The sequence below is a fragment of the Klebsiella sp. SWET4 genome (assembly GCF_024296565.1).
GTDB classification, from domain to species: domain Bacteria; phylum Pseudomonadota; class Gammaproteobacteria; order Enterobacterales; family Enterobacteriaceae; genus Klebsiella; species Klebsiella variicola.
Window position 1 is genome coordinate 160,575 of record NZ_JANCOB010000008.1, and the last position, 115,343, is coordinate 275,917.

General features: G+C 57.9%; 101 protein-coding genes and 3 pseudogenes (1 of these 104 only partly in view). 54 read left to right on the forward strand and 50 right to left on the reverse strand.

Annotated elements, in window-relative coordinates:
• On the reverse strand, nt 1–1,271 hold a 1,271-nt coding region (locus NKJ21_RS18550; RefSeq protein WP_254733125.1), incomplete at its 3' end, for a DNA translocase FtsK 4TM domain-containing protein.
• 135 nt (nt 1,272–1,406) lie between these two features.
• Nucleotides 1,407–1,901 (reverse strand): leucine-responsive transcriptional regulator Lrp, encoded by a 495-nt coding sequence (gene lrp / locus NKJ21_RS18555; protein WP_000228469.1) that lies wholly within the window; start codon nt 1,899–1,901, stop codon nt 1,407–1,409.
• Nucleotides 1,902–2,433: 532 nt separating this feature from the next.
• On the opposite strand from lrp, the gene trxB reads away from it, so the two are divergent.
• From trxB to infA, 5 genes are all read left to right on the forward strand, one after another.
• Nucleotides 2,434–3,402, forward strand: coding sequence for a thioredoxin-disulfide reductase (trxB, locus tag NKJ21_RS18560; RefSeq protein WP_012542328.1), 969 nt, complete (start codon nt 2,434–2,436; stop codon nt 3,400–3,402).
• Nucleotides 3,403–3,516: 114 nt separating this feature from the next.
• Nucleotides 3,517–5,283, forward strand: coding sequence for a cysteine/glutathione ABC transporter permease/ATP-binding protein CydD (gene cydD / locus NKJ21_RS18565; RefSeq protein ID WP_110216343.1), 1,767 nt, complete (start codon nt 3,517–3,519; stop codon nt 5,281–5,283).
• The gene (gene cydC, locus NKJ21_RS18570; protein ID WP_023322275.1) at nt 5,284–7,005 is read left to right on the forward strand and encodes a cysteine/glutathione ABC transporter ATP-binding protein/permease CydC; all 1,722 of its coding nucleotides are present in this window, start codon (nt 5,284–5,286) and stop codon (nt 7,003–7,005) included.
• A 39-nt stretch (nt 7,006–7,044) separates the two neighbouring features.
• Nucleotides 7,045–7,749 carry a leucyl/phenylalanyl-tRNA--protein transferase gene (aat, locus tag NKJ21_RS18575; protein ID WP_008805841.1) on the forward strand — a complete coding sequence of 235 codons (705 nt, stop codon included), beginning with the start codon at nt 7,045–7,047 and terminating at the stop codon, nt 7,747–7,749.
• Between the two features lie 351 nt (nt 7,750–8,100).
• A complete protein-coding gene (gene infA / locus NKJ21_RS18580) occupies nt 8,101–8,319 on the forward strand; it encodes a translation initiation factor IF-1 (RefSeq protein ID WP_001040187.1) in 219 nt (72 codons plus the stop codon).
• 118 nt (nt 8,320–8,437) lie between these two features.
• Here infA and clpA read toward each other — a convergent pair whose 3' ends face one another.
• Together clpA and clpS are read right to left on the reverse strand one after the other, a co-directional pair.
• Complete coding sequence (gene clpA / locus NKJ21_RS18585; protein ID WP_012542332.1) at nt 8,438–10,717, reverse strand: ATP-dependent Clp protease ATP-binding subunit ClpA; 2,280 nt, start codon at nt 10,715–10,717, stop codon at nt 8,438–8,440.
• Between the two features lie 30 nt (nt 10,718–10,747).
• The gene (gene clpS, locus NKJ21_RS18590; RefSeq protein ID WP_002896520.1) at nt 10,748–11,065 is read right to left on the reverse strand and encodes an ATP-dependent Clp protease adapter ClpS; all 318 of its coding nucleotides are present in this window, start codon (nt 11,063–11,065) and stop codon (nt 10,748–10,750) included.
• A 325-nt stretch (nt 11,066–11,390) separates the two neighbouring features.
• On the opposite strand from clpS, the gene cspD reads away from it, so the two are divergent.
• Nucleotides 11,391–11,612 (forward strand): cold shock-like protein CspD, encoded by a 222-nt coding sequence (gene cspD, locus NKJ21_RS18595; RefSeq protein WP_002896516.1) that lies wholly within the window; start codon nt 11,391–11,393, stop codon nt 11,610–11,612.
• A gap of 66 nt (nt 11,613–11,678) precedes the next feature.
• On the opposite strand, the gene macB is transcribed toward cspD, so the two are convergent.
• The 3 genes from macB to NKJ21_RS18610 form a co-directional block, all read right to left on the reverse strand.
• The gene (gene macB, locus NKJ21_RS18600; RefSeq protein ID WP_044612790.1) at nt 11,679–13,619 is read right to left on the reverse strand and encodes a macrolide ABC transporter ATP-binding protein/permease MacB; all 1,941 of its coding nucleotides are present in this window, start codon (nt 13,617–13,619) and stop codon (nt 11,679–11,681) included.
• Entirely contained in the window at nt 13,616–14,731 is a 1,116-nt protein-coding gene (gene macA / locus NKJ21_RS18605) for a macrolide transporter subunit MacA (protein WP_008805838.1), read from the reverse strand. The genes macB and macA overlap by 4 nt, the downstream gene beginning before the upstream one ends.
• A 137-nt stretch (nt 14,732–14,868) precedes the next feature.
• Nucleotides 14,869–16,527: an ATP-dependent endonuclease gene (locus NKJ21_RS18610; protein ID WP_008805837.1), complete on the reverse strand. Its 1,659-nt coding sequence runs from the start codon at nt 16,525–16,527 to the stop codon at nt 14,869–14,871.
• A gap of 419 nt (nt 16,528–16,946) precedes the next feature.
• Between NKJ21_RS18610 and aqpZ the strand changes: the two genes are divergently transcribed.
• The 4 genes from aqpZ to hcr all read left to right on the forward strand — a co-directional run bounded on the left by aqpZ (nt 16,947) and on the right by hcr (nt 21,432).
• Nucleotides 16,947–17,642 (forward strand): aquaporin Z, encoded by a 696-nt coding sequence (aqpZ, locus tag NKJ21_RS18615; protein ID WP_023322274.1) that lies wholly within the window; start codon nt 16,947–16,949, stop codon nt 17,640–17,642.
• Nucleotides 17,643–17,757: 115 nt separating this feature from the next.
• On the forward strand, nt 17,758–18,657 hold the full coding sequence (locus tag NKJ21_RS18620; RefSeq protein ID WP_008805835.1) for a lysine exporter LysO family protein: 900 nt from the start codon (nt 17,758–17,760) through the stop codon (nt 18,655–18,657).
• Nucleotides 18,658–18,800: 143 nt separating this feature from the next.
• Complete coding sequence (hcp, locus tag NKJ21_RS18625) at nt 18,801–20,453, forward strand: hydroxylamine reductase (protein ID WP_131035565.1); 1,653 nt, start codon at nt 18,801–18,803, stop codon at nt 20,451–20,453.
• Between the two features lie 10 nt (nt 20,454–20,463).
• Nucleotides 20,464–21,432, forward strand: a complete 969-nt coding sequence (gene hcr / locus NKJ21_RS18630; protein ID WP_254733128.1) for an NADH oxidoreductase — start codon at nt 20,464–20,466, stop codon at nt 21,430–21,432.
• Between the two features lie 207 nt (nt 21,433–21,639).
• Here the strand turns inward: hcr and NKJ21_RS18635 are convergent.
• A pseudogene (locus NKJ21_RS18635) lies at nt 21,640–22,073 on the reverse strand (DoxX family protein).
• Between the two features lie 151 nt (nt 22,074–22,224).
• Between NKJ21_RS18635 and poxB the strand changes: the two are divergent.
• From poxB to NKJ21_RS18655, 4 genes are all read left to right on the forward strand, one after another.
• Nucleotides 22,225–23,943: a ubiquinone-dependent pyruvate dehydrogenase gene (poxB, locus tag NKJ21_RS18640; protein ID WP_008805831.1), complete on the forward strand. Its 1,719-nt coding sequence runs from the start codon at nt 22,225–22,227 to the stop codon at nt 23,941–23,943.
• A gap of 38 nt (nt 23,944–23,981) precedes the next feature.
• Nucleotides 23,982–24,983: a low-specificity L-threonine aldolase gene (gene ltaE, locus NKJ21_RS18645; protein WP_023297312.1), complete on the forward strand. Its 1,002-nt coding sequence runs from the start codon at nt 23,982–23,984 to the stop codon at nt 24,981–24,983.
• Nucleotides 24,984–24,993: 10 nt separating this feature from the next.
• Nucleotides 24,994–26,436 (forward strand): SDR family oxidoreductase, encoded by a 1,443-nt coding sequence (locus NKJ21_RS18650; protein ID WP_049154873.1) that lies wholly within the window; start codon nt 24,994–24,996, stop codon nt 26,434–26,436.
• A gap of 87 nt (nt 26,437–26,523) precedes the next feature.
• A complete protein-coding gene (locus NKJ21_RS18655; RefSeq protein ID WP_008805828.1) occupies nt 26,524–27,537 on the forward strand; it encodes an NAD(P)-dependent oxidoreductase in 1,014 nt (337 codons plus the stop codon).
• Here NKJ21_RS18655 and NKJ21_RS18660 read toward each other — a convergent pair.
• Entirely contained in the window at nt 27,534–28,364 is an 831-nt protein-coding gene (locus NKJ21_RS18660; protein WP_008805827.1) for an N-acetylmuramoyl-L-alanine amidase, read from the reverse strand. The genes NKJ21_RS18655 and NKJ21_RS18660 overlap by 4 nt on opposite strands.
• Before the next feature lie 31 nt (nt 28,365–28,395).
• A complete protein-coding gene (locus NKJ21_RS18665) occupies nt 28,396–29,535 on the reverse strand; it encodes a GGDEF domain-containing protein (RefSeq protein WP_012968628.1) in 1,140 nt (379 codons plus the stop codon).
• 361 nt (nt 29,536–29,896) lie between these two features.
• Here NKJ21_RS18665 and yahO point away from each other — a divergent pair, with 361 nt between their 5' ends.
• From yahO to artJ, 7 genes are all read left to right on the forward strand, one after another.
• Nucleotides 29,897–30,169, forward strand: a complete 273-nt coding sequence (gene yahO, locus NKJ21_RS18670) for a DUF1471 family periplasmic protein YahO (RefSeq protein WP_008805825.1) — start codon at nt 29,897–29,899, stop codon at nt 30,167–30,169.
• Nucleotides 30,170–30,423: 254 nt separating this feature from the next.
• Entirely contained in the window at nt 30,424–30,939 is a 516-nt protein-coding gene (locus NKJ21_RS18675; RefSeq protein ID WP_012968629.1) for a lipoprotein, read from the forward strand.
• A 226-nt stretch (nt 30,940–31,165) separates the two neighbouring features.
• The gene (artP, locus tag NKJ21_RS18680) at nt 31,166–31,894 is read left to right on the forward strand and encodes an arginine ABC transporter ATP-binding protein ArtP (protein WP_012542343.1); all 729 of its coding nucleotides are present in this window, start codon (nt 31,166–31,168) and stop codon (nt 31,892–31,894) included.
• A gap of 20 nt (nt 31,895–31,914) precedes the next feature.
• Complete coding sequence (gene artI / locus NKJ21_RS18685; RefSeq protein WP_002896390.1) at nt 31,915–32,646, forward strand: arginine ABC transporter substrate-binding protein ArtI; 732 nt, start codon at nt 31,915–31,917, stop codon at nt 32,644–32,646.
• A 6-nt stretch (nt 32,647–32,652) separates the two neighbouring features.
• Nucleotides 32,653–33,369: an arginine ABC transporter permease ArtQ gene (gene artQ / locus NKJ21_RS18690; RefSeq protein WP_002896386.1), complete on the forward strand. Its 717-nt coding sequence runs from the start codon at nt 32,653–32,655 to the stop codon at nt 33,367–33,369.
• Complete coding sequence (gene artM / locus NKJ21_RS18695) at nt 33,369–34,037, forward strand: arginine ABC transporter permease ArtM (RefSeq protein ID WP_008805822.1); 669 nt, start codon at nt 33,369–33,371, stop codon at nt 34,035–34,037. The genes artQ and artM overlap by 1 nt, the downstream gene beginning before the upstream one ends.
• A gap of 184 nt (nt 34,038–34,221) precedes the next feature.
• A complete protein-coding gene (gene artJ / locus NKJ21_RS18700) occupies nt 34,222–34,953 on the forward strand; it encodes an arginine ABC transporter substrate-binding protein ArtJ (protein WP_008805821.1) in 732 nt (243 codons plus the stop codon).
• A gap of 83 nt (nt 34,954–35,036) precedes the next feature.
• On the opposite strand, the gene NKJ21_RS18705 is transcribed toward artJ, so the two are convergent.
• From NKJ21_RS18705 to NKJ21_RS18760, 12 genes are all read right to left on the reverse strand, one after another.
• Complete coding sequence (locus NKJ21_RS18705) at nt 35,037–36,509, reverse strand: ATP-binding protein (protein ID WP_012542344.1); 1,473 nt, start codon at nt 36,507–36,509, stop codon at nt 35,037–35,039.
• The gene (locus tag NKJ21_RS18710; protein ID WP_012542345.1) at nt 36,506–37,222 is read right to left on the reverse strand and encodes a response regulator transcription factor; all 717 of its coding nucleotides are present in this window, start codon (nt 37,220–37,222) and stop codon (nt 36,506–36,508) included. The genes NKJ21_RS18705 and NKJ21_RS18710 overlap by 4 nt, the downstream gene beginning before the upstream one ends.
• 78 nt (nt 37,223–37,300) lie before the next feature.
• On the reverse strand, nt 37,301–38,428 hold the full coding sequence (gene rlmC, locus NKJ21_RS18715) for a 23S rRNA (uracil(747)-C(5))-methyltransferase RlmC (RefSeq protein WP_254733131.1): 1,128 nt from the start codon (nt 38,426–38,428) through the stop codon (nt 37,301–37,303).
• Between the two features lie 41 nt (nt 38,429–38,469).
• Nucleotides 38,470–38,958: a YbjO family protein gene (locus NKJ21_RS18720; RefSeq protein WP_008805817.1), complete on the reverse strand. Its 489-nt coding sequence runs from the start codon at nt 38,956–38,958 to the stop codon at nt 38,470–38,472.
• Between the two features lie 57 nt (nt 38,959–39,015).
• Nucleotides 39,016–39,861, reverse strand: coding sequence for a putrescine ABC transporter permease PotI (gene potI / locus NKJ21_RS18725; protein WP_002896372.1), 846 nt, complete (start codon nt 39,859–39,861; stop codon nt 39,016–39,018).
• Nucleotides 39,858–40,811: a putrescine ABC transporter permease PotH gene (gene potH / locus NKJ21_RS18730; RefSeq protein WP_008805816.1), complete on the reverse strand. Its 954-nt coding sequence runs from the start codon at nt 40,809–40,811 to the stop codon at nt 39,858–39,860. The genes potI and potH overlap by 4 nt, the downstream gene beginning before the upstream one ends.
• A gap of 10 nt (nt 40,812–40,821) precedes the next feature.
• Nucleotides 40,822–41,955 carry a putrescine ABC transporter ATP-binding subunit PotG gene (gene potG, locus NKJ21_RS18735; RefSeq protein ID WP_012542348.1) on the reverse strand — a complete coding sequence of 378 codons (1,134 nt, stop codon included), beginning with the start codon at nt 41,953–41,955 and terminating at the stop codon, nt 40,822–40,824.
• A 163-nt stretch (nt 41,956–42,118) separates the two neighbouring features.
• Entirely contained in the window at nt 42,119–43,231 is a 1,113-nt protein-coding gene (gene potF / locus NKJ21_RS18740; RefSeq protein ID WP_002896368.1) for a spermidine/putrescine ABC transporter substrate-binding protein PotF, read from the reverse strand.
• Between the two features lie 348 nt (nt 43,232–43,579).
• On the reverse strand, nt 43,580–44,059 hold the full coding sequence (locus NKJ21_RS18745) for a YbjN domain-containing protein (RefSeq protein ID WP_002896365.1): 480 nt from the start codon (nt 44,057–44,059) through the stop codon (nt 43,580–43,582).
• 88 nt (nt 44,060–44,147) lie between these two features.
• On the reverse strand, nt 44,148–45,050 hold the full coding sequence (gene rimK / locus NKJ21_RS18750; RefSeq protein ID WP_012542349.1) for a 30S ribosomal protein S6--L-glutamate ligase: 903 nt from the start codon (nt 45,048–45,050) through the stop codon (nt 44,148–44,150).
• A 114-nt stretch (nt 45,051–45,164) separates the two neighbouring features.
• A complete protein-coding gene (nfsA, locus tag NKJ21_RS18755) occupies nt 45,165–45,887 on the reverse strand; it encodes a nitroreductase NfsA (protein WP_012542350.1) in 723 nt (240 codons plus the stop codon).
• On the reverse strand, nt 45,871–46,158 hold the full coding sequence (locus NKJ21_RS18760) for a YbjC family protein (protein WP_008805812.1): 288 nt from the start codon (nt 46,156–46,158) through the stop codon (nt 45,871–45,873). The genes nfsA and NKJ21_RS18760 overlap by 17 nt, the downstream gene beginning before the upstream one ends.
• A 202-nt stretch (nt 46,159–46,360) precedes the next feature.
• Between NKJ21_RS18760 and NKJ21_RS18765 the strand changes: the two genes are divergently transcribed.
• Nucleotides 46,361–46,624 (forward strand): GrxA family glutaredoxin, encoded by a 264-nt coding sequence (locus NKJ21_RS18765; RefSeq protein WP_002896352.1) that lies wholly within the window; start codon nt 46,361–46,363, stop codon nt 46,622–46,624.
• A gap of 6 nt (nt 46,625–46,630) precedes the next feature.
• Here the strand turns inward: NKJ21_RS18765 and ybjM are convergent, their stop codons facing one another.
• Nucleotides 46,631–47,014 carry an inner membrane protein YbjM gene (gene ybjM / locus NKJ21_RS18770; protein WP_008805811.1) on the reverse strand — a complete coding sequence of 128 codons (384 nt, stop codon included), beginning with the start codon at nt 47,012–47,014 and terminating at the stop codon, nt 46,631–46,633.
• 267 nt (nt 47,015–47,281) lie between these two features.
• Between ybjM and NKJ21_RS18775 the strand changes: the two genes are divergently transcribed.
• Nucleotides 47,282–48,967: an aspartate:alanine antiporter gene (locus tag NKJ21_RS18775; RefSeq protein ID WP_008805810.1), complete on the forward strand. Its 1,686-nt coding sequence runs from the start codon at nt 47,282–47,284 to the stop codon at nt 48,965–48,967.
• 179 nt (nt 48,968–49,146) lie between these two features.
• Here the strand turns inward: NKJ21_RS18775 and NKJ21_RS18780 are convergent, their stop codons facing one another.
• Nucleotides 49,147–49,710, reverse strand: a complete 564-nt coding sequence (locus tag NKJ21_RS18780) for a TetR/AcrR family transcriptional regulator (protein WP_117115957.1) — start codon at nt 49,708–49,710, stop codon at nt 49,147–49,149.
• An 82-nt stretch (nt 49,711–49,792) separates the two neighbouring features.
• On the opposite strand from NKJ21_RS18780, the gene NKJ21_RS18785 reads away from it, so the two are divergent.
• The gene (locus tag NKJ21_RS18785) at nt 49,793–50,995 is read left to right on the forward strand and encodes an MFS transporter (protein WP_008805808.1); all 1,203 of its coding nucleotides are present in this window, start codon (nt 49,793–49,795) and stop codon (nt 50,993–50,995) included.
• Nucleotides 50,995–51,807: a Cof-type HAD-IIB family hydrolase gene (locus NKJ21_RS18790; RefSeq protein WP_012968637.1), complete on the forward strand. Its 813-nt coding sequence runs from the start codon at nt 50,995–50,997 to the stop codon at nt 51,805–51,807. The genes NKJ21_RS18785 and NKJ21_RS18790 overlap by 1 nt, the downstream gene beginning before the upstream one ends.
• A gap of 41 nt (nt 51,808–51,848) precedes the next feature.
• Here NKJ21_RS18790 and kdeA read toward each other — a convergent pair whose 3' ends face one another.
• Nucleotides 51,849–53,081: a multidrug efflux MFS transporter KdeA gene (kdeA, locus tag NKJ21_RS18795; protein WP_008805806.1), complete on the reverse strand. Its 1,233-nt coding sequence runs from the start codon at nt 53,079–53,081 to the stop codon at nt 51,849–51,851.
• 326 nt (nt 53,082–53,407) lie between these two features.
• Here kdeA and ybjG point away from each other — a divergent pair, with 326 nt between their 5' ends.
• On the forward strand, nt 53,408–54,001 hold the full coding sequence (gene ybjG, locus NKJ21_RS18800) for an undecaprenyl-diphosphate phosphatase (RefSeq protein ID WP_012542354.1): 594 nt from the start codon (nt 53,408–53,410) through the stop codon (nt 53,999–54,001).
• A 102-nt stretch (nt 54,002–54,103) separates the two neighbouring features.
• Nucleotides 54,104–54,862, forward strand: a complete 759-nt coding sequence (gene deoR / locus NKJ21_RS18805) for a DNA-binding transcriptional repressor DeoR (RefSeq protein ID WP_254733134.1) — start codon at nt 54,104–54,106, stop codon at nt 54,860–54,862.
• A 39-nt stretch (nt 54,863–54,901) separates the two neighbouring features.
• Here the strand turns inward: deoR and dacC are convergent, their stop codons facing one another.
• Nucleotides 54,902–56,104, reverse strand: coding sequence for a serine-type D-Ala-D-Ala carboxypeptidase (gene dacC / locus NKJ21_RS18810; RefSeq protein WP_004201290.1), 1,203 nt, complete (start codon nt 56,102–56,104; stop codon nt 54,902–54,904).
• Nucleotides 56,105–56,359: 255 nt separating this feature from the next.
• Between dacC and NKJ21_RS18815 the strand changes: the two genes are divergently transcribed.
• A complete protein-coding gene (locus NKJ21_RS18815; RefSeq protein ID WP_008805804.1) occupies nt 56,360–56,986 on the forward strand; it encodes a glutathione S-transferase family protein in 627 nt (208 codons plus the stop codon).
• Between the two features lie 2 nt (nt 56,987–56,988).
• Here the strand turns inward: NKJ21_RS18815 and NKJ21_RS18820 are convergent, their stop codons facing one another.
• A complete protein-coding gene (locus tag NKJ21_RS18820; protein ID WP_016160544.1) occupies nt 56,989–58,098 on the reverse strand; it encodes a PQQ-dependent sugar dehydrogenase in 1,110 nt (369 codons plus the stop codon).
• Between the two features lie 115 nt (nt 58,099–58,213).
• Nucleotides 58,214–58,597, reverse strand: a complete 384-nt coding sequence (bssR, locus tag NKJ21_RS18825) for a biofilm formation regulator BssR (RefSeq protein ID WP_012968643.1) — start codon at nt 58,595–58,597, stop codon at nt 58,214–58,216.
• Between the two features lie 378 nt (nt 58,598–58,975).
• Here bssR and NKJ21_RS18830 point away from each other — a divergent pair, with 378 nt between their 5' ends.
• Nucleotides 58,976–60,217 carry an oligosaccharide MFS transporter gene (locus NKJ21_RS18830; RefSeq protein ID WP_016160543.1) on the forward strand — a complete coding sequence of 414 codons (1,242 nt, stop codon included), beginning with the start codon at nt 58,976–58,978 and terminating at the stop codon, nt 60,215–60,217.
• Nucleotides 60,218–60,244: 27 nt separating this feature from the next.
• Here NKJ21_RS18830 and NKJ21_RS18835 read toward each other — a convergent pair whose 3' ends face one another.
• Nucleotides 60,245–61,147 (reverse strand): Kdo hydroxylase family protein, encoded by a 903-nt coding sequence (locus NKJ21_RS18835; protein WP_016160542.1) that lies wholly within the window; start codon nt 61,145–61,147, stop codon nt 60,245–60,247.
• Between the two features lie 245 nt (nt 61,148–61,392).
• On the opposite strand from NKJ21_RS18835, the gene rimO reads away from it, so the two are divergent.
• Nucleotides 61,393–62,718 (forward strand): 30S ribosomal protein S12 methylthiotransferase RimO, encoded by a 1,326-nt coding sequence (gene rimO, locus NKJ21_RS18840; protein ID WP_239270642.1) that lies wholly within the window; start codon nt 61,393–61,395, stop codon nt 62,716–62,718.
• Nucleotides 62,719–63,228: 510 nt separating this feature from the next.
• On the opposite strand, the gene gsiD is transcribed toward rimO, so the two are convergent.
• The 5 genes from gsiD to iaaA form a co-directional block, all read right to left on the reverse strand.
• Complete coding sequence (gsiD, locus tag NKJ21_RS18845) at nt 63,229–64,140, reverse strand: glutathione ABC transporter permease GsiD (protein ID WP_239270641.1); 912 nt, start codon at nt 64,138–64,140, stop codon at nt 63,229–63,231.
• Between the two features lies 1 nt (nt 64,141).
• Complete coding sequence (gene gsiC, locus NKJ21_RS18850) at nt 64,142–65,062, reverse strand: glutathione ABC transporter permease GsiC (protein WP_008805798.1); 921 nt, start codon at nt 65,060–65,062, stop codon at nt 64,142–64,144.
• Nucleotides 65,063–65,134: 72 nt separating this feature from the next.
• Entirely contained in the window at nt 65,135–66,676 is a 1,542-nt protein-coding gene (gene gsiB / locus NKJ21_RS18855; protein ID WP_080782625.1) for a glutathione ABC transporter substrate-binding protein GsiB, read from the reverse strand.
• A 32-nt stretch (nt 66,677–66,708) separates the two neighbouring features.
• Nucleotides 66,709–68,568, reverse strand: a complete 1,860-nt coding sequence (gene gsiA, locus NKJ21_RS18860) for a glutathione ABC transporter ATP-binding protein GsiA (RefSeq protein WP_008805797.1) — start codon at nt 68,566–68,568, stop codon at nt 66,709–66,711.
• Nucleotides 68,569–68,585: 17 nt separating this feature from the next.
• Nucleotides 68,586–69,527, reverse strand: a complete 942-nt coding sequence (gene iaaA, locus NKJ21_RS18865) for a beta-aspartyl-peptidase (RefSeq protein WP_254733137.1) — start codon at nt 69,525–69,527, stop codon at nt 68,586–68,588.
• 235 nt (nt 69,528–69,762) lie between these two features.
• On the opposite strand from iaaA, the gene moeA reads away from it, so the two are divergent.
• The 6 genes from moeA (at nt 69,763) to NKJ21_RS18895 (ending at nt 77,646) form a co-directional block, all read left to right on the forward strand.
• Complete coding sequence (gene moeA, locus NKJ21_RS18870; RefSeq protein WP_072045829.1) at nt 69,763–70,998, forward strand: molybdopterin molybdotransferase MoeA; 1,236 nt, start codon at nt 69,763–69,765, stop codon at nt 70,996–70,998.
• Nucleotides 70,998–71,753: a molybdopterin-synthase adenylyltransferase MoeB gene (gene moeB / locus NKJ21_RS18875; RefSeq protein ID WP_012968648.1), complete on the forward strand. Its 756-nt coding sequence runs from the start codon at nt 70,998–71,000 to the stop codon at nt 71,751–71,753. Before moeA ends, moeB begins: the two co-directional genes overlap by 1 nt.
• Before the next feature lie 154 nt (nt 71,754–71,907).
• Nucleotides 71,908–72,807: a glycyl-radical enzyme activating protein gene (locus tag NKJ21_RS18880; protein WP_008805793.1), complete on the forward strand. Its 900-nt coding sequence runs from the start codon at nt 71,908–71,910 to the stop codon at nt 72,805–72,807.
• 4 nt (nt 72,808–72,811) lie between these two features.
• Nucleotides 72,812–75,244, forward strand: coding sequence for a formate C-acetyltransferase/glycerol dehydratase family glycyl radical enzyme (locus NKJ21_RS18885; RefSeq protein ID WP_012968649.1), 2,433 nt, complete (start codon nt 72,812–72,814; stop codon nt 75,242–75,244).
• 180 nt (nt 75,245–75,424) lie between these two features.
• Nucleotides 75,425–76,240: a Cof-type HAD-IIB family hydrolase gene (locus tag NKJ21_RS18890; RefSeq protein WP_008805791.1), complete on the forward strand. Its 816-nt coding sequence runs from the start codon at nt 75,425–75,427 to the stop codon at nt 76,238–76,240.
• Between the two features lie 140 nt (nt 76,241–76,380).
• Nucleotides 76,381–77,646: a DUF1479 domain-containing protein gene (locus NKJ21_RS18895; RefSeq protein ID WP_008805790.1), complete on the forward strand. Its 1,266-nt coding sequence runs from the start codon at nt 76,381–76,383 to the stop codon at nt 77,644–77,646.
• On the opposite strand, the gene NKJ21_RS18900 is transcribed toward NKJ21_RS18895, so the two are convergent.
• On the reverse strand, nt 77,643–78,716 hold the full coding sequence (locus tag NKJ21_RS18900) for a LacI family DNA-binding transcriptional regulator (protein ID WP_117138102.1): 1,074 nt from the start codon (nt 78,714–78,716) through the stop codon (nt 77,643–77,645). The genes NKJ21_RS18895 and NKJ21_RS18900 overlap by 4 nt on opposite strands.
• Before the next feature lie 299 nt (nt 78,717–79,015).
• Between NKJ21_RS18900 and NKJ21_RS18905 the strand changes: the two genes are divergently transcribed.
• Together NKJ21_RS18905 and NKJ21_RS18910 are read left to right on the forward strand one after the other, a co-directional pair.
• The gene (locus NKJ21_RS18905; RefSeq protein WP_012968650.1) at nt 79,016–80,317 is read left to right on the forward strand and encodes an MFS transporter; all 1,302 of its coding nucleotides are present in this window, start codon (nt 79,016–79,018) and stop codon (nt 80,315–80,317) included.
• Nucleotides 80,318–80,332: 15 nt separating this feature from the next.
• The gene (locus NKJ21_RS18910) at nt 80,333–82,696 is read left to right on the forward strand and encodes a glycoside hydrolase family 31 protein (protein WP_012968651.1); all 2,364 of its coding nucleotides are present in this window, start codon (nt 80,333–80,335) and stop codon (nt 82,694–82,696) included.
• 376 nt (nt 82,697–83,072) lie between these two features.
• On the opposite strand, the gene NKJ21_RS18915 is transcribed toward NKJ21_RS18910, so the two are convergent.
• Nucleotides 83,073–84,665, reverse strand: a complete 1,593-nt coding sequence (locus NKJ21_RS18915) for an ABC-F family ATPase (protein WP_008805786.1) — start codon at nt 84,663–84,665, stop codon at nt 83,073–83,075.
• A gap of 48 nt (nt 84,666–84,713) precedes the next feature.
• Here NKJ21_RS18915 and NKJ21_RS18920 point away from each other — a divergent pair.
• Together NKJ21_RS18920 and ldtB are read left to right on the forward strand one after the other, a co-directional pair.
• Nucleotides 84,714–85,629 (forward strand): annotated as a pseudogene (locus NKJ21_RS18920) (tyrosine-protein phosphatase).
• 200 nt (nt 85,630–85,829) lie between these two features.
• A complete protein-coding gene (gene ldtB, locus NKJ21_RS18925; RefSeq protein ID WP_008805784.1) occupies nt 85,830–86,744 on the forward strand; it encodes a L,D-transpeptidase in 915 nt (304 codons plus the stop codon).
• Between the two features lie 147 nt (nt 86,745–86,891).
• On the opposite strand, the gene NKJ21_RS18930 is transcribed toward ldtB, so the two are convergent.
• From NKJ21_RS18930 to mntR, 5 genes and pseudogenes are all read right to left on the reverse strand, one after another.
• Nucleotides 86,892–87,608: a GntR family transcriptional regulator gene (locus NKJ21_RS18930; protein WP_016160535.1), complete on the reverse strand. Its 717-nt coding sequence runs from the start codon at nt 87,606–87,608 to the stop codon at nt 86,892–86,894.
• A gap of 67 nt (nt 87,609–87,675) precedes the next feature.
• Nucleotides 87,676–89,052: a glycoside hydrolase family 1 protein gene (locus NKJ21_RS18935; protein ID WP_254733140.1), complete on the reverse strand. Its 1,377-nt coding sequence runs from the start codon at nt 89,050–89,052 to the stop codon at nt 87,676–87,678.
• 157 nt (nt 89,053–89,209) lie between these two features.
• Nucleotides 89,210–90,249: pseudogene (locus NKJ21_RS18940) on the reverse strand (aldo/keto reductase).
• Nucleotides 90,250–90,356: 107 nt separating this feature from the next.
• The gene (locus NKJ21_RS18945; RefSeq protein WP_012542373.1) at nt 90,357–91,469 is read right to left on the reverse strand and encodes an anion transporter; all 1,113 of its coding nucleotides are present in this window, start codon (nt 91,467–91,469) and stop codon (nt 90,357–90,359) included.
• Nucleotides 91,466–91,939: a manganese-binding transcriptional regulator MntR gene (mntR, locus tag NKJ21_RS18950; protein WP_008805779.1), complete on the reverse strand. Its 474-nt coding sequence runs from the start codon at nt 91,937–91,939 to the stop codon at nt 91,466–91,468. The genes NKJ21_RS18945 and mntR overlap by 4 nt, the downstream gene beginning before the upstream one ends.
• Before the next feature lie 185 nt (nt 91,940–92,124).
• Here mntR and mntS point away from each other — a divergent pair, with 185 nt between their 5' ends.
• Both mntS and NKJ21_RS18960 read left to right on the forward strand, forming a co-directional pair.
• A complete protein-coding gene (gene mntS, locus NKJ21_RS18955; RefSeq protein ID WP_012542374.1) occupies nt 92,125–92,250 on the forward strand; it encodes a manganase accumulation protein MntS in 126 nt (41 codons plus the stop codon).
• Between the two features lie 268 nt (nt 92,251–92,518).
• Complete coding sequence (locus NKJ21_RS18960; protein WP_012968654.1) at nt 92,519–94,099, forward strand: phosphoethanolamine transferase; 1,581 nt, start codon at nt 92,519–92,521, stop codon at nt 94,097–94,099.
• 90 nt (nt 94,100–94,189) lie between these two features.
• Here the strand turns inward: NKJ21_RS18960 and ompX are convergent, their stop codons facing one another.
• A complete protein-coding gene (gene ompX / locus NKJ21_RS18965) occupies nt 94,190–94,705 on the reverse strand; it encodes an outer membrane protein OmpX (protein ID WP_008805777.1) in 516 nt (171 codons plus the stop codon).
• Between the two features lie 351 nt (nt 94,706–95,056).
• On the opposite strand from ompX, the gene rhtA reads away from it, so the two are divergent.
• From rhtA to ybiO, 6 genes are all read left to right on the forward strand, one after another.
• Entirely contained in the window at nt 95,057–95,944 is an 888-nt protein-coding gene (rhtA, locus tag NKJ21_RS18970; RefSeq protein WP_008805776.1) for a threonine/homoserine exporter RhtA, read from the forward strand.
• 237 nt (nt 95,945–96,181) lie between these two features.
• Nucleotides 96,182–96,685 carry a DNA starvation/stationary phase protection protein Dps gene (dps, locus tag NKJ21_RS18975; RefSeq protein WP_002895841.1) on the forward strand — a complete coding sequence of 168 codons (504 nt, stop codon included), beginning with the start codon at nt 96,182–96,184 and terminating at the stop codon, nt 96,683–96,685.
• 430 nt (nt 96,686–97,115) lie between these two features.
• The gene (gene glnH / locus NKJ21_RS18980; protein WP_004886198.1) at nt 97,116–97,862 is read left to right on the forward strand and encodes a glutamine ABC transporter substrate-binding protein GlnH; all 747 of its coding nucleotides are present in this window, start codon (nt 97,116–97,118) and stop codon (nt 97,860–97,862) included.
• 125 nt (nt 97,863–97,987) lie between these two features.
• Entirely contained in the window at nt 97,988–98,647 is a 660-nt protein-coding gene (gene glnP / locus NKJ21_RS18985; RefSeq protein ID WP_002895837.1) for a glutamine ABC transporter permease GlnP, read from the forward strand.
• Nucleotides 98,644–99,366 carry a glutamine ABC transporter ATP-binding protein GlnQ gene (gene glnQ / locus NKJ21_RS18990; protein ID WP_008805775.1) on the forward strand — a complete coding sequence of 241 codons (723 nt, stop codon included), beginning with the start codon at nt 98,644–98,646 and terminating at the stop codon, nt 99,364–99,366. The genes glnP and glnQ overlap by 4 nt, the downstream gene beginning before the upstream one ends.
• Nucleotides 99,367–99,478: 112 nt before the next feature.
• Entirely contained in the window at nt 99,479–101,674 is a 2,196-nt protein-coding gene (ybiO, locus tag NKJ21_RS18995) for a mechanosensitive channel protein (protein ID WP_012542377.1), read from the forward strand.
• Here ybiO and rlmF read toward each other — a convergent pair whose 3' ends face one another.
• Nucleotides 101,675–102,589, reverse strand: a complete 915-nt coding sequence (gene rlmF, locus NKJ21_RS19000) for a 23S rRNA (adenine(1618)-N(6))-methyltransferase RlmF (protein ID WP_008805773.1) — start codon at nt 102,587–102,589, stop codon at nt 101,675–101,677. It abuts the gene before it with no gap.
• 96 nt (nt 102,590–102,685) lie between these two features.
• Between rlmF and NKJ21_RS19005 the strand changes: the two genes are divergently transcribed.
• From NKJ21_RS19005 to ybiJ, 4 genes are all read left to right on the forward strand, one after another.
• The gene (locus NKJ21_RS19005) at nt 102,686–103,300 is read left to right on the forward strand and encodes a flavin reductase family protein (RefSeq protein WP_012968656.1); all 615 of its coding nucleotides are present in this window, start codon (nt 102,686–102,688) and stop codon (nt 103,298–103,300) included.
• 139 nt (nt 103,301–103,439) lie between these two features.
• Complete coding sequence (locus tag NKJ21_RS19010; protein WP_016160534.1) at nt 103,440–103,700, forward strand: DUF1471 domain-containing protein; 261 nt, start codon at nt 103,440–103,442, stop codon at nt 103,698–103,700.
• A 20-nt stretch (nt 103,701–103,720) separates the two neighbouring features.
• A complete protein-coding gene (locus tag NKJ21_RS19015) occupies nt 103,721–103,987 on the forward strand; it encodes a DksA/TraR family C4-type zinc finger protein (protein ID WP_002895824.1) in 267 nt (88 codons plus the stop codon).
• 285 nt (nt 103,988–104,272) lie between these two features.
• A complete protein-coding gene (ybiJ, locus tag NKJ21_RS19020) occupies nt 104,273–104,533 on the forward strand; it encodes a DUF1471 family protein YbiJ (protein ID WP_042946977.1) in 261 nt (86 codons plus the stop codon).
• Between the two features lie 108 nt (nt 104,534–104,641).
• Here ybiJ and ybiB read toward each other — a convergent pair whose 3' ends face one another.
• The 7 genes from ybiB to NKJ21_RS19055 all read right to left on the reverse strand — a co-directional run bounded on the left by ybiB (nt 104,642) and on the right by NKJ21_RS19055 (nt 113,536).
• On the reverse strand, nt 104,642–105,610 hold the full coding sequence (gene ybiB, locus NKJ21_RS19025) for a DNA-binding protein YbiB (protein WP_008805768.1): 969 nt from the start codon (nt 105,608–105,610) through the stop codon (nt 104,642–104,644).
• Between the two features lie 29 nt (nt 105,611–105,639).
• Nucleotides 105,640–107,796, reverse strand: coding sequence for an ATP-dependent DNA helicase DinG (gene dinG, locus NKJ21_RS19030; RefSeq protein ID WP_032735011.1), 2,157 nt, complete (start codon nt 107,794–107,796; stop codon nt 105,640–105,642).
• 187 nt (nt 107,797–107,983) lie between these two features.
• Nucleotides 107,984–109,339: an ATP-dependent RNA helicase RhlE gene (rhlE, locus tag NKJ21_RS19035; RefSeq protein ID WP_008805766.1), complete on the reverse strand. Its 1,356-nt coding sequence runs from the start codon at nt 109,337–109,339 to the stop codon at nt 107,984–107,986.
• Between the two features lie 215 nt (nt 109,340–109,554).
• On the reverse strand, nt 109,555–110,547 hold the full coding sequence (locus NKJ21_RS19040) for a transketolase family protein (protein ID WP_008805765.1): 993 nt from the start codon (nt 110,545–110,547) through the stop codon (nt 109,555–109,557).
• On the reverse strand, nt 110,547–111,392 hold the full coding sequence (locus tag NKJ21_RS19045; protein ID WP_023297255.1) for a transketolase: 846 nt from the start codon (nt 111,390–111,392) through the stop codon (nt 110,547–110,549). The genes NKJ21_RS19040 and NKJ21_RS19045 overlap by 1 nt, the downstream gene beginning before the upstream one ends.
• A 12-nt stretch (nt 111,393–111,404) precedes the next feature.
• Nucleotides 111,405–112,154, reverse strand: coding sequence for an SDR family NAD(P)-dependent oxidoreductase (locus NKJ21_RS19050; RefSeq protein ID WP_016160530.1), 750 nt, complete (start codon nt 112,152–112,154; stop codon nt 111,405–111,407).
• Nucleotides 112,155–112,204: 50 nt separating this feature from the next.
• Nucleotides 112,205–113,536, reverse strand: a complete 1,332-nt coding sequence (locus NKJ21_RS19055; RefSeq protein ID WP_012542385.1) for an MFS transporter — start codon at nt 113,534–113,536, stop codon at nt 112,205–112,207.
• Between the two features lie 419 nt (nt 113,537–113,955).
• Between NKJ21_RS19055 and NKJ21_RS19060 the strand changes: the two genes are divergently transcribed.
• Nucleotides 113,956–114,879: a LysR substrate-binding domain-containing protein gene (locus NKJ21_RS19060; protein ID WP_012542386.1), complete on the forward strand. Its 924-nt coding sequence runs from the start codon at nt 113,956–113,958 to the stop codon at nt 114,877–114,879.
• Between the two features lie 73 nt (nt 114,880–114,952).
• On the forward strand, nt 114,953–115,343 hold the 5' portion of the coding sequence (gene cecR, locus NKJ21_RS19065) for a transcriptional regulator CecR (protein WP_008805760.1). The gene runs 269 nt beyond the window's last position; 391 of the gene's 660 nt are visible here — the first part of the coding sequence; it begins with the start codon at nt 114,953–114,955; the stop codon falls past the right edge of the window.

Here is a 115,343-nt window from a genome sequence, read left to right on the forward strand (position 1 = left end):
TACGCCTGCGGCGCAGGCTGAGCAGCGTGCGGATCGTAAACCGGCTGCTGATACGGCGCCGGCTCTGGCTGATACGCCTGCGGCGCAGGCTGAGCAGCGTGCGGATCGTAAACCGGCTGCTGATACGGCGCCGGCTCTGGCTGGTACGCCTGCGGCGGGTAACCCGCTTCCGGCTGATAAGCAGGCGCAGCGCCCTGATGGCCAGCCGCGGATTCAGCCCACGCCTGTGGCGCGGCAGTGGCCGCCGCCGCTGCACCCACGGGCTCAGCGATACTATGACCATTCAGCAACGGATCGTAAGGGTCGAAATCTCCAGGGCGCGCGGCGCTGGCGCCGGAGAACAGCACATCATCCTCTGTGGGACGTGCCGCGCTGGCGCCGGAAAACAGGACATCGTCGGCGGCGACAGGCGCACCGCTGGCGCTGTATTGCACCGCCTCTTCACCGTCATCCATCCGTTTGCCGGAGAAAAGCGCCGCGTCGGTTTTACGCCCCATGGGGTTGGTAAACTTCTCGGCCAGACGCTTACGTCGCGCCAGCGCGCTGCGTAAAATACGGGCACGACGCGACTCCTGAGGGGTTGCCGCCTCTTCGTCGTCGTACTCTTCATCGTCATCTTCGTATTCGCCTTCATCGACCCAGGTATCATCGCGACGGGTACGGTTGCTGGCAAAGGTGAGTACCGACAGGATCCCGCCGCCCAATTTTTCCGCAATGCTGACCCACGACCAACCGGTGAACAGCGTCAGGCCGGCCGCCCAGATGCATAACAGGGCGATGGTGCCGCCGCTGCTGTGCAGCAGCGGTTGCAGCGTGGTGCTCAGCAGGCTGCCGATCACTCCGCCCGAGGCAAAGTACCAGATATCATCGGCGTTAATGGCTGCCAGACCACAGGAGGTCAGGATCAGGGCTAACGCGCCAATGAGGCGCAGGGAAACGGCGAAATAATCAATGTATTCGTCGTTTTCCTGATGCCGCCAGGCAAACCAGCATCCGCCAATAATGATGACCGGGATGGTGTAGGCCATGACGCCAAAAATGAAAAAGAGGGTATCGGCAAGCCACGCACCGGGGGCGCCGCCTAAATTATGAATAGGCTCATGCCACGCCGTCTGCGACCAGCTTGGATCCGAGGGGTTAAAGCTCAGTAGTGCCGCCATCAGCCAGATGGCGAAGAGGGAGCAAAGGATGAGCATCGCCTCAAGGAGTCGGCGCCCGCTGCTGAGTTTGGTTAGTTTGACTTCTTTGTCTTCGGTGTATTCCTGGCTCAAGAAAGGCTCTCCAGGTATCAGGCTGTTTCCTGCCTGCTGCTAAAACGGACAACAGCGCCGGGTCTCCCCGGCACTGTTGCTGTATGGATTAACAGGAGTGTAATCAAACTACGTCGATTTTGCACCTGTTCCGTGTTAGCGCGTCTTAATAACCAGACGATTACTTTGCTTGACTTCTTCCATCACCACGTAGGTACGGGTGTCGTTTACGCCCGGCAGGCGCAGCAAGGTCTCGCCCAGTAATTTACGATACGCTGACATATCCGGTACGCGGGTTTTCAACAGGTAGTCGAAATCACCGGAAACCAGATGACACTCTTGAATTTCTTCAAGTTTTTGCACTGCGGCGTTAAATTGCTCAAACACATCCGGTGCGCCACGATTCAGAGTAATCTCAACAAATACCAGAAGTGATGCATCCAGATAATGCGGGTTGAGCAGCGCCGTATAGCCCTGAATAAAACCCTGTCTTTCAAGACGACGCACGCGCTCAAGGCAAGGCGTCGGAGAAAGTCCCACCCGTTTAGAAAGCTCGACGTTAGAAATTCGCCCATCTTTTTGCAATTCATTCAGGATGTTACGATCAATGCGGTCGAGATCTTTGCCAGGGCGCTTCTTGCTATCTACCATTATTATTGTCTCTCTGTATTCCTTCCCTACTCCTGTTCCGGCTCTGTGCCTTCACTGCCAGAGCCCATCCTGTTATTACCCGTACGACAATGGGTAACCCAGGGGTACGTGAGAAGCCCGTTGCCTGACGGCAGTCACCGACATCACGCATGGCGTCTGTCCACACCATGCGTAGATTTCGTTAACCCGGATAAAAATGGCATTTGCGTGCATGAAAATTCGCCGCACGCTAAATACTGCTTTTCTTCTTCCATGAATGTTTTCGCAAAAGCACAGGGGATTGTCAAAGCAAAACATCGATTTTTAGTACAAGATGCCAGATATTCATCATCCCCCCTGGTTGATTCTCATTTTTTCGTCTTATAATTGTCCCGCTGACAGTAGAAATAGTTATATTCTTTGCCGGTAAAATCACCAATTCATCGGTCGCTTCTATTGCACACATCGTTAACAAAATCGCTGCGCTCTTTTTTTACGACAACAAATTCCCTACAATCTCTGCCCAATGTATGCCAATTATTATGGGGATCTCATGGGCACAGCCAAACACAGTAAACTGCTTATCCTTGGTTCTGGACCTGCGGGATACACCGCGGCGGTCTATGCCGCACGCGCCAACCTGCAGCCGGTGCTGATCACCGGGATGGAAAAAGGCGGTCAGCTGACCACCACGACGGAAGTGGAAAACTGGCCGGGCGATCCTAACGATCTCACCGGCCCGCTGCTGATGGAGCGCATGCACGAACATGCCGCGAAATTTGAAACGGAAATTATTTTCGACCACATTAGCCGCGTCGATCTGCAAAACCGTCCGTTCCGTCTGACAGGCGATAGCGGTGAGTACACCTGTGATGCGCTGATCATTGCCACCGGCGCATCGGCGCGCTACCTCGGTCTGCCATCGGAAGAGGCGTTTAAAGGCCGTGGCGTTTCAGCTTGCGCCACCTGTGACGGATTCTTCTATCGCAATCAGAAAGTGGCGGTGATCGGCGGCGGTAACACCGCGGTTGAAGAGGCTCTGTATCTGTCCAATATTGCCTCTGAGGTGCATCTGATCCACCGTCGCGACGCCTTCCGCGCGGAAAAAATCCTCATCAAACGTCTGATGGATAAAGTGGCGAGCGGCAACATCGTGCTGCATACCGACCGCACCCTCGAAGAGGTGACCGGCGACCAGATGGGCGTCAGCGGCCTGCGCCTGCGCGATACCAAAAACAGCGACAACGTCGAGTCTCTGGAAGTGGCAGGCTTGTTCGTTGCCATTGGCCACAGCCCGAACACCGCCATCTTTGAAGGTCAGCTGGAACTGGAAAACGGCTATATCAAAGTGCAGTCCGGGATCCACGGCAACGCCACGCAAACCAGTATCCCGGGCGTATTTGCCGCTGGCGATGTCATGGACCATATCTATCGTCAGGCGATCACCTCCGCTGGCACCGGCTGCATGGCGGCGCTGGACGCCGAGCGTTACCTGGACGGTTTGGCCGACGCTTGCAAATAATCTTTACAAGTCAGTAACAAAGGTAAAGAAGGCGACGAAAAGTCGCCTTTATTTTTGCCGCGATGTAACATTGCCGTGCCCAATATTCCCATAACGATACCTGCAAAGCGCGCAATGAATAAAACCCGTCAACAAGAGTTAACCCGCTGGTTAAAACAGCAAAGTATTATCTCCCGTCGCTGGTTGATGATTTCCCGCCTGCTTGGCGTGGCAAGCGGTCTGCTGATCGTCGCGCAGGCCTGGTTCCTGGCGCGGATCCTGCACCGAATGGTGATGGAAAATATTCCGGCAACCGCCCTGCTGCTGCCGCTGACGCTGCTGGTACTGGTCTTTGTGCTGCGCGCCTGGGTGGTCTGGCTGCGTGAGCGGGTTGGTTTTCAGGCCGGGCAGCATATCCGCTATGAAATTCGCCGTCAGGTTCTCGACCGCCTCCAGCAGGCGGGCCCCGCCTGGATCCAGGGCAAACCGGCCGGCAGTTGGGCAACGCTTATCCTTGAGCAGATCGATGATATGCACGATTATTATGCGCGCTACCTGCCCCAGATGACGCTGGCGGCCTGCGTGCCGCTGCTGATCGTTATCACTATTTTCCCGATTAACTGGGCCGCCGCATTGCTCCTCCTCGGCACCGCCCCGCTGATCCCGCTTTTCATGGCGCTGGTCGGGATGGGTGCCGCCGATGCCAACCGGCGTAACTTCCAGGCGCTGGCCCGCCTGAGCGGCCATTTCCTCGATCGCCTGCGCGGCATGGAAACCCTGCGTATTTTTCACCGCGGTCAGGCAGAAATCGATAATATTCGCGACGCCTCGCAGGATTTTCGCCAACGCACCATGGAAGTCCTGCGTCTGGCCTTCCTCTCCTCCGGGGTGCTGGAGTTTTTCACCTCCCTCTCCATTGCGCTGGTGGCGGTCTATTTTGGCTTCTCTTACCTTGGCGAGCTGAACTTCGGCCACTACGGCGCGGGCGTCACGCTGATGGCAGGCTTCCTGACGCTGATCCTCGCGCCGGAATTTTTCCAGCCGTTACGTGACCTGGGCACTTTCTACCATGCCAAAGCTCAGGCCGTGGGCGCCGCAGACAGCCTGAAAACGTTTATGGAAACCCCATTGACTCAGGTGGAGCGCGGCGAGAAAACCTTAAACGATAACGATCTGATTGGCGTGGAAGCGCGCGATCTGGTGATCACCTCTCCGGAAGGTAAAGTCCTGGCCGGGCCGCTTAACTTTTCACTGCCTGCTGGCGCACGCGTTGTGCTGGTCGGTCAGAGCGGCTCCGGGAAAAGTTCACTGCTGAACACACTGCTTGGCTTCTTGCCCTACGAGGGCTCGCTGAAGGTCAACGGCGCGGAGCTGCGCGAACTGGACGCCGATCGCTGGCGCCGCCTGTTAAGTTGGGTGGGACAGAATCCTCAACTACCTGCCGCCACGCTGCGGGAGAATGTGCTGCTGGCGTGGCCGGAAGCCAGCGATGCCCAGCTTCGGCTGGCGCTGGATAAAGCCTGGGTCAGTGAGTTTATCGCCCTGTTGCCGGACGGGATCCATACCGCCGTGGGCGATCAGGCGGGTCGCCTGTCGGTAGGACAGGCGCAGCGTATCGCGGTTGCTCGCGCGCTGTTGGTGCCCTGCCGCCTGCTGTTGCTGGATGAACCCGCCGCCAGCCTCGACGCCCATAGCGAACAGCGGGTGATGCAGGCCCTGACCCATGCCTCCACCGAGCAAACCACGCTGCTGGTCACCCACCAGCTCGAGGGACTGGCTGACTGGGATGCCGTCTGGGTCATGAAGGACGGACAGATTATCGAACAAGGCGACTACGCCACGCTGGCCCGTGCCGGTGGGGTCTTCTCGGCGCTGCTGGCCCATCGTCAGGAGGAGATTTAAATGCGCGCACTTTTACCCTATCTGGCGCTCTATAAACGCCATAAATGGATGCTGCTGCTCGGCGTCGTGCTGGCCATCGTGACTCTGCTGGCCAGCATCGGCCTGCTGACGCTCTCCGGCTGGTTCCTCTCCGCCTCAGCGGTGGTGGGTGTCGCCGGGATCTACAGTTTTAACTATATGCTGCCTGCCGCGGGCGTCCGCGGCGCGGCGATTATCCGTACCGCCGGGCGCTACTTCGAGCGTCTGGTCAGTCATGACGCGACCTTCCGCGTGCTGCAGCACCTGCGCGTCTTCACCTTCAGCAAACTACTCCCCCTCTCTCCCGCGGGGCTGGCGCGCTTTCGCCAGGGTGAACTGCTCAACCGGGTGGTGGCCGATGTCGATACCCTGGATCATCTCTACCTGCGGGTGATTTCACCGCTGGTCGGCGCGCTGGTGGTGATTGTAGTGGTCACCTGCGGATTAAGCCTGCTCGACGTTACCCTTGCGCTGACGCTCGGCGGCATCATGCTGGTCACCCTGCTGGTTATGCCGCCGCTGTTCTATCGCGCAGGTAAACCAGCCGGCGAAAGTATGACGCAGTTGCGCGGCCAGTATCGCCAACAGCTCACTGCCTGGCTGCAGGGCCAGGCAGAGCTGATGGTGTTTAACGCCAGCGACCGCTACCGCGCGCAAATGGAAAAGACCGAGCTCAGCTGGCAGGACGCACAGCGCCGTCAGGCCGAGCTGACCGCGCTTTCGCAGGCAGTAATGCTATTAATCGGCGGCATCGCCGTGGTGGCCATGCTCTGGCTGGCGTCCGCCGGCATCGGGGGTAACAGCCAGCCAGGGGCGCTGATCGCGCTGTTTGTTTTCTGCGCCCTGGCGGCCTTCGAAGCCCTGGCGCCAGTCACTGGCGCTTTCCAGCATTTAGGTCAGGTGATCGCCTCCGCACGGCGGATCTCGCAGATCACCGACCAGCAGCCGGAGGTCACTTTCGTCGAGGGTGAAGCCAGCGTGCCTGCGCAGGTGGCCTTAACCTTCACCCAGGTTACCTTCCGCTACCCGCACCAACCCTCCCCCGCCCTGGAGAATATCTCCCTGCAGATTGCCGCCGGAGAGCACATCGCCATTCTTGGCCGGACCGGCTGCGGAAAGTCGACGCTGTTGCAACTCCTCACCCGGGCCTGGGATCCAACGCAGGGAGAGATTTTGCTCAACGACCAGCCGCTGTCCCAGCTCAGCGAAGCCACCCTGCGTCAGGCGATGAGCGTGGTGCCGCAGCGCGTGCACCTGTTCAGCGCTACGCTGCGCGACAACCTGCTGCTGGCGGCGCCAGACGCTGACGATACCGCGCTCTGCGCGACCCTCGAGAAAGTGGGGCTGGAAAAACTGCTGGAAGATGGCGGACTGAACAGCTGGCTGGGGGAAGGCGGGCGCCAGCTATCCGGCGGCGAACTGCGCCGGCTGGCGATTGCCCGCGCACTGCTCCACGATGCGCCGCTGATGCTGCTCGATGAGCCGACAGAAGGCCTGGATGCGGCCACCGAAAGCCAGATCCTGCATCTTCTGGCGGAAGTGATGCGCGAGAAAACCGTGCTGATGGTGACTCACCGCCTGCGGGGCCTGGCGCGTTTTAATCAGATAATAGTCATGGACAACGGCCAGATAATTGAGCAAGGTAGTCACGCGGATCTGCTCGCTAAACAGGGCCGGTACTTCCAGTTTAAACAGCGTCTGTAGGCTATTATCTAATTTTTGCTGATGCGTATTGAGGTTAAAATGCGTCTGGTTCAGCTCTCCCGGCATTCTATCGCCTTCCCTTCCCCGGAAGGCGCCCTGCGTGAACCTAACGGCCTGCTGGCGCTCGGCGGCGATCTGAGCCCGGCACGTCTGCTGATGGCCTATCAGCGCGGTATTTTTCCATGGTTTTCTCCTGGCGACCCGATCCTCTGGTGGTCGCCCGATCCCCGGGCGGTGCTCTGGCCGGAACAGTTTCATCTCAGCCGCAGCATGAAGCGTTTTCATCAGCGTTCGCCTTATCGCGTCACGCTGAATCATGCCTTTGGTGAGGTCATTGAAGGCTGCGCCAGCGATCGTGACGAAGGCACCTGGATAACCAGCAGTATCGTTCGCGCCTATCACCAACTCCATGAGCTGGGCCATGCCCATTCCATTGAAGTCTGGCAAGAGAATACGCTGGTAGGTGGAATGTACGGCGTGGCGCAGGGGGCGCTGTTTTGCGGCGAATCGATGTTCAGCCGGGCAGAAAATGCCTCCAAAACCGCGCTGCTGGTATTCTGTCAGGCTTTTACGCAGAGTGGTGGTAAATTAATCGACTGCCAGGTACTGAACAACCATACCGCCTCATTAGGCGCGGTGGATATTCCCCGCCGCGATTATCTTGACTACCTGTCAGTATTACGCGGCTACCGCCTGCCCGAGCTATTTTGGGTGCCGCGGGTGCTATTTCCGGGCGCGCAATAAAAATGTTTTCAGCACATTTTGCGTCAGGATGGTATAATTGCGCGGTAGAGTAGCTTCTGCCTGTTGCCCCGCCGCCGTTTGGGAATAATAAGAGTCAGATAACGCCCATCGTTCTGTCACTCCCCTTTACGTTTGCGCCTGTCACGCGGCATAGCCGTGTGTGTTCCGGGCAATGCGCCAAAACTACTTCGGCGATTCATACCCGTCATATATCCGTTGCCGGTGTGCTGACTGCGCACCTTGCGGCAAGGCGAATGATTCAGGGTAGATACGTAAAACTTTACTTACATGATGAACTTCGGCATTATCTTGCCGGTTCAAAACTACGGTAGTGATACCCCAGAGGACTAGATGGCCAAAGAAGACAATATTGAAATGCAGGGCACCGTACTTGAAACGTTGCCTAACACTATGTTCCGCGTAGAACTGGAAAACGGTCACGTGGTAACTGCGCATATTTCCGGTAAAATGCGTAAAAACTACATCCGCATTCTGACGGGCGACAAAGTGACTGTTGAGCTGACCCCGTACGACCTGAGCAAAGGCCGCATTGTCTTCCGTAGTCGCTGATTGTTTTCGCCCTTAAGGCGTCAGATGCTGAAGGCCGGGATAATTCCCGGTCTTTTCATATCTGCCGCCGGCAAAAAAAAACCGGCCCAGGGCCGGTTTTTACGTTGAAGACATCGCTTTAGTGGGCGGCTTCCGGTTTGTGCTTCTGCGCGCTCTGGAAATCGTAGGTCAGCGCATTCTTCGCGCTGTCCAGAGACACTGTCACCTGGCCACCATCGACCAGCGAGCCGAACAGCAGCTCGTTCGCCAGCGGCTTTTTCAGGTTGTCCTGAATGACGCGTCCCATTGGACGTGCGCCCATCGCCCGGTCGTAACCTTTCTCCGCCAGCCAGTCGCGCGCTTCCTGACTCACTTCCAGGGAGACGCCTTTCTGGTCCAGCTGGACCTGCAGCTCGACGATAAACTTGTCGACAACCTGATGGATCACCGTGGTAGAGAGATGATCGAACCAGATAATGTTGTCGAGGCGGTTACGGAACTCCGGCGTAAAGATCTTCTTGATCTCATCCATTGCATCCGGACTGTTGTCCTGCTGAATAAGGCCAATCGATTTACGCTCAGTTTCCCGCACCCCTGCGTTAGTGGTCATCACCAGCACCACGTTGCGGAAGTCCGCTTTACGCCCGTTGTTATCGGTCAGCGTACCGTTATCCATCACCTGCAGCAGCAGGTTAAACACATCCGGATGCGCTTTTTCGATCTCATCAAGCAGCAGCACCGCGTGCGGATGTTTAATCACCGCATCGGTCAGCAGCCCGCCCTGATCGAAGCCAACGTAGCCCGGAGGCGCCCCGATTAAACGGCTGACGGTATGACGTTCCATATATTCGGACATGTCAAAACGCAGCAGCTCAATACCCAGCGCCTTCGCCAGTTGCACGGTCACTTCGGTTTTCCCGACCCCGGTAGGCCCGGCGAACAGGAATGACCCAACCGGCTTGTGCTCATGGCCCAGCCCGGCGCGCGCCATTTTGATGGCTTCGGTCAGCGCCTCAATGGCTTTATCCTGACCGAAGACCAGCATTTTCAGACGGTCGCCAAGGTTTTTCAGCGTATCGCGATCGCTCTGGGAGACACTCTTCTCAGGGATCCGCGCAATGCGCGCCACCACTGACTCGATATCCGCCACATTGACCGTTTTCTTACGCTTGCTGACCGGCATTAAGCGCGCCCGCGCGCCCGCTTCGTCAATGACGTCAATTGCCTTATCCGGCAGATGACGATCGTTAATGTATTTTACCGCCAGCTCAACCGCCGCACGCACCGCCTTAGCGGTATAACGCACGTCATGGTGCGCTTCGTACTTCGGCTTCAGGCCGTTGATAATCTGCACCGTCTCTTCCACCGACGGTTCGGTGATATCGATCTTCTGGAAACGACGGGCCAGCGCACGATCTTTCTCAAAGATGTTGCTGAACTCCTGGTAGGTGGTGGAGCCGATCACCCGGATCTTGCCGCTGGAAAGCAGCGGTTTAATCAGGTTAGCCGCATCGACCTGGCCGCCAGAAGCCGCCCCCGCACCGATAATGGTGTGGATTTCATCAATAAACAGGATGCTGTTGGTATCCTGCTCCAGCTGTTTGAGCAACGCTTTGAAACGTTTTTCAAAATCGCCACGATATTTGGTCCCTGCCAGCAAAGAGCCAATGTCGAGCGAGTAGATGGTGCAGTCGGCCATCACTTCCGGCACATCGCCCTGCACAATGCGCCAGGCAAGGCCTTCGGCGATCGCAGTTTTACCGACGCCGGATTCACCCACCAGCAATGGGTTATTTTTACGGCGACGGCACAGGACCTGAATCGCACGCTCCAGCTCTTTTTCACGGCCGATCAGGGGATCAATGCCGCCGACGCGAGCAAGCTGATTGAGGTTGGTGGTGAAGTTTTCCATACGTTCCTCCCCGCCGGCTTGCTCTTCATTGCCAGGCTGGCTTCCGCTGTTATCGGAAGACTGGCTCGGCTCGTCTTTGCGTGTACCATGAGAAATGAAGTTCACCACATCGAGTCGGCTGACTTCATGTTTACGCAGCAGGTAAGCGGCCTGCGACTCCTGCTCGCTGAAAATGGCCACCAGTACGTTGGCGCCGGTCACTTCGCTGCGGCCAGAAGATTGCACGTGGAAGACGGCGCGCTGCAGCACACGCTGGAAGCTCAGCGTCGGCTGGGTGTCGCGCTCTTCTTCCGTGGCTGGCAGGACGGGTGTGGTTTGTTCGATGAAGGCTTCAAGTTCCTGACGCAATGCCACCAGGTCCACTGAACACGCTTCCAGGGCCTCACGGGCCGAGGGGTTGCTTAGCAGAGCCAGCAGCAAGTGCTCGACGGTCATAAACTCATGACGGTGCTCGCGCGCTCTGGCGAAAGCCATATTTAAACTGAGTTCCAGTTCTTGATTGAGCATAGGCACCTCCCCCAATTTTCATGCCTGTATTCAGGCTTTTTCCAGCGTACACAGCAATGGATGCTCGTTCTCCCTCGCGTACTGATTCACCATAGCGACTTTGGTCTCCGCCACTTCCGCGGTAAACACGCCACAAATCGCCTTACCTTCATAGTGAACCGTGAGCATCAGTTGCGTTGCACGTTCAACATCATAAGAAAAGAATTTTTGTAACACGTCAATAACAAACTCCATTGGAGTGTAGTCATCATTGACTAATATCACTTTATACATAGATGGCGGTTTAATCGCATCACGAACTTCGTCGTCAACCAGGTGCTCGAAGTCCAGCCAATCTCTCTTACTCATCGTCAGTGTTCATCATCGGTTGCTGTTGCCAACAGGCGGAGGCCTGTCGATGACCAGAGGTTATGCTCATCACAAATCTACAACAGATCATAGATAACTATCATCTATCGCTTCTATCCGCGACGGCTGTCACATTCCCCGGCAATAGCGTTAACTGCTTCAAATTTTGACGCATTTTTCGCCGTTCCCCCTCCTCAATCGCTTGACGCGTTTTCGTATTTCTCTAAATTGTAGTGGCGAGAGTTGGCGAGCAATTGAACAACTCGTCACTCCACCACCGGTTCATTCCATCTTACTTATAAAGATTTACGAAGGATGTCGAAGTATGGAAATGGGTACTGTTAAGTGGTTCAACAATGCCAAAGGGTTCGGTTTTATCTGCCCTGAGGGCGGCGGCGAAGACATTTTCGCCCATTACTCCACCATCCAGATGGATGGTTACAGAACGCTAAAAGCCGGACAAGCCGTTCGGTTTGATGTTCACCAGGGGCCAAAAGGCAACCACGCCAGCGTGATCGTCCCTGTGGAAGCGGAAACGGCTGCATAACTCTTTTGCTTCATTGTGTACATCCTGCTAATAAAATGCCAGTCCTTCTGACTGGCATTTTTATTTCTATTCGCGTGCCAGCGCATCCACCGGATCGAGCCGTGCCGCGTTGCGCGCTGGCAGCCAACCAAACAGCACCCCGGTCAACGTCGAACAGAGAAAAGCCGTTAGCAGAGCCAGCGGGGAAAAACCGATCTCCCAGCCGGGCAGAAACAGCTGCAGAATAAATGCGATCATCAGCGATAACGTGACCCCCAGCGCGCCACCGACCAGGCAAACCAGCACCGCTTCGATGAGAAACTGCTGCAGTACATCGCTGGCCCGCGCGCCAACCGCCATGCGGATGCCGATTTCGCGCGTCCGTTCGGTCACCGACACCAGCATAATATTCATTACACCAATACCGCCAACCACCAGGGCAATCACCGCCACCAATGTCAGGAACAGCTGTAAGGTATGTGTGGTCCTTTCTGCGGTTTTCAAGATGCTGTCCATATTCCAGGTGAATACATCTTTTTTACCATGCCGCAGCTCCAGTAGACGCAGCAGCTGTTTCTCCGCGGTTTCACTGTCATAACCTTCATGAACGCGTACCGTAATGGAGTTCAGCCACGACTGGCCCATCACTCTTCCCGCCATGGTGGTGTAAGGCAACCAGACGCGGAGAATTTTACTGCTGCCAAACATTGACTGTTTTTCATCCGCGACGCCGATCACCGTGGCCGGCATATTGCCCACCAGAATCACCTCGCCCACCACTTTCGCTTTATTGGGAAACAGCTGGCGACGGGTATTGCTGTCGAGCACTACCACCTGCGCCCGACTGTTGAGCTGCAGTTCATTAAAGGTATTGCCTTCGCTGAAGGTCATGCCGTAAACATTAAAGTACTGCGGCCCGACCCCCTCCGCGCTGGCGGCAACGTCAATATTGTTGGCGCGCAGGCGCAGGCTTTTCGATACCGCCGGCGTGGCGGAACGCACCCATGGCTGTTTCTGGATCGCCAGCAAATCGTCATACTTCAGCGCCTGCTGATAACGCGGGTCGTCATCGCCAAAATCCTTTCCGGGATAGACATCGATGGTATTGGTGCCGATGGCGCGAATATCCGCCAGCACCATCTGTTTGGCGGCATCACCGACCACCACGATCGATACCACCGACGCAATGCCGATAATAATGCCGAGCATAGTCAGCAGGGTACGCATTTTATTCGCCGCCATCGCCCGCCACGCCATAACCAGCGCTTCGCGAAAGCCACTGGTAAACTGACGCCACGCCGAGGGTTCCGCCTGCTGACGGGCGCGCAGCCCACCGCCCTGGCGGCTGCCGGGCGGATTGCGGACGATCTCGCCATCGCGGATCTCAATGATCCGTTCCGCCTGGGCCGCGACCTGCGGATCGTGGGTGACAATGATGACCGTATGGCCCTGAGCTTTGAGCTGATGCAGGATCGCCATCACCTCTTCGCCGGAATGGCTGTCCAGCGCGCCGGTCGGTTCATCCGCCAGAATCACTTCCCCGCCGTTCATCAGCGCACGGGCGATACTCACCCGCTGCTGCTGGCCGCCGGACAGTTGCGACGGCTGATAGTCAGCCCGATCGCCAAGCCCCAGACGCACCAGCAGATCATGGGCGCGCGCCAGGCGTGCCCGTCGCTCGCTGCCGGCATACACCGCAGGCACTTCAACGTTCTGCGCGGCGGTAAGATGTGACAGCAAGTGGTAGCGTTGAAAGATAAAACCAAAGTGTTCCCGCCGCAGCCGAGCCAGCGCATCGCCATTCAGTTGCGCGATATCGGTTCCCGCCACCCGGTAGGTGCCGCTGGTCGGTTTGTCGAGACAGCCGAGAATATTCATCAGCGTCGATTTGCCCGAGCCGGAGGCACCCACGATCGCCACCATCTCCCCCGCATTGATGCTGAGGGTGATCCCCTTCAGTACCTCAACGCTGCCGTCGCCGGAAGGGTAGCTGCGACGAATATCACGCAGCTCAAGCAGCGCCGTCATTTTGCCGCCCCACTCGCGCTCTCGCCGACGATTACTTCATCTCCCTCATCCAGCCCCTGCACCACCGCGACGTCGGTATCGTTGCGGGCGCCAATGGCAACCTCACGCTCTTTTACCTCGCCGGTGCGCAACAACCGGACGTGATAGCGGTTATCACCCACCGCGTCACCCAGGGCGCTCAGCGGGATGGTAATCACGTTTTTCACCTCGGCCAGCTGGATATGCACCTGCGCGGTCATGTCGAGACGCAGGATGCCCTGCGGATTCGGCACCTCGAAGCGGGCATAGTAGAAGATGGCGTCATTGACTTTTTCCGGCGTCGGCAAAATGTCTTTCAGCGTGCCTTCATAGCGAGTCAGCGGATCCCCCAGCACGGTAAACCACGCCTTTTGCCCCGGTCTGAGGTGGATGACATCCGCTTCAGAGACCTGCGCTTTGACCAGCATGGTGCTGAGATCCGCCAGCGTCAGAATGTTCGGCGCCTGCTGGGCGGCGATCACCGTCTGTCCCTGCAGAGTGGTAATTTGCGTCACTTCGCCAGCCATCGGCGCCAGGATCCGCGTGTAGTCAAGGTTGGTCTTCGCGGTGTCGAGCGTCGCCTGGTTACGTTTAATTTGCGCTTCAATAGTGCCGATCTGCGCTTGTTTCACCGCCAGATCGGTGGCCGCGGTATCAAGGTCCTGTCGCGAGACCAGCTGGCGCTGCGCCAGCTGCTGCTGACGGGCCAGAGTCACCTGCGCCAGTTTGCTCTCCGCGCGCGCCTGATTGAGCTGGGCACGCAGTTCCATCAGCGTCGCTTCAACCTCTTTAATTTGGTTTTGCGCCTGCTCCGGATCGATAACCCCCAGCAACTGGTCCTTTTTGACCTTATCGCCGATATTGACGTGCAGCGTTTTCAGCTGTCCGCTGACCTGGGCGCCGACGTCAACTTTCCGCAGGGCATCCAGCTTACCGGTGGCCAGCACGCTCTGCTGGAGGTCACCTTTGCGCACCACCAGCGTCTGGTAGTTCGGCAGCGGCGCATTCAGGATCCGCCATCCCCAGACGGCCAGACCCAGCACAACGATCGCTAACAACCACCAGATTGTCCTGCGTTTTCCCTTCACTTTCATTATCCGATTCCTGCTGTTTCCCTGCCGCTCCAGACGGTGATTCTATCCAAACCCGTCGACAACAGAACACCCATTTTTAACGTCGCTTACGTTTTGTTTAGCTACCGGAGAGCTTTGCGCCAGCCCTACGGCGCAGGTTAATCTGCACGACCACGAGCCAGCCACAGTACCCGCGAGAACATTTTCTTTAACAGCGTCGGCACCGCGTCCACCCCGCGTCGGCCGGCCTCCATCGCCACCTCAATCGCCAGGTCGGGCTTGGATGAACGATGGATGGCCTTGGTGATCACCCGCCGCATATTCATAGGGACATTATCCGGGATCTGCGCCACCCGGTGATAAACGTCATCAAATCCCTGGCGATACATAAAGTGCTCCATATCCATCGCTGGCAGGCTCGTCAAATGGTCACGCTCCAGCTCGCGATCGTTATTCAGCAGGCCGAGCACGGTGGCGGCATATTTTTTCCCCGCCTCATCGCCATCCACCAGCACGTGCCACTGGATCCCCATCCGGCGGGCAAATTTGATCAGGGGTTTAAGGCCTGACTGGGCGAACTCGATCACCTTCACGCCCTCGGCATCAAAATGATGGCCACACTGGCGGGCCAGTTCGTTGATAACCCAGGTCTCCGTCTCCCCTTCCACCAGCAGCCAACAGCGGGCGAAGAGCGATGAGGCGCGATTGAAGCGAATATGGAAGGCGATACGCCGGCTGTCTTCGGCATTCATTCCGCCGGGTCCCAGCCGCCATGCCGACACCCTCGACGACTCACGAACCAGTCGACAGACCTGCTCCACCGGCGTCAGGGACAACAGCTCCCCGGAGTTGGTGGTGGTCACGCGCTGCAGCGGCAATAAATTCAGCAGGTGCCAGGCGACAGAGAGCATAATCGGATGCAAACGCGTCTCCGGATCTTCAATCAGCAACAGCGGCCGCGCGTCGCGATCGAGGCGCACCGTCCCTTTTGCCTGCAGGAGGGTGGAAAACAGCCCCAGCAGAATCACCCGATGGCTGCGCCCGCCGGGTTTATCGATCATCCGGTTGATAATATCCAGATAGCGCCAGCTGCGCTGCTCATCATGGGAGCGCCGCCGCATCAGACGATGCCGCGTCTGGGCGCTGCTTTGCTCGGCAAAGTAATGCTCCAGCAGCTGCACCATGGCCGACAACCCCTCGCGGATCTGACCGTCCGATAAATTTTGCGGATGGCTGACCAGCTCCCGGGAGAGAAAATCGAGCTGGCGGGCGGTGATCTCTATCTGCGGCGAATGCGGTACCGTCCCGTTATGGATGCGCCGCATAAAGCGCGCGTCGCGCAGGCGCAGCACCGGCATCAGACGCACCAGGTGTCTGGCCAGATCATCAATATCCTCAACCGCCAGCGCTTCGCCTTCGCCATCGATAAAGCTCCGCAGGGTCATCACGCTGTCGTCATCGGCGAGCTCGCCTTCCAGACGGTAGAACACCCGATGATAACCATCGTCACAAGGTACCCAGCAGCGCTGAAGCGGACGAAAACGCCGGACCCGATGGCGCCCCGGTTCGGTTTCACGGAAGGTCAGGATAATATGCAAATGGTGCTCGCGCCCCTGGATGTCGCCCGGGGGAAACCAGAAGTCATCGCGTACAAAGTGATAAAGATCGAACTCAGGGGACAAAAGCAGGGTCAGCGCATCAAGCAGACTGGACTTCCCCCACGCGTTCTCCCCGATCAGGACGTTATTTTGCTCCAGCATCAACGACAAACGATTGATACCGCGAAAACCGACGATTTCTACGCGCTCAAGAAGCATATCCCCTCCGCTAAACCACCACTCTCCTTCAGTAATCAACAGTATAGCGAGGGCGACGGCAAGATGACACTCTGCTTAATCGCATCCGTGGCTCATATTCAGCGGATTAAATATATTCATAAAATTACTCACTTATCGCCTATTACCGGCTGTTGATTATTCATCAAACAAAATAGTTTTATTTCAGGCGTTATGATCTACACTATTGATAATCTTCCACGGATAAAGGAAAGACTACACTGGCAAACGGAATCCCTTCACCTTGCCCTAAATCAAATAATATCAATATATTTAACTGGCTCTGGGATGGCGATTATCTCTAGAATAACGCCGCTTTATTTTTATCGTCATCCCTTATCACGATAAATAAAGACCGGCACGGTCCGCTCGTGCGCGTATACAATTTAATTGAGGTGGTTATGTTCAGAAAATTAGCAGCAGAATGCTTCGGCACTTTCTGGCTTGTATTTGGTGGCTGCGGTAGCGCTGTGCTTGCCGCAGCCTTCCCTGAGCTCGGTATTGGTTTTGCCGGCGTCGCGCTGGCATTTGGCTTAACGGTATTAACCATGGCATTTGCGGTCGGCCATATTTCCGGGGGGCATTTCAACCCGGCGGTGACCCTGGGCCTGTGGGCCGGCGGCCGTTTCCCGGCGAAAGAAGTCATTGGCTATATTATCGCTCAGGTGGTCGGCGGCATTATTGCCGCGGCGGTGCTGTACGTGGTGGCCAGCGGTAAAGCCGGCTTTGATGCCGCCGCCAGCGGATTTGCCTCCAATGGCTATGGCGAACACTCCCCGGGCGGCTTCTCCATGCTGTCGGCTATCGTCATTGAAATTGTCCTGACCTGCGGCTTCCTGCTGGTTATCCATGGCGCGACCGATAAATACGCACCGGCGGGCTTTGCGCCGATCGCTATCGGCCTGGCGCTGACCCTCATCCATTTGATCAGCATTCCGGTTACCAACACCTCGGTCAACCCGGCGCGCAGCACCGCGGTAGCGATTTTCCAGGGCGGCTGGGCTCTGCAGCAGCTGTGGCTGTTCTGGGTCATGCCGATCGTCGGCGGGATCCTCGGCGGCGTGCTGTATCGCACCCTGCTGGAAAAACGCGATTAATCCTTTGTAAAGCCCGGGTTTCCGGGCTTTTTCTTTCTGGTGGCAGCTTTACTCGGCCCGGTGATTTGGGTAGTGTCATGGGCGCTATTCTCATTATGCAAGGGCTGCATCGTTCATGTTATCGGGACTCTTCATCATTCTGTTGCCGCTGGTTGTCGGCTATCTGGTGCCACTTCGTCAACCCTCCGCGCTAAAACTGATTAACCGGATGCTCAGCTGGATTGTCTATGTCATCCTTTTTTTTATGGGGATCAGCCTGGCATTCCTCGACAATCTGGCAAGCAACCTGCTGGCCATATTGCATTACGCTGCAGTGAGCGTGGTCATCATTTTACTGTGTAATATTGCCGCCCTGTTGTGGCTGGAAAGTAAAATGCCATGGCGCAGTCAGCATCGGCAGGAGAAATTACCTTCGCGCCTGGCCATGGCCCTGGAATCGCTGCAGCTGTGCGGCGTGGTGGTGCTCGGTTTTCTGCTCGGCCTGACCGGCCTGTCTTTTTTACAGCACGCGACCGAAGCCAGCGAATATACGCTAATCTTTCTCCTGTTCCTCGTCGGTATTCAATTACGCAATAATGGAATGAGTCTGCGACAAATAGTCCTTAACCGTCGGGGAATGATCGTCGCCATGGTGGTTATGGCCAGTTCATTACTTGGCGGGATACTTAACGCCTTTATTCTCGGTCTGCCGTTAAAGACCGGTCTGGCGATGGCGAGCGGTTTCGGCTGGTATTCGCTCTCCGGTATTTTACTCACTGAATCCTTTGGCCCGGTGATCGGCAGCGCGGCGTTCTTTAACGATCTGTGTCGTGAGCTGCTGGCTATCATGTTAATTCCGGGCCTTGTTCGCCGCAGCCGCTCCACAGCGCTGGGGCTGTGCGGCGCCACTTCGATGGACTTCACCTTACCGGTACTCCAGCGTTCCGGCGGCGTCGAGATTGTTCCTGCCGCCATCGTGCACGGTTTTCTGCTTAGCCTGCTGGTCCCGATCCTTATCGCCTTTTTTACCGCCTGAATACCCGCTGGCGGCAGACTTACTGCCGCCAAATTTGCGCTAAATCAATCTCCCTTTAAGTTGTATCAGAAATGCCTTTTCACCTTGTGCCATGCGGCATAACCTTAAACATGTATATTAAATATAACTTTAAAGGTGTGACCATGTTTTGTGTGCAATGTGAACAAACCATTCGTACCCCAGCCGGCAACGGCTGCTCTTACGCGCAGGGGATGTGCGGTAAAACAGCGGAAACCTCCGATCTGCAGGATCTGCTGATTGCGTCACTGCAAGGCCTGTCCGCCTGGGCGCTCAAGGCCCGCGAATATGGCATTATCGATCATGAGGTCGACAGTTTCGCCCCCCGCGCTTTCTTCTCCACCCTGACCAACGTGAACTTCGATTCTCCACGCATCGTCGGCTACGCCCGCCAGGCGATTGCCCTGCGTGAAGCGCTGAAAGCGCAGTGCCAGAACCTCGACGCCAGCGCCTCGGTTGATAACCCGGTAGCCGATTTACACCTGGTCAGCGACGATCTGGGTGACCTGCAGCGTCAGGCGGCAGACTATGCCCCAAATAAAGATAAAGCCGCCATCGGCGAGAATATTCTCGGTCTGCGTCTGCTGTGCCTGTACGGCCTGAAAGGCGCGGCGGCCTATATGGAGCACGCCCACGTACTCGGCCAGTACGACAACGCGATTTATGCCCAGTACCATAAAATCATGGCATGGCTGGGAACCTGGCCGGCGGATATGAACGCGCTGCTGGAATGTTCGATGGAAATCGGCCAGATGAACTTCCAGGTGATGAGCATCCTTGACGCTGGTGAAACCACTAAATATGGCCACCCGACGCCGACTCAGGTGAACGTTAAAGCCACCGAAGGGAAGTGCATCCTGATCTCCGGCCATGATCTGAAAGATCTGTATAACCTGCTTGAGCAGACGGAAGGCACCGGCGTTAACGTCTATACCCACGGCGAAATGCTGCCGGCGCACGGCTATCCGGAGCTGCGTAAATTCAAACATCTGATCGGCAACTACGGCAGCGGCTGGCAAAACCAGCAAGTGGAATTCGCCCGCTTCCCGGGCCCTATCGTGATGACCTCGAACTGCATCATCGACCCCACCGTCGGCGCCTACGACGACCGCATCTGGACCCGCAGCATCGTCGGCTGGCCGGGCGTGAACCATCTGGAAGGTGAAGACTTCGCCCCGGTTATCACCCAGGCACAGCAGATGGCGGGCTTCCCGTACAGCGAAATCCCGCATCTGATCACCGTCGGCTTTGGCCGTCAGACCCTGCTTGGCGCGGCGGATACGCTGATCGATCTGGTCAGCCGTGAAAAACTGCGCCATATCTTCCTCGTCGGCGGCTGCGACGGCGCCCGCGGGGAGCGTAACTACTTCACCGATTTCGCCACCAGCGTGCCGGATGACTGCCTGATCCTGACCCTGGCCTGCGGTAAATACCGCTTTAACAAGCTGGACTTCGGCGATATCGAAGGTCTGCCGCGTCTGGTCGACGCCGGGCAGTGCAACGATGCCTACTCGGCAATTATTCTCGCGGTTACGCTGGCGGAAAAACTGGGCTGCGGTGTTAACGACCTACCGCTGTCGCTGGTGCTCTCCTGGTTCGAACAGAAAGCGATCGTCATCCTGCTGACGCTGCTGTCGCTGGGGGTGAAAAACATCGTCACCGGCCCGACGGCGCCTGGCTTCTTCACCCCGGATCTGCTGGCGATCCTCAATGAGAAGTTTGGACTGCGTTCCGTGACCACCGTGGAACAAGATATGCAGCAGCTGCTGAGCGCTTAAGGAGTCCCTGATGACCATGCCAACCTCCCAGTGCCCGTGGCGGATGCAGGTTCACCACATTCACCAGGAAACCCCGGACGTGTGGACCCTTTCGCTGCTGTGCCACGATTACTATCCGTACCGCGCCGGCCAGTATGCCCTGGTCAGCGTGCGTCACTCGGCGGAAACGCTGCGCGCCTATACCCTTTCCTCCACGCCGGGGGTCAGCGAGTACATTACGCTGACCGTTCGCCGTATTGACGAGGGCGCGGGTTCGCAGTGGTTGACCCGCGAGGTCAAACGCGGCGATTACCTTTGGCTGTCCGATGCGATGGGCGAGTTTACCTGCGACGATAAAGCGGAAGATAAATTCCTGCTGCTGGCCGCCGGCTGCGGCGTAACGCCGATAATGTCGATGCGTCGCTGGCTGGCGAAGTATCGACCGCAGGCCGACGTGCAGGTGATCTATAGCGTGCGTTCGCCGGAGGATGTGATCTTTGCCGAGGAGTGGCGCCAGTATCCGGTCACCCTGGTGGCAGAGCACCATGCCACTCATGGCTTTGTCGCCGGCCGTCTGACCCGGGAGCTGCTGCAGAGCGTGCCGGATTTAGCCAGCCGCACCGTGATGACCTGCGGCCCGGCGCCTTATATGGAGAAGGTCGAGCAGGATGTTGCCGCCCTGGGCGTCACCAGCTTCTTTAAGGAGAAGTTCTTCACCCCGGTGGCGGAAGCCGCGACCAGTGGACTGAAATTTACCAAACTGCAGCCGGCGCGCGAGTTTTACGCGCCGGTGGGCACCACACTGCTTGATGCGCTAGAGAGCAATAAAGTGCCGGTGACCGTCGCCTGCCGCGCCGGCGTCTGCGGCTGCTGTAAAACCAAAGTGGTTTCCGGGAAGTACAGCGTCACCAGCACCATGACGTTAACCGACGCCGAAATCGCCGACGGCTATGTGCTGGCCTGCTCCTGCCATCCGCAGAGCGATCTGGTTCTCGCCTGAGGTCAAAATCCCCGGTGGCGCTACCGCTTACCGGGGCTACAGCGCTGTGCGATTGGGTAGCCCGGAGAAGGCGCAATGCGCCGCCTCCGGGAAAATCCCGGGCGACAATAAACGCTCAGGCGACATGAGATAAACATTTTCTCAGACTGAAAAAGTTGCAAACCGGCAACAGTATCGACTTTACGCCCCAGGACGAATGAGGCATTTTTACCGCCAGGCCGACTGGCCGGCCAGCGAATAACGCCCTGCGCCGAGTAGCGCAATCGCCAGCGCGCCAACAAAGAAATAGACCAGGTTCTCGATCGCCCACGCCCCCACCGCATCAAGCGCAAACGTCTTGCCGAGACCGACCATCAGCCACGCCACCACCATGGTGAACGCCAGCACCAGCGCCGCCGGGCGGGTCAGGACGCCGAGAATTAACAAGCAGGGAGCGACCACTTCCCCACCAGCACACCGTAGGCGATGAACCCCGGCAACCCCTTCGCCACCAGCATGCCGCTGATCCCGCCCACGCCGTCCAGCAGCTTGTGCAGACCGTGAAACAGCATTAACCCGCCGACGGCGAGTCGTAACAAGAGTTTACCGGCGTCGTCATGCGACAGCGTTTTATTTACTGCGTTTAACATTCCCTTAACCATCTGATGTGCTTCCTGTTTTACACCCTGTGAGGTCCCTGAGTATGCACAATTTTTCAGCAATAAAACCAGCAAAAAATAAGGGACAATCAGCAACGTAACCTGCAGTTTCATCTAAGCTTGAAGGCGTTATCACAAAAAGGAGATGGAGATCATGAAACAAACCGTGGCCGCATACATTGCCAAAACGCTGGAACAGGCCGGCGTGAAACGTATCTGGGGCGTCACCGGAGATTCCCTCAATGGATTGAGCGACAGTCTGAACCGCATGGGCACCATCGACTGGATGCCCACCCGGCACGAAGAGGTGGCTGCTTTCGCCGCTGGCGCCGAGGCGCAGCTGACCGGCGAACTGGCGGTCTGCGCCGGCTCCTGCGGGCCGGGCAACCTGCATCTGATTAACGGTCTGTTTGACTGTCATCGTAACCATGTGCCGGTGCTGGCCATTGCCGCCCACATCCCCTCCAGCGAAATCGGCAGCGGCTATTTTCAGGAGACCCATCCCCAGGAGCTGTTCCGCGAATGCAGCCACTACTGCGAGCTGGTCTCCACCCCGGAACAGATTCCGCAGGTGCTGGCCATCGCCATGCGTAAAGCGGTGATTAACCGCGGCGTCTCGGTGGTGGTGCTGCCCGGCGACGTGGCGCTGAAGGCTGCCCCGGAGAGCGCCAGCAGCCACTGGTATCATGCGCCGTTGCCGACGGTCACTCCGGCGGAAGAAGAACTGCGCAAGCTGGCGCAGCTTATTCGCTACTCCAGCAATATCGCGCTCATGTGCGGCAGCGGCTGCGCCGGCGCTCATCAGGAGCTGGTGGAGTTCGCGGCCAAAATTAAAGCCCCCATCGTCCACGCCCTGCGCGGCAAAGAGCACGTGGAGTACGACAATCCGTACGATGTCGGCATGACCGGGCTGATTGGCTTCTCCTCTGGCTTCCACACCATGATGAACGCCGATACCCTGATCCTGCTGGGCACCCAGTTCCCCTATCGCGCCTTCTATCCAACCGACGCCAAAATTATTCAGATCGACATCAATCCCGGCAGCATCGGCGCCCACAGTAAGGTCGATATGGCGCTGGTGGGCGATATTAAATCGACGCTAAAAGCGCTGCTGCCGCTGCTGGAAGAGAAAACCGATCGCCACTTCCTGGATAAAGCGCTGGAGCACTATCGCGACGCGCGAAAAGGGCTCGACGATCTGGCAAAACCCAGCGATAAGGCAATCCACCCGCAATATCTGGCACAGCAGATCAGTCATTTTGCCGATGAAGACGCCATTTTCACCTGCGATGTCGGCACCCCCACCGTCTGGGCGGCACGCTACCTCAAAATGAACGGCAAACGCCGCCTGCTGGGCTCGTTCAACCACGGCTCAATGGCCAACGCCATGCCGCAGGCCATCGGCGCCCAGGCTACTGCCCCGGAGCGGCAGGTGGTGGCCATGTGCGGCGACGGCGGGTTCAGCATGCTGATGGGCGATTTTCTGTCGCTGGCGCAGATGAAGCTGCCGGTGAAAATTGTCATCTTTAACAACAGCGTGCTGGGCTTCGTGGCGATGGAGATGAAGGCCGGGGGCTATCTCACCGACGGTACGGAGCTCCACGATACCAACTTCGCCCGCATCGCCGAGGCCTGCGGTATCAAAGGTATACGCGTTGAAAAAGCCTCCGAGGTGGATGAAGCGCTGCAGACCGCCTTCCGCACCGACGGTCCGGTGCTGGTCGACGTCGTCGTCGCCAAAGAGGAGCTGGCTATCCCGCCGCAGATCAAGCTGGAGCAGGCGAAAGGCTTTAGCCTGTATATGCTGCGGGCGATCATCAGCGGGCGCGGCGATGAGGTCATCGAACTGGCGAAAACCAACTGGCTCAGGTAAAACAGAAGCAATACGTTGAACCAGACCAAGGAAAAGCCGTGATCGATTTACGCAGTGATACCGTTACCCGTCCCGGGCGCGCCATGCTGGAGGCCATGATGGCCGCCCCGGTCGGGGACGATGTGTATGGCGACGACCCTACCGTCAATGAACTGCAGCGCTATGCCGCCGACCTCGCGGGCAAAGAGGCGGCGCTGTTTCTGCCCACTGGCACCCAGGCCAACCTCGTTGGCCTGCTCAGCCACTGTCAGCGCGGCGAAGAGTATATCGTCGGCCAGGGGGCGCACAACTATCTGTACGAAGCCGGCGGCGCGGCAGTACTCGGCAGTATTCAGCCACAGCCGATTGACGCCGCAGCCGATGGTTCGCTGCCGCTGGATAAAGTGGCGGCGAAAATCAAACCCGACGATATCCATTTTGCCCCCACCCGCCTGCTGAGCCTGGAAAACACCCACAACGGTAAGGTGCTGCCGCGCGACTATCTGCAGGAAGCCTGGGCGTTTACCCGCCAGCGCGACCTGGCGCTGCACGTCGACGGCGCGCGTATCTTTAACGCCGTAGTGGCCTACGGCTGCGAACTGCGTGATATCGCTCAGTACTGCGACTCCTTCACCATCTGCCTGTCAAAGGGGCTTGGCACCCCGGTAGGCTCGCTATTGCTGGGCAGCGAGGCATACATTCGCCGTGCTATCCGCTGGCGGAAAATGGTCGGCGGCGGCATGCGCCAGGCGGGCATACTGGCCGCTGCCGGGCTGTACGCGCTGAAAAATAACGTGCAGCGCCTGCAGGAGGATCATGACAACGCCGCGTGGATGGCGGAGCAGCTTCGCGCCATCGGCGCCGACGTCACCCGCCATGATACCAACATGCTGTTTGTGCGCGTCGGCGAAGCGCAGGCCCCGGCGCTCGGCGAGTTTATGCAGGCGCGCGGCGTGTTGATTAACGCCTCGCCTGTTGTCCGTCTGGTCACTCACCTGGATGTCAACCGTCAGCAGCTGAGCGAGGTGGTCGCTCACTGGCAGGCTTTTTTACAGCGCTAAGGAGTCAGGCGTGTCGCAATCGGTTCTGGTGCTCGGCGCCAGCGGCTATATTGGCCAGCATTTGGTGCGCGAGTTAAGCGCGCGGGGTTATCCAGTGCTGGCGGCGGCACGCCATATCGACCGACTGCAAAAGCTCGATTTGCCCGGCGTCACCTGTCGGTCAGTCGATCTTAATCAGCCGCAGGCTCTGCCTGCACTGCTCGCCGGCATCGATACCCTTTATTATCTGGTACACGGTATGGGCGAAGGCGGCGATTTTATCGCCCATGAGCGCCGGGTGGCCACGCATGTGCGCGATGCCCTGCGTCAGTCGTCAGTGCGCCAGGTGATATTTCTCAGTTCACTGCAGGCCCCGGCGCAGGAACAATCTGACCATCTGCGCGCCCGCCAGGTGACCGGTGAGGTCCTGCGTGAGTCGGGTGTGCCGGTGACCGAACTGCGGGCCGGGATTATCGTCGGCGCCGGCTCTGCCGCCTTCGAGGTGATGCGCGATATGGTTTATAACCTGCCCGTGCTGACCCCTCCGCGCTGGGTTCGTTCACGTACTACCCCTGTCGCGCTGGAAAACCTGCTCGTTGACCTGGTTGAGCTGCTGAATCATCCGTCCAACGCGCATCGCGTCTTCGAAGCCGCCGGTCCGGAGGTGTTAAGCTATCAGCAGCAGTTTATCCACTTTATGGCCGTCAGCGGTAAACATCGCCCGCTCATTCCCATTCCCCTGCCGACGCGCTGGATCTCAGTGTGGTTTCTTAACGTTATCACCTCGGTGCCGCCTACCATCGCCAGGGCGCTGATTCAGGGGCTGAAGCACGATCTGATCGCCGACGACCGGGCGCTGCGAGCGCTGATCCCGCAAACGCTGATCCCCTTCGATCAGGCGGTTCGCCGCACGCTGAAAGAAGAAGAGCAACTGGTAAACTCCAGCGACTGGGGCTACGACGCCCAGGCTTTCGCCCGCTGGCGACCGGAGTACGGCTACTTTCCGAAACAGGCTGGCTGCACCGTCACCACCCAGGCGAGCCGCCAGGCCCTGTGGCAGGTCGTTAACCAAATCGGTGGTAAAGAGGGGTATTTTTTCGGCAATCTGCTGTGGAAAACCCGTGGTGCGATGGACCTGCTGGTCGGCCATCGGTTAGCCAAAGGACGGCCGCAGCGCGACTATCTACAAACCGGCGATACGGTCGACAGCTGGAAGGTAATTATCGTGGAGGAAGAAAAACAGCTCACCCTGCTGTTCGGTATGAAAGCGCCGGGGCTGGGCCGGTTAAGCTTTACGATAAACGATAAAGGCGACCATCGCGAACTGGACGTGCGCGCCTGGTGGCACCCGCACGGTATGCCCGGACTGATCTACTGGCTGCTGATGATCCCGGCGCACCTGTTTATTTTCCGCGGTATGGCGCAACGCATCGCCCGGCTGGCCGAACAAATCTCAGGCAGAGACCAAGGATAAGCATTATTCTTTCATGATTCTCATTGCATAGTCGGGAGAATCACGGAAAAATGCGCACGAAATTCTTTTCTGGGACAGTAGAGTGATATGAAGGTACTGGTTACCGGTGCGACCAGCGGATTAGGCCGCAACGCAGTGGAATATCTGCGCAATAAGGGCATCAGCGTGAGAGCCACCGGGCGCAACGAAGCGATGGGTAAGCTTCTGAGCAAAATGGGGGCAGAATTCATCCCGGCCGATTTAACCGAGCTGGTCTCTTCGCAGGCTAAAGTGATGCTCGCCGGTATCGATACCCTGTGGCACTGCTCCAGCTTTACCTCGCCCTGGGGCACCCAGCAGGCTTTCGATCTCGCTAACGTCCGCGCCACCCGCCGTCTGGGCGAATGGTCTGTGGCATGGGGGGTGCGCAATTTCGTCCATATCTCTTCGCCATCGCTCTATTTCGATTATCACCACCATCGCGATATCCAGGAAGATTTCCGCCCGCATCGCTTCGCCAACGAGTTTGCCCGCAGCAAGGCGGCCAGCGAGGAGGTGATCAACCTGCTGGCGCAGGCCAACCCGCACACCCGTTTTACCATTCTGCGTCCGCAGAGCTTGTTCGGGCCGCACGATAAAGTCTTTATTCCCCGGCTGGCGCAAATGATGCAGCATTATGGCAGCGTCCTGTTGCCGCGTGGCGGCAGCGCGCTGGTCGACATGACCTATTATGAAAACGCCGTGCATGCGATGTGGCTGGCGAGCCAGTCGGCCTGCGATCATCTTCCTTCCGCCCGCGCGTGGAATATCAGCAACGGCGAACCGCGCACCTTGCGAAGCATCGTGCAGAAACTGATCGACGAGCTGGGCATCAAGTGCCGGATCCGCTCAGTTCCCTACCCGATGCTGGATATTATTGCCCGCAGCATGGAACGTTTTGGCGATAAAACAGCCAAAGAGCCCGCCTTTACCCACTACGGCGTTTCCAAACTTAACTTTGATTTTACGCTCGACATCACCCGCGCGCAGGATGAACTGGGCTATCAGCCGGTGGTGACGCTTGACGACGGCATTGTGCGTACCGCCGCCTGGCTACGCGACCACGGTAAACTTCACCGCTAACCCTGGCCATATTTTTCTAACAGCGCCTCGGCTATCGCTTCAGTTTGCGCATCCGCTACGCCATCCCAGCGCTGCGGACGGAAGTGCATCTGGAAGGCGATAATCACCCGCTTCTTCTGCGCGGGGGTCATCTCCGGCGTCACCTGATAGCCGTAGCGCGCCAGCAAATCCAGCACCACCTCTGGGTCAACGGGATCGCTGGCCGGCCGTCCGTTCAGATAAAAGGCCACTCGCTGCTCGTCTGGCCAGGCGCCGATCCCCTGCTGCGCCAGCTGCTGCCAGGGAAACAGCGGCCCCGGATCGTCTTTACGCTGCGGCGCGATATCGGCATGGGCCACCACGTTCTGCGGCGCGATGTGGTAGCGGGTGATAATATCGCGCGCCAGCGGGATCAGGGCCGCTATCTGTTCCGGGTGGAAGGGGGTAAAGCTTTTGACGCCCGCCGTCTTCTGCCAGCCACGGTTCTCCAGCTCAATGCCGATGGACGTATCATTGATACGCGTACTGCCGCGCCAGTAGCTCACCCCGGCATGCCAGGCTAAATCCTCTTCCGGCACCAGCTGCCAGATCCGCGGTTTATGCTGATAACGCGGCGGCTGCTCGGGGATTAAATAGTGGGAGCTGACCTCTTTATCGGTCAACGTCGCCAGAGAAACATCAAAATTGTCTGCCGTATAGTGGATCACCAGCACTTTTATTCGCGGATAGGCCGCCTGCGCCGGATGGCGAGTGTCCAGCTGGTATCCATCGCGATCGATAATTCCCTTTTCCCCGGCACAGCCGGTTAACAGCAGCGCCAGCAGGGCGACCTGCGCAATCCGTTTCATCCCCTTTCCCTCGCCCGGCAGTGGAGCCGGGTTAATAAGACCATTGATTACGTCCTTTATTTTTAGCCTGGTACAACGCACTGTCCGCCCGGGCGATCAGCGTCTCCATCGGGACCGTGCCGTCGGAAGCCACCACGCCCATGCTGACGGTCACTACCGCCGCCACTGCAGAGGCTTCATGCGGCAAGGCCGCGTCGTGGATTTTCTGCTGAATGCGCTCGGCAATGACGGTGGCGTGCGCTAAGGAAACCCCCGGCAGCGACACGACAAACTCCTCGCCGCCGTAGCGGGCCACCAAATCGTCCTCAGCCCGCACCGCCATTTTAAGCACCTGCGCGACAGACGATAAGCAGTCATCGCCGGCCTGATGGCCGTAATGGTCGTTATAACGCTTAAAGTAATCGACATCGATCATGATCAGCGCTAACGGCGCTTTTTGCTCCCAGAGCTGCGCCAGAAAAGCATTCAGTGCCCGGCGATTGGCCGTTCCGGTTAAGGCATCCCGGTTAGCGATACTTTCCAGCCGCTGGATAAGCTGCATATTTTCCTGATGCGTATCCCAGGCTTCATCATACCAGCGCTGCAGAATACGCCGTCCATAAAGCAAAATCGCGGTGAAAATAGCCCATAAGGTCAAAAAACGAAATTCACCGTCATAGTGAATCTGCACCCCTGCCAGCAAGGCGGTCACCCACATTGGGAGCATAAAGGCGATAATGCCGGGCCAGTGGTGATAGAGCGCGGTGAGGCCGGTGGTCATTAAAATCACCAGCAGCGGCCAGGCGAAGGGCAAGGTCCAGAAAAAGATAAAACAGTAATTACTCAGGGACCAGCACAGGCTGAGCGCCAGCAGCAGCCCGGTGATGATATTCAGCGTATATCGCCCCTGCGCAAGCCGCGGCGTGACGGCAATAATCACTAAAATGGCCGAAATAATAATAACCGCGATCAGCGCCACTTCGATATAAGGAATAACCGCCCGGTGCGTCAGTAACTTCTTATCAAAATAGGTAAAGATAAAATTGCGGAAGAAAATCATTAACGCAAAAGCGATATTGACAAAGGCCAGCCAGGGCATACTCATGGACAGCGCATGGCGCTGAACATTATCTTTAGTGGCCCACAACGCGGCTCGCTGCTGCCGGGCCCGCTCTCGCTTATTTGTTAACATCTTATCTCCCTGGTGGCCTGCATGACCATGGGTGCAGCCCCTGCTGTTCTATATGATAAACCATGTTACCGGGAATGTCTGTCAGCGTCCCGGTCCCTTCTCCTGCGTGCGCCTCAGCTAATTTTCAGCTAACCACAGTAAAAAAAGGTCTTGCGTCGCCTCAATGTTCATCCCGCAAAAAAAAGCAAGCATTATCAATGAGAACCTCGTCATCTTTTCTTTAAAAAAGCGTTAACTAATCGTCATAAAATTGCAGTATTTTGCTTGAAAAAAAAGCGGCGTTAGTACAATCTGAAATCGCTCATTGGTGAGTTAAAACAAGAGCATGATGATAGCAAAATAAACAATGGAGTCTAAAAATATGAAATATGCAGCTTTAGTGGCAGGTGCAGCATTGTTTTTAACGGCGAACGCCTTCTCCGCTGAGATTTTAACGAAAGAAGCCTTTAATAAGGTCCATACGCAATATACCAAAATCGGCACCATTTCCTCTACCGGCCAGACTGCGCCGAGCGATGCCCGTGAAGAGCTGATTAAAAAGGCCGATGAAAAAGGCGCGGACGTTATCGTGCTCTCTTCCGGTAATACCGATAAAAAACTGCACGTCTCCGCTAACATCTATAAGAAGAAGTAATTAATCTTATATCTCAAGAAACATTATCCTATTGTCCGGGTAATGTTTCTTGTTTGCCCAAAAAGTCTGTTTATTTTTAAACGGCGCCTGGTTTTTCCTGCCTGAATATCATTCGGTGATGCGCATTGTCGACTTCCTGCCTTAAGGCCGTTGTCACATCAAGGTCTTAGCTCTTTGCGTCAAGTACAATCCGCACGCTATACGCTATGCTTTAACGGAAACTGAAAACGTAGTTCGCTTATAAGGAAATCATCATGCGCTACAAACTTCTTGCTGTACTTCTCCCTTGCGCGCTGGCGCTCAGCGCCTGTACGACCGTCACCCCGGCCTATAAAGATAATGGTACCCGCAGCGGCCCCTGTGTCGAAGGCGGCCCTGACGACGTAGCGCAAAAATTCTATGACACTCAGATCCAGAACCGCACTCAGGATCCGGCGGCGCTGCGCCCCTATCTGAGCGACGGACTGGCGCAGTTACTCAATGACGCCCGCCAGGATCCGGCCAACAGCAAACTGCTGCAGGCTAACCCGTTCTCCAGCAGCAGCACCCCAGCAGACAGCGCCGTGGTCGCCAGCGCCTCCACCATCCCGAACCGTGATGCGCGCAATATTCCGCTGCGCGTCGAACTGAAACAGGGCACCCAGAGCTGGAAAGATGAAGTGCTGATGATCCAGGAAGGCCAGTGCTGGGCTGTCGATGACGTCCGCTATCTCGGCAACAACAGCCATGCGCCAGCCGGGACGCTGCGACAGAGTCTGGAGAAACGCTGATTCCGGAGTTGAAGCCACCCCGCTGAAACGATAACCCCGGTAAAATGTCGGTATTCGCCCCAGGAATGCCGACATTTGCGCCCCCCTCACCCACCAGGCCATATTTTGTGCTAACTTTAAAGCTAAACGTGGTTTAGATTTAACTTTTAACGCATAAATATTGCATAACTATTCTGCCAAAGGTAGTATTTGCGGCCTCAATAGCTATTCGTATCAGACTGCCCAGATGAGTATTAAACTAAACGGCATTAATTGCTTCTACGGCGCACACCAGGCGCTGTTCGACATCACGCTGGATTGCCCGCAGGGGGAAACGCTGGTGCTGCTCGGCCCCAGCGGTGCCGGGAAGAGCTCGCTGCTGCGCGTACTCAACCTGCTGGAGATGCCGCGGTCCGGTTCGTTATCCATCGCCGGCAACCAATTCGACTTCACCAAAGCGCCGTCCGATAAAGCGATTCGCGAGCTGCGTCAGAACGTCGGCATGGTCTTCCAGCAATACAACCTGTGGCCGCACCTGACGGTACAGCAGAACCTGATCGAAGCCCCCTGCCGCGTACTGGGGTTAAGCAAGGATCAGGCGCTGTCTCGCGCAGAGAAACTGCTGGAGCGTCTGCGTCTGAAGCCTTACAGCGATCGCTACCCGCTGCATTTATCCGGCGGCCAGCAGCAGCGTGTGGCTATCGCCCGCGCGCTAATGATGGAGCCCCAGGTCCTGCTGTTCGATGAGCCTACCGCGGCGCTTGACCCGGAAATCACGGCTCAGATCGTCAGCATCATTCGCGAGCTGGCTGAAACCGGCATCACCCAGGTTATCGTCACCCACGAAGTTGAAGTGGCGCGCAAGACGGCCAGCCGGGTGGTGTATATGGAAAATGGCCATATCGTCGAGCAAGGGGATGCCTCCTGCTTCACGCATCCGCAAACTGACGCGTTTAAAAACTATCTTTCACATTGATGTTCTTCGGGGAAATGACGATGAAAAAAGTACTGATAGCCGCCCTGCTCGCAGGCATGAGCCTCTCCGCTTCCGCCGCGCAGACCATTCGTTTCGCCACCGAGGCCTCCTACCCTCCGTTTGAGCTGGTGGACGCCAACAACCAGATCGTCGGTTTCGATGTCGATCTGGCGAACGCGCTGTGTAAAGAGATCGATGCCACTTGTACCTTTACCAACCAGGCCTTTGACAGCCTGATCCCGGGACTGAAATTCCGCCGTTTCGACGCGGTCATGGCCGGGATGGACATCACGCCGGAGCGTGAAAAGCAGGTGCTGTTCTCTACCCCGTATTATGACAACTCGGCGCTGTTCGTCGGTCAGCAGGGTAAGTTCACCAGCATTGACCAGCTGAAGGGCAAAAAAGTGGGCGTGCAGAACGGCACCACCCACCAGAAATTCATCACCGATAAACATCCGGAAATTACTACCGTTCCTTACGACAGCTACCAGAATGCGAAGCTGGACCTGCAGAATGGTCGTATTGACGCGGTCTTTGGCGATACCGCCGTGGTCACCGAATGGCTGAAGAGCAATCCGAAGCTGGCGGCCGTGGGCGACAAAGTGACCGACAAAGCCTATTTCGGCACCGGGCTGGGCATTGCCGTGCGTCAGGGCAACACCGATCTGCAGCAGAAATTTAACGCTGCGCTGGAAAAAGTGAAGAAAGACGGCACTTACCAGACCATCTATAACAAATGGTTCCAGAAGTAAGACTGAATGAACGAAATTTTTCCATTAGCAAGCGCCGCCGGGATGACCGTCGGCCTTGCCGTTTGCGCGCTCGTCATCGGCCTGGTCCTGGCGATGCTCTTTGCGGTACTGGAGTCAGTGAAATGGCGCCCGGTAGCCTGGCTTGCAACCGGCATTGTGACCATCCTGCGCGGACTACCGGAAATTCTGGTGGTGCTGTTTATCTATTTCGGCTCTTCCCAGCTGCTGCTGACGCTCTCTGACGGTTTCACCATCCCGCTCGGGTTCACGCAGATCCCGGTGCAGATGCAGATTGAGAACTTTGACGTCAGTCCGTTCCTCTGCGGGGCGATCGCCCTGTCGCTGCTGTATGCCGCCTACGCCTCGCAAACGCTGCGCGGCGCGCTGAAAGCCGTTCCGCAGGGCCAGTGGGAGTCCGGCCAGGCGCTGGGGCTGTCGAAAGCGGCCATATTCTTCCGTCTGGTGATGCCGCAGATGTGGCGCCATGCTCTGCCTGGCCTCGGTAACCAGTGGCTGGTGCTGCTGAAGGACACCGCGCTGGTGAGCCTGATCAGCGTCAACGATCTGATGCTGCAGACCAAAAGCATCGCCACCCGCACTCAGGAACCCTTTAACTGGTATATCATTGCGGCGGCAATCTATCTCGTCATCACCCTGTTGAGTCAATACATCCTTAAGCGGATTGACCAGCGTGCGACGCGCTTCGAACGGAGACCAGGCTGATGCTCGACTACTTACCCGAACTGCTGAAAGGGCTTCATACCAGCCTGACGCTGACCGTGGCGTCGATTATCGTGGCGCTGATCCTGTCGCTGATTTTTACCATTATCCTGACGCTGAAGACGCCGGGGCTGGTGTGGATAGTCCGCGGCTATATCACCCTGTTTACCGGTACGCCGCTGCTGGTGCAGATCTTCCTGATTTACTACGGCCCCGGACAGTTTCCTTCGCTGCAGGATTATCCGTGGCTGTGGCATCTTATCTCTGAACCGTGGCTGTGCGCTCTGATCGCCCTGTCGCTCAACAGCGCCGCCTACACCACTCAGTTGTTTTATGGCGCCATCCGGGCGATCCCCGACGGGCAATGGCAGTCGTGCAGCGCGCTGGGGATGAGTAAAAAGGATACCCTGGCGATCCTGCTGCCGTATGCCTTTAAGCGTGCGCTGTCGTCCTATTCCAACGAAGTGGTGCTGGTTTTCAAGAGTACCTCTCTGGCCTACACCATCACCCTGATGGAAGTAATGGGCCACGGCCAGCTGCTGTACGGACGCACCTACGACGTGATGGTGTTCGGCGCCGCCGGGATTATCTATCTCATCGTCAACGGACTGCTGACGCTGCTGATGCGCCTGGTGGAACGTAAAGCGCTGGCCTTCGAGCGACGTAACTAGCGCCGGAGCCTTATTGCATAAAAAGAAGACAACAAGACGGACAAGTCTAACACCTGTCCGTCTTTTTTTATGGCATTAAAAATATTTAATCATATTTATTGCATATAAATTCATTTAATGGCATTGTCACTCTATGCCGCAGACACGGCGAATAATCATAAGATTGACAGACGGGAGTTCCACGATGAAAAAGTTAGTTCTGGCTGCACTGCTCACCACGTTCACCTTCGGCGCTGCCGCCGCAGAGAAAATCAGCTTCGGCGTGTCCGCAACCTATCCGCCGTTTGAATCGATGGATGCCAATAATCAGATTGTTGGTTTCGATCTCGACCTGGCCAAAGCGCTGTGCAAACAAATGCAGGCAGAATGTACCTTTACCAACCACGCTTTTGACAGCCTGATCCCGGCACTGAAGTTCAAGAAATATGATGCGGTGATTTCCGGAATGGATATTACGCCGGAACGCAGCAAGCAGGTGGCCTTCACCGACCCGTACTACGCCAACTCGGCGCTGGTGATCGCCAAAAAAGACGCGTTCCATTCCTTCGATGACCTGAAAGGCAAACGGATCGGCATGGAAAACGGCACCACCCACCAGAAATATCTGCAGGATAAACATCCTGAGGTGAAGACCGTCGCCTATGACAGCTACCAGAATGCGATTATCGATCTGAAAAATGGCCGTATCGACGGCGTGTTCGGCGATACCGCAGTGGTCAACGAGTGGCTGAAAACCAACCCGCAGTTGGGCGCAGCCACGCCGAAAGTGACGGATCCGCAATACTTCGGCACCGGACTCGGCATTGCCGTGCGCCCGGATAACAAGGCGCTGCTGGAGAAACTGAACGCCGCGCTGAAAGCGATTAAGGCCGACGGTACCTACCAGAAAATCAGCAACCAATGGTTCCCGGAGTAAATTTTTTGCCGGGTGGCACTGCGCTTACCCGGCCTACTCTTCCCCCGTAGCCGGGTAAGGCGTATCCGCCATCCGGCAATGTCTTAAAGTGGCACGAAGAACCTGAACCGCGCCCCGCTTACCGACTCCACCAGTCTGATACCGCCCCCGTGCAACTCCAGCATTCGTTTCACAATCAGTAGCCCTAACCCGCCGCGATCCTCCCGCGATGCCTGGGTAGACAACGCCGACGGCCGCTGGAACAGATCGTCGCGCAGCGCGGCATCGACGCCCGTTCCGTTGTCGGCCACTTCCACCTGGAGCTGTTGATCCTCCTGCCAGACCGCCAGACGGATCTCCCCGCCGACGGGCGTATGCCGCATCGCGTTATCGAGCAGGTTGGTCACCACCCTCTCAATCATCGACACATCGGCGTTAATCAGCGGCAGCGGTCCCGGCACATCAATACGCAGGTTCACCTCGCGCGTGCGGGCAGTTAATTCAAACTTCTGCGCGACATCGGAGATCAGCTCCCCCATCGCAAAACGCTCGCGCTGCGGCTTAATGCTCCCGTGCTCCAGTCGCGCCAGCTCAAACAGCTGCTGCGAGAGATGGCGCACTTTGTTGCCCTGACGCAGGGCGATGGTGAGATATTGCCTGCGCTCCTCGGCGGTCAGCCGTTCATCCTTCAGCGTCAGCGTTTCCAGATACCCCAGCAGCGAGGTGAGCGGCGTACGCAAATCATGGGAGATATTGGCCACAAATTCGCGGCGCTGGCGGTCGCTGTCGGCCAGCCGATCCCACTGGCCGGCTATCTGCTGCGCAAGGTCAATAAAGCGATTCTCGAGCACCGCCACCTCGTTACCAGGCAGGGGCTCCGGCGTGCGGGCCGCCAGAGTTTTGATGGCGCTGATGCTGTCCTGGCCGCTCGCCGCGACCTGGGCGGTGAGCTGGCGGACCGGCCGGGTGACCCAGAACCATGCCAGCCCCCCTGTCAGAAGGCCAAACAGGGCCACCAGCAGCAGCGTCCACAGAACAATGCTCCACAGCGTTTTTTGCCAGGCGTCGGCCGCCAGCTGATTAAAGGTCTCTCCCTGCAAAATGATATACAGGTAGCCGCGCAGCTGCCCGTCGACGCGCAGCGGAGCGGCGCTGAAGACTTTTCGTCCGTCGAGACTACGTGGATCGTCGCCATACACCGGCGACGCACTGCCGGTGAGAAAAGCCTGCACTGGCGCCATATCGATACGCTGGCGCTGGATATGTCCCGGCGGCGCCGCATCGGCCAGCAGGTCGCCATCCGGCGACAGCAGATAGAGCTCCACGCTGGGGTTAAAGGTCATCAGGCGGTCGAACAACGACTTCAGGGTTTGCCGGTTGACCCCGCCGTGGGCGTCCAGCAGCGGCTCGCGGGCGACAATCTGCTGAGCCAGCCCGGCGGAGAGGCGCTGCACCATGGCGTTGCCATACTGCGCGCTGCTGTGTAACTGAACGGCGCATACCGCCGCCGCGCACAGCATCAGCAGGGAGACCACCACCAGCGCCAACCGCTGGCTGAGGCTCAGGCGGCGGATCACGGGGCGACCTCTTGCGACATCGGGGCGAATTTATAGCCTTTACCCCAGACGGTAAGAATAATGTCCGGCTCCGCCGGGTCACGTTCGATTTTGCTGCGCAGGCGGTTGATATGGGTATTAACCGTGTGCTCATAGCCCTCGTGCTGATATCCCCAGACCTGCTCCAGCAGCGCCAGCCGCGAAAACACCTCACCGGGATGGCGGGCGAAGTAATAGAGCAGATCGAATTCGCGCGGCGTCAGGTCCACCACCTCGCCGCGCAGCTTCACTTCGCGCGACAGCGGATCGATGCTCAGGCCATGGCAGGACAGGCGCCCGGCGTCCATCAGCAGGTTCTGCCCCATCGCCTCCTGGCGACGAAACAGCGCTTTGACGCGGGCGATAAGCTCCAGCAGTGAAAAGGGCTTCGCCAGATAATCATCGGCGCCCATCTCCAGGCCCAGCACGCGGTGCATTTCGCTGGTGCGAGCGCTGATGATAATTACTGGCAGGTAGCGGGTCATCTGACGGATACGCCGGCAGATCTCCAGGCCATCGACGCCAGGCAGCATCAAATCAAGGATCACCGCATCCCAGACCTGCTTTTCCAGCTGGACAAGGGCCTGGTCGCCGTCGGCTTCATGCACAATCTGATAGCCCTCATCCTGAAGATTGAGCCGCAGCAGCGTGGCAATATCCTCGTCATCTTCCACCAGCAGAATGGTTTTGGCCATTAGATTCCCCCCACCAATAACAAAACATGCAGCGCCAAGCTTACCTGATTTCAGCGACGCAAAGCCTTCACATTTTGTTTAAACTTCGCGGACCAGCAGGGTCAGCACTTCGTAGTGCGCGGTGTGAGGGAACATATCAAACAGCTGGACCCGCTCGACGCGATAGCCGCGAAGACGGGCAATATCGGTCGCCATGGTGCGAGCGTTACAGCTGGAATAGATGATATAGGGCGGCGCCATGCGGCTTAAATAGTCGCACAGTTCGGCGCCAATGCCGCGACGCGGCGGGTTGACCAACACCAGCTGCGGGATATCGTCTTCATGAGTGGCGAACTGTGTCGAGTCCAGCGCCTGAAAATGCAGATTGCTGAGCCCCAGCTGCGCGGCTGACTGTCTGGCGCAGGCGATCGCTTCCGGGGCAATCTCGATACCGGTCAGGCGCATCGCCGGCGTCGCGCAGTGCAGGCCAAATCCCCCGACGCCGCAAAACAGATCCCACATATGCTGGACCGGCAGCGCGCGCACCCAGTCGCGGGCGGTGGCATACAGCCGACTGGCTACCGCCGGGTTGGTCTGAAAGAAACTTTGCGGGCGGATCCACAGCGGCACCTCATTAAAGACCTCCCCCAGCGCCTGCTGTTCGGTGAAGAAGATCTCCTGCTCGCCTTCCATGATTGCCATATGCACCGGCTGGATATTCGCCGTGATCACCTTGAGCTGCGGGAGCTGCGCCTGCAGCCACGGCAGCGCAGCGCGCAGCTGGGCCACCTTGGCCTCTGAGCGCAGCACGAAGCGCAGCATCATCTCCCCCTGCTGGCTGGCGGTTAGCAGCAGATATTTCAGCTCCCCGCGCTTGCGCGCGACGTTATAGGGGGTTAACCCGGCGCGGGCGATAAAGGGCTTCAGGACGGCAAACACCGGCGCAAACTCGGCGGGATAGAGCGGGCAGTCGGTGAGATCCACCGGGGTGCCATCGCGATGCAGCATCCCCAGCAGCGGACGCTCAACGCTGCCGCTGACCACCATCTTGGCCTTGTTACGAAAGGCCGTCTCTGGCCCGCTGACCGGCTCGCCCCAGGCAGCGACCGGGATCGCCGCCAGCAGCGTGCACAGATCGGCCATTTTATCGGCGAGCTGTTGCGGGACCGGCCGCTCCAGCCATTGACAGGAGCGGCAGCGGCCGGCGTCGTAGAGTGCGCAATGCATAATTGACCTTCAAAAATCCAGGGGCGGGGATTGTATCACCGTTATTGCAGGCGGAAAAACCGACGGCAGTTCGCCGGCACAAACAGCAGCGTCAGAACCAGCAGATCCGGCAGTTTTTGCATCACCAGCGAGTGGAAGATCTCCCGTTTGGATTCGCCGGGAATGCTGAACAGTTCCGGATACCCGTAGCCCAGCGACGCCGCCCACAGGTAGCCGGCGGCGATAATCTGCGTCAGCAGATAGACCCAGCGCGCCCAGTTGCGCCCTTTCACCAGCGAGAAGGCGCACCAGATTTCGACAAATACCAGCGCCAGGCTGCCGAGGAAGACCAGCGTCAGGTTCCAGGTCTGGACGCTGCGGTGTATGAATTCGTTCAGCCCCTGCAGACCCAACAGATTGAGGATCATCAGCAGGTCCAGAGCGCGGATCAAAATAATAGCAAAGGCCGCCACCTGCACCAGCGCAGGGACGTTAAGGCGGGCATGCGATGAGCGAGTTTTCGTAAACAATCCCAACGTAATGTCTTCCATGAAAACGGCGCCACAGGGTGGCGCCGACCGGAGGCTGCTGTACCGATTTTAGGTGGTTCAGCCTTGTCTTGCACGCTGGATATCGCGCACTCGCTGCTTTTCTGCGCGGGCCATCAAATACCAGGCGATAAAACCAACAATACCGACCACACCCAGGATGAGTGTCGCCAGGGCGTTAATCTCCGGGTTGACCCCCATGCGCACGCTGGAGAAGACCAGCATCGGCAAGGTCGTGGCCCCGGGGCCGGAGACAAAGCTGGCGATAACCAGGTCATCCAGCGACAATGTGAAGGCCAGCAGCCAGCCGGAGATCACCGCCGGCATAATCATCGGCAACGTGATGACGAAAAAGACCTTCAGCGGTGCCGCCCCCAAATCCATTGCCGCCTCTTCGATCGAGTGGTCCAGTTCACGCAGACGCGAGGAGATCACCACCGCCACGTAGGCGGTACAGAAGGTGACGTGCGCCAGCCAGATGGTCAACATGCCGCGATCCGACGGCCAGCCGATGGCATGTCCCAGCGCCACGAACAGCAGCAGCAGCGAGAGCCCGGTGATCACGTCCGGCATAACCAGCGGCGCGGTGATCATAAATGCGAAGCCGTTAGACCCGCGAAAGCGTCCAAAGCGCACCATCACCACCGCGGCGATGGTACCGAGGATCGCCGCCGCCGTCGCCGCGCAGGCGGCGATGGTCAGACTCAGCCCCACCGCGCTCATCATCGCGTCATCGTGGAACAGTTCGCTATACCAACGCGTCGACCACCCGGCCCAGACCGTTACCAGCTTCGAGCTGTTGAACGAGTAGATCACCAGCATCAGCATCGGGGCATAGAGGAAGGTGAACCCGAGCACGAGGATCAGAATGCGCCACGGCGAGCGTACTACCGGCAAGTCGTTCATCCCTGCTCTCCCATCTGTTTTTGCTGGTGCTTGTGGAACCACATGATCGGCACGATCAGCAGCAGCAGCATGACAATCGCCACCGCCGAGGCGACCGGCCAGTCGCGGTTGTTAAAGAACTCCTGCCACAGCACGCGGCCAATCATGATGCTGTCCGGCCCGCCCAGCAGTTCCGGGATCACGAACTCCCCCACCGCCGGGATAAACACCAGCATCGAACCGGCAATAATGCCGCCTTTGGTGAGCGGGACGATCACCTGGAAGAAGGTCTTCAGCGGCCGGGCGCCGAGATCCAGCGAGGCCTCCACCAGCGAATAGTCGATGCGGGTCAGCGCGGTGTAGATCGGCAGCACCATAAACGGCAGATAGGCATACACAATACCGATATACACCGCCAGGTTGGTGTGCAGGATCTCCAGCGGCTGATCGATAACCCCTAACCACAGCAGGAAGTTATTCAACACGCCGTTGCTTTTCAGCAGCCCCATCCAGGCATAAACGCGGATTAAGAATGACGTCCACGACGGCAGGATCACCAGCAGCAGAAGAATATTGCGCGTCGACGGCTTGCTGTGCGCCACCGCCCAGGCCAGCGGATAGCCCAGCAGCAGGCAGCAGATCGTCGATATGCCCGCCACCTGCAGCGACTGGAGATAAGCTTCGAAATAGAGCGGATCGTCAGTCAACTGCAGGAAGTTGGCAAAGTTGAGGGTCAGCGTCAGCTGGCCATCCGCCCACTCCATCAGCTCGGTGTAGGGAGGGATCGCCCGCGCCATCTCGGCAAGACTTATCTTGAACACGATCAGGAACGGCAGCATGAACAACAGGATCAGCCACAGATAGGGCAGCGCAATCACCAGCTTGCGGCCATGCGCCATCTGCAGGCGCGCCGCCCACAGCCCGAAGCCGCCCGGTTTTTTCGCCCCTGACGGGGATTCAACGGTACTCATCGCCCTCTCCTTACACCGTCAGCACTACGCAGCTATCCGCATCCCAGCATAAACGCACCTCGTCACCCCAGGTGGGCGTTCCTTTCCGATGGCGGTGTTCATTCTGCAACTGGGCGCTGATCATCTGCCCGCTTTGCAGGCGCACATGATAGATAGAGAGATCCCCGAGATAGGCGATATGAATCACCTCGCCGACGGCAAAATTGTAGCCGTCCGCCGGTGGTTCATCGCACAGCATGATCTTCTCCGGGCGCAGCGCCACCCAGACCGGCACGTTGTCCACCACCGACGCGTCGGGGTCGACCTTCAGCGGGTGCACCAGTCCTGGCGAACTCAACACCAGGCCATCCTCCAGACGCTCCTTCACCAGCCCTTCAAAGACGTTCACCGAGCCGATGAACTCGGCGCTATAGCGGGTGGTCGGGTGCTCGTAAATCTCTTCCGGTTCGCCAATCTGCACAAACTTGCCGCGGTTCATGATGGCGATACGGCCCGCCATGGTCATCGCCTCTTCCTGGTCGTGAGTCACCATCACGCAGGTCACGCCAACGCGTTCGAGAATATCCACTACCTCCAGCTGCATGCGATCGCGCAGCTTTTTGTCCAGCGCGCCCATCGGCTCATCGAGTAGCAGCAGCTTCGGCCGTTTCGCCAGGCTACGCGCCAGCGCGACGCGCTGGCGCTGGCCGCCAGAGAGCTGGTGCGGCTTGCGTTTGGCATATTCCTGCATATGCACCAGAGCCAGCATCTCCTGCACCCGGGCGGTGATTTCCGCCTTAGGCAGACGATCCTGCTTCAGACCGAAGGCGATATTCTGCTCAACGGTCATATGGGGAAACAGGGCGTAGGACTGGAACATCATATTGATAGGCCGCTGATAGGGCGGCACGCGCGCCAGATCCACGCCGTCGAGCATAATCTGCCCGGCGGTCGGTTGTTCAAAGCCCGCCAGCATACGCAGCAGGGTCGATTTCCCGCAGCCTGATGCGCCCAGCAGAGCAAAAATTTCGCCTTTATAGATAGTGAGACTGACGTCGTCGACCGCGTGCTGGCCATCGAACGACTTGGTTAAGTTACGGATTTCCAGTAGCGGGGTCAGCGCTTTGGGGGCTTTCGCCTGTGGGCGGGGCATTACGTCGTTCAATCGGGTGCTCTCCGGCAAAAAAACGATCACCATATGGTCCGGTGCCATACTTCGTGCTTAACAGTGCAATTGCACCATCCTGGTGCTTCTGCTCGCCGGGCGCGCTGCCATTTCCCGGCGAGTGCAGATCTGATTCGGCCCGTGTTCGACGGGCCGTCAGAGATTATTTGCCGCTCTTCACTTTGGTCCACGCGCGAGTGCGCACGCGGTCAATCTTCGGATCCTGCACCTTCAGCGTGAACAGTTTGGCGAACACATCCGCTGGCGGATAAATCGCCGGGTTGTTACGGATCGTCTCGCTGACCAGCGGTGTGGAGGCCTTGTTGCCGTTGGCGTAGAACACCTGGTCGCTGATTTTAGCGATCACATCCGGGCGCATCAGATAGTTAAGGAACTGATAGGCTTCATCTTTATTCTTGGCGTCGGCCGGCATGGCAAAGACATCAAAGAACGCCAGCGCGCCTTCTTTCGGAATAAAGTAGGAGACGTTAACGCCGTTCTTCGCCTCTTTCGCGCGGTTGGCCGCCTGCCAGACATCCCCTGCCCAGCCGATCGCCACGCAGATGTCGCCGTTGGCAAGGTCATTAATATATTGCGAAGAGTGGAAGTAGCGAATGTTCGGCCGCAGCTTCAGCAGCAGATCGGTCGCCGGGCCGGTGTAATCATCCGCTTTGCTGCTGTTCGGATCCTTGCCGAGGTAGTTCAGCACGGTGGCGAAAATCTCTTCCGGCGCGTCGAGGAAGGAGACGCCGCAGCTTTTCAGTTTTTCAAGGTTCTCCGGCTTCAGCACCAGATCCCAGCTGTCCACCGGCGCATCTTTACCGAGGACGGCTTTCACCTTATCCACGTTGTAGCCAATGCCCGTCGTCGCCCACAGGTAAGGCATGGCGTATTTATTCTCAGGGTCATGCTTGGCGACCAGCTTCAACACTTCGGGATCAAGGTTCTTCCAGTTGGGCAGCTTGCTCTTGTCCAGCGGCTGGAACACGCCCGCCGCCAGCTGGCGCTCAAGGAAGCTTGCCGACGGTACCACCAGGTCGAAACCGGTGCTGCCGGCCATTAATTTGCCTTCCAGTACTTCGTTGGAATCAAAAACGTCATACACGACTTTAATCCCGGTCTCTTTTTCAAAATTCGCTACCGTGTCCGGCGCAATATAATCAGACCAGTTATAAACATGCAGGGTTTTTTGTTCGGCGGCGAGCGAACCGGCAGAGACGGCCATCAGCGCACCCGTAACCAGACCTGTTAACCATTTTTTACCAAAGGCGGTCATATCTCTTATCCTTCTCAACGCCCGTTAATTTACGGGCTCAAATATACGCATTTCAACGCATGCAAGAATCATGCATATTTTTTCATTGCCTGAGAAAAGGAGAGCGGATCTCTCCCGGAGTGGTTGCTCGCAACTGGAAGCATCGCCAGAATAACTGTAGCCAGAATAAGAGGCTATAGCCCAGGTAAAAAAACGCCTTTTATCAAATTTTTATGCAATAACGGTCTACGTGATAAGCCAAAACGGCCTGAATGGCGGTGAATAATGCTTTAAGAGAAGGATAAACGCAGAATAAAAGCGGGTAATACGCAGCCGCTGCGGTAGTGGCTGCGCTAATTTTAGGCAGGTTTAGTGAAGAAAATGGTATTGCACGTTTTCCGCCGCGGGCTCTTCTTCTTCGCCTTTGTACAGCAGCTGGTTGGCGCCGGCTTCGAGGATCACCATTGAGATCTGCTCTTCGCTTTGGCGGAAGAACCAGGCGAACTGCTCCATGGTCACCCCCGGGCCGATAGACAACGACTGACAGACCACCAGCTTGGGCAAGTTATCGTCCTGAATATCGATAAACGCCTTCACAGTTAACGAACTGGCGTTGATAGCCGAGAGATCCGCCGACAGCGCCAGCAGAGCGGACGGCTTCACCTCCGCGAGGGCGGAAAAGAGCACCACGTTGTCTACCAGGTCAATTTTGGCATCAAAAATACCGTCGAAATTCTGCATATGCGGCAGATGCAATGCCTGGCAGGAATCGCACTCAAAAAAGCTGATGCCGATCTCATCCAGCCAGCGGCGTAGCGTATCCAGACCTGGAACGACCAGTGAATCCATAGTGCCTGTGACCCCTTACAATGAAAAAACGACGCCATAGCTTACGCAAAAAAAGCGCCGCATACCATGACAGACTTGCATCCAGCGGCTAGCCGCCTATTTTCAAACAGAATTCCGGCGTCGCCTGGCGCTCGATCCAGGCGATCATCCGGCTGGCGATGTCCACGCCGGTGGTGGTTTCCACCCCTTCCAGCCCCGGCGAGGCATTCACCTCCATCACCAGCGGCCCGCGGGTGGCGCGTAAAATATCGACACCGGCGACATCGAGCCCAAGGGTTTGCGTCGCCTTGATGGCAATCGCCCGCTCCTCGTCGCTAATCTGCGCCACCGTGGCCATGCCGCCGCGGTGCAGGTTAGAACGAAAGTCGCCCTCTTTAGCCCGCCGTTCGATCGCCGCCACCACCTCATTGCCGACCACCAGGCAGCGAATATCGCAGCCTTTCGCCTCGGCAATATATTCCTGCACCAGAATATGCGCATTCAGCCCGCGAAAGGCGTCGATCACGCTCTCCGCCGCCTGACGGGTCTCCGCCAGCACCACGCCGATCCCCTGGGTGCCTTCCACCAGCTTCACCACCAGCGGCGCCCCGCCCACCATGGCGATCAGGTCGCTGGTGTCATCGGGGGAGTGAGCGATGCCGGTCAGCGGCAAATCGATACCCTGGCGCGCCAGCAGCTGCAGCGAGCGCAGCTTATCGCGAGCGCGGGTGATGGCGACCGACTCATTCAGCGGATAGCTTCCCAATAGTTCAAACTGACGCAAAGCCGCGGTGCCATAGTAGGTGATCGCCGAGCCAATCCGCGGGATCACCGCATCAAAATGCGGTAGCTGACGCCCTTTGTAGTGGATGGACGATGCCACCGGACTGACATTCATATAACAGGAAAGCGGATCGAGGATCTCGACCTGATGCCCGCGCTGTTGCGCCGCTTCGCGCAGGCGTCGACATGAATAAAGCGTTCCATCCCGGGATAATATGGCAATTTTCATCCTGCACCTCTGCAAAAAGACCCGCTCTGGCGGGCCTCAGCTATCGAACACACTTTCACCTTTCCTGCGGCCGGCGGCGGAGATCACCTGGCCGGAGCAGCAGTGTACACGTAATCAGCGTGTTGCCCACCCCTGCTTATGCAGATAGTCGAGAATAAACGGACGACTCTCTTTCACGATAGTGCGACGGATATGATCGCTCCAGGTATCGCGGCGGGCGTTGCTGCCGCGCGACAGATAATAGTGCGCCAGCTGGTCGTCATAGTCCGCCAGCAGCGCGTTATCCAGCGGCTGATAGTGGTTCTCATGCACCAGCATGGCGGCCGGCATCCGCGGCTTGATGTCCGGGTTATCCGCCGGCCAGCCAAGGCAAAGACCGAACAGCGGCAGGACGTGCTGCGGCAGCGCCAGCAGCTCGGTCACCGCCTCGATGCTATTACGCAACCCGCCGATATAGACGCCGCCCAGCCCGAGGGACTCGGCGGCAATCAGCGCGTTTTGCGCCAGCAGCGCCGTATCGACGACGCCGATCAGCAGCTGTTCAGCCAGCCCCAGCTGCGCCTGTGGGCAAATCTGCAGGTGGCGGTTAAAGTCGGCGCAGAAGACCCAAAACTCCGCCGCCTGGGCGACGTGCTGCTGGCCGCCGGTCAGCGGGACCAGTTGCTCACGCAGCGCCGGGTCGGTAATACGGATGATGGAGGTGCATTGTAAAAAACTCGAGGTCGATGCCGCTTGCGCGCTGGCGATAATTTCTGCGCGCTGTTCGTCGCTCACGGGGGCATCGGTGAAGTGGCGGATGGAACGGTGGCTGCGCAGCAGCTCAATGGTCGGCGTCATTACGTTTTTCTCTGTCAGACAAGGATTCAGGCTTTGGAGAGTGCGTTAACTGCGGGGCCACGATCTGCGCCATCCGCCACATAACGACGATGGCGGCGGGGATCATCAGTACGATCCCGGCAAAGAGCATCACCAGCGCCGCGGTCGGGCTGGCAATGGGCGCAGGCAGCTGGACATACTGGTTAAGCGAGAGCCAGGCGAGGGTTAACAGCCCCATCCCGAGGATCTCAACCAGCAGAATGCTTTTCGGCAACGGGGCAAATTTTCGCATCACACCTCTCCGGTTGATAAGCGCGGCGCATCAGACAATCTCACTACGCCGCCGGGTCAGTATACGGGTTTTGATAGTACGACATTTATCAAACATAGCCGTAAACCATCGAAGCAAAAGGCAGAACCTTCTTTCCCTCACCGGTCAATGCAGGCATCATAAGCGCCATTCGCCATCCGGCTGAGGTTTAAGGAGAGAAGCAATGTTTACCGTTATTTTTGGTCGTCCAGGCTGCCCTTACTGCGTTCGCGCCAAAGAGCTGGCAGAAAAACTGACCAACGAGCGTGATGACTTTAACTACCGTTACGTGGATATTCACGCCGAAGGCATCAGCAAAGCTGACCTGGAAAAGACCGTCGGCAAACCGGTTGAAACCGTGCCGCAGATCTTCGTCGACCAGAAACACATCGGCGGTTGCACCGATTTCGAAGCCTGGGCGAAAGAGAACCTTGGCCTGTTTGCCTGAGTCAATTTATTTGCTCGATGAGTGACTGCGCCAGGTATCAAGCCAGGCGCAGATAAACAAAAAGCACAACGCCCCGAGCGCGCACCAGAACACCGCGCTCAGTACCCACGCCATCTCCTGCCAGAACGTTCTGTGCGTCACGAAGAACAGCCGCATCGTCACCATACAGACCGGCGCCGCCAGCATCGCACCCAGCAAAGGACGCAGTACCCGCTGTCCGGGAGAGAGGCAGCTCGCCGCCGCCCCTGGCAGCAAAAAGAAGAGCAGGCCCAGCTCCGGGTTGCCGCTGGCGCGAAAGGCCCCTTTCATATGTAATAGCAGCGATAAGCACACCACAATGAACAGAACGAAGCCGCAGATAATACCGGCCCAACTACGCTCAGACTTCACCGTATCCTCCTGATGTTGCCTCTAACTCACGTCCACGTCGCCCAGTCAGATAAAGCATTTCGGCAATCCATGCCAATAACTCCCCAACCAGCCTAAAAACGATTGTCACTAGCCGCCGCATCCAGGAAGGATTAAACTAGCGGGTATATTTTTGCTGGTTATAACAGGGTGCCAGAATAGGTTCGCCACAACGCGAACGCCTGAGCAACCTTAGACCAAATAACCATTTCCTTCAACAACTTACTAGTAAATGAGAAGTTGGCTTTCGTGAATATAAACGTCGCAGATTTGTTAAACGGGAATTACATCCTGTTATTATTCGTTGTACTTGCATTAGGACTATGCCTGGGAAAACTGCGTCTCGGCTCAGTACAACTTGGTAATTCCATTGGCGTTTTAGTCGTTTCTCTCTTATTAGGTCAACAGCATTTCGCGATTAACACTGATGCCCTTAATCTCGGCTTTATGCTGTTTATTTTTTGCGTCGGCGTGGAAGCCGGACCCAACTTTTTTTCCATTTTTTTCCGCGACGGCAAAAACTACCTGATGCTGGCGCTGGTGATGGTCGGCAGCGCGATGCTGATCGCCACCGTGCTGGGCAAAGTGTTCGGCTGGGATATTGGTCTTACCGCCGGGATGCTGGCGGGCGCCATGACCTCCACCCCGGTGCTGGTGGGCGCGGGCGACACCCTGCGCCATTTCGGCCTGCCCAGCGATCAGCTGGCGCAGTCGCTTGACCATCTGAGCCTCGGCTATGCCCTGACCTACCTGGTCGGCCTGGTGAGTCTGATCGTCGGCGCCCGCTATATGCCCAAGCTGCAGCATCAGGATCTGCAGACCAGCGCCCAGCAAATCGCCCGCGAGCGCGGCCTCGATACCGATTCAAAACGTAAAGTGTACCTGCCGGTGATCCGCGCCTACCGCGTTGGCCCGGAGCTGGTTGCCTGGGCGGATGGCAAAAATCTGCGCGAGCTGGGTATTTATCGCCAGACCGGCTGCTATATCGAACGCATCCGCCGCAACGGCATTCTGGCCAACCCGGACGGCGACGCGGTGCTGCAGATGGGCGACGATATTGCGCTGGTGGGTTATCCGGACGCGCACGCTCGCCTCGACCCGAGCTTCCGTAACGGCAAAGAGGTATTCGACCGCGATCTGCTCGACATGCGCATCGTCACCGAAGAGATTGTGGTCAAAAACCACAACGCCGTCGGCCGCCGCCTGGCGCAGCTGAAGCTCACCGACCACGGCTGTTTCTTAAACCGGGTGATCCGCAGCCAGATTGAAATGCCTATCGACGATAACGTGGTGCTGAACAAAGGCGACGTGCTGCAGGTCAGCGGCGACGCCCGCCGCGTAAAAACCGTGGCCGACCGCATCGGCTTCATCTCCATTCACAGCCAGGTGACCGACCTGCTGGCCTTCTGCGCCTTCTTTATCGTCGGCCTGATGATCGGCATGATCACCTTCCAGTTCAGCTCTTTTAGCTTCGGCATCGGCAACGCCGCCGGCCTGCTGTTCGCCGGCATTATGCTTGGCTTCCTGCGCGCCAACCACCCAACCTTCGGCTATATCCCGCAGGGGGCGCTGAACATGGTGAAAGAGTTTGGCCTGATGGTGTTTATGGCCGGGGTCGGACTCAGCGCCGGGGCCGGGATCAATAATGGTCTGGGCGCCGTCGGCGGTCAGATGCTGGCGGCAGGGCTTATTGTCAGCCTGTTGCCGGTGGTGATCTGCTTCCTGTTCGGCGCCTATGTGCTGCGCATGAACCGGGCAATGCTGTTTGGCGCCATGATGGGCGCCCGCACCTGCGCCCCGGCAATGGAGATCATCAGCGATACCGCGCGCAGCAACATTCCGGCGCTCGGCTACGCAGGCACCTACGCCATCGCCAACGTGCTGCTTACCCTTGCCGGGACGCTCATCGTGATCATCTGGCCAGGGCTACAATAAATTTTTGAGAAAAAAGCCGTCACAGGCAGAACTTTTTCTCAGGGCATCAGTCATAAGTAATGCCACTGCTTTTCTTTGATGTCCCCATTTTGTGGAGCCCATCAACCCCGCCACTTCGGTTCAAGGTTGATGGGTTTTTTGTTGCCTGAATTTATCCCTCACGCATGTCTCGCACCGCCTCAGCGCCCCTCTTCCTGCGCCCTCTCCCCCGCCAGCTGCCCAACCAGCAGCCGGATTGCCGCCTTCGACAGCGGCGCGCGGTCGGTGACAAAGTGCAAAGTCATCCCTTCAATAAAGGCGTCGAGGCCGCGGGCGGTATCGGGGGCGAACCATTGCTCCAGCGTCTGCTGGCTGCGCCGCATCCAGTTCTGCATCACCCCCTTTAGCGCTGGCTGGCTGCTGCAGAACGCGTACAGCTGATACATCAGCTCCATATTGCGCGCCGTGGTCACCTGGGCGCTGAAGATCAGCTCCGCGATGGCATCGCAGGCTTGTTCCCGGTTCGTTACCCCGGCAAAGCATTGCTGATACTGCGCCGACATCTCGGCGGTAAACTGGCTGAACGCCTCCTCAACCAGCGCCTCGATGCCGCTGAAATAATAGGTCAACGACCCCAGCGGCACATTCGCGCAGAGGGCGATTTTGCGGTGCGTCACCGCCTGGACGCCGTGCGCCGCGATGGTGTCCAGCGTCGCCTGCAGGATGCGCTCGCGGCGCTGCGGATCGTTCGGTCTACGGGTCATGATTTTCCTCTTCCGGTTTATGTACAAATGTACACATGCTTGCTACTGTTGTCTTCACTCTTCTCCTTTAAGGCGTTTACGGATGACGACGCAAACCTCGCGCAGAGCGCTCCAGCTTCGGCTGTGGGCGCTGTTTATGTTCTTTTTCATCCCCGGCTTATTAATGGCCTCCTGGGCTACCCGCACGCCGGCGATCCGCGATCAGTTGATGCTTTCTACGGCAGAAATGGGCGTGGTGCTGTTTGGTCTGTCGGTGGGGTCGATGAGCGGTATTCTCTGCTCAGCGTGGCTGGTGAAGCGCTTTGGTACCCGCAAGGTCATCCGCACCACCATGTCCTTCGCCGTACTCGGCATGCTGGTGCTCAGCCTGGCCCTGTGGGTCTCTTCCGCCCCGCTGTTCGCCTTCGGCCTGGCCATCTTTGGCGCCAGCTTTGGCTCTGCAGAAGTCGCTATTAACGTCGAAGGCGCGGCCATCGAGCGAGAGATGAATAAAACGGTGCTGCCGATGATGCATGGCTTCTACAGCTTTGGCACCCTGTTCGGCGCCGGGGTGGGCATGGCAGTGACCGGATTCGGCCTGCCTGCCGCCCCGCATATCCTGGCGGCCGCGCTGGTGGCTATTCTGCCCATCGCCATTGCCATCCGCGCCATTCCCGATGGCACCGGTAAAAACGCCGCCGAAGCCGCCCACGGTGAGGCGAAGGGTCTGCCGGTATGGCGCGACGCGCAGTTGCTGCTGATCGGGGTCATCGTCCTGGCGATGGCCTTTGCCGAAGGCTCGGCCAACGACTGGCTGCCGCTGCTGATGGTGGACGGCCACGGCTTTAGCCCCACCTCCGGCTCGCTGATCTATGCCGGCTTCACCCTCGGCATGACGCTGGGCCGCTTTACTGGCGGCTGGTTTATCGATCGCTACAGCCGGGTGACGGTGGTCCGCGGCAGCGCGGTGATGGGCGCCCTGGGTATTGGCCTGATCATCTTCGTCGATAACCCCTGGGTGGCGGGCATCTCGGTACTGCTGTGGGGCATCGGCGCCTCGCTCGGCTTCCCGCTGACCATCTCCGCCGCCAGCGATACCGGGCCGGACGCGCCCAAGCGCGTCAGCGTGGTGGCGATCACCGGTTATCTTGCTTTCCTCGTCGGGCCGCCGCTGCTGGGCTTCCTCGGCGAACACTTCGGCCTGCGCAGCGCCATGATGGTGGTGCTGGGTCTGGTGATGGTGGCGGCACTGGTCGCCCGCGCGGTGGCTAAGCCACAATCTGAACCCGTTATGGAGAACAGCTAATGAGCATCAAACTGATTGCGGTGGATATGGACGGCACCTTTTTAAGCGATGCCAAAACTTACAACCGGCCGCGCTTCCTCGCCCAGTACCAGCGAATGCGTGAACAGAATATTCGCTTCGTGGTCGCCAGCGGCAACCAGTATTATCAGCTGATCTCCTTTTTCCCGGAGATCGCCCATCAGATCGCCTTTGTGGCGGAAAACGGCGGCTGGGTGGTGAGCGGCAATGAAGACGTCTTCAACTGCCAGCTGCCGCTCCACCATTTCAACGCCGTGGTCGATCATCTGCAGACCCTGCCGAATATCGAAATCATCGCCTGCGGGAAGCGCAGCGCCTACACTCTCAACCGCTATAACGACGCGCTGAAGAATGTGGCGGCGAAGTATTATCACCGCCTCGAACTGGTGGATGATTTTAACCACCTTGATGACGCGATCCTCAAATTTGGTCTCAACGTACCGGACAGCCTGATCCCGGAAATTCAGCCGAAGCTGCACGCGGCGCTGGGGGATATGGTCACCGCGGTGGCCACCGGCTACGGCAGTATTGACTTAATTATGCCTGGGGTGCACAAAGCCAACGGCTTGCGCATTTTGCAGCAGCGCTGGGGCATTGAGGATCATGAGGTGGTGGCGTTCGGCGATAGCGGCAATGATATCGAGATGCTGCAGCACGCCGGATTTGGCTTTGCCATGGCCAACGCCCGGGAAGACGTCAAAGCCGTCGCCAGCCATCACGCGCCGCACAACAATGAAGAAGGCGTGCTGCAGATTATTGATAAGGTGTTAAATCGCGAAGCGCCGTTCGCCTGATAAGACCCCGGATGCCTTTGTGCATCCGGGTTTGCCACCGGTTACGCCTGCTGCGAATTGCCGACGCTTTTATCTTTCAGGAAGTAGATCATCAGCCCCAGCCACAGTACTCCGCCCAGCAGGTTAAACAGGCTGAACAAGCCGTTGCCCCCCAGCTCATAAGCATGTTTGCTGAGCTCAATGCCGACGGTGAAGATCAGCATCTGCAGCATTCCCATCGCCGCCGAGACCGTGCCTTTGCTCATCTCGCTGGCGAACAGCGTTAAGCGCACGAGCCCGGCATTCGCGAGGCCAATTCCGAAGGCGTAAAAGCTCAGGCCGGCGGTCATCCACAGATAAGCGTGGGAAGAGACCACGGTCGCCGCCGCGGAGAGGATCAGACCAAACATGATCGGCCAGCCGCCCATGATAATCAGCGAGCGCACGGTACGGCGCGAAGTCAGGCGCGCCAGCACCAGGTTACCGGCAATCAGCGCGCCGAAAATCGGCACCTGCAGCATGCCATACTCATAGCTGGTGGCCTGTTCGCCGCTGATAATAATCACCGGCGACTGGGCAATCCACGCCAGCAACGGCAGGCTGACGAAGCCTGTCGCCAGCGCACCGGCGACGAAGCGCAGGTTTTTCAGCACCAGGCGATAATCGCGGCCCAGCTCTTTAACCGACAGCTTTTCGCCCAACCGCGTCGCGGTTTCCGGCATCGCCCGCTGCAGCCCGACGAATGAGATGGCCGCCAGCACGGCGAACAGGACGAACATCATCTCCCATGGCAGCACGTGCACCCAGGCGGCGCCCACCAGCGGCCCCAGCAGCGGGGCAATCAGCGCCACGTTGGCCATCAGGGCGGTGATTTTGATACACACCGCCTCCTCAAAGGACTCCTGAATCGCCGCATAGCCTACCGCGCCGATAAAGCACAGGCTGATCCCCTGCAGGAAGCGCAGCAGGGTAAACTGCTCAATGGTCTGCGCCAGCAGCGTCGCCAGACAGGTGACGATAAACCATACCACCCCGGTCAACATCACCGGGCGGCGGCCAATACGGTCCGACAGCGGCCCCAGCAGCCACTGTAAAAACATGCCGCCGGCCAGATAGGCGGTCATCGAGGTAGGTACCCATTCGTTGCCCACCTGAAACTCCTGAACCACGGCCAGCATACCCGGCTGGATCATATCGTTGCCGATATAGGTGGAAAACTCGTACAGCACCAGACATAGCGGGAACAGCAACGCCTGCCTTCCGAGGCGGCGGCCTGAAAGCGAATAATTTTGCATGAAATCTCTTATCTATCAAAAATCGCGCAAAGTTTAATGAAACTCCCGGCGCGGAGATAGTGAATTGTGGGTGACACCGCACAATATTGCGAATTGCGCGCCGCCGTCCGCACTCTCCCCCTGCTATTCAGCCTGCGTATATATTCCGTTTATGTTTCAGCAATGTGACAAACGATATACTGGCGCTTTTCAGGCGGTTAGCATTGAAATCCATTTGCAAGATTTCTTAACAACCTGATCTTTAAGACAATGCTGCTTTATCTCCACACCGCTTTTTTTTAGGGTAGGCGGCTTATTTGCTATCGGACCAACGAGCCTGGAAGTCTATGCTGGAAAATATTAACTACGCGCTGTTCGCCCTGATCAACGCGACGCCGGCCTCGCCGCAGTGGGCCATTGAGGTGGCGATCCTGATCGCCAAAGATCTGATTCTGATCGTGCCCTTGCTGGTAGTGACATTATGGCTGTGGGGGCCTGCCCAGCGGCAGATGGTGTTTAAGCTGATGCTGGCGCTGATGATTAGCCTGACCGTGTCGTGGGCGATCGGCCACCTCTATCCGCACGATCGGCCGTTTGTCGCCGGCGTAGGCTATAACTTCCTGCATCACGCGGCGGACGACTCCTTCCCCAGCGATCATGGCACCGTCAGCTTTACCTTTGCCCTGGCTTTTCTGTTCTGGCACCGCCTGTGGTCCGGCGCGCTGCTGATGGCCATCGCCGCCGCCATCGCCTGGTCCCGCGTCTATCTCGGCGTGCACTGGCCTCTGGATATGGTCGGCGGTCTGCTGGCCGGAATGTGCGGCTGCCTCGGCGCGGCGCTGATCTGGCATACGTTCGGACCGGCGCTGTATCGCCAGCTGCAGCGACTGTATCGTCTCTGCTTCTCCCTGCCGATCCGCAAAGGCTGGGTACGCGGCTAAACGCCAGCCGTCGCTGCGGCCACCGCGTGACTAACCCGTAAGCGACAGGTAAAATCCCGCTAACGCCCTGCCCCCGCAGGGCGATTTTAGCGCAGAGGGAATATGGAAACTCGCCGTGACGAACGTATCAGTCAGCTCATTCAGGCACTCAAACGCAGCGATAAGCTACATCTGAAAGAAGCCGCCTCCCTGCTTGGAGTGTCGGAAATGACCATTCGTCGCGACCTCAATGGCCACAGCGGCCCGGTTGTGCTGCTCGGCGGATACATTGTGCTGGAGCCGCGCAGCGCCACCCATTACCTGCTAAGCGATCAAAAAACCCGGCTGGTCGAGGAAAAGCGCCGCGCCGCTCGCCATGCGGCCGCGCTGCTGGAGGCCCATCAGATGGCTTTCTTCGACTGCGGGACCACCACGCCGTGGATCATTGACGCCATCGATGATGCCCTGCCCTTCACCGGCGTCTGTTACTCCCTGAATACCTTCCTGGCCCTGCAGGAGAAACCGCAGTGTCGCGCGGTCCTGTGCGGTGGGGAATTTCACGCCAGCAACGCGATTTTTATGCCGCTGAGCCTTGAGGACACCCTCAGCCATCTGAGCCCTGACATCGCCTTTTACTCGGCGGCAGGCATTGACTGCGAGCAGGGGGCGACCTGCTATAACCTGGAGGAGCTGCCGGTCAAGCACTGGGCGATGCGTCACGCGCGCTACCACGTGCTGGTGGTCGACCACAGCAAGTTTGGCAAAGTGCGTCCGGCGCGCATGGGGGCGTTAGCGAAATTTGACGTGATCGCCAGCGATATCTGCCCGGATAATGAGCTGGTCGCGCTGGCGAAGGCGCAGCAGATCTCCCTGCTGTATTGAGGCGTCACTGACCGCGCCCCGCCGGGCGCGGTCATGGCATCAGGAGAACCAGCTGCCGAACCAGCCGTGGAGTTTCATCAGTACGAAGTCGATCATCCGGCTGAAGAAACCGCCCTCTTTCACCGGCTCCATGACGATCAGCGGGCGCTGCTCGATGGTTTTATCATTCAGCTTAAAGTCGATAGTCCCGACCACCTGCCCCTTCTCCAGCGGCGCGGTAAGCTGCGGCTGATTTAAGGTGTAGCTGGCTTTCAGGTTTTTCAGCTGGCCCTTCGGCAGGGTGATAGAGCCCGCCTCGCCGGCTCCCAGTTTCGCTTCGCTGCTGTCGCCAAACCATACGCGCTGGGTAACGAAGGTGGCATCCGGTTTAATCGGCGTCACGGTTTCATAGAAGCGGAAGCCCCAGGTCAGCAGTTTTTCTGACTCGTTAAAGCGAATGCGGTCAGTTTTGGTCCCCAGTACCACGGCGATCAGACGCATATCACCCTGGGTGGCCGAGGAGACCAGGTTATAGCCGGCCCCGGCGGTGGTCCCGGTTTTTACACCATCGGCGTTGAGGTTGGTGCTCCACAGCAGACGGTTGCGGTTCGGCTGGCGAATTTTATTGAAGGTGAACTCTTTCTCTTTATGTACCGCGTACTCTTCCGGCACATCGTGGATCATCGCTTTGGTCAGCAGCGCCATATCGCGGGCGGTACTGAACTGACCCGGCGCATCAAGGCCGTGGACGGTCATAAAGGTGGTGTTGGTCAGCCCCATTTTTTTGGCATAGCCGTTCATCAGGCTGACGAATGCATCCTGGCTGCCCGCCACGTAGTCGGCAATGGCAATACTGGCGTCGTTACCGGACTGAATAATGACCCCTTTGTTCAGATCTTCCACCGAGACCTGCATGCCAGGCTTGAGGAACATCACCGATGAGCCGCGCAGCGCCGGGTTGCCGGTCGCCCAGGCATCACGTCCGACGGTCACCATATCGGTGAGCTTGATTTTTCCCGCTTTTATCGCCTGCCCCACCACGTAGCTGGTCATGATCTTCGTCAGACTGGCCGGGTCGAGTTTTTCATCGGCATTGCCTTCGCTGAGCACCTTCCCGCTGGCGTAGTCCATCAGGATCCAGGCGCGAGCGTCAATCGAAGGGGCGTCGGGGAGTTGTTCTGCAGCCTGCACCGCAGGTGCGACAAGAAATAACAGCGCGCAACCTGCAGCGAGGCCGCGAAGGGAAAAAGCGTCATGCATCATAAGAGCCACCCAAGTATCCTTTCCAAACAAAATATGCCGCACCACTCTGACCGCGCCGCAGCAACCGGTGAGTAAAGCGTACAAATGACCTTAAAGAAACAGCGAGTTGGTAAAGTTTTTAAAGTTTACGCAATAACGTGCCGCTGTGCTTTAATCAGAACAACTTTTTTGATCGTGATTGCCTAAATATTAACTTTATCCCAACATGATCGCCGATCGCGCTGCAACGGCAGTGAAACAAACTCAGGAGCGAAAATGATTACACTGTGGGGACGTAATAACTCGACCAACGTGAAGAAAGTACGCTGGGTGCTGGAGGAGTTGGATCTTCCTTATGAGCAGATCCTCGCCGGGCTGGAGTTTGGTCTCAATCATGACCCGGAATATCTGGCGATGAACCCGAACGGGCTGGTGCCGCTGTTAAAAGACGATGCTACCGGGGTGGTGTTGTGGGAATCAAATACCATTATTCGCTACCTTGCCGCCCAGTACGGCGTCGATCGCCTGTGGCTGGCCGCACCGGCGCAGCGCGCGCAAGGGGAAAAGTGGATGGACTGGTCCAACGGCACGCTCTCTCCCGCCCATCGCCCGGTGTTAATGGGCCTGGTCAGGACGCCGCCGGAGCAGCGCGATCCGGCGGTCATCGCCGCGGGGATCGGCGCCTGTGAATCGCTGTTTGCCATGCTTGATGACGAACTGGCGAAAACGCCATGGCTCTCTGGCGAGCACTTCGGCCTTGGCGATATTGCCGTTGCCCCCTTCGTCTACAATCTGCTGACGATCCTCGATACCTGGCAACCGCGACCCCATCTGCAGCGCTGGTATCAGCAGATTAGCCAGCGCCCCGCCTGGCACGCGGTCGTGAAGATCCCGGTCACCTGAGGTTAACCCTCCGGACTCAAGCGCAACAGTTCGCCGTTAGACTCGTCGGTTAATACGTACAGATAGCCGTCGGGTCCCACGCGGACGTCGCGGATACGCTTCCCGCGCGCCTCCAGTAACCTCCCCTCCTCGCGGACCTGATTACCGTCCACCGATAAGACGATAAGCGACGTCTCCTTCAGCGCGCCGATAAACAGCTTATGCTGCCACTGGGGAAAAGTCTGCGCCGCGTAAAAGGCCATCCCGCTCACCCCGGGGGAGACCGGCCAGACATACAGGGGAGGCTCGGTACCCGGGGCCGTCTTGCCCTTGGCCTCCGGGATCGGCAGGCCGCTGTAGTTAATGCCATGCGTCGCCAGCGGCCAGCCGTAGTTTTTCCCCGCCTGCGGGATGTTAATTTCATCCCCGCCGCGCGGGCCGTGCTCATTGAGCCACAGCGCGTCGCTCCATGGGTTCATCGCCATGCCCTGCGGATTGCGAATACCGTAGGCCCAGATCTCTGGCCTGGCGTCAGCCCGGCCGACAAAGGGATTATCCGGTGGAACGTCCCCGCTCTCCGTCAGGCGGACCACTTTCCCCTGCAGCTTGCTGAGCTCCTGGGCGGTGGCGCGCTGATTGTTCTCTCCCAGACCGATAAACAGATACCCTTTGCCGTCGAACACCAGCCGGCCACCGAAATGATTGCCCACGGAGAGCTTCGGCTGCTGGCGAAACACCACGGTAAAGTTCGACAGCTGCGTGGCATCCTCACTTAACCGCCCGTAGCCTACCGCGGTGCCCGCTTTGCCGCTGGCGTCGCTTTCCGCATAGCTCAGCCAAACCCGTCGCGACTGCGCAAAATCCGGCGCCAGCGCTACATCCAGTAAGCCGCCCTGACCGTTGGCCCACACCTGCGGCACGCCGGATATCGGCGCCGACAGGCCTTTACCTGACTGCCAGCGCTTGAGCTCGCCGCCGCGCAGGGTAATCAACATGCCCTGATCGTCGGGGAGAAACGCCAGACCCCACGGATGGGCCAGCCGGTTTTGCAATACCTCCACCCGCACCGCGGCCTGGCTCAGGGCTGGCAGCGCTAAGGCGCTCAATATCAACAGCAGCGGGATTGGACGCATGGCATTCTCCTTTAGTCAGCTCTGCGCTAAAGGGTAGCCAGCGGGGAAATTTGCGCGGGGATTTTTACATAACCTTTAACAGGGGAAGCGTCCACTTCCCCTGAGTTTCAGCCGATCAGGCATGAGTGATTGGCGACAATTTATTCAATTTATGAATATTTGAAGTCAATCCTGTCAGACAGCGTTCTAGCTTCTCTACGTTAACAGCGATGTACAGCGGACAATCATGATGCCCGCTCATCAGGCATACTGCAGCGGCGGCGAGGGACTCGCCCGCCAGGCGAAGGGCCTCCTTCTCCTCCGGTGAAACGACATTCTGCAGGCGCGGGGCCTGCGCACGCATTTCACGGCAAAGCTCAAACAAGTTATCACGCAGATGGTCATTTTCGCTGACTGACATGTAGCCTTTAGCCTTTCGCAGCTGCAGATAGGCATCAATATCGATATTGGCATTGATGAGCTTCTGCAAAAGATGGCGATATTGTCTGTCAACGGTCATCACAGTTCCTCCTCTGTCGTCCTTTACCCTATCCATAATACGGTTATTTTTTGTGCAAAATGATGCGCCAGGTCAATTATTCCCAAGCCTGTAACACCCTTTACAATGTGACAACCTTACCGCTTTGTAGGATATATACCAAAGATAATGTCATACGATCACAATTAATTTCAAAAAGAAATTAACTCGCAATCATTACCATTAAAAGGCGGAAATAGTGCTGCTAAGATCACACTATACCACAAATGCTATTGCGCGATCGCCAGCCAGAATGCCATAACAAACCATTAATGTAATACGTATAACATTTCATAAAAACAGCGAACGCGGCCCGCGGATCGCTGATAATCTCTCTGCCCGTTTGCAAGGAACTGAAACATGACGCCCGGTAAAAGAAACTACCTCCTGTTGAGTCTTTTCGATTTCCTCTACCTGTTCGCCTGGTCGTCGACCATGGCTTTCTTCGTCATCTGGACCACCCAGCATCTTGGCATCAGCGCCACGAAGACTGGCCTGCTGTACTCGGTCAACGCTTTTATCGCCCTGCTGATGCAACCTTTCTTCGGCTTTATCTCCGACAAGTTCGGCCTGAAAAAACGGCTTATCTGGCTGCTGGTCGCCCTGCTCCTGCCGGTGGGCCCCTTCTTTATCTATGTTTACGCGCCGCTGCTGGTGCACAATTTCTGGTTCGGCGCGCTGCTGGGGGGGATCTATCTGGGGATCATCTTTAACTCCGGCTGCGGGGTGATCGACTCTTACATCGATAAGATTTCCCGTCGCTACCAGTTCGAATACGGTCGGGTGCGGATGTGGGGCTCGTTAGGCTGGGCAGCGGCGGCCTGGATTGTGGGTAAATATATCGACAGCAATCCTAATCTGGCCTTCTGGCTCGCCAGCCTCGCCATCGTCATCGCCGCCATCTGCTTTATGCTGACCAAAATTGAATTAACCGACGCCGATGTGGCGCGAAGCGAATCGCTGAAGGTCTCCCATGCCCTCGAGCTGGCGAAGAACGGTCAGTTCTGGATGCTGCTGCTCTTTACCCTGTTCGTCACGCAAATTTATGACACCTACGATCAGCAGTTTGCCCAGTATTTCTCGCTGCAGTTCTCGACGCCGGAGGAAGGCAACCGCTGGTATGGGATCCTCGCCTCCATTCAGGTGTGCGGCGAAACGCTGTTCTTATGCCTGATGCCGTGGTTTGTTAACCGGACCGGCGCCAAATGGGCGCTGATCATCGCCGGGTTGATCATGTCGGTACGTATTGTCGGGTCAGCCGTGCCCCTCGGTCCGGTGTGGATTGGCGCGGTGAAAATGATGCATGCCCTGGAGAAACCGTTAATTCTGGTATCGGTCTTTAAATTCATCGCTGCCAACTTCGACCACAAGCTCTCTTCGACGGTCTATTTGCTGGTGCTGTTTGTCGCCTCGATCGCCACCGCCATCTACTCTCCGCTGGCAGGCTATCTGTACGATACCATTGGCTTCGCCGACACCTATCTGATCCTCGGCGGCATCGCCGGGCTCTTTACGCTGATCTCCATTTTCACCCTGAAGGATAAGCGCGAGCCGAAAAAGCCCAGCGCCAGGCCTTCCGGGGCCGTTACGCCGGCGCAATAGTCCTCTGCCCGGTAGCCACGCCGGGCGCTACACGTTGCGCGCGACTAACGGCTTTTGCAGGAGCGTTTCCAGCACCCGCAGCGGCGAGAGCTGCGGGTGACTCATCGCTTTCACCGGCAACAGAAAGGTCTGCTCAAGCAGATACTGGCCGCGCATCGCGGCGTGCGGGGTCTGATCGGAAAAGCAGATCCAGGTACTGCCGGCGGCAAAGTCGATCTCCTGCTGCACCCCCTGTCGCTGGTACTCAGGGGTGCTTTTCATCGCATCGTGCAGGGCCAGCATCAGATGATCGTAATGGCTACGCCGACTTTTGGTGATCCCCAGCGCTGCCAGCAGCCAGGCGCCTGACGGCGACCAGGGTTTCAGCCGCGGCAGAAAGCGTGCCGCGAGGGTATCGAAATGCTCCCCTGTCCGCCAGGTTCGCGGTTCGCCGCGGGGATGAATATTGCAAAAGATGCGCAGAATACGATCACCCTTGACCGGGCGCGACGGGAATGCGTCCACATGCAGGCGCGAATCGTCTTTGCGCCAGGAGGTCGTTTCACGCCAGGCGGTAATGGGATGCAGACGCAGACTGGTTTGCGGATGGTGCAGCGCCTCGCCATAGCCTGGCAATAACGCGTCGATCAGCTGCAGCGTCATCTGGTGGTAACGCGCCATCAACCGGGCGATGGCAGCCGTTTTCTGCTTATCCGCCACGCCTCTGAGCATGCGGGTGTCGGGTTGATAGCTGATATTCTTGCGCCTCGGCGCGACCAGCTCAGGGGTCAGCAATGCCTGCTCCGTGGCGGTTAATGAAAACGCCAGCTGCGGCAGATAGAGCACATTTCCCTGCTCAAGGGAGTGTTGGATCTGCGGCGGTTGCGGGGGGATCTCCAGATTACTGAATGGCAGGGTGGCTATCGCCACCGGGGAGCCTGTTGGTGTCATTTCCTTGCCTCTTCTCCTCGCGGTCATCGAGGTATTTAGTAAAGAAATTGTTATCACTTTGTAGATTACAACGTAAATGACGGGCGTTTTTATCAGGAATGGCGGTTTTGACCCGGTGCTGAAGCCCACGCGCTCCTCACCCGAGCGCTTTTTCACCATTAACCGCGACGGAGCTATACTCTTTTTCGCAAAGATCTGTAGAATTCCTGCCCTGACCATTCCAATAATTGAACACTTTTTAAGCTATGAGCAATGTCACGCACCAGCCGAAAATCGGCTTCGTCTCCCTGGGCTGCCCGAAAAATCTCGTGGACTCAGAGCGTATCCTGACCGAACTGCGCACCGAAGGTTATGACGTCGTCCCTACCTACGACAACGCCGATATGGTCATCGTTAACACCTGCGGCTTTATCGATAGCGCTGTGCAGGAATCGCTGGAAGCGATTGGCGAAGCGTTAAAAGAGAACGGCAAGGTGATCGTCACCGGCTGTCTCGGCGCGAAAGAGGATCAGATCCGCGAAGTTCACCCGAAGGTGCTGGAGATCACCGGTCCGCACAGCTATGAGCAGGTGCTGGAGCACGTCCACCACTACTCGCCGAAGCCGAAGCACAACCCGTTCCTCAGCCTGGTGCCGGAACAGGGCGTTAAGCTGACGCCGCGTCACTACGCCTACTTAAAAATTTCTGAAGGCTGCAACCATCGCTGCACCTTCTGCATCATCCCGTCCATGCGTGGCGATCTGGTGAGCCGTCCGATTGGCGAAGTGCTGGCGGAAGCCAAACGCCTCGCTGACGCCGGCGTGAAAGAGCTGCTGGTGATTTCTCAGGACACCTCCGCCTACGGCGTCGATATCAAGCACCGTACCGGTTTCCACAACGGCATGCCGGTGAAGACCAGCATGGTCAGCCTGTGCGAAGAGCTGGCGAAGCTCGGCATCTGGGTGCGCCTGCATTATGTTTACCCGTATCCGCACGTCGACGATGTGATCCCGCTGATGGCGGAAGGCAAAATTCTGCCGTACCTCGATATTCCGCTGCAGCACGCCAGCCCGCGTATTCTGAAGCTGATGAAGCGTCCTGGCTCTGCAGACCGCCAGCTGGCGCGCATTAAGCAGTGGCGTGAAATTTGCCCGGATCTGACCCTGCGCTCTACCTTTATCGTGGGCTTCCCGGGCGAAACGGAAGAAGATTTCCAGATGCTGCTCGACTTCCTGAAAGAGGCGCGTCTCGACCGCGTCGGCTGCTTCAAGTACAGCCCGGTTGAAGGCGCCACCGCCAACGAACTGGCGGATCAGGTGCCGGAAGAGGTGAAAGAGGAGCGCTGGAACCGCTTTATGCAGCTGCAGCAGCAGATCTCTGCCGAGCGTCTGCAGGAGAAAGTGGGCCGCGAAATCCTGGTGCTGGTGGATGAAGTTGACGAAGAAGGCGCCATTGGCCGCAGCATGGCCGACGCCCCGGAAATCGACGGCGCGGTCTACCTGAACGGCGAAACCCGCGTTAAGCCGGGCGACGTGGTGCGGGTGAAAGTCGAGCATGCCGACGAATACGACCTGTGGGGTACCCGGGTCTAGTCCAGCTTCCCGGATAGCGGCTTATCGCATTCCCCAGCCTACGGGGTCCTCCCGTAGGCCCCCCCCCCAGGTCCGCGCAAGCGCAGCGCCGCCGGGTAATTTATCAGTCATCAAGCCTTTATATTGCCGGGTGGCGGCTAACGCCTTACCCGGCCTACAGTTCGTGCGACCTGTCGCTAATTTATTCACCAGTCTTGCTGAAACTGCCGGTGCTGGCGGCCTCAACATCGCTGAGACGTTCCCGGAAGGCCGGGGCAGCCCGCATGGATGCGGGCTGAGGGCCGTGTTTTGCACGGACGCTGCCTCGGCCCGACCCGAAGCCTGCAGGGATAAGTCGAAGGCACCACGCAGTGGCGATGTTGCTGGCCGGAGCCCGGGGGTACAGGGGGCGGCGGCGACTGGCCGCCCCCTGTGCGCTCCCTGCGCCATGCCAGGCATAACGCAGAAGACTAACCGGGAGCGCAATGTGCGCTGAAGCCGCAGCACCGCACGGCGGTGCTTTCCCTCACCCTACCCCTTTAACTTCGGATCCAGCGCATCGCGCAGGCCATCTCCCAGCAGATTAAACGCCAGCACGGTCACGAAAATCGCCACCGCCGGAAACAGCGCTACGTGCGGGGACATCACCATATCCGCCCGCGCCTCGTTGAGCATCGCGCCCCACTCCGGGGTGGGCGGCTGCGCGCCGAGGCCGAGAAACGACAGACTGGCCGCCGAAATAATCGACACCCCAATACGCATCGTGAAGTAAACCACGATCGATGACACCGTCCCCGGCAGGATGTGGTTGAACAGAATGGTGGCGTCGCTGGCGCCGATGCTGCGCGCCGATTCAATAAAGGTCTGCTGCTTTAACACCAGCGTATTGCCGCGCACCAGACGAGCAAACGCCGGGATCGAGAAGATCGCCACGGCGATGATCACGTTGGCCATCCCGCTGCCCATGACAGCGACCACCGCGATCGCCAGCAGGATCCCCGGAAAGGCGAACAGCACGTCGCAAAGTCGCATAATGAGCCGGTCCCACCAGCCCTCATAGTAGCCGGCCAGCAGCCCAAGCACCGTGCCGATAGCCGCGCCAATCAGCACCGCCAGTACCCCGGCAGCCAGCGAGATCTGCGCCCCGACCAGCACCCGGCTGAAAATATCGCGCCCCAGCGAGTCGACACCGAACCAGTGCACCAGCGAGGGCCCCTCGTTAAGCCGGTCATAATCGAAATAATTTTCCGCATCGTACGGCGCTATCCATGGCGCAACGATGGCTACCGCAATCAGCAACAGCACGAAAATACCAGCGCCAATCGCCACCGGCTGGCGACGAAAGCGCCGCCAGAACTCATGCCATGGGGTATGGATCTCGCCGGGTCTGATACCCGGCATGGCGTTCAGCACCGCCTGCCTTCTCCAGTTGAGCAATCGCACCTTACTTATACCTGATAGCCGGGTTAATGGCCGCGTACAGCACATCCACCACTAAATTGATAAGAATAAACTCCAGCGAAAAGAGCAGGACTTCCGCCTGAATTACCGGGTAATCGCGCATCTCTACCGAATCGACCAACAGGCGCCCAAGTCCCGGCCAGTTAAACACCTTTTCCACGACGATCGACCCACCGAGCAGAAAGCCGAACTGTAGCCCCATCATGGTCACCACCGGGATCATCGCATTGCGCAGGCCATGCTTGAGCACCACCCACGTTTCGCTCACCCCTTTCGCCCGCGCGGTACGCATATAGTCTTCATGCAACACATCAACGAACGACGCGCGGGTAAAGCGCGCCATGACCGCCGCTACCGCCGCGCCAAGGGTCAACGACGGCAAAATATAGTGCCGCCAGCTGTCGGCCCCCACCGTCGGCAGCCAGCCCAGCTCAACCGAAAACACCTGCATCAGCAGCATGCCGAGAGCAAAAGCCGGAAACGAAATGCCGCTCACCGCCAGCGCCATTCCCAGACGGTCGGGCCAGCGATTGCGCCACACCGCGGCCGCGATCCCCGCCGCCATCCCGAACAGTACCGCCCAGCTCATGCTGGCCAGCGTCAGCCACAGCGTGGGCATAAAGCGGCTGGCTATTTCACTGGAAACGGGACGCCGCGAGGCCATGGAAATGCCAAAATCGCCGCGCAGCACGTTGGTGATGTAGTGCCAGAACTGGACATGCAGCGGCTGGTCAAGCCCCAGCTGCTGGCGCACCATCGCCACCACCTGGGCATCGGCCTCCGGTCCGGCAATCAGCCGCGCCGGGTCACCGGGCAGCATATGGACGAACAGAAACACCAGTACTGCGACGATAAGCAGGGTGGGGATCAGCCCCAGCAGGCGCTTAATCACATAGTTGAGCATCATACCTCCGCAACCCGCCCCGCGGAAAAACCGCCCCCCGCGCGCTGGCGCCGGAGAGCATCATCCCATCCTTCACGGTGTTAAATCTGCCTGTTCAAAACTAAAGCCAGTATCCGGCTGGATATAGAAACCGGTGAGGTTCTTGCTGTGGGCGGAGACCAGTTTCTCGACCACCAGCGGTACCCACGGCGACTCTTTCCAGATAATATCCTGCGCCTCTTTATAGAGTTTGGTTTTCTCTTGCGGGTCGGTGGTTTTCAGCGCCTCGCTCAGCGCGTTATCCACCTGCGGGTTGCTGTAAAACGCGGTATTAAACAGCGTCGGCGGCCAGTTTTGCGAGGCGAACAGCGGCGACAACGCCCAGTCGGCTTCACCGGTGGAGGCGGACCAGCCGGTATAGAACATCCGTACACCGCTCTCTTTCTGCCCTTTACCTTCCACTTCCGCCGCCCGCTGACCAGCGTCCATCGCCGTCACCTGTGCCTTAATCCCCACCTGCGCCAGCTGCTGCTGGGTGAACTGCAGTACTTTCTGCGCGGTGCTGTGATTATGTGATGACCATAGCGTGGTGCTGAAACCATTAGGGTAGCCAGCCTCTTTCAGCAACTGGCGAGCTTTCGCCGGATCGTAGGGCCAGGCGGTGTAAGTCTGGGCGTAGGCAATCGACGGCGGCACCACCCCGGTCGCCGGGGTGGCGTATCCGGCAAACGCCACCTTGACCAGCGCCTGACGGTTAATCGCATAGTTGATGGCTTCACGCACCTTCGGATTATCGAACGGCTTCTGCGTCACGTTCATGCTGATGTAGCGCTGCATGATCGACGGGCTGGCCACCAGCTCCAGTTTGCTGTTTTTTGCCAGCAGCGGCGCCTGTTCGTAAGGGATCGGGAAAGCAAACTGCGCTTCGCCGGTCTGCAGCATCGCCGCCCGGGTGTTGTTATCCACCACCGGACGCCAGGTGATGGAGTCCAGCTTCGGCAGGCCTGGCTGCCAGTAACCATCGAACTTGCTGACCTTCACGAAATCTGTCTGGTTCCAGGTGTCGAGCTTATACGGCCCGGTACCCACCGGATGGAAGCCAATATCCTTGCCATATTTTTTCAGCGCCGCCGGCGAAATCATCGCCGTCGCCGGATGGGCGAGAATGTTAATAAATGCCGAGAAGGGCTGCTTCAGGGTAATTTTGACCGTGGTCGGATCGACCGCCTCGGTGCTGGCGATATTTTTATACAGGTTATAGCGCTTGAGATGGTTATCCGGGTTACTCGCGCGGTCGAGGTTAGCCTTGACCGCCTCGGCGTTAAAGTCGGTGCCATCCTGGAATTTCACCCCGCTGTGCAGCTTGATGGTGTACACCAGGCCGTCCGGTGACACGGTATAGCTCTCGGCAAGAACATTTTGTAGCTTCATCTCTTTATCAAGGCCGAACAGGCCTTGATAAAAGGACTTCGCCACCGCCTGCGACAGGGTATCGTTGGCATCATAGGGATCGAGCGTCGTAAAGTTAGACCCGACCGCCACGACCACATCTTTGGCGGCAAAGGCAGGGGCGCTCGCCAGGGCCGCCGCGATACTCAGCGCCAGCCACCATTTGCGTGAAACAGGTTGTCTCATCGTATTCTCCTGAAAAGGTGCGTTATGTGTTGTTATGCTCTGCCCAGCACATCGGCGGATTCGCGGGCGACAAAGTGGTCCGGCCCAACCTGCTGCAATGGCACGCTGGCCATCTCCTCGCCCCGCTTATAGATATTGCCCGGGACGTCATCAGACAGCAGGACTCGCTGCGGATGACGGTAGGCCGGGTCGGCCACCGGTACGGCGGCCATTAGCTTACGGGTATAGGGGTGCTGCGGGTTTTCAAACACCGCACGGCGCGGGCCTATTTCGACAATGCGACCGCGATACATCACCGCCACGCGGTGGCTGATGCGCTCCACCACCGCCATATCATGGGAAATAAACAGAAACGCGATACCCATCTCGCGCTGCAGGTCGAGCATCAGATTGATAATCTGCGCCCGAATGGAGACATCCAGGGCCGACACCGACTCATCGGCTATCACCACCTTCGGATTCAGCGCCAGCGCGCGGGCAATGCAGATCCGCTGCCGTTGGCCGCCGGAAAAGGCATGGGGGTAACGCCAGGCATGCTCCGGCTGAAGCCCCACGCGCTTCAGCAGCCAGGAAACCCGCTCACGCGCGGCTTCACCATGCAGCAGGCCATGCACCCGCAGCGGCTCCATGATCGAGTCACCGACCGTCTGACGCGGGTCAAGCGAAGCGTAAGGATCCTGAAAAATAAACTGAATATTACGGCGCAGGGATTGCAGCTTGCTGCCGGAGAGCGTATCAATCCGTTGGCCGTCGAAGGTAATGGTGCCACCCTGGGTTTCGACCAGTCTCAGCAGCGCCCGGCCGGTGGTCGACTTGCCGCAGCCGGACTCTCCCACCAGCGACAGGGTCTCTCCCGGCCAGAGATCAAAACTGATCTTCTCCACCGCATGCACTTCGCGCGTCACGCGATTGAGCAGCCCACCGCGCACCGGAAAACGGGCCACCAGGTCGCGCACCTGCAGGATAGGCTCCCCCGCCGCCACCGTGTCTGGCGTTTCGGTCTCCGCCTGCGGCTGACCGGGAAGCGAAAAACGGCGCGGCAGATCCTGACCCCGCATCTCCCCCAGCCGCGGAACCGCCGCCAGCAGCGACTGAGTATAAGGGTGCTGCGGCGAACGAAAGATCTCCTCAACGCTGCCGGTCTCTACCGCCTCACCGCGATACATCACCAGCACCCGATCGGCGATATCGGCCACGACGCCCATATCGTGGGTAATAAAGATCACCCCCATCGCCATCTCCTTTTGCAGGACGGCAATGAGTTGCAAAATTTGCGCCTGGATGGTGACATCCAGGGCCGTGGTCGGCTCATCGGCTATCAACACCGCCGGCCGGCAGGAGAGCGCCATGGCGATCATCACCCGCTGGCGCATGCCGCCGGAGAGCTGGTGCGGATAGCGTGAGAGCATCTCTTCCGCCTGGGGAATACGCACCTGGTCGAGCATCTTTTTCGCCGCGCGCAGCGCCTCTTCGCGCCCCAGCCCCTGGTGCAGGCGCAGGGATTCGGCGATTTGTTCGCCGATGGTAAAAACCGGATTCAGCGAGGTCATCGGCTCCTGAAAAATCATGGCCAGATCCGCGCCGCGCACCCGGCGCATCTCGGCGTCCGTTTGCTCATTGAGCGCGATCACCTGCCGGTTACGCCGCCGCAGCCACAGCCCCTCGCTGCTCACTTCGCTGCTGGCGGCGTCAAGCAAACGCATCAGCGCCAGCGCGGTCACCGATTTTCCCGAACCGGACTCACCCACTATCGCCAGCGTCTCGCCGCGACGCAGGCTGAAGGATAGCTGACGCACGGCCTGCACCTCTGGCGCATCCTGTTGGCGAAAGGCCACGTTCAGGTTGCGCACTACCAGCACTTCGCAGGTATCGGTTTCGTGAGTTTGCGACACTCTCCCTCTCCCTTCTTCTATTCGCGATAAATGCCAATGGTCGGCGTATCGCCGGCATAGCACCAGGCGCGGTACATGCCTTCACTGTTAAACGGTAAAACGACGTTACCTTCGCGATCGACGGCAATCAGCCCGCCGCTACCGCCGAGAGCCGGCAGTTTCTCCATCACCACCCGCTCGCAGGCGGTGTAGAGACTCAACTGACCATACTCCATTAAGGCGGCGATATCGTAGGCCGCCAGGGTGCGCATAAAGACTTCGCCGGTGCCGGTGCAGGAGACCGCCACGCTGGCATTGTTGGCATAGCATCCCGCGCCCGGCAGCGGGCTGTCGCCGACGCGTCCGGGCAATTTGTTGGTCATGCCGCCGGTGGAGGTTGCCGCCGCCAGATTGCCAGCCAGGTCGAGCGCCACCGCGCCGACGGTGCCCATTTTCTGGCGTTCATCGAGCGGGGCGGCGTAGTGGTCGAGGATAATCTCCCCGCCCGCTTTCGCCTCCTGCAGCTGCAGCAGGCGCTCGGGCGTGGAGAAGAGATCGTTTTCCACGCGTTCCATCCCCCGGGAGAAGGCGAAATTTTCCGCGCCCTCGCCAATCAGCAGCACGTGCGGGCTCTCCTCCAGTACCAGACGCGCCGCCAGCACCGGATTACGCAAATGTTTGACCCCGGCCACCGCGCCCGCCTGCAGGCTGTAGCCATCCATTACGCAGGCGTCCAGCTCATGGGTTTGATCGTGGGTAAATACCGCGCCCATCCCGGCGTTAAACAGCGGGCACTCTTCCAGCAGCCGAACGGCCTCGGTTACGGTATCCAGCGCACTGGCGCCCGCAGCCAACATCTTCTGCCCGCTTTCGACGATAGTCGACAGCGCCGCCACATACTCTCGCTCCCGCTCCGGCGTCATCTGCGCGCGAGAAATCGCCCCTGCGCCGCCGTGAATTGCTATAACCGCCTTGCCCATTTCGCCAGTCCTTAACGATGAAGTGGATCGCCCCTGCCCCGTCGTACCGCGGCGCGGCGCCGGTCACGTCAGGAATAAGGGTATTGATATCATTATATTGCTGAATGTCTTATACAATTTTTGAATATAGAAAGAGCGGCGGGTGATGTAAAGCCTCGTACCCAAGTGGCATACAGCCCGCGCCGCTTTTCTGCCATAATAGGCGTTTTCGCTGTTTTGCCCGCAGGAGTGACCCATGGATTTTACCGCCGGACTGATGCCGCTCGACACAGCCCTCGCCCAGATGCTCGATCGTATTACGCCGCTGAACGCGACGGAAACTGTACCGCTGTTGCAGGCCTTCTCGCGTGTGACTGCCCATGACATCGTCTCCCCGCTGGATGTGCCCGGCTTTGATAACGCCGCGATGGATGGCTATGCCGTCCGGCTGAACGACCTTCGCGACGGCGCGGCGCTGCCGGTCGCCGGTAAGGCCTTTGCCGGCCAGCCTTTCAACGACGCCTGGCCCACCGGCACCTGTATTCGCATCATGACCGGCGCGCCGGTGCCTGCGGGCTGCGACGCGGTGGTCATGCAGGAAGAGACCGAACAGACCGACGCCGGCGTGCGCTTTACCGCGCCGGTGAAAGCCGGGCAGCACATTCGCCGTCGCGGAGAAGATATCGCCCACGGCGCGGTGGTCTTCCCGGCGGGGACGCCCCTGACGGTGGCCGAGCTGCCGGTGCTGGCCTCGCTGGGCATTGCCGAGGTCGAGGTGGTGCGCAAGGTCCGCGTCGCGGTCTTCTCAACCGGCGATGAGCTGCAGCTGCCGGGTCAACAGCTCGGCGACGGCCAGATTTACGATACCAACCGCCTGGCGGTGCACCTGATGCTGCAGCAGCTGGGCTACGAGGTCATTAATCTCGGCATTATTCCTGACGACCCGGCGAAGCTGCGTGACGCGTTTATCGCCGCCGACCAGCAGGCCGACGTGGTCATCAGCTCCGGTGGCGTCTCGGTGGGCGAAGCCGACTACACCAAAACCATTCTTGAAGAGCTGGGGGAGATCGGCTTCTGGAAACTGGCGATCAAGCCGGGGAAACCCTTCGCCTTCGGCAAACTCAGCAGCAGCTGGTTCTGCGGCCTGCCGGGTAACCCGGTTTCCGCCACCGTCACCTTCTGTCAGTTGGTGCAGCCGCTGCTGGCGAAACTCTCGGGCAAGCACGGCCCGCTTCAGGCAACCCGCCTGCGGGTACGCGCCGCCACGCGACTGAAGAAGTCGCCGGGCCGTCTCGACTTCCAGCGCGGTATTCTGCAGCGCAACCCCGACGGCGAGCTGGTGGTGACCACCACCGGCCATCAGGGCTCGCACATTTTCAGCTCATTCAGCCTCGGTAACTGCTTTATCGTACTGGAGCGCGAACGCGGCCACGTCGAAGCGGGCGAATGGGTCGAAGTCGAGCCCTTTAATCATCTGTTTGGGGGGCTGTAATGGCCGTTGAGCTGAGCGACGAGGAGATGCTGCGCTATAACCGGCAGATCATCTTGCGCGGTTTTGATTTCGACGGTCAGGAGCGGCTAAAAGCCGCTCGCGTACTGGTGGTCGGCCTCGGCGGGCTCGGCTGCGCCGCCGCTCAATATCTGGCGGCGGCCGGCGTGGGTCAGCTCACCCTGCTCGATTTCGACACCGTCTCGCTGTCCAACCTCCAGCGCCAGACGCTGCACAGCGACGCGACCATCGGCCAACCGAAGGTGGATTCTGCCCGCGAGGCGCTGGCGCGCATTAACCCGCACGTCCGGCTGGTCCCGCTCAATGCCTTGCTGGATGAGACCGCGCTGGCGGGGCAGATTGCCGATCACGATCTGGTGCTGGACTGCACCGACAACGTCGCCATTCGTAACCAGCTCAACGCCGGCTGTTTCCAGCACACCACCCCGCTGGTCTCCGGGGCGGCGATCCGCATGGAGGGGCAAATCAGCGTCTTCACGTATCAGGATGGCGAACCCTGCTACCGCTGCCTGAGCCGTCTGTTCGGCGAAAATGCCCTCACCTGCGTCGAAGCCGGGGTAATGGCCCCGCTGGTGGGCACCATCGGTTCGCTGCAGGCGATGGAGGCCATTAAACTGCTGACCGGCTACGGCACCCCTGCCAGCGGAAAAATCGTGATGTACGACGCCATGACCTGCCAGTTTCGTGAAATGAAGCTGATGCGTCATCCGCAGTGCGAGGTATGCGGCTCGCACTAACCCCCACACCGGCGACGAGGGTCGTCGGTGGTTTTGTGACCTCTCTCGTTTTTTTATCCCCAGGAGCTTAGCCCCATCCCGCTTGTTGATTTGCGTCAATATAACTTTCATTCGAAAGTGTTTTTATATTCATACGCAAACAAGAGGATAAGCCATGATCTTCAACATCCAGCGCTACTCCACCCATGACGGCCCAGGGATCCGTACCGTCGTCTTCCTGAAAGGCTGCTCGCTGGGCTGCCGCTGGTGCCAGAACCCGGAAAGCCGCGCCCGCAGCGAAGATCTGCTGTATGACTCGCGGCTGTGCCTGGCCGGCTGCGATCTGTGCCAGCAGGCGGCGCCGGAGGTTATCACCCGTACCCTCGATGGTTTGATCATTGATCGGCAAAACGTTAACGACAAGCATATTACTGCGCTGCGTGACTGCTGCCCCACCACCGCGCTAACGGTCTGCGGCGAGGAGAAAAACGTCGAAGCGATCATGGCGACGGTGCTGCGTGATAAACCGTTCTACGATCGCAGCGGCGGCGGCATCACCCTTTCCGGCGGCGAACCCTTTATGAACCCGACGCTGGCGCAGGCGCTTTTCGAAGCCAGCCATCAGGCAGGTATTCACACCGCCGTGGAAACCTGCCTGCACGTGCCGTGGAAATACATTGAACCGGCTTTACCCTTTGTCGACCTGTTTCTCGCCGACCTGAAACACGTCGACGAGGCCGTTTTCCAGCAGTGGACCGACGGCAGCGCCCGCCGGGTGCTGGATAACCTGCAGCGACTGGCGCAGGCAGGGAAAAAAATGATTATTCGCGTGCCGCTGATCCAGGGATTCAACGCCAGTGAAGCCGACATTGCCGCGATCACCGATTTTGCCGCCGACCGCCTGCAGGTCAGCGAGATCCATTTCCTGCCGTACCACACGCTGGGAATGAACAAATACCAGTTACTCAGTCAGCCCTACACCGCACCGGACAAACCGCTGGATGCTCCTGAGCTGCTCGCCTTCGCGCAGGATTATGCGCGGAGCAAGGGGCTAACGGCGATCTTACGAGGATAACCTTATGACGACTCTCAAACTCAATACCCTCAGCGCCCGCATCCAGGCCCATAAAATGGCACTGGTGCATATTGTCAAACCGCCGGTCTGTACCGAACGCGCCCGCCACTACACCGAGATGTATCAGCAGCATCTTGATAAGCCAATCCCGGTACGTCGCGCCCTGGCGCTGGCACATCACCTTGCCGAGCGCACCATCTGGATCAAGCACGACGAACTGATCGTCGGCAACCAGGCCAGCGAAGTGCGCGCTGCGCCGATTTTCCCGGAATACACCGTCAGCTGGATTGAGAAAGAGATCGACGATCTTGCCGACCGCCCCGGCGCCGGCTTCTCGGTCAGCGAAGAGAACAAACACGTGCTGCATGAAGTGTGCCCATGGTGGCGCGGGCAGACCGTACAGGACCGCTGCTACGGTATGTTTACCGATGAGCAGAAGGCGCTCCTCGCCACCGGTATTATCAAGGCGGAAGGCAACATGACTTCCGGTGACGCCCACCTGGCGGTCAACTACCCGCTGCTGCTGGAGAAAGGCCTCGACGGTATGCGCGCCAAGGTCGCCGAACGCCGGTCGCGCATTAACCTGACGGTGCTGGAAGATCTGCACGGCGAGCAGTTCCTGAAAGCGATTGATATCGTTCTGGAAGCGGTCAGCGACCACAGCAAACGCTTCGCCGCGCTGGCGCGCGAGATGGCGACAGCAGAATCCCGTGAATCACGCCGCCACGAACTGCTGACGATAGCCGAAAACTGCGACATCATCGCCCATGAGCCGCCGAAAACCTTCTGGCAGGCGCTGCAGCTGTGCTACTTCATTCAGCTAATCCTGCAGATTGAATCTAATGGCCACTCGGTCTCCTTTGGCCGTATGGACCAGTACCTCTATCCGTACTACCGTCGCGACGTTGAACTGCAGCAGTCGCTGGATCGCGAACAGGCCATTGAGCTGCTGCACAGCTGCTGGCTGAAGCTGCTGGAGGTCAACAAAATTCGCTCCGGCTCGCACTCCAAGGCCTCTGCCGGCAGCCCGCTGTACCAGAACGTCACCATTGGCGGCCAGAACCTGGTCGACGGCCAGCCGCAGGACGCCGTCAACCCGCTGTCGTATGCCATCCTGGAATCCTGTGGTCGTCTGCGCTCTACCCAGCCGAACCTCAGCGTGCGTTACCATGCCGGGATGAGCAACGACTTCCTCGACGCCTGCGTCCAGGTGATCCGCTGCGGCTTCGGCATGCCGGCGTTTAATAACGACGAAATCGTCATCCCGGAATTTATCAAACTCGGCATCGAGCCGCAGGACGCCTACGATTATGCCGCTATCGGCTGCATCGAAACCGCGGTTGGCGGCAAATGGGGCTACCGCTGCACCGGCATGAGCTTTATCAACTTCGCGCGGGTGATGCTGGCGACGCTGGAAGGTGGCCGCGATGCCACCAGCGGTCAGGTATTCCTGCCCCAGGAGCATGCCCTGTCGAAAGGCAACTTCGCTAATTTCGACCAGGTGCTGGCAGACTGGGATAACCAGATCCGCTACTACACCCGTAAATCCATTGAGATTGAGTACGTGGTCGATACCATGCTGGAGGAAAACGTCCACGATATTCTCTGTTCGGCGCTGGTGGATGACTGTATCGAACGGGCGAAAAGCATCAAGCAAGGCGGCGCGAAATATGACTGGGTTTCCGGCCTGCAGGTGGGTATCGCCAACCTCGGCAACAGCCTGGCGGCGGTGAAAAAACTGGTCTTCGATCAGGGCGCCATCGGCCAGCAGGAACTGGCGAAGGCGCTGGCGGAAGATTTCGACGGTCTGACCCACGAGCAACTGCGCCAGCGGTTGATCAACGGCGCGCCGAAGTACGGTAACGATGATGACAGCGTCGACGAGTTGCTGGCGCGGGCCTACCAGACCTATATCGACGAGCTGAAGCAGTATCACAACCCGCGCTATGGCCGCGGCCCAATCGGCGGCAACTATTACGCTGGCACGTCGTCTATCTCCGCCAACGTTCCGTTCGGCGCCCAGACGATGGCGACACCGGATGGCCGTAAAGCGCACACCCCGCTGGCGGAAGGGGCCAGCCCGGCCTCCGGTACCGACCATCTGGGGCCGACAGCGGTCATCAGTTCGGTGGGCAAACTCCCCACCGGCGCGATCCTCGGCGGCGTGCTGCTTAACCAGAAGCTGAATCCGTCCACCCTGGAGAATGAGTCCGACAAGCAGAAGCTGATGGTGCTGCTGCGCACCTTCTTCGAGGTGCACAAAGGCTGGCATATCCAGTACAACATCGTGTCCCGCGACACGCTGCTGGAGGCGAAGAAACACCCTGACCAGTACCGCGATTTAGTGGTCCGCGTCGCCGGATACTCGGCGTTCTTCACCGCCCTGTCGCCGGATACCCAGGACGATATCATCGCCCGAACCGAACATACGCTGTAACCCTTCGTGCCCGCTGGCGCTATGCTTAGCGGGCCTACCCTGTTCTGCAGGCCGGGTAAGGCAACGTTGCCACCCGGCATTTTCTGCGCTGAGTGAACTTTCATTCGAAATAAATTTGTGCTCCCCATCACATTGTAATTAGAATGTTACTGGTCGAAGTTAAGCCAGGAGCATCCCCTTATGACCGTTAAAGTTATCGTCACCGATATGGACGGAACTTTTCTCAATGACGCCAAAACCTACGATCGCTCACGGTTTCTGGCGCAATTCGCCCAGCTGCAGCAGCGCGGCATTGAATTTGTTGTCGCCAGCGGCAACCAGTACTATCAGTTGATCTCCTTCTTCCCGGAGATCCGCGAGCAGATTTCGTTCGTCGCCGAAAACGGCGCGCTGGTCTTTGAGCATGGCAAGCAGCTGTTCCACGGCGAACTGACCCGCCACGAATCACAGGTGGTGATTGGCGAATTGCTCAAAGATCCGCAGCTCAACTTTGTCGCCTGCGGCCTGCAGAGCGCGTATGTGAGCGATAAAGCTCCGGATGCCTTCGTCGACCTGATGTCAAAGCACTACCACCGTCTGCAGCGGGTAAGCGATTACCATCGCATCGACGACACGCTGTTCAAATTCTCCCTCAACCTGCCGGACAGCGAGATCCCACAGCTGATCGATAAACTGCACGTGTCGCTCGACGGGATCATGAAGCCGGTCACCAGCGGCTTTGGCTTTGTCGATTTGATTATCCCCGGCCTGCATAAAGCCAACGGCATCAGCCGCCTGCTCAAACGCTGGAACCTTTCGCCCCAGCAGTGCGTGGCCATCGGCGACAGCGGCAACGACGCCGAAATGCTGAAGCTGGTGAAATACGCTTTCGCCATGGGTAACGCCGCCGACACCATCAAGGCTATCGCCGGCTACGCTACCGACGATAATAACCATGACGGCGCGCTGAACGTCATTCAGGCCGTCCTCGATAACACCGCTCCCTTCAACGCGTGACCCTTCGCCGGGGCATCGCGCCCCGGTTTTTCCATTTTGTGCGCCGTAGCAAGATTTTAAACTTGCATTAACTCCATTTTAACTTAAATTAACGTTTGTAATATTTAATACTTTCGAATGAAAGATACAGCGAGGTTATTATGGCTGCTCTCCCGACCCACGAAACATTACCTGCCGACCACAAAGCGGCAATTCGCCAGATGAAACAGGCCTTACGGGCACAAATTGGCGATGTCCAGGCAGTGTTCGATAAACTCTCGGCGCGTATCAGCGAGCGCCTGGACGAGATTAATGCCCTGAAAGCCACAGGCCAGGAGGTCTGGCCGACGATCCCGTTCAGCGATATCGCCGAAGGAAAAGTGAGCGATGAGCAGCGCGCGGCGATTAAGCGCCGGGGCTGCGCAGTGATCAAAGGCCACTACCCGCGCGAACAGGCGCTGGCCTGGGACAACGCGATGCTGGAATACCTCGATCTGAACCATTTCGATGATGTATACAAAGGGCCTGGCGACAGCTTCTTCGGTTCGCTGGAGGCTTCGCGTCCGGAAATCTATCCGATCTACTGGTCCCCCTCGCAAATGCAGGCGCGACAGAGTGATGAAATGGCGGCGGTGCAATCCTTCCTCAATCGCCTGTGGCGCTTTGAACAGAATGGCAAGCGCTGGTTCGATCCGGATGTCAGCGTGATTTACCCTGACCGTATCCGCCGCCGCCCGCCGGGAACCACGTCAAAGGGGCTGGGGGCGCATACCGATTCTGGCGCGCTGGAGCGCTGGCTGCTTCCCGCCTATCAGCAGGTTTTCGCCAACGTCTTTAATGGCAATATCGACGCCTACGATCCGTGGGACGCCGCGCACCGTACCGAAGTGGAAGAGTACACCGTCGACAACACCACCAAATGCTCGGTGTTCCGCACCTTCCAGGGCTGGACCGCGCTGTCGGACATGATCCCGGGTCAGGGGCTGCTACACGTGGTGCCGATCCCGGAGGCGATGGCTTATGTGCTGCTGCGCCCCCTGCTCGACGATGTGCCGGAAGATGAGCTGTGCGGCGTCGCGCCGGGCAGAGTGCTGCCGATCTCTGAGCAATGGCACCCACTCTTAATTAAAGCGTTAAGCTCGATTCCGGCGCTGAACGCTGGCGATTCCGTCTGGTGGCACTGCGATGTTATTCACTCAGTGGCGCCGGTGGAAAATCAACAGGGCTGGGGCAACGTGATGTACATCCCGGCCGCGCCGATGTGCGAAAAGAACCTCGCCTACGCGCAGAAAGTGAAAATTGCTCTGGAAAAAGGGGCCTCGCCGGGGGATTTCCCGCGCGAGGACTATGAGGCCAGCTGGCAGGGGCGCTTCACCCTGGAAGATCTGAATATTCACGGGAAACGGGCGCTGGGTATCCCGGTTTAATCGTCATACAGCCCCTGCGGCTCCACGGCGGTATGGCCTTTGCCCGGCCGGATCCGCCGTACCGAATCACGTACCACCAGCGTGCCGTGCAACAGTAGCGAGCCGTGCGGCGCCTCCGGGCGCAGCAGGCGCTGCTGCAGGAGATGCACCGCCTCGCTGCCCAGCTCATCTCGCGGCACATGCACCGCGGTCAGCGGCACCTCCTGAATCGCCGCCAGATTAAACCCGTCGATACTCATTACCGAAACATCCTGCGGCACCCGCAGGCCTCGTTTTTGCAGGGCGCTGACGGTGCCGGCGGCCATAAAATCACCGCCCACCAGGAAGGCGCTGGGCATCGGGCGCCCCTGTAAAGCGTCAAGCCAGGCCCCTACCTGCTCTTCCGTCTCTCTGGCGCTAAAGTTGGCGACGCTGATGAGATCCCGGCTGGCGGTAAAGCGCAGATTGCGCGCGCGCCATGCTTCCTGGATCCCGCCCAGCCGCAGCTCCATGGTATAGCGGCGCAGGCACATCACGTTCATCACCGCCCGATGGCCCATATCAAACAGATAGCGGGCGGCGCACTGGCCAATCAGACGATGGTCGGGGGCAATGGACGGCAGCCGCATCCCTTCATCCCGACAGTTGATCAATACGCAGGGTTTGCCCAGATCCGCCGCCAGGCCATGAATATGCGGATCGTCGATCCCCAGCAGCACCGCGGCCTGGGTCTCCGCTTCGTTCATGCGGGCAAGAAACAGATTGGCGTCGCTGTCGTTCTCGTCCAGTGCGCAGTAGCGCAGGCGCACTTCATGCGCCGCCAGCGCGTTATTGATGCTCTGGATCACCCGGTAGTAGAAGATATCCGATCGCTCATCGAAGGCGCGCTGCGGAGCAAACACCAGCAGATTATTGAGCAGCAGACGCCCGGCGGCCAGTCCCTGCATGACCCCCAGCTCGCGGGCGCACTCCAGCACCGCCCGGCGCGCCTTATCGCTGGTATTCGCCTTTCCGGCCAGGACGCGCGAAACGGTGCTGGCCGACAGCCCGGTGCGGGCGGCGATTTCGGCGACGCGCAGCTTTTTATCCATTTTGTGATCCAGCTCCGATTGGAAAATGAAAGAATTTTCATAATCGCCAAAGCGCTTCCTGTAAGCAAATGACAGAGCGAAATTTGAGATCTCGGTCATTTCATGAAAAAAGTTGCATAAATAGCACTTTGCCCGACGTTTTTTCTCCCTTAGCCTGAATTGGTCCAACATCTCCCATACTAGTTATACCAATGATGTTGAGATAAAAAATAGACTATTCAAATAGTTAAAAAAAACTATGTGACCACTCAGGGAAAGAGGCCGTCACTTTCCCCCTACAACGTCTTGTGGAGTGTGCTATGAGTCAAGGCCTCAACAATGATATCGCGGTCAGTAAAACGCGTCGGGTGGTAAAAAACCTGCGCTGGTGGGTGCTGGTCCTGTTTTTACTTGGCGTCACCGTCAACTACATCACACGTAACTCGCTGGGGATTATCGCCCCGGAACTGAAAGCGACGCTCGGTATTACCACCGAACAATATTCCTGGATCGTCGGCGCGTTTCAGCTGGCTTACACGATTTTCCAGCCGCTCTGTGGCTGGCTTATCGACGTCATCGGCCTGAAGCTCGGGTTTATGATCTGCGCTACCCTGTGGGCGCTGGCCTGTATCGCCCACGCCGGGGCTGGCAGCTGGCTGCACCTGGCTATGTTGCGCTTCTTTATGGGCGGCGCCGAGGCGGCCGCCACGCCGGCGAACGCCAAAACCATCGGCGAGTGGTTCCCGAAATCTGAACGGCCAATCGCCGCCGGCTGGGCTGGCGTCGGCTTCTCTATCGGCGCAATGCTGGCCCCGCCGATTATCTACTTCGCCCACGCCTCCTTCGGCTGGCAGGGGGCGTTTATGTTTACCGGCGCGCTGGCGCTGCTGTGGGTGGTGCTGTGGTGGGCTTTCTATCAGAACCCGGAAAAGCACCCGAACCTCAGCAAAAGCGAGCTGGAGTACATCAAGCAGGATAACGAAGCCCCGCCGGTGAAACAGCCCTTCTTTACCGCGCTCAAAACCGTCTCGAAGAATAAACGTTTCTATGGGATCGCCATCCCCGCCTTTATGGCCGAGCCTGCCTGGGCGGTACTGAGCTTCTGGGTGCCGCTGTACCTGGCGAAAGAGCACGGCATGGATCTGAAGCAGATCGCGATGTTCGCCTGGCTGCCGTTCCTCGCCGCCGATCTTGGCAGCGTGGTCAGCGGCTATCTCACCCGCCTGTACGTTCGCTGGTTCGGCTGCACGCGAGTCAACTCGGTTATCGCCAGCTCGGTAACCGGCGCGTTTCTGATGATCTCGCTGGCCCTGGTCGCCATTACTCGCGATCCCTATATCACCATCATCCTGATCTCCATTGGTGGTTTCGGCCATCAGATCATCTCCTGCATGCTCAGCGCGCTGGTGGTGGAGTCTTTCGACAAGGGACAAATGGCGACGGTCAACGGTATGCGCGGCTCCGCGGCGTGGATCGCCAGCTTCCTGTTCTCATTATTAATCGGGGTGACCGCCGACAAAATTGGCTTCAACCCGCTGTTTATCGCCATGGGTTTCTTTGACCTCATTGGCGCCGTTTTCCTGGTGGCATTTATTGCTGAACGTCGCGCCAAGCGCGCCTGAGAGTGGATGTAAAATATGAAGACGTTGAAACACTGGAGTTTGCACCAACAGCTGGAGCATCACGTTGAACTGACCGTTGATGGTCAGCACACTTTGTGTCTGTATGTGCTGGAAGAGAATTTATTCCGCGTCTTGCTGAAGCGCCAGGGCCAACTGGCGCTGGATCGCACCTGGAGTATCGCCCCGCAGCAGGATGTGCCGTGGGAAGGCCGCGCGCGGGATGACCTCAGCGGTTTTAGCCTCCCGGCCTGGCAGATGACCAAAGAAGATGACGCGCTGACCATCGCCACCCGCCAGCTGCGCGTCACCGTCCACCAGCCGCTTTGGCTGGAGTGGAGCTATCGCGACGACGCCGGCGAGTGGCAGACGCTCGCCAGTGACCGCCCCACCAGCGCCTATCTGGCAAACGCTCACGGCGACGGCGTCGCCCATTATCTGAGCCGCCGCAAAGATGAGCGTTTCTACGGCCTGGGCGAAAAGGCCGGCGACCTGCAGCGCAACGGTAAGCGCTATGAAATGCGTAACCTCGATGCCATGGGCTACAACGCCGTCAGCACCGACCCGCTGTATAAACATATTCCGTTTACCATCACGCAGCGCAGCGATATCAGCTACGGCCTGTTCTATGACAACCTGAGCAGCTGCTGGCTGGATCTGGGCAATGAAATCGACAACTACCACACCGCCTATCGCCGCTGGCAGGCGGAGGCCGGCGATATCGATTATTACCTGTTTACCGGTAAACAGGTGCTGGATGTGACCAAAGCCTTCGTCCGCCTGACCGGTAAAACCTTGTTCGGGCCAAAATGGAGCCTCGGCTACAGCGGCTCCACGATGCACTATACCGACGCGCCGGATGCGCAAAATCAGCTGATGAACTTCATCCGCCTGTGCGAGCAGCACGCGATCCCTTGCGACTCGTTCCAGCTCTCTTCCGGCTATACCTCGATCAACGGCAAGCGCTACGTCTTTAACTGGAACTACGACAAGGTGCCGCAGCCAAAAGTGATGAGCCAGTCGTTCCATGATGCCGGGCTGAAGCTGGCCGCCAATATCAAACCCTGCCTGCTGCAGGATCACCCGCGCTATGGCGAAGTGGCGGAACGCGGCCTGTTTATTCGCGATTCGCAAACCGACGCGCCGGAGCGGTCCAGCTTCTGGGACGATGAAGGGTCGCATCTCGACTTCACCAACCCGCACACCGTGGCCTGGTGGCAGGAAGGCGTGACCACCCAGCTACTGGAGATGGGTATCGATTCGACCTGGAACGATAATAACGAGTATGAGGTGTGGGACGGCGAGGCGCGCTGCTACGGCTTTGGCCGCGAAATCGCCATTAAACATATTCGCCCGGTGATGCCGTTGCTGATGATGCGCGCCTCCATGGAAGCCCAGCAGCGCTTTGCGCCGCAAAAGCGCCCGTATCTGATCTCCCGCTCCGGCTGCGCCGGGATGCAGCGCTACGTCCAGACCTGGAGCGGCGACAACCGCACCAACTGGGATACGCTGCGCTATAACATCCGCATGGGGCTGGGCATGAGCCTTTCCGGGCTGTTTAACGTCGGCCACGACGTCGGCGGTTTCTCCGGCGATAAACCCGAGCCGGAGCTGTTCGTGCGCTGGGTACAAAACGGCGTGATGCATCCGCGCTTTACCATTCACTCGTGGAATGACGACCAGACGGTCAATGAAGCCTGGATGTACCCGGAAATCACCCCGGCGATCCGCTCAGCCATCGAGCTGCGCTACCGTCTGCTGCCCTATTTGTACACCCTGTTATGGCAGGCGCATGCCGATGACGAACCGATGCTGCGCCCGACCTTCCTCGATCACCAGCACGATACCCAGACTTTCGCCGAGTGTGATGACTTCCTGCTGGGTCGCGATCTGCTGGTGGCCAGCGTGGTCGAGCCCGGCGCCCGTCAACGCCAGCTGTGGCTGCCCGATAATCAGGACGGCTGGTACGATTTTTACAGCCACCAGTGGTTCGCCGGCGGCCAGTGGGTGACGCTGGACGCGCCGCTGGAAAAACTGCCGCTGCTGGTCCGCGCCGGCGCCGGTCTGCCGCTTAGTGAACGTATCAGCCACGTCGATGCGCAAAAAGACGATCGTCGCGAACTGCAGTTGTTCCCGCTGAAAGGTACCGGCTCAACCCGCGGTCTGCTGTTTGAAGACGACGGCGAAAGCTGGGGCTATAAAGAGGGGGATGCGCTATGGCTGGAGTGGGAAATGATCTGCAGCGCCAACAGCATAAACCTGAATATCAACGCTCGCGGCAGCTACCGTCCGGCGTGGAAAGCGCTGAAGCTGTCATTACCGGCGGGAGAAAAGCGCAAGCTGCTGGTGAATGGCGTTGAAGGGACCGAGTGGAGGCGCTAAGCGATATGCCGGGCGGCGGCTTACGCCTTGCCCGGCCTGGATTTTATGATGTTCCCGGATTGCGCTACGCTAATCCGGGCTACAAACGGGTGGCCTCAAAATCCCCGGTGGCGCTACCGCTTACCGGGGCTACAGCACTGTGCGGTTTGGTAGCCCGGGTAACGGACAGTTTCAGTAACCATGGGTACAAGATAGCGCTCTTAAGCTCACAATGGCACGGACCGTAGGCCGGATAAGGCGCAGCCGCCATCCGGCGCGAAAGTGGCTCTTTACCCGCAGTTATTGCCCGGCGGCGCTACGCTTGCGCGGGCCTACAGATCACATGCCAGGCGTAGCCCGGGTAAGGCGTAGCCGCTACCCGGGTAACGGACAGGGATTACTCGATACCTTTGCTGCGCAGGTAGTCTTCGTAGTTACCGCTGAAATCGATCACGCGTTCTGGGGTGATCTCCAGGACGCGGGTCGCCAGCGAGCTGACGAACTCGCGGTCGTGAGAAACGAAGATCAGGGTGCCCTGATACATCTCCAGCGCCATGTTCAGCGATTCGATCGATTCCATATCCAGGTGGTTGGTCGGTTCGTCCATGATCAGGATGTTTGGCTTCTGCATCATCAGCTTACCGAACAGCATGCGCCCTTTCTCACCACCAGAAAGGACTTTCGCCGGCTTTTTGATATCGTCCTGGCTAAACAACAGACGGCCGAGGATACTGCGTACCGCCTGCTCGTCGTCGCTTTCCTGCTTCCACTGGCTCATCCACTCGAAGACCGTCAGGTCGTTTTCGAACTCGTACTCATGATCCTGCGCGTAGTAACCAATTTGCGCGTTTTCAGACCATTTCACGGTGCCGTTGTCCGGCTGCAGTTCGCCTACCAGAGTTTTCAGCATGGTGGATTTACCCACGCCATTGGCGCCCAGAATGGCAATCTTCTCGCCCACTTCCAGCAACAGGTTGACCTTTTTGAACAGCGGACCTTCATCAAAGCCTTTGGTAAGGGCTTCCACTTCCAGCGCGTTACGGAACAGTTTCTTGTCCTGTTCGAAGCGGATAAACGGGTTCTGACGGCTGGAGGCTTTAACCTCTTCCAGCTTGATTTTGTCAATCTGGCGCGCGCGCGAGGTGGCCTGACGTGATTTAGAAGCGTTGGCGCTAAAGCGGCTAACGAAGGACTGCAGGTCCGCAATCTGCGCTTTTTTCTTGGCGTTGTCCGCCAGCAGACGCTCACGCGCCTGGGTGGCCGCGGTCATGTATTCGTCGTAGTTGCCCGGATAGACGCGCAGCTCGCCGTAGTCGAGGTCCGCCATGTGGGTGCAGACCATGTTCAGGAAGTGACGGTCGTGCGAGATGATGATCATGGTGCTGTCGCGATCGTTCAGCGTCTGCTCCAGCCAGCGGATGGTGTCGATGTCCAGGTTGTTCGTCGGTTCGTCGAGCAGCAGGATATCCGGATTGGAGAACAGCGCCTGCGCCAGCAGGACGCGCAGTTTCCAGCCCGGCGCGACTTCGCTCATCGGGCCGTAATGCTGTTCAACCGGAATGCCGACGCCGAGCAGCAGTTCGCCGGCGCGCGCTTCGGCGGAGTAACCGTCCATCTCGCCGTATTTGACTTCCAGGTCGGCCACTTTATAGCCGTCTTCCTCGCTCATTTCGGGCAGCGCGTAGATGCGATCGCGCTCTTGCTTCACTTCCCACAGCTCGCCGTGGCCCATGATAACCGTATCCAGCACGGTGAATGCTTCGAAGGCGAACTGATCCTGGCGCAGCTTACCGATACGCTCGTTCGGGTCGAGAGAAACGTTGCCCAGCGTCGGCTCGAGATCGCCGCCGAGGATCTTCATAAAGGTCGATTTACCGCTGCCGTTGGCGCCGATCAGACCATAACGGTTGCCGCCGCCAAATTTAACGGAGATATTTTCGAACAGCGGCTTACTGCCAAACTGCATGGTAACGTTGCTGGATACTAGCACGGGGATATCCTGAAAAAAGAGAATGAGGGGTGTGACACAACAGACATTATGCCAGCAAATGACACACTTTTCACGGCCTGCGGTAAATTCCGCCGCGGCGCTTGTGCTAAGGTCTTTGTCAGATGAGCCGCAGACCAGGGCTCAAACGGTTATTCTGTACGTCATTATGAGGAACCCCATGACCACCAGCCTACCGCGACACCCGGCTTTTTTATCCCTGCAGGGCGGTATCAATTTTCGCGACCTCGGCGGCCAGCGCGCCGCCGACGGACGCACGGTACGCAGCGGCAAGCTGCTACGCTCCGGCGCGCTAAATCGGTTGACGGCGGACGATCTCAACCATCTGGCGACGCTGCCGCTCAGTCGGGTGCTCGACTATCGCGACCCCGGCGAAGTGCAGCGCACCCCTGACAAGCTTAGCCCGCTCACTCACTATTTAAACGCGCCCGCTAATCCGCCGCTCGGCGATGTGAATGCGAAAGTCACCGAGCTGAATGCTGCCACCCTTAACGCGCTGAACGGGGAGCAGTTTATGCTGCAACTGTATCGCCAGTTGCCCTTTAATAACCCGGCCTATCGCCAGCTCGCCGCCTGGCTGACCACGCCTTTTGAAGGCGCTTTACTGCAACACTGCGCCGTCGGCAAAGATCGCACCGGCGTCGGCTGCGCGTTAACCCTGTTTGCCGTCGGATGCGACAGCGAGACGGTCATGGAGGAGTATCTGCTCACCCACGGCATGCTGACACAAGTGGAAGCCTGGATGCTGGAGATGCTGGGCAACGACCTGACGCCCCAGGGACGCCAGAGTCTGGCGGATATCCTGACGGTGAAAGAGTCCTATCTCGCCGCCGCGCTGTCAGCCATCCACCAGCGCTATGGCACGGTCGACGCCTGGCTGGCAGAAGAGTACCAGCTCACCGCCCCGGCACGCGCTTCGCTACAGGACCGGTTACTGGAAGGATAACCTCCCTGTCACCCGCGTGAGAGGCGGCGATTGCATCATCCGCCAGCCCCGTCAGCCGAGGCGACAGGGAAAAAAATGTGATTTCGTACACATCTGATTTACCTGTTTAGCGGAATGCACATATAATGCGCTCCCATCTACTGTCTCAATCATTAACAAAGGCCTGTGTGGCGTTGATTTCGCACACGACATTAAAGACTATGAAATTATCTACACTCTTAGCGGCAGCCTTCGCCCTCGTAGGCTTTTGCAATACAGCGTCTGCTGTCACCTATCCTTTGCCGACCGACGGCAGCCGTTTGGTTGGTCAGAATCAGGTCATCACCATTCCGGATGATAACAAGCAGCCGCTGGAATACTTTGCGGCGAAATATCAGATGGGACTGTCCAACATGCTGGAAGCCAACCCGGGGGTGGACACCTATCTGCCAAAAGGCGGTAGCGTCCTGAACATCCCGCAGCAGCTGATCCTGCCGGACACCGTCCACGAAGGCATCGTCATCAACAGCGCCGAGATGCGTCTGTATTACTATCCGAAAGGAACCAACACCGTGATCGTTCTGCCGATCGGTATCGGCCAGTTAGGTAAAGATACGCCGATTAACTGGACCACCAAAGTCGAACGCAAGAAGGCCGGCCCGACCTGGACGCCGACCGCCAAGATGCACGCTGAATACGCCGCTGCCGGCAACCCGCTGCCAGCCGTCGTACCGGCCGGTCCGGATAACCCGATGGGTCTGTACGCGTTATATATTGGCCGTCTGTACGCCATCCACGGCACCAACGCTAACTTTGGTATTGGCCTGCGCGTGAGCCACGGCTGCGTGCGTCTGCGCAACGATGACATCAAATTCCTGTTTGAGAATGTGCCGGTCGGCACCCGCGTGCAGTTTATCGATGAGCCGGTAAAAGCGACCACCGAGCCGGACGGCAGCCGTTACATTGAGGTTCACAACCCGCTGTCGACCACCGAAGCGCAGTTCCAGGGCGGCGAAATCGTGCCGATCACCCTGACTCAGCCGGTACAGGCGATCACCAGCCAGTCTGATGTCGATCAGAACGTGGTTGAGCAGGCTATCCAGAACCGCTCCGGTATGCCGGTGCGTCTGAACTAAGTTCTGCATGACAAGAAAAACGGCGGGCCTGATGCCCGCCGTTTTTTTATCTGCATTTCCCCGGGCTGCGGCTGACGCCTTGCCTGGGTTACCAAACCTGACAACACCCTGGGCCTGCTAAGCGCTGCGCAAACAGGGGTCCCCGGTCTAGCCGTTATTCACCAGAATAATCCCGCCGTGATCGTAGCGATAGTGACAGTGGGCATACTCCAGCGGCGTACCGTCTTCGAGGTAGATCACCTGTTCAACCTCCAGCACCGGGTCGGTGAGGTCGCAGTGAAGATGTAATTTATCCAGTTCATCCGGCTTCATCGCCCGCACCACGCGGTAAGATCCCATCAGCTTCAGCCCCAGCGTCTCCTGGATATAGCGAAACACCGAGCTTTCCAGATGGCTTTTATTGAGCCCCGGCACTAGCCCCACCGGCATGACCGTCAGATCCAGCGACACCGGTTCCCCGTTGAGCAACCGCAGGCGAACGAAGTCATACACCGGCGCATCGGCGTCAATCAGCAGCGAACTCTGCTCTTTGTCGCTGGGAAAACGCACCTCAAAGCGCACCACTTCGCTTTGTACCTCGCCAAGATGCTCCCAGGTTTTGGTGGCGCCAAAATAGTCGCTGCCGGGCAACTCCCACTGCGACAGCTGGAGAAAATTTTTCCGCACAAAGGTACCCAGTCCTTTGCGGGTATAGATAAGCCCTTCGACGATTAACTGACGCATCGCCTGCTGGATCGTCATCCGGCTGGTGTTGAACTCCGCCGCCAGCGCAAACTGGTCGGGTAGCGGCGCGCTGGCAGGATACTGCTGGCTGATGATGCGTTTTTTTATTTCCCGCGCGATTTGCAGATACTTCGCCGTCATTCCCGGTCCTTTTACATTCTGTGTGTGGCTGGCGGACAGCATACTTGACCTGACCGCCAGGACACTGTTACATCGCTTCGCCGTTGCTGTGGATCACCTGCTTTAGCCACGCATAGCTCTTCTTCGGCACCCGCCGCAGATCCTTGAGGTCATGGTTCTCACGATTGACGTACACCACGCCGTAGCGCTTACGCATATCGCCCTGAGAGCTGAGGATATCGATTAATCCCCAGCCGAGATAGCCAAGCACCTGCGCGCCGTCCTCAAATATCGCCGCTTTCATGGCGTTAATATGGTCGCGATGGTAGGCGATGCGGTAATCATCGGCAATGGGATGTTCGCCATCCCAGGATTCGATCACCCCGATGCCATTTTCAATCGGGAACACCGGTAGCCGCCAGTCATTGTAATAGCGGGTGATGATCATGCGAAATCCCAGCGGATCGATCTGCCAGTTCCATTCCGTCGCTTTCAGGTACGGGTTATCCTGATTACCGAATAGCATGTAATTGTTGACCGCCGTTCCCGGCGGGATCGCGTCGCTATTGAGCGCACGGCTGGCGTAATAGCTGAACGCAAGATAATCGACCTTCACCGTCGCCATCAGCGCGATATCTTCAGGGCGATAAATATCGTCAAAGCCTTGGCGAGCGACAAAATGCATCACTTCCGGGCTATAACCCTCGCCGGCGTAGGCGCGCAGCAGGTTCTGGTTTAAAAACTCGTCCAGTTGCTGGGCGCAGAGAATATCGCGTGGTTTGCAGGTAGCCGGATAGACCAGCGCATGGGCCAGCATTCCGCCCATCAGGCACTGCGGCTTCGTCTGATGCAGATAGTGGGTCAGATGGACATGCGCCATCATCACGTGGTGCTGGATCTGGTAGAGTTCGCGCAGCGTTTTATCGCCACGCAAATAGCCGGTGATCAGGAAGGCTTCCGGCGAATGGTAGAGGTTCTGTTCATTGAAGGTCAGCCAGTACTTCACCTTATCGCCGTAACAGTCGATCATCTTCTGGCCATAGCGGATAAAGGCGTCCATGACCCGGCGGTCGGTAAAACCGTTGTAACGCTCCGCCAGCGACAGCGGCATATCAAAGTGATACAGGCAGATCATCGGTTCAATACCGCGGGCAATGAGTTCATCGATAAACTGATGGTAGAACGCGATCCCCTCTTCATTGAATTCGCCGTCCCCTTCCGGGCACACCCGGCTCCAGGCGATCTGGAAGCGGTAGCAGTTCATGCCCAGATCCTGCATCAGATCGAAATCTTCGCGAAAGCGATGATAGGAGTCGGTCGCGACCTTCCAGTCCGAGGCGAATTCCGCCGGTTGACGAATATCGTACACCGACATCCCCTTGCCCCCCTCGTTCCACGCCCCCTCCGTCTGCATGCTGGAGACGGAATTACCCCATAAAAAATCTGCCGGTAGTGTGTTCTTCATGCTGCGCCTCGGTATATGACTAGTCATTTAACTATAATGACTAGTCATATACAAAAGATCCGCCACCGAAGCAAAAGTCGGATCGTTTTCTGTGAGCCAGGCAAACAAAAAAGATCGCCGCAAGCGGCGATCTTTATAAGCACGGAAAAAAACGGCGTTACTGCGCGTCAAGCTGATGAGGACGATATTCCCCCTGGCGCTCCAGCATCCAGCCCGGATATTCGCGCGGCAGGGCGCTGACCGCGTCAAGCTGGCGCAACTCATCATCGCTCAGGCGGATAGCGGTCGCAGCGATGTTATCCTGCAACTGCTCGGCCCGTTTGGCGCCAATAATGACGCTGGTCACCGCCGGCTGATGCAGCAGCCACGCCAGGGCAATCTGCGCCACCGATACTCCTTTTGCTTCAGCTATCACCCGCATGACGTCGATGCAATCAAATGCGCGCGCTTTATCCACGGGCGGAAAGTCGAACGCCAGGCGACGACCACCCGCTTCCGCCTCGCCGTCGCGGCGGTATTTCCCGCTCAGCAGGCCGCCCGCCAGCGGGCTCCAGACCATCAGGCCGAGTCCTTCGCTTTGCAGCATCGGCACCAGCTCACGTTCCAGGTCACGCCCGGCAATCGTGTAGTAGGCCTGCAGAGAAGCAAAGCGCGAGAGTCCAAGGCGTTCCGCGATGCCCAGCGCTTTGGCGATTTGCCAGGCCGCCCAGTTTGAAACACCGATGTAGCGCACATGCCCCTGCTGTACCAGCGTATCCAGGGCCGACAATGTCTCTTCGATCGGCGTCGCCGGATCGAAGCCGTGCAATTGATAGAGATCGATATGATCGAGCTGCAGGCGGCGCAGGCTCTCTTTCACGCTGCCCATGATGTGGTACCGTGAGCTGCCGCTCGAGTTCACGCCGGCGGTGCCGGTTTCGCCAAACACTTTGGTCGCCACCCGACGTTTTCACGCGGGATTTTCAGGTTTTTCAGCGCCTGACCGGTAATCTCTTCAGAGCGCCCTTCCGAGTAGACGTTGGCGGTATCGATAAAGTTGATCCCGGCGTCCAGCGCGCTGCCGACCAGCTGTTCGGCTTCAGCCTGGCGCAGCTGGCCGATTTTGCCCCACATCCCTTCTTCGCCGCCGAAGGTCATGGTGCCCAGGCACAGCTCAGAGACAAACAGACCGGTATTGCCCAGTTTTTGATATCGCATAGCACTCTCCTCAACAGGATGGTTAACGTCAGCGGTATAGTTATACCGCTGTGTCGAGGCGTGCGAATGGGGTGTTTCTGTCAGTTTCTTGCCCAATTCTGCAGAAATCAGGCGCAGAGTTTAAAGAGCCAATAGCCGCTGATGGCCGCCCATAGCAGCATAGGAATGGAGTAAAGATGGAAGCGCCACCAGATCCGCCGATCGCTGGCCATGCGCAGGGCGATGATATTGGCCAGCGATCCTGGCAGCAGACCAAAGCCGCCCACGTTAACCGCCCAGGCAAGCAGTATCGACGGCGGGACATAGTTGAGCAGCAGAATGGTCGAGGGCACATTACTGATCACCTGAGACAGGCCGATGGCGGTCAGCCACAGTCCGCCGCCGGAAAGCGTCCCGACGCCGCTCAGCACATGATGCAGCGCCGGAAGCTGGGTCAGCAGGTGGACGTCGATAAACATCACCATAAACACCAGCAGCAGCGACCAGTCCACATGGACGATCACCGCCCGGGCCAGAATCAGGAAGCCCAGCAGCACCAGCGCCAGCCCCCACAGCGCCTGATTCATCTCCAGCGCGGTCAGGAACACCAGATACAATCCCAGACAGCTCCAGACCAGCTTAGGCTGCCACGATGGCGCCTTATCGCTACTCTGGTAGCTAAGCCGGTTTGCCGGGAAACAGAACCAGCACAGCACCAGCAGGGTCAACATCATTGCCGCCGCCAGGGGTAACATCTCGCCGATAAACCCGACGAAAGAGAGGCCGGACCGTCCCCACAGCAAAATGTTCTGCGGGTTGCCGATCGGCGTCAGCAGCGACCCGGCGTTAACCGCCAGCGCTTCGAAGATAATCAGACGGTTAACCGGGATCGCACACCACTTTTTCAGCGTCAGCGTCAGCGGCACCACAATAAACAGGGCCACATCGTTGGTCAGGAAGGTGGACAAAAGCGCTGCCGCCAGCACCATAAAGATGGCCAGCTGGCGCTCAGTCACGAAGCGGCGGGCCATTTTCCGCCCCAGCACGTCAAAGTAGCCGCTCAGTTCAATGCCCTTGGTCAACAGCATCAGGCCGCTGAGCGTGATGATGGTATGCCAGTCAATGGCCGCCGGCCAGCTTGCCGGGACAAACGGCACGATGGCGCTGAGCACGCAGGCGATAATCAGCAGCAGGTGTAAAAAACGGTCGCGCAGCAGCGACTGAACAAAGGGAAGAGTCATGCTTCCTGGGATCCCTGTTTCTGGGTAAATTTCAGGAACATCGCCAGCGTCTCTTCACTCACGTGATGCTCCATTCCCTCCGCATCGCGGCGGGCGATTTCCGGACTGACGCCAATGGCCAGCAGAAAGTTTTCCACAATCTGGTGGCGTTCGCGACTTTCCTGGGCCAGCTTTTCCCCTTCCGGGGTTAAGAAGATCCCGCGCCAGGGGATCTGTTCGATCAGACCCACGCTGGCCAGGCGTTTGAGCATTTTGGCGACCGTGGGCTGCGAAACGCCAAGACGCGCCGCCATATCCACCTGGCGCGCCTCCCCCACTTCGTTGATCAGATCGGAGATCAGCTCCACATAGTCATCGATCAGTTCGCGGCGATGCGCTTCCCGCACCTGACGGAACCCCTCAACGTGCTCTTCAACATTTACTAACTGCGTCACTTTTTTTGTTATTGGCTTACCTGCGCGACGGTTCATTGTGCTTCCTCATTCGTGTGACGCGTCAAGCATCATATAAAAAGATCCACATTGTAATGGATTGCGCCAAGAGCACAAAAAATTAACGTTTTAGCCATAGCTATAAAATATAGCCTGTGCTATATCTGTATGTAATGCAAACAGCCATCATGGATTGACGGCGTGAACAGGCAGGAGGAGAGCAGATGAACGAATTCAAGAGGTGCTTAAACGTGTTTAGCCATTCACCCTTTAAAGTACGATTAATGCTGATCGGTATGCTGTGCGAGATGATCAACGGTAAACCACAGCAGGGCAAACCCCATTCCTAAGGCGGCGTCGCGGTACGCCGCTTCATTTTTCTGTCATCTTCTGCCGGCAAAATGACCGGTTTCCCCCGTTTCCCTGACCTTTTTTCAAGTTTTGTAAGCGCCCTCGCAAAACAATCTGTTATGTCTGGTTGACCTTACCATTTACAAGTCCTATCTTTGCACAGCCCTGCCACATTCGCGGCTCGCAGAGACCCTCTTCACGCACTGTCCAGCAGGTTTTACCCCTTGTCGCCAGGGGATGCGCATGGCCTCTTTTTGATTGTTTACTATGAATGTCACCACCCTGAAAGATACGCTGGTCGCCCGCCGACTGGCACTGAACCCATGGACAGGATTCTACTTTTTACAATCGCTGTTGATTAACCTGGCGCTGGGCTATGAATTTAGCCTGCTCTATACCGTGGCATTTACCTGCGTGTTACATCTTCTGTGGCGCGCTTTTCCGCGCGTCCAGAAAGGGGTAGTCGGCGCCTATTCGCTGCTGGCGGCCCTGTATTACCCCTTTGGCCAGGCTTACGGCGCCCCCAATTTCAACACCTTGCTGGCGCTGCACGCGACCAACGTGGAAGAATCCACGGAAATTCTGACCATCTTCCCGTGGTACAACTATCTGCTGGCGGTCTTCATTTTCGCACTGGGGATCATTGCGGTCCGCCGCAGGATCGTTGAGCCCTCCCGCTGGGGAAAAATGGAGACCCTGGGCCTGCTGTTCAGCGTCGGGATCTTCTTTCTGCAGCCGGTGCAAAACCTCGCCTGGGGCGGCGTGTTCAAGGTGATTGACACCGGTTATCCGGCCTTTCGTTTTGTGAAAGACGTGGTGGTGAATAATAACGAGGTGCTGGACGAGCAGGCGCGAATGGCGCAGCTGGCCGGCATGAAAGACAGCTGGCACGTGCTGGCGGTGAAGCCAAAGTACCATCTCTATGTGGTGGTGATTGGCGAGAGCGCCCGTCGCGACGCCCTCGGCGCCTTCGGCGGCCACTGGGATAACACGCCGTTTGCCAGCTCAGTAAACGGTTATCTGTTTAACAACTATGTCGCCGCCAGCGGCTCGACGCAGAAATCGCTCGGCCTGACGCTTAACCGGGTGGTCGACGGGAAACCGCAGTTTCAGGATAACTTTGTCACCCTCGCCAACCGCGCGGGTTTCCAGACCTGGTGGTTCTCCAACCAGGGGCAGATTGGCGAGTACGACACCGCTATCGCCAGCATCGCCAAACGTGCGGATGAAGTCCAGTTCCTGAAAAACGGCGATTTCGAGGCCAATAAAAATACTCAGGACGAGCAGTTATTAAAGCTGACCGAGCAGGTACTCTCTACGCAGCGCACCCAGCCGCAGCTGATTGTCCTGCATCTGATGGGCTCTCACCCGCAGGCCTGCGATCGGACCAAAGGCAAGTACACGGTTTTCGTCCAGTCGAAAGAGACCTCCTGTTATCTCTACAGCATGACGCAGACCGATTCGCTGCTGGCTAAGCTATACAGTCAGTTGCAAAACTCCGGCGATACCTTTTCACTGACTTACTTTTCCGATCATGGTCTGGCGTTCAAGGAGCGGGGAAAAGAGGTGCAGTATCTGGCGCATGACGATAAGTTCCAGCAGAACTTCCAGGTGCCGTTTATGGTGCTATCCAGCGATGACAAAGCGCATAAAGTGATTAAAGCGCAGCGCTCAGCGAATGATTTCCTCAGTTTCTTCTCCCAGTGGACCGGGATCAAGGCGGCGGAAATCGTCCCGCGCTATCGTTTTATCTCTGAGCAAAAGGCCGGTCCGGTGTACATCACCAACTTCCAGCTGCAGAAGGTGGACTACGCTCACCTCGGTACCGATGAGTTCACCGTCAATTAATCGTGCAGGCCCGGCCAGTCGCTCAGGCTGGCCGGCAACAGGCAAAAAAAATCCGCCCCGAAAGGCGGATTTTTTATATCACCGGAGTGATTAGAAGCGGTAACCCACGCCAGCAATCCAGGTACCGACGTCAACGTTACGAATACGAGACTGCTCGTAGGAGAAGTCCAGAGCAACGTTTTCGATCGGGTTGAACTGCAGACCAGCACCGTAGGAGAAACCGTAGTCGCTCATATCGGATTTCTGGTTCGGGAAGTTGTTGTTCTGGAATTTACCGTAACCAACACCCACTACACCGTAGATGCTTGCCCAGTCGTTCAGACGGTAAGCCGGACCTGCGGTGATGCCGTAGTACTGACCTTTGTTGTAAGTACCGTTGCTGGTGTTATCCTTTTCGGTGTAGGTGAAGGAACCGATAACGCCCAGCGGGTTGTTATCTTGCTCGTAACGGTATTTCAGGTTGAAACCGCCAGCTTTGTTCGCTTTACCCTGCATGTCGCTCTGCGCGTAACCGCCGGTTACGGTAGAAGTTGCAGCAAATGCAGTGGTACCTACGGATGCAGCCAGAACAACGGCCAGTGCTGAAAGACGTGCAATTTTATTCATAACCACCTCAAATGTGTTTCTAATAAGTCCTAAGCCTTAAATATATCAAAAACTTTTGGGAAACTCTTTGGAGTTTACATTGTCTAACATACTTTTTCATGTAACCAAAAGTTTCCATATTTCTATAACAATATGGAAAACAACAATTTTTGGCGTTAACGTACATCTTAACGCTCATTAAGAAATTCGCAAGCATCCAGATTAATCTTAATCACCTGGCGAATTTCTCAGCAACGTGCGCCATTCTACTGTTTTTGCCTCTGTTTTTTTCAACATTAGCTCAACCGTCAGCAGGTTATTCCAGTACACTGGCACTTTTACGACTTTTGACAAAACCTGACAGGAGAAAGGATGCCCGGTCCATCCCGAAAAGCGGCGGCATGGTTGCCGATTCTGGTGATTTTAATCGCCATGACCTCGATTCAGAGCGGCGCATCGCTCGCCAAATCGCTGTTCCCGTTGGTCGGCGCCCCGGGGGTCACCGCCCTGCGCCTGGCGCTCGGGACGCTGATTTTGGTGGTCGTGTTCAAGCCATGGCGGTTACGTTTCTCCCCGGCGCAGCGCGTGCCGCTGCTACTGTACGGCCTGGCGCTCGGCGCGATGAACTATCTCTTTTATTTATCCCTGCAGCGTATTCCGCTCGGCGTGGCGGTAGCCCTGGAGTTTACCGGCCCGCTGGCGGTGGCGCTGTTTGGTTCGCGCCGACCGCTGGATTTTGTCTGGGTGGCGCTGGCGATCCTCGGACTGTGGTATCTCCTGCCGCTGGGGCAGAATGTGGCGCAGGTCGATTTAACCGGCGCGCTCTTTGCCCTGGGCGCCGGCGCCTGCTGGGCGGTCTATATTCTGACCGGGCAACGCGCCGGTGAAGAGCATGGGCCAGCCACGGTGGCGATGGGGTCGCTCATCGCCTCGCTGGTGTTTGTTCCGTTAGGCATGGCGCAGGCTACGGATACGCTGTGGCAATGGTCGCTGCTGCCGATGGGGCTGGGGATTGCTATTCTCTCAACCGCGCTGCCCTACTCTCTCGAAATGATGGCCTTGACGCGCCTGCCAACGCGCACCTTCGGCACGCTGATGAGCCTTGAACCAGCATTAGCCGCCCTTTCCGGTATGGTCTTCCTCGGCGAAACGCTGAAGCTCTCCCAGACCCTGGCGCTGGGCGCGATCATTATCGCCTCGATGGGCGCCACGCTGACCATGCAGCGACAAAGTAAAATCGAGCAAGTCGATATCAATTAACATTCTGTTACGCCGCCGGCCCGTGAGAAATCCGGGCCGTTCAGCTAAATATAACCCTATGATATTTAGCGCTTTTCAAAATAACCAACCACTTTGCGCTATCGAAGTGATATGGCCTGCCGATGCCTCACTCTTTGAAACCCTTGCTATACTTAGTCCCGAAGTTACCTGGGACAACGCTCCACATCATTCAGATTTGAAGTGTGACGAGCATCAATATCAAGAGGATATGAAACGATGAGTACCGCAAAACTGGTTAAATCAAAAGCATCTAATCTGGTCTATACCCGCAACGATGTCGCTGACAGCGAAAAGAAAGCGACCATTGAGCTGTTGAATCGCCAGGTGATCCAGTTCATTGACCTGTCACTTATCACCAAGCAGGCACACTGGAATATGCGCGGTGCGAACTTTATCGCCGTGCACGAAATGCTGGATGGCTTCCGTACCGCGCTAACCGAGCACCTGGACACCATGGCGGAGCGCGCCGTGCAGCTGGGCGGCGTCGCACTGGGCACCACTCAGGTCATTAACAGCAAAACGCCGCTGCAGAGCTACCCGCTCGATATCCATCACGTTCAGGATCACCTGAAAGCGCTGGCTGACCGCTATGCCGTCGTCGCTAACGATGTGCGCAAGGCGATCGATGAAGCCAAAGACGAGGATACTGCGGATATTTTCACCGCGGCCTCCCGCGATCTGGATAAATTCCTGTGGTTCATTGAAGCGAATATCGAGTAAGGCTTTGCCGCCGGCCGCAGCGCGGTCGGCGGCGCCTTTACTTTTCTCGCCCACCTTTCTGTTTTCCGTTCTATCCGTTTCCCCTTCTATGCTTTTCGTCCCCCTGCTGGCCATGCACTGTTTTAGGGCGCCAAATTGATGAAAATGCGCGCAAAAGTAAAACAATTGTAATAATCACCTCACACAATCGTTACGTTGAGATTGTTTTCCCATCAGGGTTTGCGCTAAAAATGTGCTCGTTATTCAACAACTCTATAACGCACCAAAGTGACGCCTCATCCTGGTGCAGTGAGTGCCTGTCATGATCGAAATTGTGCAACCGCTCGCGCTTCGTTTGTTGAAAAACAACAGCTTGTAAAAGTGGCACGATTTTTTCATTAGGCTAGTCGTTCTCGCAGGGGATCGTCCCGTGGATATAAAAGGAAATGCTATGAAGTCTGTATTTAAAGTTTCACTGGCTGCACTGACCCTGGCTTTTGCGGTTTCTTCCCATGCCGCCAATAAGACCCTGGTTGTCGCCACCGATACGGCGTTCGTCCCGTTCGAATTTAAGCAAGGCGATAAATATGTCGGGTTTGACGTTGACCTGTGGGCGGCTATCGCCAAAGAGCTGAAGCTCGACTACACCCTGAAGCCAATGGACTTCAGCGGCATTATCCCGGCGCTGCAAACTAAAAATATCGATCTGGCGCTGGCCGGGATCACCATCACCGACGAACGTAAAAAAGCGATCGACTTCTCCGACGGCTACTACAAAAGCGGCCTGCTGGTGATGGTCAACGCCAATAATAACGACATCAAAGATGTGAAAGATCTGAACGGTAAAGTGGTCGCGGTGAAGAGCGGTACCGGCTCCGTTGATTACGCGAAAGCCAATATCAAAACCAAAGATCTGCGTCAGTTCCCGAACATCGATAACGCCTATATGGAACTGGGTACCGGCCGCGCTGATGCCGTGCTGCACGATACGCCAAATATTCTGTACTTCATCAAAACCGCAGGCAACGGCAAGTTCAAAGCGGTAGGCGAATCACTGGAAGCGCAAAACTACGGTATCGCTTTCCCGAAAGGCAGCGACGAGCTGCGTGAGAAAGTGAACGGTGCGCTGAAAACGCTGCGCGAGAATGGTACCTACAACGAAATTTATAAAAAATGGTTCGGCACTGAACCAAAATAATAAGAACACACTTCGCCAGACGCAGCTCCGGCGACATCACAACGGTCTTCCGGCACAGACTCGGCGGGAGACCGTATTTTGGCGGAGGATTTCCTCTGCTCTCGACACGGTAACAGGAACGTATTATGCAGTTTGACTGGAGTGCCATCTGGCCTGCCATTCCGATTTTGCTGGAAGGCGCCAAAATGACGCTGTGGATTTCCGTCCTCGGCCTGGCCGGCGGCCTGATAATCGGTCTGGTGGCCGGTTTCGCCCGCTGCTTCGGCGGCTGGATCGCCAACCACATCGCACTGGTGTTTATTGAAATCATTCGCGGCACCCCGATTGTGGTGCAGGTCATGTTCATCTACTTTGCGCTGCCGATGGCCTTTAGCGACCTGCGCATCGACCCCTTCTCCGCAGCGGTAGTGACCATCATGATTAACTCGGGCGCCTATATCGCGGAAATTACCCGCGGCGCGGTGCTCTCCATTCATAAAGGCTTCCGCGAAGCGGGCCTGGCGCTGGGCCTGTCGCGTCGCGAAACCATTCGCCACGTGATCCTGCCGCTGGCGCTACGCCGCATGCTGCCGCCGCTGGGCAACCAGTGGATTATCAGCATCAAGGATACCTCGCTGTTCATCGTCATCGGCGTCGCCGAACTGACCCGTCAGGGACAGGAGATCATCGCGGGCAACTTCCGCGCCCTGGAAATCTGGAGCGCCGTTGCTGTTATCTACCTGATTATCACCCTGGTCCTGAGCTTTATTCTGCGTCGTCTTGAAAGAAGGATGAAAATCCTGTGATTGAATTTAAAAACGTCTCCAAGCACTTTGGCCCGACCCAGGTGCTGCACGATATCTCCCTGAAAATTAATCAGGGTGAAGTGGTGGTCATTATCGGCCCGTCCGGCTCCGGTAAATCGACGATGCTGCGCTGCATCAATAAACTGGAAGAGATCACCAGCGGCGATCTGATTGTCGATGGCTTAAAGGTCAACGATCCGAAGGTGGACGAACGTCTGATTCGTCAGGAAGCCGGGATGGTGTTCCAGCAGTTTTACCTGTTCCCGCACCTGACGGCGCTGGAAAACGTGATGTTTGGCCCGCTGCGGGTACGTGGCGCCAGCAAGCAGGCGGCAGAGAAGCAGGCGAAAGATCTGCTGGCGAAAGTCGGCCTGGCCGAGCGCGCGCATCACTATCCGTCTGAACTCTCCGGCGGCCAGCAGCAGCGTGTGGCCATTGCCCGCGCGCTGGCGGTGAAGCCAAAGATGATGCTGTTTGATGAACCGACCTCCGCGCTCGACCCGGAACTGCGCCATGAAGTGCTCAAGGTGATGCAGGATCTGGCTGAAGAGGGGATGACGATGGTGATCGTAACCCACGAAATCGGCTTTGCCGAAAAAGTGGCTTCGCGATTGATCTTTATCGACAAAGGACGCATTGCTGAAGACGGCAACCCGCAGGAGCTGGTGAAGAACCCGCCAAGCCCGCGCCTGCGCGAATTCCTGCAGCACGTCGCCTGACCCGCAACGGCTCTCTTCCTCCGCGGAGAGAGCCGCTTTTCCAGATTCCTCTTCCCTCCCCTTCCGCCATCGGCTTCTATACTTACCCGTTTACGTTGCAACGGAGGTGCCCATGCCGTGGATCCTGCTTTTGCTCGCTGCACTGTTTACTGCCCCGCTTTCCGCCGCCGCCCTGCCCGGCGTGCCGACAGCTAACGCCGATAAAACCAGCGCCAGCGAACCCGATGCGGAACAGAAAAGAGCGGCCTACGCCGCGCTGGCTGACGTGCTGGCTAACGACAGCGCCCGTCAGGAGCTCATTGACCAGCTGCGTAAAGCAGCCGCCACGCCGCCGCCAGACAGCACCCCGACGCTGACGCCGCCGGCGGTGAAAGAAGAGACCACGGTGCTGGAGAACGTCACGCAGATCAGCCGGGAATACGGCGAGCAGCTCTCGTCTCGCTTCTCTCAACTGTGGCGCAATATCACCGGCTCACCGCATAAACCTTTTAATTCGCAAACCTTCACCAGCGCGGCCTGGCATTTTTTACTGCTGGCCGGCCTGGTCTTTGCCTTCTGGTGGCTGGTGCGTCTTGCGGCGCTGCCGCTGTATCGCAAAATGGGTGAATGGGGGCGGCATAAAAACCGCGATCGCGGAAACTGGCTCCAGCTGCCCCTGACCATCGCCGGGGCGTTTGTTATCGACCTGCTGCTGCTGGCGCTGACCCTGTTTGTCGGCCAGTTGTTAAGCGATCGCCTGAATGGTAATAACCCCACCATCGCCTTCCAGCAGAGTCTTTTCCTCAACGCCTTCGCGTTGATCGAGTTTTTTAAAGCCATTCTGCGGCTCATTTTCTGCCCGCGCATCCCGGCGCTCCGGCCCTTTAACCTCAGCGACGAAGCCGCGTCATACTGGAGCCTGCGCCTGAGCGCGCTCAGCAGCCTGATTGGCTATGGCCTGATCGTCGCGGTGCCGATTATCTCCAATCAGGTGAATGTTCAGGTTGGCGCGCTGGCTAACGTCGTCATCATGCTGTGCATTACGCTGTGGGCGCTGTACCTGATTTTTCATAACAAGACCTTGATTACGCAGGGTCTAATCCATCTGGCCGACCGTTCGCTCTCCTTCTTTAGCCTGTTTATCCGCGCCTTCGCGCTGGTCTGGCACTGGCTGGCCTGCGCCTACTTTGTGGTGCTCTTTTTCTTCTCCCTGTTCGACCCGGGCAATAGCCTGAAATTCATGATGGGCGCCACCCTGCGCAGCCTGGCCATTATCGGCGGCGCGGCGCTGGTGTCCGGCATCCTGTCGCGCTGGATAGCCAAAACCATCACCCTGTCACCCGCCACCCAGCGCAATTATCCTGAGCTGCAAAAGCGGCTGAATGGCTGGATCTCCGCCTCGCTGAAGGCCGCGCGCATTCTCACCGTCTGCGTCGCCGTCATGCTGCTGCTGAGCGCCTGGGGCCTGTTTGACTTCCGCGAATGGCTGCATAACGATGCCGGGCAAAAAACGGTGGATGTGCTGATCCGCATCGCCCTCATCCTCTTCTTCTCTGCCATCGGCTGGACGGTGCTGGCCAGCCTGATCGAAAACCGGCTGGCCTCGGATATCCATGGTCGCCCGCTGCCCAGCGCGCGGGCCCGGACGCTGCTGACCCTGTTTCGCAACGCGCTGGCGGTGGTGATCAGCACCATCACGGTGATGATCCTGCTTTCGGAGATTGGGGTTAACATTGCGCCGCTGCTGGCGGGCGCCGGGGCGTTAGGGCTGGCGATTTCGTTTGGCGCGCAAACGCTGGTTAAAGATATTATCACCGGCATATTTATCCAGTTTGAGAACGGGATGAATACCGGCGACCTGGTCACCATCGGCCCTTTGACCGGCACCGTGGAACGAATGTCGATTCGCTCCGTGGGGGTACGGCAGGATACCGGCGCCTATCACATTATTCCCTGGTCCTCGATCACCACTTTTGCCAACTTCGTGCGCGGCATTGGCTCGGTAGTCGCCAACTATGATGTCGACCGTCATGAGGATCTGGATAAAGCCAGCCAGGCGCTGAAGGCGGCGGTGGACGATCTGCTGGCCCAGGAGGAGATCCGCGGCCTGATCATTGGCGAACCGTCGTTCGCCGGGCTGGTGGGGCTGAGCAATACCGCCTTTACGCTACGCGTCAGCTTCACTACACTGCCGCTGAAGCAGTGGACGGTGCGCTTTGCCCTCGACACTCAGGTGAAAAAGCACTTCGATCGCGCCGGGGTTCGCGCCCCGGTACAGACCTGGCAACAGCTGCCGATGCCGGGCTCAGACAGCCCGGCCGCCGAGTAGTTAGAACGGACGGCGGCGTTTGGCGTCGTCCATAAAGCTCCAGGCGATAAAGCGGCTCTGCTTTTGACCCTGGGCCATCTCTTTTTTCACCACTTTCACGGCCCCAACCTCGGTCAGCAGGCGGTAGAGCGGCGGCAGATTGTCGCCGCGCGACACCAGCGAGGTAAACCATTTCACCTGGCGGGCGAAGGCCTGACTTTCGCGGATCATCTGCGAGATAAAGGCCACTTCGCCTCCTTCGCACCACAGCTCCTGCTGCTGACCGCCAAAGTTAAGCGCGCTGTCGGCGCCGAGTCCGAGATTGCGGCGCTTGCGCTCACCGCCCGCCCGGGCGCTCTCTGCGGAGTCATGGAACGGCGGATTACACAGCGTGGCGTCATAGGTCTCGTTTTTGTGGATCACGCCGTGGAAGATGGCCTGGCTCTCTTTTTGCCGACGCAGACGGATCTGCCGGGTCAATCCGGGGTTGCCATTGACAATCGCCTGCGCGCTGGCGAAGGCCTCCGGGCTGATTTCGCTGCCGGTGAAACGCCAGCCGTACTCGTGAACGCCGATCAGGGGATAGATGAGGTTGGCGCCGGTGCCAATATCAAGGATCGTGGCTTGCTTCGGCACCTCGCCACTATCCTGCGCCAGCAGATCCGCCAGATGATGAATATAATCGGCACGCCCGGGCACCGGCGGACAGAGAAAACCGTCAGGAATGTCCCAGTGTTTGACCGCGTAGAAATGCGCCAGCAGCGCTTTATTCAACGCCTTTACTGCCTGCGGATTGGCAAAATCAATGGTCTGCTCACCCAGCGGATTGAGCGTAATGTATCCCTGCAGGTCAGGATGCGCCTGGCAGAGCGCAGGCAGGTCGTAGCGTTGATGGTGGCGGTTACGCGGGTGTAACCCCGGTTTCTGGGCTTTCATGACAATCTCCTTTGAACAGCCGCGTAAGATACCCGTTGACGGCGGCGCGGTAAATAAGGGAGTCTGGATATCTCCTTTATCCGTGACAGGTGCAGCATGTACTTTTATCAACCTTCGCAGGGCCACGGCCTGCCGCATGACCCGCTGAACGCGATAATCGGGCCTCGCCCGATAGGCTGGATCGCCTCGCAGGACGCCGAGGGCCAGCGAAATCTGGCGCCATACAGCTTTTTTAACTGCTTTAACTATCGCCCGCCGATCATTGGTTTCGCCAGCAGCGGCTGGAAAGACAGCGTGCGAAATATTGTCGAGACGAAGGAGTTCGTCTGGAACCTGGCGACGCGACCGCTGGCCGTGGCGATGAATGAAACGTCTGCCTCGATCCCGCACCATGAGGACGAGTTCGTGCGCGCCGGCCTCACCGCCGCCGCCAGCCGCCTGGTCAGCGCCCCCCGAGTCGCGGAGAGTCCGGTGAACTTTGAGTGCCGTCTGTCGCAATGTATTCAACTCACCACCGCCGACGGTAACCCTGTTGATACGTGGTTGGTGCTCGGCGAAGTGGTCGCCGTGCATATTGATGAATCACTGCTGGACAACGGCATCTATCAAACCGCCCGCGCCCAGCCGATCCTGCGCGCCGGAGGTCCGAGCGCCTATTACAGTATTGATGATAGTCTGCGTTTTGACATGATCCGCCCTGACGCCCGCTAAATAATCTACCGGCCAGAGTACCGCTGCCCTGCGCCGGTAGCCTACTAAACGCCTTGTTTTGCATTAAAAATTCCCTATCGCACGGTCGGGAAAGACCTACACTTAAGATATGTCCCATGCTGTTTATGAGGATATGCTGATGAAAATCACCTCGCTGCTATTCGCCGCTGCGCTCACCGCTCATGCCACCGCGGCCTCTCCCCTGCCACCGACACCCGTACTGCCCTATGCCGGGCCGCTCCGCCCTGTCGGCACCGTCTCCGCCTCCGGTGCCAGCACCCTTGATGATCTGGTGGCCGCCCTCGCGGATAAGGCCCACCGCCAGGGGGCGATAGCCTGGCGGGTCAATGCCGCCAGTAGCGGTAACCGACTGCACGGTTCAGCTATAATTTATCAATAACCTTTCACAGGAGGCAGACGATGGCATCAGGTTGGGCAGGCGATGGGGCCGTTCAGGATCAGATCGACAGCACCATTGACGATGCGGTGGCTCGCGCGCGCCGTGAGCTTCCGCGCGGCGAAAGCAACAAATTTTGTGATGAATGTGGAGAGCCGATTCCGGAGGCCCGTCGACAGGCCATCCCAGGGGTCAGATATTGCGTGAAGTGCCAGCAGGAGAAAGATTTACATAACAATACATTTTCAGGATATAATCGTCGCGGATCCAAGGATAGCCAGCTACGCTGACTTTCCTTTACCGTTCATGACAGCCTTTCGCATTATCTTTTCGCGCACATTTTTTGGCGGAAAAAGTCGCAATATGTGCCCTTAAACGCGTCGGTCTTCCTCGCTACGCTTCGTGACGAAAAGAATGAGAAATAATTTATTAATAATCAGTAAATTATTAATCATTCAAAAAATTCGATGTAGACTGTGAATTTCCTTCGATTTTATCTCCCGCAAAAAAGCGTGATACTTATCACATCGACGGAACATCGTCCCCTGAACAGAACAACCTGCGAGAGATTAACTATGAAAAACATCAAATATGCTGCCGCTGCCATCGCTCTGACCGCCCTTTCCTTCGGCGCCTTTGCCGCCGAACCGGTCACCCCCACTCAGGCTGAAAGCATGAATAAAATCGGTGTGGTGTCTGCGCAAGGCGCAACCACTTTAGATGGTCTGGAAGCAAAACTGGCTGCTAAAGCCGAAGCCGCTGGCGCGACCGGCTACAGCATTACTTCCGCTAACACCAACAACAAACTGAGCGGTACTGCGGTTATCTATAAATAATCGCTGTTCCCTCTGTAAGCCACTGAATTAACCCTGAAAAGACCTTTAATACCCTTGCCTTGCCCGTCCGAGCCACCGGACGGGCTTTTTTTTATCCTGCAGATCCGATCACCAGCAGTCGTTGACGCGGCTGAGGCCCTGCTCCAGGGTGGTGACTTCCCCGCTGGCCAGCAGACAACAGGCAAGCTGAATTTTCAACGAGTGGGGCACCGGTTCGACGCCGGCGACGCAGCGCTCGATCCAGCGCGCGGTGACCTCAGGATCTTTCGAGGCCGGCAGGACCACCGCCTCCGCTGCCGTCTCAGTCTGGCGTTCGTACAGCACCCGCACGCCCTGCTCATCGATCAGGCTGATCTGCGGGCAGCGCTGCGGGTTGGCATACACTTCGCCCTCGGTACCGTGCATCAACAGCGCGCGGCCACCGGTCTCACGAAAGAAGTTCGCCACCCGCGGAACATATTCCGGATGCGACACGCTGGAGAGACGCAATGCCTCCGCTTCGCCAAACGGTGTAGCCAGCTTGGCCAGGGTATGGGCGCTGTTGCGCACGCCCATCCGCCAGCGCATCGCCAGCTGTTTCTCCAGCGGCGGACAGAAAGCCCCCACCGGGATATACACCGGTTCATGGCCCTCCAGCTGCGCCTGAGCTTGTCCGGCGTGCCGGGTGGCCGGAATATCCAGCAGGGTAAAAATGGTCTCGGTCAGCACCCGGGTGGGATCGTGACTGACGCCGTGAACCACCACCGGAAACCCCAGCTTGTGCAGGAGCATCGCCAGCAGCGGCGTCAGGTTCGCCTGCTTGCGCGCGCCGTTGTAGCTGGGGATGACAATCGGCATCGGCTTGCCGGCCGGCGGGGTCAGGCGCAGCGTATGCTGCTGCATCGCCGCGTAAAACCCTTTCATCTCCGCTTCGCCTTCGCCTTTGATGCGCAGGGCGATTAATATTCCCCCCAGCTCCAGCTCCGGCACCTCGCCGTCCAGCATCCGCGCATAGAGCGCACGGGCGGTCTCTTCATCGAGGTCGCGGGCATGATTCTTACCGCGACCCACCTCTTTTATAATTTTGCTGTACTCCATGGCTCCCCCTGGTGCATCACGCGCCGGCGTCAGCGACGTTTGCGGCCTGACTGTTTTGCTGTCTGTTTTGCTTTCCGTTTTACTATAACCTCCGGGACGCCCGGCTGCTCTATGGGAAAAACAGGTAACGCGTTCAGTAGACGCGCGCCATAGTTTTTGGTCAACAGACGCTTATCGTAAATCACCACCTCTCCCCAGCAGTGATGGCTGCGGATCAGACGCCCCACCTGCTGAATAAGATTAAAGGAGGCGCTGGGCAAACTCTGTACCTCGAAAGGGTAACGATTAAGGCTTTTCAGCCATTCGCCTTCGGTGATCACTACCGGGCTGTCGATGGGCGGAAAGGCGATTTTATGGATATGTACCTGGCTTAGCAGATCGCCCTTTAAATCCAGCCCTTCGGCAAAGGACTGCAGACCCACCAGCACGCTGCGCTCGCCGCTTTCCACCCGTTTGCGATGCAGCTCCACCAGCCGATAGCGCGGCTGGTCGCCCTGCACCAGCAGTATCAGGCGCAGATCGGTCACATGCTCCAGGAAGCGGTTCATCGCCCGCCCGCTGGCAAACAGCACCAGCATCCCGAGATGTTTCTTGCTCTCTACCTGCTGGCGAAAATAGGCCGCCATCTCGGCAATGTGCTGCTCTTCGTTATCCATCAGCGGTTCATAGCGCATTTGAGGAATAATAATTTTCCCCTGCTCCACGTGGTTGAACGGCGAATCCAGCGCCACGAAGCGGTCACCCGCTTTCTCCTTCAGACCACTCATCTCCTGCAGGCGCGAGAAGCTGTTTAGCGAGCGCAGCGTCGCTGACGTCACGACGATATGCGGCACGCTGCGCCACAGCAGCCGTTCCAGCTGATCGCTGACGCGGATGCCGACACAGTGGAACCAGACATGGATCTGGCCGTCGCGCACCACTCGCGTCGCCCATTTGGTTACCGGCGCGCCTGAGGATTGCGCCAGCGACGCCAGGCGCCATAGCTTGCTTTGGCTTTCAAACATGCCGAGCGCGCGGTTCATCTGCAGCAGCACCCGATGCAGGCGCACCACGTCATGGCTGCCGGTCTTTTCGCTGAGATCGTTAAGAAACAGCTCCGCCAGCCCGCGCAGCATCTCGGTGAGCTTCGCCAGCCGCTGGCAGATCTCCATCACCTCCTGCGGCAGTTCGCCCATCGGGAAGCGATGCTCCGCTTCCTGACCGGCGGGCATGTAGAGATTGAGAATATTATTCAACGACGCAATCAGCTCGAACAGCTCCTCGCAATGGCCGGTGAGCCGCTCCGGATTGGCCAGCGGCGGCGTGGTTTTCGGACGAAACTGCTCCATGCAGGTGGCGACCAGCTTGCAGAACAGATCCAGCTGCAGGCGAAACCAGGGGGCGGTGATCTCGGCGCTCATCTCCAGCGCGTCGCGGGCGACGTCCGGCAGATGATGGCCTTCATCGAGGACCAACAGCAGGTTTTTCGGCTCCGGCAGCACTGCCTCGCTCTCCATCGCCGCCATCACCAGCGCATGGTTGGCCACCACCACTTCCGCCTCCTGAATTTCCCGCCGCGCCACGAAGAACGGGCACTCGCGATAGTAGTGGCAGTTGCGGTTCAGGCAGCTGGCCTTATCGGTGCTCAGCCGGCTCCACAGCGCGTCATCGATGGCTTTATCGGTATGATCGCGCAGGCCGTCCCAGCGGTAGCTGTCGAGGTCCTGCTTCAGGGTCGCACACAGCTTCTGCTCGGCCTGGTTGTTCGGGGTGAGATCGTCATCGAGGAAGGCCAGCAGATCCTGCTGCGACGGCTCGGTGCTGGCCAGCGCCGTCAGGTTACGCGGACAGACGTAGCGCCCACGACCGAAGGCGGCGGTAAAGCGCAGGTCGGGAATAATTTTACGCAGCAGCGGCAGGTCTTTACTGTAGATTTGATCCTGCAGGGCGACGTTGGCGGTGCTGACCACCAGCGTTTTTTGTTCCTCCCGGGCGATGGCGATGCCCGGGATCAGGTATGACAGCGTTTTACCGACGCCGGTCGGCGCTTCGATAGCCAGATGCCTGCCCTCTTCCCCGGCGAGGGTTTTCGCCACATCGGCGATCATCTGCCGCTGCGGGGGGCGGGGAATAAAGTCCGGGATCTGTTCCTGAAGCGCCTTATACCAGGCGGCGATTTGCGCTTTCAGCGCAGCGGTCAAAGCCATGAGAAAACCTGAATACTGTATAAACAGCCACTATTGTGCCATTTTTGCCCGCCTGGAGGTATTGCTTTCTGCTGAGTGTGGAAGCGTGCTCGACAAATAGTGTAATGGAAAGAAAAAGGCCCGCCGCCGCGTAGCGGACAGACGGGCCTGAGCCGGGCCGCGTTATCGCGGCCGAGGCATCAGCGTGTTATTCGCCAGCCGGTTTACGCGGACGACGGCGGCGCGGCGGTTTGCCGTCCTGCGTACGCGCTTTCGGCGCCTCGCCGTCCTGACGGCGCGGGGCGCTGTTCTGGCTGCGCGGCTGTCCGCTGCGTCCCTGACCCTGGCCACCGCGTCCCTGACCTTGCCCACGACCGCCGCCGCGCTGCTGGCGACCGTTCTGGATAGGTTCGGCTTTAATGGACGGATCCGGCTCATAGCCGGCAATCGCGATGCGCGGGATCTCTTTTTTCAGCAGGCGCTCGATATCGCGCAGCAGCTTATGCTCATCCACACACACCAGCGACAAGGCTTCACCGGTGGCCGCCGCGCGACCGGTACGGCCGATACGGTGGACGTAATCTTCCGGTACGTTCGGCAGCTCGTAGTTCACCACGTGCGGCAGCTCTTCGATATCCAGACCACGGGCGGCGATATCGGTCGCCACCAGCACGCGAATGCCGCCGGATTTAAAGTCGGCCAGCGCGCGGGTACGCGCTCCCTGGCTCTTGTTGCCATGGATCGCCGCGCTGCGGATGCCGTCTTTATTAAGCTGCTCCGCGAGGTGGTTGGCGCCATGCTTGGTGCGGGTAAACACCAGCACCTGCTGCCAGTTGCCTTCGCCGATCAGCTGCGACAACAGTTCGCGCTTGCGGTTCTTATCAACGAAATGGACGTGCTGGGTGATCTGCTCGGACGCGGTGTTGCGACGCGCCACTTCCACTTCCAGCGGGTTGTGCAGCAGTTTCTCGGCCAGGCCCTTGATCTCGTCGGAGAAGGTCGCCGAGAACAGCAGGTTCTGTCGACGCGCCGGCAGTTTAGCCAGTACGCGACGGATGTCATGGATAAAGCCCATATCCAGCATGCGGTCCGCTTCGTCCAGCACAAGGATTTCCACGCTATCAAGGCTGACCGCGTTCTGATGTTCGAGGTCCAGCAGACGGCCCGGGGTGGCAACGAGGATGTCGACGCCACCGCGCAGCTTCATCATCTGCGGGTTGATGCTCACGCCGCCGAATACCACCAGCGAGCGAATATTCAGGTACTTGCTGTAATCGCGGACGTTCTCGCCCACCTGCGCCGCCAGCTCACGGGTCGGGGTCAGGATCAGCGCGCGTACCGGACGGCGACCCTTTGCGTGCGGCTCTTTGTCAATCAGGCGCTGCAGCAGCGGCAGGGTAAAGCCCGCCGTCTTACCGGTACCGGTCTGGGCGCTGGCCATCAGGTCGCGCCCCTGCATTACTGCCGGGATCGCCTGCTGTTGGATAGGGGTCGGCTCAACGTAGCCCTGCTCAGCGACAGCGCGCAGGATATCGGGATTCAGGCCAAGGGAATCAAAAGACATAACAACTCCGAACCGCCCCGGCCCGGTGAAGGGCGTAGTTTTCAGGGAGATTATTGCGATAAGAAATGGCAAAAACCACAATGCCATGAAGGGGCGCAGTCTAGCAGATTTTGTGACAGGCCGCATAAAATCTGCAAAAGAATACCGCGCCTGGCTGGCGGGCATGAGAAGGCCGCTGAGCGCGCTCAGCGGCCTGGTGCGTCATGGCAAAGCGATTAACGCAGACGATACTTAAGTTTTTCAACGATCTTCGCGGTGGAGATGCCGTAGCGATCGTGAAGGGTCGGCAGCGCGCCGGCTAACAGGAACGCGTCGGGCAGCCCCACAGTATCCAGCTCACAGCGCACACCCTTACGCATCAACAGCGCGGCCACCGCCTCCCCCAGGCCGCCGACCGCGGTGTGGTTTTCCGCAGTCACCACCAGACGACCTGGCTTCGACGCCTGTTCAATAATCGCTTTTTCATCCAGCGGTTTGATGGTCGGCACGTGCAGGACCGCCACGCTGATGTTATCGGCCCGCAGCTTTTCAACCGCCTCCAGCGCGCGCATGGTCATCAGCCCGGAGGAGATGATCAGCACATCGTTGCCGTCCTCCAGCAGCTTTGCTTTACCCAGTTCGAACTGATAGTCGTATTTATCCAGCACCAGCGGCACCTTACCGCGCAGCAGGCGCATATACACCGGCCCCTGGTGATCGGCAATGGCCGGCACCGCCTGCTCTATCTCCAGCGCATCGCAAGGATCGACGATGACCATGCCGGGGATACCGCGCATAATCGCCAGATCTTCAGTGGCCTGATGGCTGGGGCCATAACCGGTCGTCAGGCCCGGCAGCGCCGCGCAGATCTTCACGTTCAGATGCTCTTCAGCGATGACCTGATGAATAAAATCATAGGCGCGACGGGTTGCAAAGGCGGCATAGGTGGTGGCGAAAGGAATAAATCCCTCCTTCGCCATTCCCCCCGCCGCCGCCATCAGCAGCTGCTCGGCCATGCCCATCTGGAAGAAACGATCCGGGAAGGCCTGGGCGAAAATATGCAGATCGGTATATTTTGACAGGTCCGCGGTCATGCCGACGATTTCCGGACGCTGCGCCGCCAGTTTTGACAGCGCGACGCCGAAGGGCGCAGAGATGGTCGCCTGGCCTTCATCGGCAATCGAGGCGATCATCGCCGACGTTTTTAAACGGGGTTGACTCTGGCTCATTACAGCACTCCTTCTGGTTTGTTAGCATCCAGCACCGCAATCGCTTTTTGCCATTCGTCGGCATCGACGCGAATAAAATGGTTTTTATCGCGGGTTTCGAGGAACGGCACCCCTTTGCCCATCAGCGTGTCGCATAAAATGACCCGCGGCTGGTTGCCGGAATAACTTTTCGCGTTGTCAAAGGCGGCCATCACCGCCGGCAGATCGTTACCGTCCACGCGCTGTACGTACCAGCCGAAGGCGGCCCATTTATCCTGCAGCGGCTCAAAGCCGAGGATTTTGCGTGAATCGCCGTCGGCCTGCTGTTTGTTGACGTCGACCAGGTTAATCAGGTTGCTCAGGCCATAGTGAGCCGCCGACATCGCCGCTTCCCAGGTCGACCCTTCGTCCAGCTCCCCATCGGACATGGAGTTATAGACCCAGGCCGTGCTCTGTTTCTGCCGCAGCCCAAGCGCCATGCCGACGGCAATGGACAGCCCCTGTCCCAGCGAACCGCCGGACATCTCCATGCCTGGGGTGTAGGTCGCCATGCCGGACATCGGCAGGCGGCTGTCGTCGGAGCCGTAAGTTTCCAGCTCGGCTTCCGGGATAATGCCCGCCTCCAGCAGCGCGGCATAATAAGCGATAGCGTAATGGCCATGAGAGAGCAGGAAGCGATCGCGCCCCTCCCACTCGGGATCTTCCGGACGATAGGTCATGGCGTGGCTGAAGGCGGTGGCCAGCACATCGGCATAGCCCAGCGCCTGGCCGATATAGCCCTGCCCCTGCACTTCCCCCATTTGCAGGGCGTAACGGCGAATACGCCACGCCGCCGCGGCGACTTTTTGTGATTCGGTCATCTTCATCTGTTGCCTCGCTTAGTGAATTAACATGCCGCCGTTAACGTCCAGGGTGATACCGGTGGAGTAGGAAGAGAGGTCGCTGCCGAGGAACAGCGCAGCGCGCGCGATGTCTACCGCGTCGCCGAGGCGGTTCATTGGGATCCCGGCAAGAATGTTGGCCGTCATGTCGTCGGTCAGCTTGCCGGCGGTAATGTCGGTCTGAATCAGCCCCGGGGTGATGCAGTTAACGCGGACGTTATCCGGGCCAAGCTCGCGCGCCATCGCCCGCGCCAGACCCAGCACCCCGGCTTTTGCCGCGCTGTAGTGCGGGCCGCCGAAGATACCGCCGCCGCGCTGGGCGGAAACGGACGAGATGCAGACGATGCTGCCGGATTTTTGCGCCCGCATGGTGGGAATAACCGCCTGCGACATCAGCAGCGTACCGCGCAGGCTGACATCAAGTACCGCGTCATAGTTGGCGCGCTTGATCTCCATCAGCTTCAGCGGCTGGGTAATCCCGGCGTTATTCACCAGCACATCAACCCGGCCATATTTCGCCAGAATTTGTTCGATGGCCGCCTGTACCTGCACTTCATCAGCGACGTTCGCCGCCAGGCCGAGATGGCCTTCGCCTAATGCCGCCGCCGCGGTTTTGCTGGCTTCACCATTGAGGTCGATAATGACCACTTTCGCGCCGTTGTCGGCGAATAATTTCGCGGTGGCGAAACCCAAACCGCGAGCGGAGGCCGCGCCAGTAATAATGGCGACTTTATCTTCTAATAACATAGTTTCACTCCATGACATTACGTCATATTAATTAACAGGATATATTTCCGTTATTGTGGTTCATCGAGGAAAAGAATCACCACCAAACCAATGGCGGCGCAGATACCAAAATAGGTAAATACAGAATTAAAACTCCCGGTTTTATCAAGTAAGAAACCGGCTGCCATCGGCGCGACAAATCCACCGAGGTTGCCGCCGCTATTAATTATGGAAGAGGCGATTGGATAGGTTTTGCTGTCCGAAACGGCCATACCGTAGGCGGTAAAAGCCGGCCAGCCGATATTCAAACAAAAACCGACAAAAAATAATCCAATACAGACCGCCAGGGTGCTTGCCGGGATATTCAGCATAATTAACATCATGACCACCGTTGACACGGCAGTAAACATCATGGTGGGTTTACGTCGGCGGCCCAGGACTTTATCTGAAATCCACCCGCCGCCAATCGCGCCAATAAAGCCGCCGATGCACGGCATACTGGCCACGAAACCCATACTCATTACATCAAAGCCACGCTCTTTGACTAAGTACAGCGGGATCCAGGTTAATAATCCGTACAGCACGCTAACCATCATAAAATACGCCAGGCAGTCACCGAGAATATTTTTTGAGGTGAATAAGCCTTTCGCCGTATCAATTGGCGCCATCTTCTTTACCCGAATGATTTTATCCAGCCAGGTGAATCGATCGGCAATTAATATATTTTCGCGTACGCTATTATTATGACTTTCACGCCCGGCATTAATCTCTGCCAGTTCACTTTGTGAAACAAATCCGCTTTCTGATGGCTTTGACTTCACCAATAGATACCAGGCTATCGCTGCCACAATCCCGGGTATCGCGAAGGAGAAAAAGACCCACCGCCAGCCCCAGGTCACCGCAATCCACACCGCCAGCGGCGGGACAATAATCGGCGCAAACATGGTCGCCGCGATGTAAACGCCGGTTGCTGTGGCTTTCTCTTTTGGTGGAAACCAGTTATTTATGGTGGAAGCCAGCCCCACCGGGCAAGGCCCTTCGCTTAGCCCCAGTCCCAGCCGCACCAGCTTCAGGCCAAACACGGAGCTCACCGTGCCCATCAGCCAGGTAAAGGCGGAGAAGCCGAAAATGGACAGCGAAACCAGCCCCCGGGTACCGCGTTTGGCGATGAAAAAACCGGCCGGGATCTGGCTTACCGCATAGCCGAGGAAAAACATACTGGCGATGGCCCCGGCTTCAAAATTATTGATATGAAACTCATCAATGATAAACGGCAGAACCGCGCCAATATTGGTTCTGTCGGCGTAATTGATGGCATACACCAGGAAAATCATCGTCAAAACCACGAAACGATATTTCGTTTTCCTGGCGTCAGTACAGACTAGTGTATCTATACGTGACATAGGGTTTCCTCATCTTATACCTCATCCACTTCGCTGCCCGTTGCCGCTTCGGATCACCGCGTTTTCACTTTCCATACAGCAGCAAAAGATAAATATCTTTTCGCTCAGCTAAACAGGTGGTTAGGTGTTTTATAATGGCGATCTCAACGCATCGCCGTTTGTGATCAGGCCTGTGAGAGGAATATAACAACCCCAAAATGAAACGGTATTCAAAAAACCTCAATTATGATTGAGAAAAATTGAGTTAGTGACTTCCCGCAAATTTTTAGTTTTTACTGACACGCGCGCTTTTAACGAGATAAATTGTTAAGCCCATCACAAATTAAAATCATTTTTTTCCTTTTCCCTATGCTGGCTATCACGACTGCGCCACGCTGTTCGCTATTTTCTTTTAGAAACGCCCAGCCCAGGATGCTGCCATGAGTCAACCGCTGCCCAATAAAAATTTGCCGATGCCCTCTTTACGCAATATCCAGGCCTTTATTGAAGTCGCCGCTACCGGCAGCCTCAACCTGGCCGCAGAGAATCTCAATATTACCGCCTCGGCGGTCAGCCATCAGATAGCCAGCCTGGAGCACTTTCTGGGGAAAAAACTGTTCTCCCGCAGCAGTAAAGGCGTCATGTTAACGGCGGTGGGAGAAAAATATCTCAAAGAGGTCTCCGGGGCGCTGAATATGATTGGCCAGGCCACCAGCCAGGTGATCAATGATATCCATCAGGATTATTTACGTATTCACTCGGCGCCGAGCTTCGGCCTGCTGTGGTTGATGCCTCGCCTGGATAAATTTCGCCAGGCGTGGCCGGAGTTAAAAATCAGCCTGACCTGTTCCTACGAAAGCATCCAGTTCTCCCGGGATAATATTGATATCGATATTCGTCACGGGCTATCACAGTGGCCAACGCTGTTGGTCAGAACCATTAAAAATGAGTGTGTCCTGCCCTACAGCGCAGCGTCTTATTTAGCCAGCCATCCTGTGCATGCGGTGGAAGATCTGCTGGCCTGCGATCTGATCCACTCCGACAGCACCTTAATTAACTGGAGCAGTTGGCTGTCGTGGCACAAGGTCCGCGGCTGGCATAAAAACTTCATTTTTAATTTCGACCGGTCGTACATGAGCATCGAGGCGGCCAGAATGGGGATGGGCGTGATCCTCGAAAGCAATCTGCTGGCCGGCGGGCACGTGCGTCAGGGGCAGCTGACGCCGGTATTTGACGACGAGCGGAGTATGCCGGTCGGCGCGCACCACTTCGTTCTTCCCCATGCCAATGAACAGAAGGAGAAGGTCCAGCGTTTCTTCGCCTGGGTCGCCGGGGAGCTGAAGGAGGAAGGGTTCCATATTTGATCCCGGCTGGTGGACAAACCGCCGATCGAGGCCTAAAGTTAATCAATCGATTGATTAACTTTTACCGAGCGCGATGACCAGTAAAGGCGAACAGGCAAAAAATCAGCTTATCGCGGCCGCTATCGCCCAGTTTGGCGAGTATGGTCAGCATGCCACCACCCGCGATATCGCCGCCCAGGCCGGGCAGAATATCGCCGCTATCACCTATTATTTTGGCTCGAAAGACGACTTATATCTCGCCTGTGCCCAATGGATCGCCGATTTTATCGGCGACAATTTTCGCCCACAGGCCGAAGCGGCGGAGGCCCTGCTCGCCGGGAAGTCGCCGGATCGCCAGGCAATACGCGCCCTCATTCTCAACGCCTGCCATAACATGATCCTGCTGCTGACCCAGGATGATACGGTCAACTTAAGCAAATTCATTTCCCGTGAGCAGCTGGCGCCGACCGCCGCCTACCATCTGA

What these genes read in the sequence shown, in the direction of transcription:
- lrp (WP_000228469.1), bottom strand. Translation starts at nt 1,901, where the DNA reads ATGGTAGATAGCAAGAAGCGCCCTGGCAAAGATCTCGACCGCATTGAT.
- trxB (WP_012542328.1), top strand. Translation starts at nt 2,434, where the DNA reads ATGGGCACAGCCAAACACAGTAAACTGCTTATCCTTGGTTCTGGACCT.
- cydD (WP_110216343.1), top strand. Translation starts at nt 3,517, where the DNA reads ATGAATAAAACCCGTCAACAAGAGTTAACCCGCTGGTTAAAACAGCAA.
- cydC (WP_023322275.1), top strand. Translation starts at nt 5,284, where the DNA reads ATGCGCGCACTTTTACCCTATCTGGCGCTCTATAAACGCCATAAATGG.
- aat (WP_008805841.1), top strand. Translation starts at nt 7,045, where the DNA reads ATGCGTCTGGTTCAGCTCTCCCGGCATTCTATCGCCTTCCCTTCCCCG.
- infA (WP_001040187.1), top strand. Translation starts at nt 8,101, where the DNA reads ATGGCCAAAGAAGACAATATTGAAATGCAGGGCACCGTACTTGAAACG.
- clpA (WP_012542332.1), bottom strand. Translation starts at nt 10,717, where the DNA reads ATGCTCAATCAAGAACTGGAACTCAGTTTAAATATGGCTTTCGCCAGA.
- clpS (WP_002896520.1), bottom strand. Translation starts at nt 11,065, where the DNA reads ATGAGTAAGAGAGATTGGCTGGACTTCGAGCACCTGGTTGACGACGAA.
- cspD (WP_002896516.1), top strand. Translation starts at nt 11,391, where the DNA reads ATGGAAATGGGTACTGTTAAGTGGTTCAACAATGCCAAAGGGTTCGGT.
- macB (WP_044612790.1), bottom strand. Translation starts at nt 13,619, where the DNA reads ATGACGGCGCTGCTTGAGCTGCGTGATATTCGTCGCAGCTACCCTTCC.
- macA (WP_008805838.1), bottom strand. Translation starts at nt 14,731, where the DNA reads ATGAAAGTGAAGGGAAAACGCAGGACAATCTGGTGGTTGTTAGCGATC.
- NKJ21_RS18610 (WP_008805837.1), bottom strand. Translation starts at nt 16,527, where the DNA reads ATGCTTCTTGAGCGCGTAGAAATCGTCGGTTTTCGCGGTATCAATCGT.
- aqpZ (WP_023322274.1), top strand. Translation starts at nt 16,947, where the DNA reads ATGTTCAGAAAATTAGCAGCAGAATGCTTCGGCACTTTCTGGCTTGTA.
- NKJ21_RS18620 (WP_008805835.1), top strand. Translation starts at nt 17,758, where the DNA reads ATGTTATCGGGACTCTTCATCATTCTGTTGCCGCTGGTTGTCGGCTAT.
- hcp (WP_131035565.1), top strand. Translation starts at nt 18,801, where the DNA reads ATGTTTTGTGTGCAATGTGAACAAACCATTCGTACCCCAGCCGGCAAC.
- hcr (WP_254733128.1), top strand. Translation starts at nt 20,464, where the DNA reads ATGACCATGCCAACCTCCCAGTGCCCGTGGCGGATGCAGGTTCACCAC.
- poxB (WP_008805831.1), top strand. Translation starts at nt 22,225, where the DNA reads ATGAAACAAACCGTGGCCGCATACATTGCCAAAACGCTGGAACAGGCC.
- NKJ21_RS18655 (WP_008805828.1), top strand. Translation starts at nt 26,524, where the DNA reads ATGAAGGTACTGGTTACCGGTGCGACCAGCGGATTAGGCCGCAACGCA.
- NKJ21_RS18660 (WP_008805827.1), bottom strand. Translation starts at nt 28,364, where the DNA reads ATGAAACGGATTGCGCAGGTCGCCCTGCTGGCGCTGCTGTTAACCGGC.
- NKJ21_RS18665 (WP_012968628.1), bottom strand. Translation starts at nt 29,535, where the DNA reads ATGTTAACAAATAAGCGAGAGCGGGCCCGGCAGCAGCGAGCCGCGTTG.
- yahO (WP_008805825.1), top strand. Translation starts at nt 29,897, where the DNA reads ATGAAATATGCAGCTTTAGTGGCAGGTGCAGCATTGTTTTTAACGGCG.
- NKJ21_RS18675 (WP_012968629.1), top strand. Translation starts at nt 30,424, where the DNA reads ATGCGCTACAAACTTCTTGCTGTACTTCTCCCTTGCGCGCTGGCGCTC.
- artP (WP_012542343.1), top strand. Translation starts at nt 31,166, where the DNA reads ATGAGTATTAAACTAAACGGCATTAATTGCTTCTACGGCGCACACCAG.
- artI (WP_002896390.1), top strand. Translation starts at nt 31,915, where the DNA reads ATGAAAAAAGTACTGATAGCCGCCCTGCTCGCAGGCATGAGCCTCTCC.
- artQ (WP_002896386.1), top strand. Translation starts at nt 32,653, where the DNA reads ATGAACGAAATTTTTCCATTAGCAAGCGCCGCCGGGATGACCGTCGGC.
- artM (WP_008805822.1), top strand. Translation starts at nt 33,369, where the DNA reads ATGCTCGACTACTTACCCGAACTGCTGAAAGGGCTTCATACCAGCCTG.
- artJ (WP_008805821.1), top strand. Translation starts at nt 34,222, where the DNA reads ATGAAAAAGTTAGTTCTGGCTGCACTGCTCACCACGTTCACCTTCGGC.
- NKJ21_RS18710 (WP_012542345.1), bottom strand. Translation starts at nt 37,222, where the DNA reads ATGGCCAAAACCATTCTGCTGGTGGAAGATGACGAGGATATTGCCACG.
- rlmC (WP_254733131.1), bottom strand. Translation starts at nt 38,428, where the DNA reads ATGCATTGCGCACTCTACGACGCCGGCCGCTGCCGCTCCTGTCAATGG.
- NKJ21_RS18720 (WP_008805817.1), bottom strand. Translation starts at nt 38,958, where the DNA reads ATGGAAGACATTACGTTGGGATTGTTTACGAAAACTCGCTCATCGCAT.
- potI (WP_002896372.1), bottom strand. Translation starts at nt 39,861, where the DNA reads ATGAACGACTTGCCGGTAGTACGCTCGCCGTGGCGCATTCTGATCCTC.
- potH (WP_008805816.1), bottom strand. Translation starts at nt 40,811, where the DNA reads ATGAGTACCGTTGAATCCCCGTCAGGGGCGAAAAAACCGGGCGGCTTC.
- potF (WP_002896368.1), bottom strand. Translation starts at nt 43,231, where the DNA reads ATGACCGCCTTTGGTAAAAAATGGTTAACAGGTCTGGTTACGGGTGCG.
- NKJ21_RS18745 (WP_002896365.1), bottom strand. Translation starts at nt 44,059, where the DNA reads ATGGATTCACTGGTCGTTCCAGGTCTGGATACGCTACGCCGCTGGCTG.
- rimK (WP_012542349.1), bottom strand. Translation starts at nt 45,050, where the DNA reads ATGAAAATTGCCATATTATCCCGGGATGGAACGCTTTATTCATGTCGA.
- nfsA (WP_012542350.1), bottom strand. Translation starts at nt 45,887, where the DNA reads ATGACGCCGACCATTGAGCTGCTGCGCAGCCACCGTTCCATCCGCCAC.
- NKJ21_RS18760 (WP_008805812.1), bottom strand. Translation starts at nt 46,158, where the DNA reads ATGCGAAAATTTGCCCCGTTGCCGAAAAGCATTCTGCTGGTTGAGATC.
- NKJ21_RS18765 (WP_002896352.1), top strand. Translation starts at nt 46,361, where the DNA reads ATGTTTACCGTTATTTTTGGTCGTCCAGGCTGCCCTTACTGCGTTCGC.
- NKJ21_RS18780 (WP_117115957.1), bottom strand. Translation starts at nt 49,710, where the DNA reads ATGACCCGTAGACCGAACGATCCGCAGCGCCGCGAGCGCATCCTGCAG.
- NKJ21_RS18785 (WP_008805808.1), top strand. Translation starts at nt 49,793, where the DNA reads ATGACGACGCAAACCTCGCGCAGAGCGCTCCAGCTTCGGCTGTGGGCG.
- NKJ21_RS18790 (WP_012968637.1), top strand. Translation starts at nt 50,995, where the DNA reads ATGAGCATCAAACTGATTGCGGTGGATATGGACGGCACCTTTTTAAGC.
- kdeA (WP_008805806.1), bottom strand. Translation starts at nt 53,081, where the DNA reads ATGCAAAATTATTCGCTTTCAGGCCGCCGCCTCGGAAGGCAGGCGTTG.
- ybjG (WP_012542354.1), top strand. Translation starts at nt 53,408, where the DNA reads ATGCTGGAAAATATTAACTACGCGCTGTTCGCCCTGATCAACGCGACG.
- deoR (WP_254733134.1), top strand. Translation starts at nt 54,104, where the DNA reads ATGGAAACTCGCCGTGACGAACGTATCAGTCAGCTCATTCAGGCACTC.
- dacC (WP_004201290.1), bottom strand. Translation starts at nt 56,104, where the DNA reads ATGATGCATGACGCTTTTTCCCTTCGCGGCCTCGCTGCAGGTTGCGCG.
- NKJ21_RS18815 (WP_008805804.1), top strand. Translation starts at nt 56,360, where the DNA reads ATGATTACACTGTGGGGACGTAATAACTCGACCAACGTGAAGAAAGTA.
- NKJ21_RS18820 (WP_016160544.1), bottom strand. Translation starts at nt 58,098, where the DNA reads ATGCGTCCAATCCCGCTGCTGTTGATATTGAGCGCCTTAGCGCTGCCA.
- bssR (WP_012968643.1), bottom strand. Translation starts at nt 58,597, where the DNA reads ATGACCGTTGACAGACAATATCGCCATCTTTTGCAGAAGCTCATCAAT.
- NKJ21_RS18830 (WP_016160543.1), top strand. Translation starts at nt 58,976, where the DNA reads ATGACGCCCGGTAAAAGAAACTACCTCCTGTTGAGTCTTTTCGATTTC.
- NKJ21_RS18835 (WP_016160542.1), bottom strand. Translation starts at nt 61,147, where the DNA reads ATGACACCAACAGGCTCCCCGGTGGCGATAGCCACCCTGCCATTCAGT.
- rimO (WP_239270642.1), top strand. Translation starts at nt 61,393, where the DNA reads ATGAGCAATGTCACGCACCAGCCGAAAATCGGCTTCGTCTCCCTGGGC.
- gsiC (WP_008805798.1), bottom strand. Translation starts at nt 65,062, where the DNA reads ATGCTCAACTATGTGATTAAGCGCCTGCTGGGGCTGATCCCCACCCTG.
- gsiB (WP_080782625.1), bottom strand. Translation starts at nt 66,676, where the DNA reads ATGAGACAACCTGTTTCACGCAAATGGTGGCTGGCGCTGAGTATCGCG.
- iaaA (WP_254733137.1), bottom strand. Translation starts at nt 69,527, where the DNA reads ATGGGCAAGGCGGTTATAGCAATTCACGGCGGCGCAGGGGCGATTTCT.
- moeA (WP_072045829.1), top strand. Translation starts at nt 69,763, where the DNA reads ATGGATTTTACCGCCGGACTGATGCCGCTCGACACAGCCCTCGCCCAG.
- moeB (WP_012968648.1), top strand. Translation starts at nt 70,998, where the DNA reads ATGGCCGTTGAGCTGAGCGACGAGGAGATGCTGCGCTATAACCGGCAG.
- NKJ21_RS18880 (WP_008805793.1), top strand. Translation starts at nt 71,908, where the DNA reads ATGATCTTCAACATCCAGCGCTACTCCACCCATGACGGCCCAGGGATC.
- NKJ21_RS18885 (WP_012968649.1), top strand. Translation starts at nt 72,812, where the DNA reads ATGACGACTCTCAAACTCAATACCCTCAGCGCCCGCATCCAGGCCCAT.
- NKJ21_RS18890 (WP_008805791.1), top strand. Translation starts at nt 75,425, where the DNA reads ATGACCGTTAAAGTTATCGTCACCGATATGGACGGAACTTTTCTCAAT.
- NKJ21_RS18895 (WP_008805790.1), top strand. Translation starts at nt 76,381, where the DNA reads ATGGCTGCTCTCCCGACCCACGAAACATTACCTGCCGACCACAAAGCG.
- NKJ21_RS18900 (WP_117138102.1), bottom strand. Translation starts at nt 78,716, where the DNA reads ATGGATAAAAAGCTGCGCGTCGCCGAAATCGCCGCCCGCACCGGGCTG.
- NKJ21_RS18905 (WP_012968650.1), top strand. Translation starts at nt 79,016, where the DNA reads ATGAGTCAAGGCCTCAACAATGATATCGCGGTCAGTAAAACGCGTCGG.
- NKJ21_RS18910 (WP_012968651.1), top strand. Translation starts at nt 80,333, where the DNA reads ATGAAGACGTTGAAACACTGGAGTTTGCACCAACAGCTGGAGCATCAC.
- ldtB (WP_008805784.1), top strand. Translation starts at nt 85,830, where the DNA reads ATGAAATTATCTACACTCTTAGCGGCAGCCTTCGCCCTCGTAGGCTTT.
- NKJ21_RS18930 (WP_016160535.1), bottom strand. Translation starts at nt 87,608, where the DNA reads ATGACGGCGAAGTATCTGCAAATCGCGCGGGAAATAAAAAAACGCATC.
- NKJ21_RS18935 (WP_254733140.1), bottom strand. Translation starts at nt 89,052, where the DNA reads ATGAAGAACACACTACCGGCAGATTTTTTATGGGGTAATTCCGTCTCC.
- NKJ21_RS18945 (WP_012542373.1), bottom strand. Translation starts at nt 91,469, where the DNA reads ATGACTCTTCCCTTTGTTCAGTCGCTGCTGCGCGACCGTTTTTTACAC.
- mntR (WP_008805779.1), bottom strand. Translation starts at nt 91,939, where the DNA reads ATGAACCGTCGCGCAGGTAAGCCAATAACAAAAAAAGTGACGCAGTTA.
- mntS (WP_012542374.1), top strand. Translation starts at nt 92,125, where the DNA reads ATGAACGAATTCAAGAGGTGCTTAAACGTGTTTAGCCATTCACCCTTT.
- NKJ21_RS18960 (WP_012968654.1), top strand. Translation starts at nt 92,519, where the DNA reads ATGAATGTCACCACCCTGAAAGATACGCTGGTCGCCCGCCGACTGGCA.
- ompX (WP_008805777.1), bottom strand. Translation starts at nt 94,705, where the DNA reads ATGAATAAAATTGCACGTCTTTCAGCACTGGCCGTTGTTCTGGCTGCA.
- rhtA (WP_008805776.1), top strand. Translation starts at nt 95,057, where the DNA reads ATGCCCGGTCCATCCCGAAAAGCGGCGGCATGGTTGCCGATTCTGGTG.
- dps (WP_002895841.1), top strand. Translation starts at nt 96,182, where the DNA reads ATGAGTACCGCAAAACTGGTTAAATCAAAAGCATCTAATCTGGTCTAT.
- glnH (WP_004886198.1), top strand. Translation starts at nt 97,116, where the DNA reads ATGAAGTCTGTATTTAAAGTTTCACTGGCTGCACTGACCCTGGCTTTT.
- glnP (WP_002895837.1), top strand. Translation starts at nt 97,988, where the DNA reads ATGCAGTTTGACTGGAGTGCCATCTGGCCTGCCATTCCGATTTTGCTG.
- ybiO (WP_012542377.1), top strand. Translation starts at nt 99,479, where the DNA reads ATGCCGTGGATCCTGCTTTTGCTCGCTGCACTGTTTACTGCCCCGCTT.
- rlmF (WP_008805773.1), bottom strand. Translation starts at nt 102,589, where the DNA reads ATGAAAGCCCAGAAACCGGGGTTACACCCGCGTAACCGCCACCATCAA.
- NKJ21_RS19005 (WP_012968656.1), top strand. Translation starts at nt 102,686, where the DNA reads ATGTACTTTTATCAACCTTCGCAGGGCCACGGCCTGCCGCATGACCCG.
- NKJ21_RS19010 (WP_016160534.1), top strand. Translation starts at nt 103,440, where the DNA reads ATGAAAATCACCTCGCTGCTATTCGCCGCTGCGCTCACCGCTCATGCC.
- NKJ21_RS19015 (WP_002895824.1), top strand. Translation starts at nt 103,721, where the DNA reads ATGGCATCAGGTTGGGCAGGCGATGGGGCCGTTCAGGATCAGATCGAC.
- ybiJ (WP_042946977.1), top strand. Translation starts at nt 104,273, where the DNA reads ATGAAAAACATCAAATATGCTGCCGCTGCCATCGCTCTGACCGCCCTT.
- ybiB (WP_008805768.1), bottom strand. Translation starts at nt 105,610, where the DNA reads ATGGAGTACAGCAAAATTATAAAAGAGGTGGGTCGCGGTAAGAATCAT.
- dinG (WP_032735011.1), bottom strand. Translation starts at nt 107,796, where the DNA reads ATGGCTTTGACCGCTGCGCTGAAAGCGCAAATCGCCGCCTGGTATAAG.
- rhlE (WP_008805766.1), bottom strand. Translation starts at nt 109,339, where the DNA reads ATGTCTTTTGATTCCCTTGGCCTGAATCCCGATATCCTGCGCGCTGTC.
- NKJ21_RS19040 (WP_008805765.1), bottom strand. Translation starts at nt 110,547, where the DNA reads ATGAGCCAGAGTCAACCCCGTTTAAAAACGTCGGCGATGATCGCCTCG.
- NKJ21_RS19045 (WP_023297255.1), bottom strand. Translation starts at nt 111,392, where the DNA reads ATGAAGATGACCGAATCACAAAAAGTCGCCGCGGCGGCGTGGCGTATT.
- NKJ21_RS19050 (WP_016160530.1), bottom strand. Translation starts at nt 112,154, where the DNA reads ATGTTATTAGAAGATAAAGTCGCCATTATTACTGGCGCGGCCTCCGCT.
- NKJ21_RS19055 (WP_012542385.1), bottom strand. Translation starts at nt 113,536, where the DNA reads ATGTCACGTATAGATACACTAGTCTGTACTGACGCCAGGAAAACGAAA.
- NKJ21_RS19060 (WP_012542386.1), top strand. Translation starts at nt 113,956, where the DNA reads ATGAGTCAACCGCTGCCCAATAAAAATTTGCCGATGCCCTCTTTACGC.